General features: G+C 70.1%; 94 protein-coding genes, 1 tRNA gene and 3 pseudogenes (2 of these 98 cut by a window edge). 49 read left to right on the plus strand and 49 right to left on the minus strand.

Annotation, left to right across the window (positions count from 1 at the left end):
- The 5 genes from ACFQGL_RS05205 to ACFQGL_RS05225 form a co-directional block, all read left to right on the plus strand.
- Positions 1–107, plus strand: partial view of a GNAT family N-acetyltransferase gene (locus ACFQGL_RS05205; RefSeq protein WP_377506170.1) — the final stretch only. The gene continues 457 nt to the left of window position 1, outside the view; the window shows 107 of its 564 coding nt (coding positions 458–564); its start codon lies off the left edge, out of view; its stop codon occupies positions 105–107.
- A gap of 9 nt (positions 108–116) precedes the next feature.
- Entirely contained in the window at positions 117–641 is a 525-nt protein-coding gene (locus ACFQGL_RS05210) for a hypothetical protein (RefSeq protein ID WP_377506173.1), read from the plus strand.
- Positions 642–773: 132 nt separating this feature from the next.
- Positions 774–1,364, plus strand: coding sequence for a DinB family protein (locus ACFQGL_RS05215; RefSeq protein ID WP_377506176.1), 591 nt, complete (start codon positions 774–776; stop codon positions 1,362–1,364).
- Between the two features lie 91 nt (positions 1,365–1,455).
- The gene (locus tag ACFQGL_RS05220) at positions 1,456–1,992 is read left to right on the plus strand and encodes an RBBP9/YdeN family alpha/beta hydrolase (RefSeq protein WP_377506179.1); all 537 of its coding nucleotides are present in this window, start codon (positions 1,456–1,458) and stop codon (positions 1,990–1,992) included.
- 47 nt (positions 1,993–2,039) lie between these two features.
- The gene (locus tag ACFQGL_RS05225) at positions 2,040–2,477 is read left to right on the plus strand and encodes a GNAT family N-acetyltransferase (RefSeq protein WP_377507144.1); all 438 of its coding nucleotides are present in this window, start codon (positions 2,040–2,042) and stop codon (positions 2,475–2,477) included.
- Between the two features lie 88 nt (positions 2,478–2,565).
- On the opposite strand, the gene ACFQGL_RS05230 is transcribed toward ACFQGL_RS05225, so the two are convergent.
- Positions 2,566–2,994, minus strand: a complete 429-nt coding sequence (locus ACFQGL_RS05230; protein ID WP_377506182.1) for a hypothetical protein — start codon at positions 2,992–2,994, stop codon at positions 2,566–2,568.
- A gap of 563 nt (positions 2,995–3,557) precedes the next feature.
- Between ACFQGL_RS05230 and ACFQGL_RS05235 the strand changes: the two genes are divergently transcribed.
- The 4 genes from ACFQGL_RS05235 to ACFQGL_RS05250 all read left to right on the plus strand — a co-directional run bounded on the left by ACFQGL_RS05235 (position 3,558) and on the right by ACFQGL_RS05250 (position 6,996).
- Positions 3,558–3,923, plus strand: coding sequence for a PadR family transcriptional regulator (locus ACFQGL_RS05235; protein WP_377506185.1), 366 nt, complete (start codon positions 3,558–3,560; stop codon positions 3,921–3,923).
- Complete coding sequence (locus ACFQGL_RS05240) at positions 3,920–5,296, plus strand: permease prefix domain 1-containing protein (RefSeq protein WP_377506188.1); 1,377 nt, start codon at positions 3,920–3,922, stop codon at positions 5,294–5,296. The genes ACFQGL_RS05235 and ACFQGL_RS05240 overlap by 4 nt, the downstream gene beginning before the upstream one ends.
- 105 nt (positions 5,297–5,401) lie before the next feature.
- The gene (locus ACFQGL_RS05245) at positions 5,402–5,782 is read left to right on the plus strand and encodes a YciI family protein (protein WP_377506191.1); all 381 of its coding nucleotides are present in this window, start codon (positions 5,402–5,404) and stop codon (positions 5,780–5,782) included.
- Positions 5,782–6,996 carry an RNA polymerase sigma factor gene (locus ACFQGL_RS05250; RefSeq protein WP_377506194.1) on the plus strand — a complete coding sequence of 405 codons (1,215 nt, stop codon included), beginning with the start codon at positions 5,782–5,784 and terminating at the stop codon, positions 6,994–6,996. The genes ACFQGL_RS05245 and ACFQGL_RS05250 overlap by 1 nt, the downstream gene beginning before the upstream one ends.
- 72 nt (positions 6,997–7,068) lie before the next feature.
- Here the strand turns inward: ACFQGL_RS05250 and ACFQGL_RS05255 are convergent, their stop codons facing one another.
- The 6 genes from ACFQGL_RS05255 to ACFQGL_RS05280 form a co-directional block, all read right to left on the minus strand.
- Entirely contained in the window at positions 7,069–7,566 is a 498-nt protein-coding gene (locus ACFQGL_RS05255) for a YcxB family protein (protein ID WP_377506197.1), read from the minus strand.
- An 88-nt stretch (positions 7,567–7,654) separates the two neighbouring features.
- On the minus strand, positions 7,655–8,047 hold the full coding sequence (locus ACFQGL_RS05260) for a DinB family protein (RefSeq protein ID WP_377506200.1): 393 nt from the start codon (positions 8,045–8,047) through the stop codon (positions 7,655–7,657).
- A 32-nt stretch (positions 8,048–8,079) separates the two neighbouring features.
- Positions 8,080–9,267, minus strand: coding sequence for a barstar family protein (locus ACFQGL_RS05265; RefSeq protein WP_377506202.1), 1,188 nt, complete (start codon positions 9,265–9,267; stop codon positions 8,080–8,082).
- 82 nt (positions 9,268–9,349) lie between these two features.
- A complete protein-coding gene (locus tag ACFQGL_RS05270; RefSeq protein ID WP_377506205.1) occupies positions 9,350–10,414 on the minus strand; it encodes a hypothetical protein in 1,065 nt (354 codons plus the stop codon).
- 22 nt (positions 10,415–10,436) lie between these two features.
- On the minus strand, positions 10,437–10,805 hold the full coding sequence (locus ACFQGL_RS05275) for a hypothetical protein (RefSeq protein WP_377506208.1): 369 nt from the start codon (positions 10,803–10,805) through the stop codon (positions 10,437–10,439).
- Positions 10,806–10,947: 142 nt separating this feature from the next.
- Positions 10,948–11,091, minus strand: coding sequence for a hypothetical protein (locus tag ACFQGL_RS05280; RefSeq protein WP_377506210.1), 144 nt, complete (start codon positions 11,089–11,091; stop codon positions 10,948–10,950).
- A gap of 91 nt (positions 11,092–11,182) precedes the next feature.
- Here ACFQGL_RS05280 and ACFQGL_RS05285 point away from each other — a divergent pair, with 91 nt between their 5' ends.
- On the plus strand, positions 11,183–12,106 hold the full coding sequence (locus ACFQGL_RS05285; RefSeq protein ID WP_377506212.1) for a hypothetical protein: 924 nt from the start codon (positions 11,183–11,185) through the stop codon (positions 12,104–12,106).
- An 86-nt stretch (positions 12,107–12,192) separates the two neighbouring features.
- On the opposite strand, the gene ACFQGL_RS05290 is transcribed toward ACFQGL_RS05285, so the two are convergent.
- Both ACFQGL_RS05290 and ACFQGL_RS05295 read right to left on the minus strand, forming a co-directional pair.
- Positions 12,193–12,660 carry a nuclear transport factor 2 family protein gene (locus tag ACFQGL_RS05290; protein WP_377506214.1) on the minus strand — a complete coding sequence of 156 codons (468 nt, stop codon included), beginning with the start codon at positions 12,658–12,660 and terminating at the stop codon, positions 12,193–12,195.
- A gap of 39 nt (positions 12,661–12,699) precedes the next feature.
- A complete protein-coding gene (locus tag ACFQGL_RS05295) occupies positions 12,700–13,656 on the minus strand; it encodes a sulfotransferase family protein (protein WP_377506216.1) in 957 nt (318 codons plus the stop codon).
- A gap of 196 nt (positions 13,657–13,852) precedes the next feature.
- On the opposite strand from ACFQGL_RS05295, the gene ACFQGL_RS05300 reads away from it, so the two are divergent.
- Positions 13,853–14,377 (plus strand): hypothetical protein, encoded by a 525-nt coding sequence (locus ACFQGL_RS05300; RefSeq protein ID WP_377506218.1) that lies wholly within the window; start codon positions 13,853–13,855, stop codon positions 14,375–14,377.
- Positions 14,378–14,456: 79 nt separating this feature from the next.
- Here the strand turns inward: ACFQGL_RS05300 and ACFQGL_RS05305 are convergent, their stop codons facing one another.
- The 3 genes from ACFQGL_RS05305 to ACFQGL_RS05315 form a co-directional block, all read right to left on the minus strand.
- Positions 14,457–15,191, minus strand: a complete 735-nt coding sequence (locus ACFQGL_RS05305) for a VOC family protein (protein WP_377506220.1) — start codon at positions 15,189–15,191, stop codon at positions 14,457–14,459.
- Between the two features lie 89 nt (positions 15,192–15,280).
- Positions 15,281–15,778 (minus strand): pyridoxamine 5'-phosphate oxidase family protein, encoded by a 498-nt coding sequence (locus tag ACFQGL_RS05310; RefSeq protein WP_377506223.1) that lies wholly within the window; start codon positions 15,776–15,778, stop codon positions 15,281–15,283.
- A 12-nt stretch (positions 15,779–15,790) separates the two neighbouring features.
- Entirely contained in the window at positions 15,791–16,291 is a 501-nt protein-coding gene (locus tag ACFQGL_RS05315) for a cysteine dioxygenase family protein (protein ID WP_377506226.1), read from the minus strand.
- A 107-nt stretch (positions 16,292–16,398) separates the two neighbouring features.
- Here ACFQGL_RS05315 and ACFQGL_RS05320 point away from each other — a divergent pair, with 107 nt between their 5' ends.
- Complete coding sequence (locus tag ACFQGL_RS05320) at positions 16,399–17,262, plus strand: LysR family transcriptional regulator (protein ID WP_377506229.1); 864 nt, start codon at positions 16,399–16,401, stop codon at positions 17,260–17,262.
- A 129-nt stretch (positions 17,263–17,391) separates the two neighbouring features.
- Here the strand turns inward: ACFQGL_RS05320 and ACFQGL_RS05325 are convergent, their stop codons facing one another.
- The 5 genes and pseudogenes from ACFQGL_RS05325 to ACFQGL_RS05345 all read right to left on the minus strand — a co-directional run bounded on the left by ACFQGL_RS05325 (position 17,392) and on the right by ACFQGL_RS05345 (position 25,002).
- Positions 17,392–18,165 carry a maleylpyruvate isomerase family mycothiol-dependent enzyme gene (locus ACFQGL_RS05325; RefSeq protein ID WP_377506232.1) on the minus strand — a complete coding sequence of 258 codons (774 nt, stop codon included), beginning with the start codon at positions 18,163–18,165 and terminating at the stop codon, positions 17,392–17,394.
- Between the two features lie 231 nt (positions 18,166–18,396).
- Entirely contained in the window at positions 18,397–19,959 is a 1,563-nt protein-coding gene (locus tag ACFQGL_RS05330; protein ID WP_377506235.1) for an alpha/beta hydrolase, read from the minus strand.
- Between the two features lie 59 nt (positions 19,960–20,018).
- On the minus strand, positions 20,019–22,850 hold the full coding sequence (locus ACFQGL_RS05335; protein WP_377506238.1) for an AfsR/SARP family transcriptional regulator: 2,832 nt from the start codon (positions 22,848–22,850) through the stop codon (positions 20,019–20,021).
- A gap of 486 nt (positions 22,851–23,336) precedes the next feature.
- Positions 23,337–23,663 (minus strand): annotated as a pseudogene (locus ACFQGL_RS05340) (ADP-ribosylation/crystallin J1); the annotation flags it as partial.
- Between the two features lie 58 nt (positions 23,664–23,721).
- Entirely contained in the window at positions 23,722–25,002 is a 1,281-nt protein-coding gene (locus ACFQGL_RS05345; protein ID WP_377506240.1) for an MFS transporter, read from the minus strand.
- Between the two features lie 135 nt (positions 25,003–25,137).
- Here ACFQGL_RS05345 and ACFQGL_RS05350 point away from each other — a divergent pair, with 135 nt between their 5' ends.
- On the plus strand, positions 25,138–26,082 hold the full coding sequence (locus ACFQGL_RS05350; RefSeq protein WP_377506243.1) for a LysR family transcriptional regulator: 945 nt from the start codon (positions 25,138–25,140) through the stop codon (positions 26,080–26,082).
- Positions 26,083–26,112: 30 nt separating this feature from the next.
- On the opposite strand, the gene ACFQGL_RS05355 is transcribed toward ACFQGL_RS05350, so the two are convergent.
- The 3 genes from ACFQGL_RS05355 to ACFQGL_RS05365 form a co-directional block, all read right to left on the minus strand.
- Entirely contained in the window at positions 26,113–27,069 is a 957-nt protein-coding gene (locus ACFQGL_RS05355; protein WP_377506246.1) for a cyclase family protein, read from the minus strand.
- Between the two features lie 99 nt (positions 27,070–27,168).
- Positions 27,169–27,885, minus strand: a complete 717-nt coding sequence (locus ACFQGL_RS05360; protein WP_377506249.1) for a hypothetical protein — start codon at positions 27,883–27,885, stop codon at positions 27,169–27,171.
- Between the two features lie 147 nt (positions 27,886–28,032).
- The gene (locus tag ACFQGL_RS05365) at positions 28,033–28,935 is read right to left on the minus strand and encodes a MerR family transcriptional regulator (RefSeq protein WP_377506252.1); all 903 of its coding nucleotides are present in this window, start codon (positions 28,933–28,935) and stop codon (positions 28,033–28,035) included.
- A 118-nt stretch (positions 28,936–29,053) separates the two neighbouring features.
- Here ACFQGL_RS05365 and eno point away from each other — a divergent pair, with 118 nt between their 5' ends.
- Together eno and coaD are read left to right on the plus strand one after the other, a co-directional pair.
- Entirely contained in the window at positions 29,054–30,319 is a 1,266-nt protein-coding gene (eno, locus tag ACFQGL_RS05370; RefSeq protein ID WP_377506255.1) for a phosphopyruvate hydratase, read from the plus strand.
- A gap of 16 nt (positions 30,320–30,335) precedes the next feature.
- Positions 30,336–30,815, plus strand: coding sequence for a pantetheine-phosphate adenylyltransferase (coaD, locus tag ACFQGL_RS05375; protein ID WP_377506258.1), 480 nt, complete (start codon positions 30,336–30,338; stop codon positions 30,813–30,815).
- Between the two features lie 38 nt (positions 30,816–30,853).
- Here the strand turns inward: coaD and ACFQGL_RS05380 are convergent, their stop codons facing one another.
- Positions 30,854–32,050 (minus strand): low temperature requirement protein A, encoded by a 1,197-nt coding sequence (locus ACFQGL_RS05380; protein ID WP_377506261.1) that lies wholly within the window; start codon positions 32,048–32,050, stop codon positions 30,854–30,856.
- Positions 32,051–32,497: 447 nt separating this feature from the next.
- A complete protein-coding gene (locus ACFQGL_RS05385) occupies positions 32,498–32,947 on the minus strand; it encodes a hypothetical protein (RefSeq protein ID WP_377506264.1) in 450 nt (149 codons plus the stop codon).
- A 212-nt stretch (positions 32,948–33,159) separates the two neighbouring features.
- On the opposite strand from ACFQGL_RS05385, the gene ACFQGL_RS05390 reads away from it, so the two are divergent.
- Both ACFQGL_RS05390 and ACFQGL_RS05395 read left to right on the plus strand, forming a co-directional pair.
- Positions 33,160–34,026: an oxidoreductase gene (locus ACFQGL_RS05390; RefSeq protein WP_377506267.1), complete on the plus strand. Its 867-nt coding sequence runs from the start codon at positions 33,160–33,162 to the stop codon at positions 34,024–34,026.
- Between the two features lie 62 nt (positions 34,027–34,088).
- A complete protein-coding gene (locus tag ACFQGL_RS05395; RefSeq protein WP_377506269.1) occupies positions 34,089–35,246 on the plus strand; it encodes an MFS transporter in 1,158 nt (385 codons plus the stop codon).
- 93 nt (positions 35,247–35,339) lie between these two features.
- On the opposite strand, the gene ACFQGL_RS05400 is transcribed toward ACFQGL_RS05395, so the two are convergent.
- A complete protein-coding gene (locus tag ACFQGL_RS05400) occupies positions 35,340–35,519 on the minus strand; it encodes a DUF397 domain-containing protein (RefSeq protein WP_377507147.1) in 180 nt (59 codons plus the stop codon).
- A complete protein-coding gene (locus ACFQGL_RS05405) occupies positions 35,519–36,316 on the minus strand; it encodes a helix-turn-helix domain-containing protein (RefSeq protein ID WP_377506272.1) in 798 nt (265 codons plus the stop codon). Before ACFQGL_RS05405 ends, ACFQGL_RS05400 begins: the two co-directional genes overlap by 1 nt.
- A 429-nt stretch (positions 36,317–36,745) precedes the next feature.
- On the opposite strand from ACFQGL_RS05405, the gene ACFQGL_RS05410 reads away from it, so the two are divergent.
- The 5 genes from ACFQGL_RS05410 to ACFQGL_RS05430 all read left to right on the plus strand — a co-directional run bounded on the left by ACFQGL_RS05410 (position 36,746) and on the right by ACFQGL_RS05430 (position 40,422).
- Positions 36,746–36,901 carry a hypothetical protein gene (locus ACFQGL_RS05410; protein WP_377506275.1) on the plus strand — a complete coding sequence of 52 codons (156 nt, stop codon included), beginning with the start codon at positions 36,746–36,748 and terminating at the stop codon, positions 36,899–36,901.
- Positions 36,898–37,149: a flavin reductase gene (locus ACFQGL_RS05415; RefSeq protein ID WP_377506278.1), complete on the plus strand. Its 252-nt coding sequence runs from the start codon at positions 36,898–36,900 to the stop codon at positions 37,147–37,149. Before ACFQGL_RS05410 ends, ACFQGL_RS05415 begins: the two co-directional genes overlap by 4 nt.
- An 85-nt stretch (positions 37,150–37,234) precedes the next feature.
- Positions 37,235–37,915: a TetR/AcrR family transcriptional regulator gene (locus tag ACFQGL_RS05420; RefSeq protein WP_377506281.1), complete on the plus strand. Its 681-nt coding sequence runs from the start codon at positions 37,235–37,237 to the stop codon at positions 37,913–37,915.
- 11 nt (positions 37,916–37,926) lie between these two features.
- Positions 37,927–38,622, plus strand: coding sequence for an HAD family hydrolase (locus ACFQGL_RS05425; protein WP_377507150.1), 696 nt, complete (start codon positions 37,927–37,929; stop codon positions 38,620–38,622).
- Between the two features lie 699 nt (positions 38,623–39,321).
- Positions 39,322–40,422: a TolB-like translocation protein gene (locus ACFQGL_RS05430; protein ID WP_377506284.1), complete on the plus strand. Its 1,101-nt coding sequence runs from the start codon at positions 39,322–39,324 to the stop codon at positions 40,420–40,422.
- A 64-nt stretch (positions 40,423–40,486) separates the two neighbouring features.
- Here the strand turns inward: ACFQGL_RS05430 and ACFQGL_RS05435 are convergent, their stop codons facing one another.
- From ACFQGL_RS05435 to ACFQGL_RS05450, 4 genes are all read right to left on the minus strand, one after another.
- Positions 40,487–41,128, minus strand: coding sequence for a hypothetical protein (locus ACFQGL_RS05435; protein WP_377506287.1), 642 nt, complete (start codon positions 41,126–41,128; stop codon positions 40,487–40,489).
- A 230-nt stretch (positions 41,129–41,358) separates the two neighbouring features.
- Entirely contained in the window at positions 41,359–41,637 is a 279-nt protein-coding gene (locus ACFQGL_RS05440) for a hypothetical protein (protein WP_377506290.1), read from the minus strand.
- A 47-nt stretch (positions 41,638–41,684) separates the two neighbouring features.
- A complete protein-coding gene (locus ACFQGL_RS05445) occupies positions 41,685–42,116 on the minus strand; it encodes a RusA family crossover junction endodeoxyribonuclease (RefSeq protein WP_377506293.1) in 432 nt (143 codons plus the stop codon).
- Positions 42,117–42,301: 185 nt separating this feature from the next.
- Positions 42,302–42,658, minus strand: coding sequence for a VOC family protein (locus tag ACFQGL_RS05450; protein WP_377506296.1), 357 nt, complete (start codon positions 42,656–42,658; stop codon positions 42,302–42,304).
- Between the two features lie 170 nt (positions 42,659–42,828).
- On the opposite strand from ACFQGL_RS05450, the gene ACFQGL_RS05455 reads away from it, so the two are divergent.
- Genes ACFQGL_RS05455 through ACFQGL_RS05470 form a run of 4 tightly spaced genes read left to right on the plus strand, consistent with a single transcriptional unit; the run spans position 42,829 to position 47,149 of the window.
- Positions 42,829–44,115: an ABC transporter substrate-binding protein gene (locus ACFQGL_RS05455; RefSeq protein ID WP_377506299.1), complete on the plus strand. Its 1,287-nt coding sequence runs from the start codon at positions 42,829–42,831 to the stop codon at positions 44,113–44,115.
- Positions 44,112–45,086 carry a carbohydrate ABC transporter permease gene (locus ACFQGL_RS05460; RefSeq protein WP_465263517.1) on the plus strand — a complete coding sequence of 325 codons (975 nt, stop codon included), beginning with the start codon at positions 44,112–44,114 and terminating at the stop codon, positions 45,084–45,086. The genes ACFQGL_RS05455 and ACFQGL_RS05460 overlap by 4 nt, the downstream gene beginning before the upstream one ends.
- 1 nt (position 45,087) lies before the next feature.
- The gene (locus tag ACFQGL_RS05465) at positions 45,088–45,930 is read left to right on the plus strand and encodes a carbohydrate ABC transporter permease (RefSeq protein WP_377506302.1); all 843 of its coding nucleotides are present in this window, start codon (positions 45,088–45,090) and stop codon (positions 45,928–45,930) included.
- A 10-nt stretch (positions 45,931–45,940) separates the two neighbouring features.
- The gene (locus ACFQGL_RS05470; protein ID WP_377506305.1) at positions 45,941–47,149 is read left to right on the plus strand and encodes an ABC transporter ATP-binding protein; all 1,209 of its coding nucleotides are present in this window, start codon (positions 45,941–45,943) and stop codon (positions 47,147–47,149) included.
- Between the two features lie 66 nt (positions 47,150–47,215).
- Here ACFQGL_RS05470 and ACFQGL_RS05475 read toward each other — a convergent pair whose 3' ends face one another.
- The gene (locus ACFQGL_RS05475) at positions 47,216–48,325 is read right to left on the minus strand and encodes a winged helix DNA-binding domain-containing protein (RefSeq protein WP_377506308.1); all 1,110 of its coding nucleotides are present in this window, start codon (positions 48,323–48,325) and stop codon (positions 47,216–47,218) included.
- Positions 48,326–48,604: 279 nt separating this feature from the next.
- Here ACFQGL_RS05475 and ACFQGL_RS05480 point away from each other — a divergent pair, with 279 nt between their 5' ends.
- The 5 genes from ACFQGL_RS05480 (at position 48,605) to wrbA (ending at position 51,661) form a co-directional block, all read left to right on the plus strand.
- Positions 48,605–49,060, plus strand: coding sequence for a hypothetical protein (locus ACFQGL_RS05480; RefSeq protein WP_377506311.1), 456 nt, complete (start codon positions 48,605–48,607; stop codon positions 49,058–49,060).
- A gap of 144 nt (positions 49,061–49,204) precedes the next feature.
- Positions 49,205–49,588, plus strand: a complete 384-nt coding sequence (locus ACFQGL_RS05485; RefSeq protein WP_377506314.1) for a hypothetical protein — start codon at positions 49,205–49,207, stop codon at positions 49,586–49,588.
- Between the two features lie 43 nt (positions 49,589–49,631).
- Entirely contained in the window at positions 49,632–50,390 is a 759-nt protein-coding gene (locus tag ACFQGL_RS05490; protein ID WP_377506317.1) for a HipA family kinase, read from the plus strand.
- The gene (locus tag ACFQGL_RS05495; RefSeq protein ID WP_377506320.1) at positions 50,387–50,755 is read left to right on the plus strand and encodes a DUF3037 domain-containing protein; all 369 of its coding nucleotides are present in this window, start codon (positions 50,387–50,389) and stop codon (positions 50,753–50,755) included. The genes ACFQGL_RS05490 and ACFQGL_RS05495 overlap by 4 nt, the downstream gene beginning before the upstream one ends.
- A 288-nt stretch (positions 50,756–51,043) precedes the next feature.
- Positions 51,044–51,661: an NAD(P)H:quinone oxidoreductase gene (gene wrbA, locus ACFQGL_RS05500; protein ID WP_377506323.1), complete on the plus strand. Its 618-nt coding sequence runs from the start codon at positions 51,044–51,046 to the stop codon at positions 51,659–51,661.
- A 116-nt stretch (positions 51,662–51,777) separates the two neighbouring features.
- Here wrbA and ACFQGL_RS05505 read toward each other — a convergent pair whose 3' ends face one another.
- A complete protein-coding gene (locus tag ACFQGL_RS05505) occupies positions 51,778–53,700 on the minus strand; it encodes an anthranilate synthase family protein (protein ID WP_377506326.1) in 1,923 nt (640 codons plus the stop codon).
- Between the two features lie 264 nt (positions 53,701–53,964).
- Here ACFQGL_RS05505 and ACFQGL_RS05510 point away from each other — a divergent pair, with 264 nt between their 5' ends.
- The 3 genes from ACFQGL_RS05510 (at position 53,965) to ACFQGL_RS05520 (ending at position 58,449) form a co-directional block, all read left to right on the plus strand.
- On the plus strand, positions 53,965–55,377 hold the full coding sequence (locus ACFQGL_RS05510; RefSeq protein WP_377506329.1) for an FGGY family carbohydrate kinase: 1,413 nt from the start codon (positions 53,965–53,967) through the stop codon (positions 55,375–55,377).
- 97 nt (positions 55,378–55,474) lie between these two features.
- Positions 55,475–58,027, plus strand: coding sequence for a sensor histidine kinase (locus tag ACFQGL_RS05515; RefSeq protein ID WP_377506332.1), 2,553 nt, complete (start codon positions 55,475–55,477; stop codon positions 58,025–58,027).
- Positions 58,027–58,449: a roadblock/LC7 domain-containing protein gene (locus ACFQGL_RS05520; protein WP_039906528.1), complete on the plus strand. Its 423-nt coding sequence runs from the start codon at positions 58,027–58,029 to the stop codon at positions 58,447–58,449. The genes ACFQGL_RS05515 and ACFQGL_RS05520 overlap by 1 nt, the downstream gene beginning before the upstream one ends.
- Positions 58,450–58,530: 81 nt before the next feature.
- On the opposite strand, the gene ACFQGL_RS05525 is transcribed toward ACFQGL_RS05520, so the two are convergent.
- Positions 58,531–59,874, minus strand: a complete 1,344-nt coding sequence (locus tag ACFQGL_RS05525) for a GH1 family beta-glucosidase (RefSeq protein ID WP_377506335.1) — start codon at positions 59,872–59,874, stop codon at positions 58,531–58,533.
- Between the two features lie 841 nt (positions 59,875–60,715).
- On the opposite strand from ACFQGL_RS05525, the gene ACFQGL_RS05530 reads away from it, so the two are divergent.
- Entirely contained in the window at positions 60,716–63,616 is a 2,901-nt protein-coding gene (locus tag ACFQGL_RS05530; RefSeq protein ID WP_377506338.1) for a glycoside hydrolase family 48 protein, read from the plus strand.
- A gap of 315 nt (positions 63,617–63,931) precedes the next feature.
- On the opposite strand, the gene ACFQGL_RS05535 is transcribed toward ACFQGL_RS05530, so the two are convergent.
- Positions 63,932–64,564 (minus strand): DUF3159 domain-containing protein, encoded by a 633-nt coding sequence (locus ACFQGL_RS05535; RefSeq protein ID WP_377507157.1) that lies wholly within the window; start codon positions 64,562–64,564, stop codon positions 63,932–63,934.
- Positions 64,565–64,749: 185 nt separating this feature from the next.
- On the opposite strand from ACFQGL_RS05535, the gene ACFQGL_RS05540 reads away from it, so the two are divergent.
- Positions 64,750–65,637 carry a phosphatase PAP2 family protein gene (locus ACFQGL_RS05540; protein ID WP_377506341.1) on the plus strand — a complete coding sequence of 296 codons (888 nt, stop codon included), beginning with the start codon at positions 64,750–64,752 and terminating at the stop codon, positions 65,635–65,637.
- Between the two features lie 5 nt (positions 65,638–65,642).
- On the plus strand, positions 65,643–66,416 hold the full coding sequence (locus ACFQGL_RS05545) for a maleylpyruvate isomerase N-terminal domain-containing protein (RefSeq protein WP_377506344.1): 774 nt from the start codon (positions 65,643–65,645) through the stop codon (positions 66,414–66,416).
- Between the two features lie 4 nt (positions 66,417–66,420).
- On the opposite strand, the gene ACFQGL_RS05550 is transcribed toward ACFQGL_RS05545, so the two are convergent.
- Both ACFQGL_RS05550 and ACFQGL_RS05555 read right to left on the minus strand, forming a co-directional pair.
- A complete protein-coding gene (locus tag ACFQGL_RS05550; RefSeq protein ID WP_377506347.1) occupies positions 66,421–67,284 on the minus strand; it encodes a DUF1028 domain-containing protein in 864 nt (287 codons plus the stop codon).
- Between the two features lie 51 nt (positions 67,285–67,335).
- A complete protein-coding gene (locus tag ACFQGL_RS05555; RefSeq protein ID WP_377506350.1) occupies positions 67,336–68,523 on the minus strand; it encodes a low temperature requirement protein A in 1,188 nt (395 codons plus the stop codon).
- A 188-nt stretch (positions 68,524–68,711) separates the two neighbouring features.
- Here ACFQGL_RS05555 and ACFQGL_RS05560 point away from each other — a divergent pair, with 188 nt between their 5' ends.
- Entirely contained in the window at positions 68,712–69,695 is a 984-nt protein-coding gene (locus ACFQGL_RS05560) for an LLM class F420-dependent oxidoreductase (RefSeq protein ID WP_377507160.1), read from the plus strand.
- Complete coding sequence (locus tag ACFQGL_RS05565) at positions 69,692–70,483, plus strand: SDR family oxidoreductase (protein ID WP_377506353.1); 792 nt, start codon at positions 69,692–69,694, stop codon at positions 70,481–70,483. Before ACFQGL_RS05560 ends, ACFQGL_RS05565 begins: the two co-directional genes overlap by 4 nt.
- On the opposite strand, the gene ACFQGL_RS05570 is transcribed toward ACFQGL_RS05565, so the two are convergent.
- The 6 genes and pseudogenes from ACFQGL_RS05570 to ACFQGL_RS32170 form a co-directional block, all read right to left on the minus strand.
- Complete coding sequence (locus ACFQGL_RS05570) at positions 70,475–72,898, minus strand: transglutaminase TgpA family protein (RefSeq protein WP_377507163.1); 2,424 nt, start codon at positions 72,896–72,898, stop codon at positions 70,475–70,477. The genes ACFQGL_RS05565 and ACFQGL_RS05570 overlap by 9 nt on opposite strands.
- Positions 72,899–72,990: 92 nt before the next feature.
- Entirely contained in the window at positions 72,991–74,160 is a 1,170-nt protein-coding gene (locus ACFQGL_RS05575; RefSeq protein WP_377506356.1) for a DUF58 domain-containing protein, read from the minus strand.
- 14 nt (positions 74,161–74,174) lie between these two features.
- Complete coding sequence (locus ACFQGL_RS05580) at positions 74,175–75,170, minus strand: AAA family ATPase (RefSeq protein WP_377506359.1); 996 nt, start codon at positions 75,168–75,170, stop codon at positions 74,175–74,177.
- 27 nt (positions 75,171–75,197) lie between these two features.
- Positions 75,198–77,822 (minus strand): fibronectin type III domain-containing protein, encoded by a 2,625-nt coding sequence (locus tag ACFQGL_RS05585; protein WP_377506362.1) that lies wholly within the window; start codon positions 77,820–77,822, stop codon positions 75,198–75,200.
- Positions 77,823–77,974: 152 nt separating this feature from the next.
- Positions 77,975–79,159, minus strand: a complete 1,185-nt coding sequence (locus ACFQGL_RS32165; protein WP_417565001.1) for a fibronectin type III domain-containing protein — start codon at positions 79,157–79,159, stop codon at positions 77,975–77,977.
- Positions 79,160–80,219: 1,060 nt separating this feature from the next.
- A pseudogene (locus tag ACFQGL_RS32170) lies at positions 80,220–80,854 on the minus strand (tetratricopeptide repeat protein); the annotation flags it as partial.
- Positions 80,855–81,087: 233 nt separating this feature from the next.
- Here ACFQGL_RS32170 and ACFQGL_RS05595 point away from each other — a divergent pair.
- Positions 81,088–81,174, plus strand: a tRNA-Leu gene (locus ACFQGL_RS05595).
- 612 nt (positions 81,175–81,786) lie between these two features.
- Positions 81,787–82,866: a tyrosine-type recombinase/integrase gene (locus ACFQGL_RS05600; RefSeq protein ID WP_377506368.1), complete on the plus strand. Its 1,080-nt coding sequence runs from the start codon at positions 81,787–81,789 to the stop codon at positions 82,864–82,866.
- Here the strand turns inward: ACFQGL_RS05600 and ACFQGL_RS05605 are convergent.
- Complete coding sequence (locus ACFQGL_RS05605) at positions 82,863–83,876, minus strand: hypothetical protein (RefSeq protein ID WP_377506370.1); 1,014 nt, start codon at positions 83,874–83,876, stop codon at positions 82,863–82,865. The genes ACFQGL_RS05600 and ACFQGL_RS05605 overlap by 4 nt on opposite strands.
- A complete protein-coding gene (locus ACFQGL_RS05610; protein WP_377506373.1) occupies positions 83,873–84,202 on the minus strand; it encodes a hypothetical protein in 330 nt (109 codons plus the stop codon). The genes ACFQGL_RS05605 and ACFQGL_RS05610 overlap by 4 nt, the downstream gene beginning before the upstream one ends.
- 1,438 nt (positions 84,203–85,640) lie before the next feature.
- Here ACFQGL_RS05610 and ACFQGL_RS05615 point away from each other — a divergent pair.
- From ACFQGL_RS05615 to ACFQGL_RS05630, 4 genes are all read left to right on the plus strand, one after another.
- Entirely contained in the window at positions 85,641–91,346 is a 5,706-nt protein-coding gene (locus ACFQGL_RS05615) for a DEAD/DEAH box helicase (protein WP_377506376.1), read from the plus strand.
- A gap of 20 nt (positions 91,347–91,366) precedes the next feature.
- The gene (locus ACFQGL_RS05620) at positions 91,367–93,823 is read left to right on the plus strand and encodes a hypothetical protein (RefSeq protein ID WP_377506379.1); all 2,457 of its coding nucleotides are present in this window, start codon (positions 91,367–91,369) and stop codon (positions 93,821–93,823) included.
- 127 nt (positions 93,824–93,950) lie between these two features.
- Complete coding sequence (locus ACFQGL_RS05625; RefSeq protein WP_377506382.1) at positions 93,951–100,241, plus strand: hypothetical protein; 6,291 nt, start codon at positions 93,951–93,953, stop codon at positions 100,239–100,241.
- Between the two features lie 715 nt (positions 100,242–100,956).
- The gene (locus tag ACFQGL_RS05630) at positions 100,957–101,418 is read left to right on the plus strand and encodes a hypothetical protein (protein ID WP_377506385.1); all 462 of its coding nucleotides are present in this window, start codon (positions 100,957–100,959) and stop codon (positions 101,416–101,418) included.
- Between the two features lie 82 nt (positions 101,419–101,500).
- Here ACFQGL_RS05630 and ACFQGL_RS05635 read toward each other — a convergent pair whose 3' ends face one another.
- The 4 genes from ACFQGL_RS05635 to ACFQGL_RS05650 are packed head-to-tail and all read right to left on the minus strand — an operon-like array spanning position 101,501 to position 110,532.
- Positions 101,501–102,715, minus strand: a complete 1,215-nt coding sequence (locus tag ACFQGL_RS05635; protein ID WP_377506388.1) for a TIGR02679 domain-containing protein — start codon at positions 102,713–102,715, stop codon at positions 101,501–101,503.
- Positions 102,705–107,708, minus strand: a complete 5,004-nt coding sequence (locus ACFQGL_RS05640; protein WP_377506391.1) for an SbcC/MukB-like Walker B domain-containing protein — start codon at positions 107,706–107,708, stop codon at positions 102,705–102,707. Before ACFQGL_RS05640 ends, ACFQGL_RS05635 begins: the two co-directional genes overlap by 11 nt.
- Entirely contained in the window at positions 107,705–108,988 is a 1,284-nt protein-coding gene (locus ACFQGL_RS05645) for a DUF2398 family protein (RefSeq protein ID WP_377506393.1), read from the minus strand. Before ACFQGL_RS05645 ends, ACFQGL_RS05640 begins: the two co-directional genes overlap by 4 nt.
- Positions 108,985–110,532 (minus strand): DUF2397 family protein, encoded by a 1,548-nt coding sequence (locus tag ACFQGL_RS05650; protein WP_377506396.1) that lies wholly within the window; start codon positions 110,530–110,532, stop codon positions 108,985–108,987. Before ACFQGL_RS05650 ends, ACFQGL_RS05645 begins: the two co-directional genes overlap by 4 nt.
- A 962-nt stretch (positions 110,533–111,494) precedes the next feature.
- Here ACFQGL_RS05650 and ACFQGL_RS05655 point away from each other — a divergent pair.
- From ACFQGL_RS05655 to ACFQGL_RS05670, 4 genes and pseudogenes are all read left to right on the plus strand, one after another.
- Complete coding sequence (locus ACFQGL_RS05655) at positions 111,495–111,797, plus strand: hypothetical protein (RefSeq protein ID WP_377506399.1); 303 nt, start codon at positions 111,495–111,497, stop codon at positions 111,795–111,797.
- A complete protein-coding gene (locus ACFQGL_RS05660) occupies positions 111,787–112,857 on the plus strand; it encodes a tyrosine-type recombinase/integrase (RefSeq protein ID WP_377506402.1) in 1,071 nt (356 codons plus the stop codon). The genes ACFQGL_RS05655 and ACFQGL_RS05660 overlap by 11 nt, the downstream gene beginning before the upstream one ends.
- Before the next feature lie 160 nt (positions 112,858–113,017).
- Positions 113,018–113,277 (plus strand): annotated as a pseudogene (locus ACFQGL_RS05665) (hypothetical protein); the annotation flags it as partial.
- A 159-nt stretch (positions 113,278–113,436) separates the two neighbouring features.
- Positions 113,437–113,703 carry a hypothetical protein gene (locus ACFQGL_RS05670; protein ID WP_377507202.1) on the plus strand — a complete coding sequence of 89 codons (267 nt, stop codon included), beginning with the start codon at positions 113,437–113,439 and terminating at the stop codon, positions 113,701–113,703.
- A gap of 487 nt (positions 113,704–114,190) precedes the next feature.
- On the opposite strand, the gene ACFQGL_RS05675 is transcribed toward ACFQGL_RS05670, so the two are convergent.
- From ACFQGL_RS05675 to ACFQGL_RS05685, 3 genes are all read right to left on the minus strand, one after another.
- On the minus strand, positions 114,191–114,604 hold the full coding sequence (locus tag ACFQGL_RS05675) for an Imm1 family immunity protein (RefSeq protein WP_377506404.1): 414 nt from the start codon (positions 114,602–114,604) through the stop codon (positions 114,191–114,193).
- Positions 114,601–115,026: a DddA-like double-stranded DNA deaminase toxin gene (locus ACFQGL_RS05680; RefSeq protein WP_377506407.1), complete on the minus strand. Its 426-nt coding sequence runs from the start codon at positions 115,024–115,026 to the stop codon at positions 114,601–114,603. Before ACFQGL_RS05680 ends, ACFQGL_RS05675 begins: the two co-directional genes overlap by 4 nt.
- A gap of 71 nt (positions 115,027–115,097) precedes the next feature.
- Positions 115,098–115,343: the 3' portion of a hypothetical protein gene (locus ACFQGL_RS05685; RefSeq protein ID WP_377506410.1), read on the minus strand. Its footprint extends 27 nt past the window's final position; the window shows 246 of its 273 coding nt (coding positions 28–273); its start codon lies beyond the right edge, outside the window — the gene reads right to left on this strand; its stop codon occupies positions 115,098–115,100.

A 115,343-nucleotide genomic window follows, 5' to 3' on the forward strand; every position in this document is an offset into this window, starting at 1 on the left:
ACCTCCACCGGTACGAGGTGCTCCTGGATGCCGCTTCGCGACCGGCTCAGACCGCGACCGGCGAGGTGCCGTTACTGCCGGCACACATCGGCACTCATGATCAGTAAGATCGCGGGGTGAGCGAGAACCTGCACCCCGTCCGTCGGGTCAGCGTGGGCGACCTCAGCGCCGACATCGACGAGGAGCTTGCGCCGATCATCGAGGTCATCTGGCGTCTGAGGTTGACGACCTGGACCTGTTGCCAGAACGCGGGCGAGAGCAACGCCGACTGGCCGGTGCAACTGCCGCACATGGCCCCCGTCATCGCTGCGCAGCTGGGGTGGGCCTACATCGACTTCCCGATCGACGACGGGCTGGCGTTCCTGACCGCCCTCGCCCAGGGCGGCCCTCGCGACGCCTTCTACCTTCGGATGACCCATTGGGCAGCACCGGACTCGTGGCAGGTGTCCGCCCGGCCGATGGACCGGGCGACCTTCGACCAAGAGAGCGAGTCGCGGTTCAACCTACGGCTCCTGTTGGTCCGCTTCCCGAGCTACGACCGCGCGGAGATGCTGCGTCGGCTGATCGAGTACGAGGCGGGCCGACTGACGCCGCCGGGACCAGTCGATCGGTCAAGCATGACTCCCGGGCACTCGGCCTGAGGTGCAACTCCATACGCCCGGCCCGCAGGGCTGGTGCGTGGTTGACGAGCAGGCCGATGGCCGCCGCACGCGGACGGCGGCAGGGCGCCGTCGGGCGGGAAGGGCTCGGGCCGATGAGGAAGACTGACCGGCATGGCTGATCTGGGTGACCCGAAGGCTGCGCTGCACCACTACCTCCAGGCGACTCGCGATGACCTGATCTGGAAGCTCGACGGCCTGAGTGAACGTGAGGCCAGACTGCCCCGCACCGCGACCGGCAACAACCTGCTGGGAGTCCTCAAGCACTGCCTGAATATCGAAGCCGGCTACTTCGGGCCCACGTTCGGGCGCGAGTTCCCGACACCCGGGGAACTGGTCCCCCTGCACGCGTTCGACGCGGACCCACAGGCAGACTGGTACGCGCGTGAGGACGAGACGAAGGATGGACTGATCGACCTGTATCGCCGGGTCGGGGTGTTCGCGGACCAGACCATCGAACTGCTTCCCCTCGACGCGCCGGGGCAGGTGCCGTGGTGGGGGCCGGGCAAACAGGCCGTGATGCTGCAACGAATCATCATCCACGTGACCTGCGACCTCGCCCGGCACGCCGGTCAGGCCGACATCATGCGCGAGCAGCACGACGGCGCGATCGGTTGGCAGCGGGACAACAGCAACATTCCCGACGACTATGACTGGCCGGCGTACGTCACCAAGCTGACGAAGCTCGCTGAGCGGAGCGGATAGCCGCCCCGTACCCGACTCCGCCGGACGTGCGAGCGGCACGCTGGGACCCGATCACGTAGTTTGATCAAGACGTCGATGCGAGGGGGACCTGGTGGGCCGTAACGCGATCATCTTCCACGGGACCGGCGGCAACCCGGACGTCTGCTGGTATCCCTGGCTGGCAGGACGGCTGTCGTCCCGTGGCTACGCCGTCGAGGTGCCGCACTATCCGGGCATCAACGTCGAGCCGATCGCTGGGTTCCTGCAAAAGGTGCTGGACGGGCACAGCTTCGACGAGGAGACGGTCCTCGTGGGTCATTCCGGCGGTGCGGCCCTCCTGCTCGCGCTCCTGGAGCACCTGGACGTAACCGTCGCTCAGGCGATCCTGGTCGCCGGCTACTGCACCCGGCCCAACTCGGCGGAGGAACCGGTCCTCCAGGAGATCTACGACTGGGCCGCGATCCGGTCGCACGTACGGGACATCTACTTCATCAACTCCCGCGAGGATCCGTACGGCTGCGACGACCGGCAGGGCCGTGCCATGTTCGAGCGGCTCGGCGGCACCCAGATCGTGCGCGACGACGGGCACTTCGGTGACTACAACCAGCCGTACGAGCGATTCGACCTGCTCGACCGCCTCATCCCGTGAGGATCAGCCAGGCGAACGCGGACGACGTCGCGGACCTGGCCCGGCTGATGTGGCTGGACACCCTTGCTGAGGAACCAGCAGCGCTGTCCGTTGACGCATTCGCGGCGCAGCTCGCGACGTGGTGGGCCGTCCACCAGGACTCGCATTCTGCGTTCGTCGCTCGGCTCCGCGGACCGGAGATCGTCGGCATGGCCTGGGTCGCGCTCGTACCCCGCGTCCCGAGACCTGGAGCGACACGTCGGCTGTCCGCCGACATCCAGAGCGTCTTCGTCCTGCCGAATCAGCGCGGCCAGGGGATCGGTTCGGCGCTCGTGGAGGCCGCCTCGGATCATGCGACCCGCCTCGGGTCCCTTTGCGTGACGGTCCAATCTGGCCGTAGGGCAGTGCCGGTGTACGAACGGCTGGGCTTCGCGTCGTCCCGACAGCTCCTACGGCGACCGCCGGACCGGGTGCCCGCTGCTGACTCCAACGACCGGGAGGTCTGAAGCTCGGGTTCGCCACCCGGGCGGCGCCCGCCGCCCGGTCGCGGCCGCGCGTCTGCCAGCTACCCGCCGGTACGCCCGAAGTGGGGCATCAGATCGGATTGCTGGTGTAGATCTCCGTGCTGCTCTGGTTGCCGATGAACGGGTTGTTGACGGCCCACAGCAGGCCCTCGTCGTACTCCGGCACGTCGAAGTTGCACATGACCCAGCCGGAGTCCGCGCCGCTGCTGTTGAAGCACTGCCGGCTCCAGTCCGGGCCCTGGATGGTGCCGGCGGCGGACGCACCGTTCGCCACGGTGTCCTTCACCCAGACTCGGTCCCCGTACGCGGCGAAGCACGACTTCGCGCCGCTCGTCGACACGCACCACACGTCGATCCCGTTCGCCGCCGGCGGCGCACCGCTCGGCGTGCCGGTGGCAGCCGACGCCGCGGAGGCGGTCCCGACCAGGACGAGGGCCACGGTCGCCGGCACCATGGCCAGCGCGGCGGCCCGCCGCGTCGTCTTCAGCTTCATGCGCATCCGCGTCAACTCCCCAAATTCGCCATGATCGTTACCCGGTGATCGAGGGTACAGATCCCGGATGGTCAGGTTGTGTCGGGTTCGAGAGTCAGAGCTGTGTGGCAGCACCGGGCAGCGCGTCGCGGACGCGGAACATCCGGGTGATCAGGTCTGACACCCGTGCCAGGGGGTCCACCGCTGATCGGCGAACCACGCCGAGCCCCCCGTTGGAACCATCAGGCTCCGGCCACGAGCGCTCTGGCTGTGTCCGTCCAGGATCCTGCTCCGTGCGGTCCCGAGCAGGCGGCGCAGCGGATCCGGTGTGCCATATCGATGCCGCTGAAGGATCTGGTCGCCGGCCTCACCGCGGAACTGATCAGCGTCCGGGCGGTCTTCTGGGGCGGAGCCGCGCTCTGCGCCCTCGTGCTCGCCGCGACGTTACGAACGGTCACATCGCCCGAATTTCGCCGGGTAGAAGCCCGTGCGGCCACCTCTCACGAACCTGCGTGACCTGCCGTTGCGTCACCCAATACCTCGCAGTACTATGCATCGTACTTCTAGGGTTGGGGGTTGGGTGGGCTTTCATGAAGGTCGCTAAGGATCTGGTGGCCGCCTCGGCGACACCGATGGTGCTCGGCATCCTGGCCGAGGACGAGAGCTACGGCTACGCCATCCTCCGGCGGATCAACGAGCTGTCCGGGGGTGAGCTGGACTGGACCGAGGGACTGCTGTACCCGTTGTTGCACCGGCTTGAGCGCCTCGGTTATGTGGAGTCGAGTTGGCAGTCGGTCACCGGCGAGCGCAAGCGCAAGTACTACCGCATCACCGACAGCGGCCTGGCTGAGCTGGCCGAGCAGCGCCGGCAGTGGGACACCGTCGTGGACGCCCTCAAGGAGATCTGGCATGACCGTGCGCCGCTGACGGTGAGCCCGCTGGAGGGCCTCGCATGACGGCACAGGACAGGCCCGAGGAGCTGGAAGCGCAGTTCGAGCAGTGGCGCCAGTACGTGCTCCGCCGCAGGGAACTGCAACCCCTCGACGCCGACGAGCTCGAAGACCACCTCCGTGGCTCGGTTGACGAGCTTGTCTCCGCAGGCTTGAGCCCGGACGAGGCGTTCCTTGTCGCGGTCAAACGGATGGGCAGTCTCGACGAACTCTCCCGCGAGTTCGCCCGGGAGCATTCCGAACGGCTGTGGAAGCAGCTGGTGCTCGCCGGGGACTCCGACAGCCCGGCCGCCGGCACGCGCTCGCGCCGGGACCTGTGGGCCCTGGTCGGCTGCGCGGTGGGCGCGGTGGCGTCGGTCAAGGTGCCAGCGCTGTTCGGGCTAAGCTTCGCGGACGACGGCACGTTCTACGCGCGGAACTTCGCCCTGTTCGCGCTGCCCTGGCTGGCGGCGTTCCTGGTCTGGCGCCGGAAAGCCCGACTGCCGGTGATCGCGATACTGGTGGGGCTGTTTGCGCTCGGTGCCGTGGCGGCCAATGCCTACCCCCTGGGGGACGAGTCGCAGTCCCTGGTCGTCACGGGCATCCACCTTCCCATCGCACTGTGGCTCGTGGTCGGCCTGGCCTACGTCGCCGACGACTGGCGCTCCTCCCGTAGACGCATGGACTTCATCCGCTTCACCGGCGAGTGGTTCATCTACTTCGTACTCATGGCCCTCGGTGGCGGCGTACTCTCCGCCTTCCTCTTCAACACCTTCAACGCCATCGGGATCGTCCCGGAGGAGTTCATCTCGCAGTGGCTCCTTCCCTGCGGCGCCGCGGCGGTGGTCGTCGTGGCCGGGTGGCTCGTCGAGGCCAAGCAGAGTGTCGTCGAGAACATCGCGCCGGTCCTCACGCGGCTGTTCACCCCACTCTTCACGGCCGCTCTTCTCGCCTTTCTCGTCGCGGTCGTCTGGACCAGTCATGGCATCGACGTCGAGCGCGAGGCGCTGATCCTGTTCGACCTCCTGCTGGTCGTGGTGCTGGGACTGCTGCTCTACTCGCTCTCGGCCCGCGATCCGCTGGCCCCGCCCGGCCCGTTCGACAAACTCCAACTCGCGCTCGTGGCCAGTGCGTTGGTCATCGACGTGCTGGTGCTGGTGGAGATCACCGGGCGCATCACCGACGAGTACGGCAGTACGCCCAACCGGGCGGCCGCGCTCGGCGAGAACGTCATCCTGCTGGTCAACCTCGCGTGGTCGGCGTGGCTGCTGTTGACCTTCATCCGTCGGCGCACGCCGTTCGCGGCGCTCGAACGTTGGCAGACCGGCTACCTGCCGGTGTACGCCGCGTGGTCCTGGATCGTGGTCCTTGTCTTTCCGCCGTTGTTCAATTACGCCTAGCGCCGCGGCGAGAGATTTCTCCGGGGCCGTGTCGATCCGTGGGCCGCTCGTTCGACGTGTGGGCGCGAGGGCCGAGAGACGGCTCCGCCGGATGAGGAGTACGCGATGCCGAAGTACATGCTGATCATGCGGGGCACCGACGAGTCGAACGCCGCCATGATGGCCTCGATCGAGGAGGGGATCGCCAGCACCCGCCTCTTCATCGAGGAGACGATGAAGGCCGGCGTTCTCCTGGGCGCCGAAGGGCTGGACGATCCGGCCCAGGGCGTCGTGGTCGACTTCAGCGGCGAGGCGCCGGTGGTCACGGACGGGCCGTACGGGGAGACCAAGGAACTGTTCGGGGGCTTCTTCCTGCTCGATGTCGCCTCGAAGCAGGAGGCGGTCGAGTGGGCCAAGCGGGTCCCGGCGACCCGCGGGTCGAAGATCGAGATTCGACGGGTGCCCGGGGAGGACGAGGTCCCGCAGGACAGCACCGTCCAACGCTGATGGGTACGGCCGACGTCGAGGCCGTCTGGCGGATCGAGTCGGCGCGGATCGTCGCCGCGCTGACTCGGTTCACCGGCGATTTCGGGCTGGCCGAGGACGCGGCCCAGGAGGCTGTGGCCGAGGCGCTGGTGTCGTGGCCGCTCGCCGCTCCGGCCAATCCCGCCGGGTGGTTGATGACCACGGCCCGGCGGCGGGCGATCGACGCGATCCGTCGCCGGACCGCTCTGCAGGATCGGTACGCCCTGCTGGCGACCGACCTGGCGGTCGACGAGGAGGCCGACCCCGACCGGATCGACGACGACGTCCTGGCGTTGATGTTCGTCAGCTGCCACCCGGTGCTCTCCCCGGAGGCCCGGGTGGCGCTGACCCTGCGCGTGGTCGGTGGCCTGTCCAGCGAGGAGATCGCCCGCGCGTTCCTGGTACCCGTGCCGACCGTGCAGGCCCGCATCACCCGGGCCAAGAAGACGATCGCGGCGGCCGGGGTGCCGTTCGAGCTGCCGCCGGCCGGCGAGCGTCGGGGCCGGCTGGGTGGTGTGCTCAGCGTCCTCTACGTGATCTTCACCGAGGGGTCGACGGCCACGTCGGGTGACCGGCTGGTGCGCCCCGACGTCGCGTACGAGGCGATCCGGCTGACCCGCACGCTGGCCGCGCTCCAGCCGGACGAGCCGGAGGTGCACGGCCTGCTCGCGCTCTGCGAGCTGACGGCCGCGCGCTTTCCGGCCCGGACCGGCCCGGACGGTGCGCCGATCCTGTTGGAGGACCAGGACCGGCGGCGGTGGGACCTCTCGGCGATCCGCCGTGGGCTGGCCGCGCTGGCCAGGGCAGCGACCCGCGGCCTCGGCCCCTACGGCCTACAGGCCGCGATCGCCGCCACCCACACGTCGGCGCCCTCGGTCGAGGCGACCGACTGGGACCGGATCGTGGTGCTCTACGAGGCGCTCGGCCGGGTCGCGCCCTCGCCGGTGGTCGAACTCAACCGGGCCGTCGCCGTGGCCATGGCCTCGGGTCCGTCGCAGGCCCTGGCCATCGTGGACGAGCTGATCGCCCTGGACCGGCTCCCCAATTCGCATCTGGTGCCGACCGTACGCGGTGAGCTGCTGGCCCGCCTCGGCCGGCGACCGGAGGCGCGTGCCGAGTTGGAGCTGGCGGCCCGGCTGTGCGCCAATCAGCGCGAACGCTCCGTGCTGCTGCGAAAGGCGGCCGCGCTGGGCTGACTTCGAGCACGGTTGCCGTTGGCCAGGTCGGCACCGACGGCCGGGCGCAGCGGTGTTGCCGCCCTGCCGGGTTCACCGACCTCGGAGCAGCCCACGACCCGCCATAAAGGCCCGTAACGTCTCGGCATCCTCGGCGGACATCAACTCACGTGGGATCACGGTGGCGGGCATCCGGCCGACGTACACGACCCAGAACTCCCGGGTATCCCTCACCTGGGCGACCCCGTCCCAGGCGATGCCGCCGGACTCCGAGCCGCTGCGCATCATGATGTTGTCGTCGGTGATGTCATAGCCGCCCTCGACGGCGTAGCGACCCGAGCGGCGCCGGGCGCGCAACCGCACCCACGGCCCGTAGAGCATCGACAGTACGCCGCCCACGACCATCGCCACCCACAGCGACGAAATCTGCTCGCCCCTCGCGGATCCCCGCGAGACGACGAAACCGATCACCCCGACCGCCGTCAGCGCCGCGCCGACATAGCCGTACCTGCGCAGCCGAACGCTGCTGAGCGCAGCCGCCACGCGGCCTGGGTAGGCGGGATCGGCTGGAACGTCAAAACGGATGTGCACGCCAGAACGATAATGCCCCGACCCGCCCCCGAGGCGGCGCCTGCCCCCGCGCCACCTGGCCGGAGCATCCAGCGCCGTCGCCCGCGTCCTACTCGTTGACGAGCTGCTCTCGGAGAATGTCGGCGTGCCCGCAGTGCTGGGCCAGTTCGCGCAGCACGTGGAGATACACCCACCGCAGCGGGAGAGGGCCCCGCCGGTGCCCGTGCAGGATGTCGTCCAGACCCAGCGAGGACGTCGCACGGCGTGATGCTTCGCAGGCTTCGCGGTGGGCGTGCTGGACGGTGGCGATCGTGTCGCCGTCATCGAGGACGAACGACTCCTCTGACCGCGCGGGGATGCCGATCTCAGCACGCGACCGGCCGGTGACGGCTTCGTCGAACCAGATCTTCTCCACGAAGGTCGCGTGCTTCACGAGACCCAGCAGCGTGGTCCGGGAGGCCACCAACGATCGGCGTGCCTGTTCCTCGGTCAGCCCGTCCAAGCACTTGAGAGGTCGACCGACCTGTCGGTCCTTCAGCGTAGTTCGAGCTGGACGCCGTCCCCGGTGAGATGGCGGACCAGGTCGTCGAAGGTGACGACGGGCAGCCAGCTCTTGCGGTCGTAGCCGGAGACGAGGTGGCTGCGGGCGACCTCGGAGTTGTGCCAGATCAGGCGGAACCCGGGGGTCGCGCCGCCGTCGCCGGTCGCGGCGTTCTCGTGCAGCCAGAACAGGTCGCCGCCGAACCAGCCACCGGGGCCGTTGACCGCCTCGCCGATCGCGCAGTAGAAGGCGTCGTAGTCGGTGACGTAGCGCCCGTCCAGGTGGTACACGGTATCTGCGGGCTTGTCCGGCGCGTGACGTCGATGGACCGCGGCGGCACGTACCCAGAGGTAGCGGCCGCTGCGATCAAGCTTGGCCCACAGGTTGGGCCCGGTCGGGCCGCCAGCGTGCCACATGTCCCAGAGCGGTCGGTCGGTGGCTGCCAGGGGCTCCGGGATCCGGGCGTCCGTGGTGATGTCGACGAGGTCGTTACCGAGGATGGACGGGCGTACGGCGACGACGGTGCCGAACACGCGTTGCCCCCAGCTCATCGGGTGGACCGTGCCGTCGACGCGTACGTGCGCGAGCTCGGCCTCGATCGATCGGTTGAGCCCGGGACGGCAGCCCAGCAGGGTCAGCGGCGGACCAGGCGGCCAGGCGTCCGGCCGTTCGTGGAACAGGCCCGTGATGTCGGCGCACTCACCGGCCGGCGTTCCCTCGATGGACCCGTTCGCGGTGGACCACGCGCTCAGTCGGTAGCCGAAGACGGCGGGTGGGACCGCGCCGCCACGATTGTTGTCGTTGTCACGCCGATGGCCTTCGAGGTCGATGTCGAGCAACCCCGGCCCGCCCGGAGCGGGTCGGTGGCCGACGACCCTAACGTCGAGCAGTTCCTCCACGATCTCGTCACAGTCCTGGCACCCAGCTCCGCAGCCGCCGTCCACCGGTCGGCCTGGAACGTGTGCGCCCTCCAGGACGAAATTGCCGAACCAGGCCGGCCCCGTGCCGTCGACCGCGGCGAGCAGTGGCCCGGTCGGCGCGCAGCTCGACAAGGTATAGCGCTCGTACAGCGGCTCGGGCGGGAACACACGGTCGACGAACAGGCCGTCCACAACGGCGCAATCGGTGAGCGTGGCACCGGTCCTCTCATCGAGCAGGCGCCACCGCAGGGGGATCGGCACGGACCGACCTTAGCCGGCGGGCGGGCTGCAACGGTTGGCGCGATGCCCTGCGGGTTGGGCGGCTCCGCTCGATGTACTGCGCCTACCCGCCCTGTGCAGTTTTGACCAGACCGAGCCAATGCGCGGCCTCGTCGGCTGGCAGCACGCCATCCAAGGTCACCGTCGGGCGCATCAGCGGGTACGGTCGGCCAGCGTTCCAACTCCGCGCGTACGGCGGCGGATCGAGGACGACGACCCGCTCCCCGTCCACCTTCGGGATATCCGCGGGACGGCCCTCGTTCCAGATCCATTCGCCCAGGGCGTCGACCAGGTTGAAGGTGCCTCGGATGCCGCCTGCCGGTGTCAGGTCCTCGCCGTCGGAGGCCGCCGCGATCTCGGCGGCGCTTGGTCGTTGACCGGGCACCAGGCCCTGCGACTCGTCGCCGATCAGGGTGGCGGCGAGAAGCGTGTGCAGCTGAAAGTTGTCGCCGACGCCGCTTATCGTCATGCGGTAGCCGCGTCGGCTCGCGCGGTGCAGCACGACCAACGTCTCGTCGTCCAGGACGAGCAGCAGCCCGTACAACCAATGCGCGGTCTCGATGTGCTCGCGCATCTTGCCGACGGCGGCGGTGAGCCGCGGTCGCTCGGGCAGCACGGCCCGCACGTCCTTGCGCTGCGCGAGATACAGCACCGGTTGAACCCACTGGCCGCCGCAGAACCACGCCTTCAGCAGGTCATAGGCGTCTGACTGGTCCATCCCCCGGCTGGGCGCGGTCTCGACGAACCGCTCGATCGTCGGGCCGATCTGCTCGGCGTCGTCGGCGTCCGGCAGGTCCCCGAACTCCGCACCGTACAACTCGGCGAAGCGCGCCGCCTGCTCCATCGCGGTGGTGGCCCGCCCGACGAGCGTCGGCACCACCGCCGTCGCATCGGTGCCGTAGTCCGTCATGCTGCCGGCGAGCCGGGCCAGCTCGCCGCCCAACCCGATCGGGATCTGGGCGAGCACCGACGTCAACCTGGCCAGGGCCGTGTCGACCTCGTCGGGGCGCGCCTTCGGCGTGGCACGCGCGATGCCTTGCAGGGCCGCCATGAACCGCTTGTGGTCGCGGCTCTCCACCGCGCGAACCAGGTTGTCGACCCACTTGCCGAGGCCCGCCTTGAACAGCATCCGGCGATCTTAGCGATCGCACTCAGGTGGGCCGGAAGAGTACGAGCGAGGCCGCCCAATCACGAACCGCACGACGTGCCAGGAGCAGGCCGGCGGCCAGCAGGCAGAGACCAGCCACCCCAAGCGACCACGGGTGCTGAGGTGGGTAGCCGGACAGGATCGTGACCGCGTCGAGTAGCACCGCCACGCCGTCGGCGAACAGCAGGATGAACCGGACGATCGAGATCGTGAAGAAGCCGCCCTGCCAGATCCGGTAGACGCAGAAGACCAGGAGCAGAGCCAGCACTCCGGCAATGGCCAAATGCCCGAGGCTCGATCGCAGGGCCGATCGGATCGCCAGTGCCACCAGGATCACTGCGACCGGCACGGCCAGGGCAAGCGCCGCAGGCACCGCCCAAGGTCGTTCACACGGCTCATTCGGGAGCCCCGGCGCGGCGAGGCCCGCCCGTTGGTAGAGCGGCCAGATCGCCAACGGAAAGGCCGTCTCGACCCAGCGATCATGCTTGATCAACATCGATCGATCGCCCGGCGGTTCACCGAGCCAGTCCGGCCAGCACCCTGGCCCGCCACTCGTCATCCCCGGCGTAGTCACGGACGGCGCCGACCCCTCGACCGCCCGAGCGCAGACTCTGGTAACCGACCGCGCCACTGGTCATGCCCAGGGACATGGCAAGCATCCCGACCGCCTTCAGCGCCAGGCCCAAGCGGGGGCGTTGGCGAAGCGAGGCGGGGGATCGCGGCGTTTGAGCCATCTCGCCTCCCTGGCTCGTGACCCTCGGTGCAGGTCCAACAGGAGCGCAAGAATATAGCTGTCATTCGATCGGCGCGGCGGGTGGCAGCCCGAAACGGCGGGGCGGCTTGCGCCGCCCGACCGAAGTCGCGATCACTTGGTGCCCGAACAAGGGCGCGTGGCAATGGTGCGGTGCGCCGTATCCTGCTGCGGTGCCGATCCCCTTCGTAGCCAAGACAAGCCCACGCCTACGCGCGCCCGCCGTGGCGGTGCCCCTCGGGATGGTTGCCGGGCTCTTGGCCACACTGCTGCTCGCCGGCTGCGGGCTCATCGCCCGGCCTGGCCCCGCCGCGGCATTGCGGTTCCAGTTCGCCGCGACAACCGGCGACGGGTACATGAACCAGGTGCTCACCATCTTCAACGACAGCACCACCGTGCTCGCCCCGACATTGGAGTTTACGGCACTGGACGCCAACCGGAGCGCGTTACCGTCGGTCAAGGTCACCACGGTCTACGGCAGCGATCGGGGTCAGGTGGTCGTTCCGCCGGGCAGCGGCATGGATGTGCTGGTCTTCAGCGGCGACAGTGCTCAACTGGCCGAGGACGTGGCCGTGTCCGTCCGCAGCACGGACACTGTCGAGGTCCCGGCCGCGCAGGTCGACCCGGTTGCCGTTCCGATGGACGATGCCGGCCAGCCGCTCGATCGCGGCAGCCCATTCACCGCCGTGTCGGTGCGCAATGACGACAGCGCACCGATGAGTGTGCGGCTGGTGTACATCGTCTGGACCGAGCCGGAGGGAGACGAGCGTCAGCAGGCCGAACGGGTCGTACCGATCGGTGACCTGATAGTCGTGCCGCCCCGGCAGGCGACTCTGGTGCCGGTGGTCGGAGAGGCGCGGACCGCCGTCACGGAAGCGGCAGGGCACGTCCCAACCAGCATCAAGGTGTACCTCTCCCGATAGTTCGGACCACTTCCGATACCGGGCCCACGCTTCGCACCGTGGCGAGCTGTCCGTGGCTAAGGAGTGCGCAGGGCGTCGGGCATGGATCAGGGTCGGGCCGTGCCCTCGACAACGGTGCTTTTCTGCGGACGAAGTGCGGTCAAGAGGCTGTCGAGTTGACCCCAGGCCCGCGCGCTGGCGACGTGGTCAATGTAGTCCCGGGACTCGATGATGAGCCCATTGCGGATACGCATCACGAAGACGCACGGCACCGTGAATTCCTCACCCGTCTCGGCGACCCGCCCCTGATAGGCGAACTCGGCGACAATCACCTCCGGGTCGGCGGTTTCATGAATCGTCACGTCGACCGGCTTACGGTTCAGAGTCCGGGCGACCGGCGGCGGCGTGGTGAAGTGCTCGTGCAGTTCGCTGCGGCTCCGCAGCGGAGGCGGGTTGAGCGGGTGAAACGGATGCGTGACATGGGTCTGTTCGGCGTACAGGTCGGCCAAGTCTTCGTACGGACCGTCGCAGACCCCGTTGACCAGCCGGAGGAACGTTTCGCGAGGGTTGCTCATGCCGGGCTTCCTTCGAATCGGTGGATGTCATTTGGGGCGTTACTCGTATCCCATGGCCGAGATGACCTTGCCGAATGCCTCTTCGATGAACTCGCGGGTCTCGGCGTCGAACTGGTCGGTGCGGTTCGTCAGCTTGTGCGACTGAAACGTTGAAGAGGTGGCGAAGTCGTCGACGCCGAGCCGTTCGAACAGGGCGCGGCGCTGCCCGGGCCAGTCGGCTGCGAGATCCTCGGCCTTCACCTCGATGTATCGCCTGCCCGTCAGATCGACCGTGTCCTTCCAAGTGAGCCAGCGGTGATAGATCGGGGTGAGGTAGGCCAGCACGCTCTCCAACGTGGACGGTGCCCAGGGCTGGGCCAGGTGGGACGCGAGCACTGAGACCGGGTGACGCTTGATGTGCACGATGGTGGCTTCGGGGACCAGTTCCCAGAGGAAATCCATGTACAGCAGGTTGAACGGTGTCTTCTCGCACCAGGTCGGCTTGCCCGCGTCGGCGGCTGCTCCACCGAACAAGGTGTCGATCAGGCCCCGCAAGATGGCGAGCAGTTCGCCCCGGTCGTTGAAATATCGGGGTAGTACCCGCCGGCGGCTCAGCGGCCCGAACGGCCCGGCAGGCCGGTCGGCGTTCCCGAAGCCCTGCGCGGGCGCGGGTTCGTCGAAGGTGTACGCGATCAACTGCGGCCAGAGCTGGTGCACCGCGTCCCGGTAGCGCTGCTCGCCGACCAGCTCCGGAACGGTCTTGCCGCGATCATCGCGCCGGCCGGGCACCCGTACGGTGAGGAAGTCGCTCAGTCGCCGCAGCGCGTCCTCACCGACGGTGGGGTCGTAGCGATTGGTGAGCGCGTCGGTCAGGTCCCGCAGGCCACCCGGGTCGACGAGAAACCGGGTCTCCATGGGAATCCGATGGATCAGCGGATGTTCGCCGATGATGTCGGCGATCCGCGACGTTCCGGAGCGACCCGTACCCGCCACGAAGATCGGTGCGGGGGTAGGCATGGTGAGCAGTCAAACTCTCAGCCCGACGCGCGTGCAAGCCATTTGTCTCCTTCACCCGCTGCCAGGAGTCGGATCCGAGCCGGCGGCGCCGAGTGCGTGCCGGACGGCGGCACAACCAACCGGCGGGGCGGGCAGGCGGTGGGCCGGAGAGGCGGCGAGGGTTTCCCCAGCTGTCGCTTCCGGGTAGCGGATGGCCATGAACCGCAATCTCGTGAAGGCTCTGCAGGTGGCGTGGGGCCTGCCGGAGTTCCGCGCCGGGGTACGACATCTCATCGATCTCGACGAGGTGTCGGTGCTGCTGGCCGCGCTGTCCGTCGCGGAACATGACCGCGAGGTCGAGCGCAGCCTGTTGAGCCTGCTGCGGTCCGGCCTGGAGACGGTCGAGATCCGGGAAGCGGTGTTGCTGCTGCTGGAGCAGGACGAGGTGCGCCGGCCACTCGTCGTGGCGATGGTGGAGCCGCTCGCGGATCGGCCGGGTCAGGCTGCCGCCATCGCTGCGGCGGCCGAGGACCCCGTCGTGCGGCGTGAGGTACGGGCGGTGCTGGACAACGCCAAGGTGCGCGAGCTGATCTGGCAGGCGATCGAGAGCCAGGTGAGCGACGACCGGTTCGGCCTGATCCGCCGGGCGGCGGCGCTGGTCGTACGGCACCCGAGCGTCCTGCGGCTCGTCTGGGCGCTGCGCCGGCACGGAGTGTTGCGCGAACTACGCCGCAAGGCGTGACCCAGGTCAGCCGACGCCCGAGGGCGAGTCAGCACGCACGCCTAGGGTGTCGCGGCGGAGCGGGCCGCCGGCGCGGTGATCAGCTCGGGGTGAGGAGGCAGAACTCGTTGCCCTCCGGGTCGGCGAGGACCTTCCACGGGACGTTCTGGCCCAGGTCGACGCTGGTAGCGCCGAGAGTCCGCAGTCTGGCCGCCTCGGCCTCCAGGTCGTCGCCCGGGTACGGGCGCACGTCGAGATGGACGCGGTTCCACACGCTCTTCACGTCGGGCGTGCGGATGAACTCCAGATAGGGGCCGACGTCCTTGGCGGAGCGCAGCACCGCCGCCTGGTCGGTCACCTTGTGCAGGGTCCAGTCCATGGCGTCGCTCCAGAATCGGGCCATGGCGCGCGGATCCGCGCAGTCGACCACTACCGCGGCGATCGGTCCGGTGTCCCGGTAGACCTCTCGGGGTTCGAGCACGCAGAACTCGTTGCCCTCTGGGTCGGCCATGACCGTCCAAGGGACCTCACCCTGGCCGACGTCGGTGAGCGTTGCGCCGAGTTCCTTCAGGCGCGCCACCATTTCCGCCTGATGAGCCGTCGAGGTGGTGGCGAGGTCGACGTGCACGCGGTTCTTCACCGTCTTGGGTTCCGGGGAGACGACGAGGTCGATGCAGACGGCGACGGGATCGGGGTAGACGAAGCCCTCGGGTTCGAGGTTGGTCACGCCGGGTCCCTCGCTGGAGACTTCCCAGCCGAGCACCTCCGCCCAGAAACCGCCCAGCGCGGAGTCGTCCCGAGCCTTCATGTTGATCTGTACGAGCCGCGTCGCCATGCCGACGATGCTAGCGGCGGACTGGCACGTCACGATCAGCCGTACGGGTCTGGACCTGGCCATGACGCGCTGCGTTCGGCCGTGTGTGCTCAGGAGCGTTGGCGTTCCTTCTGCTGCTGCATGAGCTCCTCGATGGCGGTGGGCAGGGTTGTCTCGAAGTCGATCAGCTTGACCCAGGTCGGCTTGACCAGGACCCGGACCATGCCGTCGTAGAGCGACTGCACCCCCTCCTCCCACTCGGCCCGTTGCTCGGGCGTCATCTCGTAGGTGCCGTTCCACCGCAGGTACTCGTCCGGGATGCCGTCGACGACATCCAACTCCGCCCGGCCACGGATGAGCAGGACCCTCGGCGGGTGCGACTCGGTGTCGATCGTCAGCGCGACCGCGGGATTGTGGCGCAGCGCCGGGAGTTTGCGCGCGTTCTTCGCGGTGCACATGACGATCTCCGTGCCGTTCCAGAAAATTCCGATCGGGATCGACCGCGGGGTGCCGTCCAGCGCGATGAAGGCCAGCCTGGCCAGGTCACGGGCCAGCAGCTCCTGGCTGAGTGGGCGGTTCAGTACCTCGTCGATGGCGTGCTGGTCCATGGTTCGCGTTCCTTAGTCGTAGTAGCGGCGGGCGCTGGACCCGACGCGGCTGATGTCGGTGCCGTAGATGTGCAGGCTGACGGCGGTCTCGTCGCCGACGTTGCGGATGCGGTGGATGTCGCCGGGCGGCGCGAAGCCGCTGACCTCGCCGGGAGGGATGTCCCGCGTACCCATGAGGTTGAGTGCTTCGTCGAACAGTTCCTCGTGCTCCATGCCCGAGAGCACGCCGACGACGCACCAGGTGATGTGGTCGTGGATCCGGGTGGTCTGCCCGGGGCGCCAGACCAGGCCGAGGATGGAGAACGCCCCGTCGGGCTCGGCGTGCAGCAGGTGGCCCATGACCCGGTCGGGCCGGCCGAGACGCTGGTCGGGCGTCAGGATCTCGGGGCCGGGCAGGTGCGCGCGGAGCTGGTCGGCGACCAGTTTCGAGGTGTCCGTCCAGCCGGTCCGCACGTCGGTCGCCTGCCGCACGGCTGCGACGAGATCGGTCAGCGTCGTCAGTGAGCGCGTCATGGCCGCGTCCCTCCTTCGCAGAGCGGGTTTGTCCCGCTCAGCGTCCCGCGCGCCGACTCATTCGTCTAATGACAATGGTTGAGCGAACTCATGCGTATCCTCTATGAATGCTGGATATCCTGCGGTTACGGGTGCTCGCGGCGATCGCCGCACAGGGCTCGGTGACCAAGGCCGCCAAGCACCTGAACTACTCCCAGCCCGCCGTCAGCCATCATCTGGCCAGGCTGGAGGCCGAGACCGGGGCCAGGCTCGTGCAGCGGGTCGGCCGGGGCATCCGGCTCACCCCGGAGGGCGCGCATCTGGCCCGCCGCGCCACCGAGATCGTCGGCCGGGTCGACACCGCCGCCGCGGAACTGTCCGCGATGGTGGGCCTGCGCACCGGCCGCGTCCGGGTCGCCGGCTTCCAGTCGGCGCTCGCCGCGCTGGTGCCGCACGCCGCGGGCACACTGCGCCGCGAGCACCCCGGCATCGAACTGCATCTGATCGAGGCGCACCCGCGCGTGGCACTCGATCTGCTGCGCGCCGGGCAGGTCGACGTCGCGGTCGTCTTCCGCTACCACGACACGACCCCGGCCGACATCCGCGCCACGCCTCTGTTCGACGACCCGATGTACCTGCTCAGCCTCGAACCCGACCAGACACTGGCGGGCAACCGCGACTCCGCCTGGATCGCGGGCTGCGAGAACTGCCGCGGCGAGTTCCTGGAAGCCTGCGACCGGGCGGGCTTCGTCCCGCCCATCGCCTACACCAGCGACGACATCATCGTCCAGCAGGCACTGGTCGCCGCGGGCATGGGCGTGACCACCATGCCGGGGCTGGCACTGCGTACCCACCACGCGCCCGGGATCGAGGCCAGCGTCCTGCACGACTTCCGGCGGCACGTCTATCTGGCCACCTATGGCGACCCGCCGGACCCGCCCGCGACCACGGCCTTCGTCGGCGCGCTGCTCGATGCCGTCCAGGCACGCTAGGGGGTTGGCTCAGGCGTCCAGGGCGGTGGCGGTGCCCGCCCCCAGGTGATCGCGACCTGCGCGACGCTGACGCCCAGTGGTGCCCGCAGGAGCGCGCGCACAACCGACCGACGCGTCACCGGTGCGCGTCTATGCGTTCGGGTCCCACTCTGCGAGCTGCTCCATCGGCTCGGTGTCGCCGGTGCTCTCCAGGCCGTCGAGCGGGACGCGGTCGTAGAGGTAGAGGACCAGATCGCTCGCTGCGCCTCGCACCGCCATGTCGCCCGGCTCCGCGTCGGCGGCGAGGTCGTCGCAGCGGACGCCGTCGGCGTTGAGGGTCAGGCGCCAGGAGCGGCCCTCGGTCGTGTGCAGGTCGATGGTCGCCGGCTTGAACGGCCAGGGGACGTTCGTCGCCGCGACGGTCGTCAGGAACTCGTCGACGCCCTCGACCGCGACGTCGGTCGGCAGCGGCTGTGCGGCCCCCTGGGTGAGCTGGGCGTCGTAGGTGTGGACGGCCAACTCCTGGATCTGGTGCCGGGCCACGGCTCCGCTGGTCTGCGGAGCCTGCGAGCGGCCCCACCAGGTCCAGCAGCCGCGGTCCGGGCCGGCCTCGCGCATCGTGTCGAGCATGAGCGAGGTCGACTCGGCGAGCCAGGCGTCCAGGGCTTCGGGGTCACGGGGCGCGGTCGGGGCGCCCTTCGGGTCCGTCCTGGCCGGGGGCTCGGCGCCCGGGCCCGCCGCGATGATGGCGGCCTGGCGGCGGCGGCCGTCGCCGAGGTGCTGCGCCAGTTCCCGCAGCGTCCAGTCCGGGCAGGTCGGGACCTGGACGTCAAGGTCGGGGGCGGACGCGATCGCGGCGCGGAACGCGGCCGAGCGGTCTTCGATCAGCCGCAGCACCTCGGGGAACTCCACAATGGTTTGCACCTCGGTTGTGTAGCACTGCGCGCCGGCCGCCGGGTAGCGAATTTGTTCGACGATCGCGTCGACGGCCGGGCTGGTCGGCCTGCCCACGCGCCCCGGGTCACACCTCGCGACCGCTCTGGCCACCGGTTCGCCGCACATGGTCGACGACAGACCACAGGGCCCGTCCGGTCCGACCTTCGTCGGACCGGACGGGCCACCTACCGTCTGCGTCGGGGCGTCGCCGCGAACGCGTCAGGCCGGGGCGGCCGGGCAGCTCGCGCCGGCCGGCGGTACGGCCCTCTGGATGAGGTACCGCTCGACGCCGCTTCGGGTGCACTCGGTCCGCGGGTAGCTGCCGTGCCCCGTTCCCTCGTAGGTGAGCAGGGCGCCGCGCCCGCCGAGCTGACGCGCCACCTGGCCGGCCCCGTCGTACGGGGTGGCCGGGTCGTACCGACCGTTGAGCACCAGCAGTGGGGTGTTCGTCCGTACCTCCAGTCGGTGTTGCGGGTTGACCGCCGTCCAGCCCAGGCAGAGCGCGGTGAATCGGACGGACAGCGGGGAGGCCCGCAGGTGGGGTGCCGTGGCGCGGGACAGTTGCAGATACCGGTTCCACTCGGCGAATCCGTTGACCGGCAGGGCCCAGTCCGCGCAGAACGCGAGCAGCGCGTACTCGGTGAGGTCCTCGCCCTCGTTGACGGACGGCCCGGGGGACGCGAGGGGCGGATTGGCCGGTTCTCCCCGCTCGAGCGCGACCAGCGTGTTCGCGAGGTCCGTCCAGGTCGAGTCGAAGAAGTTGGCGAACGTCGCGAAGCCGAGCTCGAACCAGTCGAGTGTGGCGCCGGTGGCCGCGTCGACCAGCGTTCCCGCGTCCGCACGGCGCATCAGCCGGTCGAACATCGCCGGCACGTCGCGGCCGTGCAGAGCGCAGCTCTGGTTCCGGTCGCACCATCTCACGAACTCGTTGAACAGGGCCTCGTTGCTCGCGGCCCCACTGCGGAAGTACTCCCGGACGCCCACGCTGTGGTCCATCGCGCTGTCCAGGACCATGGCGCGGACCCGGTCGGGGAACAGCTCGGCGTAGTTCTGCCCGATCAGGGAGCCGTAGGAGAGGCCGTAGAAGCTGAGCTGCCGCTCCCCGAGTGCCGCCCGGACGGCGTCCATGTCACGCGCGGCGCTCGCACTGTCGAAGTGGTCGAAGAGTGGACCGCTGTGGGCCCGACAGTCGTCGCGCATCTGGCGGTTGTAGGCGAGCAGCCGGTCGTACTCCGCCCGACTGGCGGGGATCAGGGACGGCTGCTGGGCGAGCAGCGCGCTGGAGCAGCGCACCGGCGCGCTGCGGACCGTACCGCGAGGATCGAAGCCGACGATGTCGAAGCGGCGCAGCACGTCCGGCCCGTACGCGCTGTCGGCGGTCAGGGTCGCGTCCACTCCGGACAGGCCGGGCCCGCCGGGGTTGATGACCAGGACGCCGATCCGGGCGGCCGGGTCCGTGGCAGCGCGTCGGGCCAGGGCCAGTTGGAAGGTCGCCCCGTTCGGCCGGGCCCAGTCGACGGGCAGACGCAGGGTGCCGCAACGCGTGCCCGGGTCGTCGGGCCGTTCCGGGCACGCCCGCCAGTCGATGCGACCGGTCCATCCGCCGGTGGTGCTGTCGGTGGCCGAGGCGGTGAGCGGCCCGGTGCCGTCCGGCGTCGCCGACGTGGAGTTGGCGAACGCGGGTGGGGCGCTGAGGGACAGGGCGACGAGGACCGCGACGGCGGCCGAGAGGCCGCGAAGAAGTGGTGAGCGCCAGGGTTTGGTTCTCTTGGTGGTCAGCATTCGTCCAGCCTGCCGACGCCCGATCCACGCCCGATCCATGCCGGGCCGAGCGGCCGAACTCAGTGGTACGCGGCGAGCCGCTCGAACAGTTCCTCGGCCTGCGGATGACCGAGGCGGTCGAGGATCGCCATCGCCTCCCGCCACAGGCCGGTCGAGGTGTCGTGCTCGCCGAGCGCCTGGTGGGCGTCGCCGAGACGGACGAGTGTCTCGGCCTTGCCGCACTGGTCCTCGACGTCGGAATAGAGCGCGAGCGCGCGCCGGTAGCAGGCCACCGCGGTCGGGTGTACCCCGAGCCGGTGATAGGCGAATCCGAGGCTGTCCCAGGTGTGGGCCGTGCCGACCCGGTCGTCGACCTCCTCATGAAGCGCCAGCGCCTGTTCGCAGTACGCGATGGCCCGGGTGTGCTCGTCCAGCCGGGCGTGGTTCCAACCGAGCGCGTTGAGCGCCGCGGCCTCGCCGCGTCGGTCGTGACTGCCGCTGGACAGCGCCAGCGCCCGCCGGGCGTGCGGCAGCGCCCCCCTCGGATCGCCCTCGATGTCGTACACCCAGGCGAGGTGCAGGTGTGTGCTCGCCTGCCCGGGCCGGTCACCGATCTGGTCGTACCGTGCCATCGCGTGCCGGAGGTGACGACGGCCGTCATTGTATCGGCGTAGCTGGATGTGTGCGAGCGCGAGGTCCCGGTGCGCCAAAGCCTCGGCACACGGGTCGCCGCGGCGGCGCGCGACCGTGACCGCGGTGGTCTGCACGGCGGCCAGGTCGTGCCACCGGGACAGGCGGCTGAGGAAGGGCGTGAGGCTCTGGGCGAGCTGCCCGGCGTGGGTGTCGAAGCGGTGGGCGACCGCTTCGTCGACGGTGGCCAGCAGCACCCGCTGTTCGGTGGTGAACCAGGCCAGCGCGGACCGGTGGTCGGTGAACGCCGGGGGTGACCCACAGGCGGGCCCGGGTAGCGGATCGACCGGCTGTCGGCCGGCGTCGACCAGCCTCGCCCCGTCACGGGCGACCCGCAAATAGTGGTCGAGCACCCGCTTGCGGGCGGCTCCGCGGTCGGCCGCGGAATCGTGTGCGTCGGTCAGTTCGGCCCCGTAGGCGCGGAGCAGATCGTGACAGTGAAAGCGGTTGGGGGACTGCTCGGCCAGCAGGTTCGCCCGGGTCAGCTCGTCGAGCGTCGGCCGGATCAGGTGCGGGGGCGCCCCGGCGAGGCTGGCCGCCGCCGCCGCGCTGATGTCCGCCCCGGGGTGCAGGCTGATCTGCCGGAACAGTCGGGCCGCGTCCGGGCTGAGCAGACGGTACGACCAGGAGAGCACCGTACGCAGGTCGGTGGCGTCGTCGTCGGTGGCCAGGGCGGCGAGCCCGCCTCGGCTGGCTGCCAGATCGTCCGCGATGGCCTGGAGCGCGAACGTGGGCCGGGCGGCGGCTCGCGCGGCCACGATGGACAGGGCGAGCGGCAACCGGGCGGTACGGCTGACCAGCTCGTCCACCGCTGCCGGCTGGGCGGCGGCCCGCTGCGCACCCAGTCGGCGTACGAGTAGTTGCCGCGCTTCGGCGGCACTGGGCAGGTCCAGTGCGACGGGGTGGGCCCCCTCGGCGGCGACCAGGCCGGGCAGCGTGTGGCGACTCGTCACGATCACCCCGCACCCGGCCGACCCGGGTAGCAGTGGCCGCACCTGTTCGGCGTCGCGGGCGTTGTCGAGCAGCACGAGCAGTCGGCGGTCCGCCGTCAGGCTGCGGTAGAGAGCGAACTGGGCTGCTGGTTCGGCGGGAATCTCCAGGGGTTTGACGCCCAGGGCCGGCAGCAGCGAGCGTACGACGACGGCCGACGGTGACGCCTCCTGTGTGGCGGTGCCGAACCCGCCCAGGTCGACGTGGAGTTGCCCGTCGGGGAAGTGGTGCAGGTTGTCGTGCGCCCAGCGCAACGCCAGCCAGGTCTTCCCGACGCCGCCGGTACCGGTGACGACGGCGGTGCCGGCCGGCCCGTCGTGGGCGAGCAGTAGCGCGCTGAGCCGGGCCAGCTCGCGGGTCCGGCCGGTGAACAACGCCGGTGGGGCCGGCAACTGCCGGGGTACGACCTGCGGCACGGGCTTCTCCGGCGGACGCGCCCCGGTCGGCAGCAGTTCCCGGTCGGCCCGCAGGATGCGGGTGTGCAGGTCTTGCAGATCGGGACCGGGCTCGACTCCCACCTCGCCGGAGAGCAGCCGGTGCAGCTGCCGGTACGTCGCCAGCGCGTCCGACCGCCGGCCGGATCGGGCCAGGGCCACCATGAGTTGCCCCCACGGGCGCTCGCGCAGCGGATCCCCGTCGATCTGCGTCCGGAGCGGCTCGATCAGCTCGTTGTGCCGTCCGGCGCGCAGGTGCAGGTCCGCGACCTCCTCCAGCAGGCTCGATCGCTGCTCCTGGAGCCGTGCTCGAACGGCGAGCAACACCCCCCAACCGGGAAGGCCGGCGAACGGTTCACCACGCCACAGTGCCAGCGCCGCCTCGAACGCCCGTTGGGCGTCCGACCAGAGTCTTTGCCGCAACGCGTGATAGCCCTGCTGGGTCAGGTCGTCGAAGGCCACACCGTCGGTCGCCTGCGCGTCGAGGGCCGCGAGATGGTAGCCGGTGGCCCCGGCGAGGATGGCGGGGTCGGCGGAGCCCGGGGACCGCAGCGCCCGACGTAACGCCCAGACGTAGGTCTTCACGTTGCCGGCCGCCGTCTTGGGTGCGCGACCGTGCCACAGCTCGTCGACGAGTTGGTCGATGGACCATCCGGTGCCCGGCTGCGACATCAGGATGGCCAGCAGGCGTACCTGCATCGGCGTGCCGAGGGCCAGCCGTTCGCCGGCGGGCGACCACGCCTCGACCGGCCCGAGCAGTCGGTACCGCATGGCCGGAGGCCCCCCCGCAGGGTCCATCACGCCATCGTACGGGCCTGGCCCGCCGCGCTTCATCGGCTGGACGGCTGGTGGCCGGCCTCCACGGCGCCGCTAGTCCTCGAAGGCGAACTCGAAGGTGCCCGCCTCGATGCGCTGGACGAACTCGTCGACGGTGTCGGCCTGTCGGAACGCGCTGTCCCAACCAGCGCTGGAGATGTCGACCAGCAACACCGGTGCGGGGTCGCAGCGCAGGTCGAGTACGAGCTGTTCGCGGGAGCCGTTACCGCCGATGATCGCGATGCCGGGGTGATCGTCGGTGGCCTCGCCCCAGGCGTCCTGCACGTCGAGCATTTCGCTGGGCGTGTTGAGCCAGACGTAGGACCCGCTGGTCATCCAACCCCGCCGGAGCCACGCCTCGCCCTGGAGGTAGCTGCGCCACGCCGCCGGAAGGGGCCGTCCCAGGGCCTCGCCGGCTTCGGTGAACTCCTGGTCGCTCACCGGGCCGCGGTAGTCGGCCTCCTCGGTGATCGCTCCGACGATGTGGGCGTTGAAGTCGGCAAGCTCTTCGGCGGGGATCCAGTATTCCAGTACGTCGCGGCCCCCGGCCTGTCGGACCTCGTGACGATCCAGGTACGAACGCTGGACGTCGAACTTCGTCACGTAACCGACGCCCTCGGCGGGGACGTTCCACTCACGGGCGATCTTCGTGGCGTACCAACGATTGAGTACGGGATAGAAGATCGGTTGATCGGGCAGGCGCGGTGGCCACGCCCGCCACCCGGACGCCGCCACGAGGTCGAGTTCGGCCTGCCCGGTGGGCCGCCACAGGGTGATGGTGTCGGTGTCGTCGATGATGCGCTCCCTGCCGATCCTGACCGCGGCGTGGCCGAGGCGTTGGCCGGTAGGCACGTTACGTGGCGGCGTGCGGGACGCCCGCCCGTGGTTGGGTACCGGCCGGGGCCAGCGCAGGTCGGCTGGGCGGGGTGGGATCCGAGCGACGGGGGAGGAGCAGCGGGCTGGCGAGGATCAGCAGTCCCGCGACCGCGATGGCCGTGCGTGGGCTGGTCACCTCGGCGAGGAGTCCACCGAGCGCGCTGAGGATGGCGATCGAGGCGCTGCTGCCGATCGACCAGGCCGACAGGGTGCGGGCGATGCGGTCTCGGGGTGTGTGTTCCAGCCGGTACGTGGCCAGCACCGGGTTGTACAGGCTCATGCTCACGATGATCGCGAGCTCCACAGCTATCACCGTCACGAGGCCGGCGAGACCGGGCTGGACGAAGGCGAGGCCGATCAGCCACACCGCGCGCAGCGTGCCGACCGTACGAAGAACCTGGTGTTGGCCGTAGCGCGCCACGACACGGCTGGCGAGGCGGGATCCGACGAGTCCGCCGATGCAGGGAGCGGCGAAGGCGAGGCCGTACTGCCAGGGTGGAAAACCGAGCTGACCGAGCAGGAGTACGGCCAGCAGCGGCTCGGTCGCCATGATCAGCCCGTTGACGAGCAGCTGGTTGACGTAGAGCGCCCGCAGGTCGGGATGGGCCAGGAGGTGCCGCCAGCCGTCGAGCACCTCGCCGGCCCGGGTCCGGTGCTCGACGGTTCGCCTCGGGTGGTCCTCCCGGCCGCGAATCGCGGTGATCCCCAGCGCGGAGAGCAGATAGCTGAGCGCGTCGGCCGCCACGGTGGTGACCGGCCCGAACAGGCCGATCGCCGCCCCGCCCAGGGGCGGCCCGACCGCGATGGAACTCCACGTCGTCGACTCGAACCGCGCGTTGGCCACCAGCAGCTCGTCGGGGCGGACCAGGGCCCTGAGGTGGGCGCCGCTGGCCGCGTTGAAGGCGATCTTGGCCGCGGCGACCAGGGCGGAGACGACCAGCAACTGCACGAAGCTCAGCCAGCCGAAGGCGTACCCGATCGGGATCGTCATCATGGCCGCGAACCGGGCCAGGTCCATCGCGATCAGCACCGGTCGCTTGCGGCGGAACTCCACCCACGGCCCGAGCGGCAGCGCGATCAGCGCGCCCACCGCCGGCCCCACCGCGGACAACGCCGACACCTGCGCGGGGCTGGCGTCCAACACCAGCACGGCGATCAGTGGGAACGCACCGAACCCCAGCGCCGAGCCGTAGGCGCTGACCGCGTACGCCGCCCACAGCCAGCCGAACCGCCGGCCCAAGGATCGTCCGCCCCGCACGCTCCGCGCCTCCTGCTCCCGTTCACCAACAACCGTCGGTTGACCACGGCGATCCAAGCAGGGCGCGAGGTGGCAGATCAAACAACCGACCTGGCGGTGAGTCACAACCATTGGTTGTACGAGTAGAGTCGCGGCGTGGATCTCGACGCTGTGCGAACCTTCGTCGCCGCTGCCGACGCCGGCCAGTTCCAGGAGGCCGCCGCCGCGCTGTCGATCACCCAGCAGGCGGTCTCCAAGCGCATCGCCGCGCTGGAGCAGGACCTTGACGTACGCCTGTTCACCCGTACGGCTCGCGGAGCGCAGCTCACCATCGACGGCCAGGCGTTCCTGCCGCACGCCCGGGAACTGCTCCGGGTGGAGGCGCGCGCGGACGCCTCCGTACGCCCCGGGCGGCGCGCCCTGCGGATCGACGTCCTCAGTCGACGGATCGCGCCGGCGGTGCTGCTACAGGATTTCCACCGTGCGCATCCGCAGATCGAGCTGGACGTCGTGACCCTCGACGCCGACGTGCACGGCGCGACCGCCGCCGTCGAGGCGGGCACGATCGACGCCACCTTCCACGCGGTCACCGTTCCCGCCGGCCAACTGCCCGGCGCGCTCAGGGCGGCCCGTGTGATCGACGAACACCACGAGATCCTCGTCGGGCCGCGCCATGCCCTCGCCAACGCCCGCGTCGTCACGCTCGCGCAACTCGCCGAACACCGAATCTGGATGCCCGGCATGGCCGTGGGCAGCGAGTGGGCCGCCTACTACGACGAACTCGCCGCCGCGTTCGGCCTCACCATCGACGTGGTCGGGCCGGTTTTCGGGAACGAGGCGCTGCTGGCCGAGATCGCCGACTCGGCCGAACTGGCGACGTTGGCCGGGGAACGCACGCGGTACCTCTGGCCGGACAGCTACGACCTGCGGCGCATACCGGTGCGTGATCCGGCGCCGGTCTACCCGATGTCACTGATCTGGCGCGACGACAACCGTCATCCCGGCCTCCGCAAGCTCCGCGACTACCTCGACTCCAGGCGAGCGGACGCACCAGAGGGCGAGGTCTGGTTGCCGACCTGGGGACGAACCGGTCGAGCATGAGCGGGCGGTGATCGACTCTCGCCGCGGGGGTCAGAATGTGGCGATCGGGTTGACCGGGCTGCCGGACGTACCGGCGAAGCGGACCGGCGCGACCGCGAGCTGGAAGTCCCACTGACCGAGTTGGCCAGCGGTCGTCGCGCAGGCCTCCAGGTCGCAGTTGTCGAGCAGCCACAGACCCATCGCCACGAGACTCACGGCGTGCACCGGCATCAGCACGTCGTCGTATCCGGATGGCTGAACGTCCTGGGGAGTGTCGGCGCCGATCAGCGCGACGTCGCGTTCGTGTAGCCACGGCAGGCAGGACGCGTGCCAGCCGGCCTGAGTGAAACCGCTGGCCGCACCGGCCTCGTGCCGGGCGCGGCCATAGCCGGTGCGCAGGAGCACCGCATCGCCTGGTCGCACCCGTACGCCCTGGCGACGCTCGGCCTCCTCGAGATCCTCGGGAAACACGCCCTGCCCCGGTTCCAACCACGGCACATCGCGGGCCGCCGCGACGTCCAGCAGGACACCACGGGTGATGATCCCGTTCGCCGCCGCCGTGACGGCCGCCCACGCGGATCCTGTTGTGGCGTCGACCAGCGAGTGCGACCGCCCGTTGTACATCGTGCCGTCCCAGTAGAGGTGGCACGGGGAGTCGATGTGGGTGAGGGTGTTGCCGTGGAACGTGATGCCGATCCGCTCGGACGAGAAGCCCCAGCGCCGGTCGGCGTGGAAGGCGGGCACCGGCATGTTCTCGGCACCCGGCATGTCGGCGGCGCACGGGCACGTCGTCGTCGACCGCTCCATGTCCTCCGGTACGGCGACCTCCCACGAGCAGGACACGCTCCTGCCGTGGCGCACGGCCCGCGCCGCGGCCAAGCGGACCTCGTCGGTGATGTGGTTCAGAGTGCCGAGCTCGTCATCGTCGCCCCACCGTCCCCAGTTCGACAGCGTGTCGAAGTACCCGAGCACGTCGTCCTGGGTGGGCATCGTTCGCCCTGTCGTCATCCCAGCATCGACTCCTCCGGTCACGCGCTTCGAGGCACCGCCGGTAGGGTATCCCGCCGCCGGATCCACCACCGCCATGACTCAGCGGTCATCGGCAGCTCAACCGCTCTCGCCGCAGTCGGCGGCGTCCGATCGACCGACGATGCGAGCGCGGGACACCGATGCCAACGGTCGGTCGATAGGGAGAAGCATGGGACCGTTCGCCTTGGTCAGCGCTGCCGGCGCCAGTTGCCAGTAGCCGTTGGTGACGTCACCGAAATACAGGTGTAGGCCGGGGCTGACGAGCCGGTCCAGGGCCAGAGTGCCGTCCCTGCCGATGACTTCGAGGTCGTACGTCACGATCGTGCACGGGGGGATGTCCGACAACAGCCACCACGGCGCTTCGTTGTCGATGGGTGGCAGCACGAAAGTCGGTTCGTGTACGGGCACGGGCGCGCGATTCTGGACGTGGATGATCTCAAGGCTGACCACGTCATCGGGCTTGGCCCGATCGATCCTGGCCTGATTTCCTTGGAAATAGTGGGATATGCCGGTATCGCCCATGTCGATCCACCACGAGACCCGGCTGGCATACCGCCGCTCGAAACGTTCGCGGGCGAGTCTGTTCAGTTCCAGTTGGTCCGCGTTGACCCGTTGCTGCTCGCGCAGCGTGTCCTGCGCGAGCACGTTCGCCTGGTACGCGTACACCAGGGCCACCGCCGTCAGAGCGACGGCGACGATCGACGCGACCGCCTGCATGGCGGCCGAGTGGCGGCGGAGTGCCGACTCGACACCATCTCCTGGCACCGACCCGCTCATCCGCAGGCGGCGAGCCATCCGCGCGGCTCGACTCCGCGGCCCCGCCGTGGGTTGCGCGGATCGACCTGCACGTCGGTCGGACCCGTCGGGGAACATCAGCTCATCCAAGCACCCCCCAGCAAGGCGCAGACAGTCCCAATTCGTGACGGAGTTGGGCCTTCCGGGTCAGCGGGCAGCCTGGCGTCGTTTGGTGAGCCAGCGCATGACCTCCAGCGCGTGCGACGCGGGCTCCGGGATCGGGTGGAACACGTGCTCGACCACCCCGTCGGCGACGATCAGGGTCAGCCGCTGGTAGAGCGTCATGTCGTCGGTGGTGAGAGTGGGCAGCCTGAGCGCGTCGGCCAGGGTGAGTCGTGGGTCGGGGATCAGCGGGTACGGCAGGCGCAGCCGATGCACCAACTCGCGCTGATAGCCGGTCGACTGTGCGGACAGCCCGTAGACGCGTGCCGCTCCGGCGGTGAGGATCTCCGTGTGGTGGTCGCGGAGCCAGGTGGCCTGCTCGGTGCTGCCCTGCGCGCCGTGGATCTCCAGCAGGCTCTTCGGCAGGTCGACGCCCGGTCGCCCGGTGAGTGGGTAGACGAAGATGACGCTGCGTCCGGGGCCGAGCGCGCCAAGATCGACCGGACGTCCGTCGGTGGCGTAGAAGCTCAGCGAGGGCAGGGGAGTGCCGACCAGATCGGCCGGGTTCGCACCAGCGACCGAGGCGCCGGTCACCACCTGGGTCGCGGCCGCGTCGAGGCGCGCGTCGAGTTCGTTGCGCTGGGCGGTCAACTTGCCGATGCGTTCCTGCATGGTGGCGACGGTGCTCCGGTACGTCGCCAGCGCGGCCGCGCACACGTCGGAGTCGTCGGACCCGTCGGCGATCGACTCGACGAACGGGCGGGTCTCCTCGACGCTCAGGCCCAGCGCCATCAGCTCGCGGATCTGCGCGACCAGGCGTAGCGCGATCGGGTCGTAGTCGCGGTAGCCGTTGCTCAGGCGCCGGGGCACGACCAGCCCCGCCGACTCGTAGTACCGCAGGGCGCGCACGGTCGTCCCGGTGCGCCGCGCCAGCTCACCCACCCGCATCCGGCAACCATAAACCCGCACCTCAGGGTACGGGTCAAGGTGTTCATCGTCGCGGTGGCAAGGCCGCCATTTCCTGCCAGTCTGGCCGTGCACAGACCACGAGAGCAGGGAGTACGTGATGACGGCCATCAGCCGGGTTATCGGTCGACAGGTCCTGGACAGCCGAGGCAACCCCACCGTCGAGGTCGACGTGGTCCTCGCGGACGGATCGACCGGTCGGGCCACCGTTCCGTCCGGCGCGTCGACCGGCGCGAACGAGGCGGTCGAACTGCGCGACGGCGACCCGGCACACTTCCACGGCAAGGGCGTCAGCGTCGCCGTCGCCGCGGTCACCGGGGAGATCGCCGACGCGGTGCTCGGCCTCGACGCCGAAGACCAGGCGCTGGTGGACGAGACGATGATCGAGCTGGACGGTGCGAAGGACAAGGGGCGCCTCGGCGCGAACGCGATCCTGGGCGTGTCCCTCGCCGTGGCGAAGGCTGCGGCGGTCGCCCACCGCCAGCCGCTCTACCGCTACGTGGGCGGCGTCGGAGCTCGCCTCCTGCCGGTGCCGATGATGAACATCGTCAACGGTGGCGCGCACGCCGACAACCCGCTCGACTTCCAGGAGTTCATGATCGCCCCGGTCGGCGCTCCGAGCTTCTTCGAGGCCGTGCGGATGGGCTCCGAGGTGTTCCACACCCTGCGCCGGTCCCTGGCCGCCGCCGGGCACAGCACCAACGTGGGCGACGAGGGCGGCTTCGCGCCGAACTTCGCGACCGCCGACGAGGCGCTGCAGTTCGTGCTGCGCGCCATCGAGGACTCCGGTTACCAGCCTGGCCAGGACATCGCGATCTGCCTGGACCCGGCCAGCTCGGAGTTCTTCCGCGACGGCGCCTACGCCTACGCCGGTGAGGGCCGCACCCGGACCGTGCAGGAGCACATCGACCTACTCCTCGACCTGGTCTCCCGGTACCCGATCAGCTCCATCGAGGACCCGATGGCCGAGGACGACTTCGTCGGCTGGAAGCGACTCACGGCCGAGGCCGGCGATCGGATTCAGTTGGTCGGCGACGACGTCTTCTGCACCGACGTCGACCGGCTGCGCGACGGCATCGAGGGCGGTTACGCCAACGCGATCCTGGTCAAGGTCAACCAGATCGGCACGCTCACCGAAACCCTCAGCACGGTGGATGCCGCGCACAAGGCGGGATACCGGGTGGTCATGTCGCACCGCTCCGGCGAAACCGAGGACACCACGATCGCGGACCTGGCGGTGGGCGTCGGCTGCGGTCAGATCAAGACGGGCTCGCTGTCGCGGTCCGACCGTACGGCGAAATACAACCAGCTCATCCGCATCGAGGAGAAGCTTGGTGATCGCGCGATCTATGCGGGCCGTCGCTGACACCTACAGTCGGGCCATGGGCACTTCGATGGCACGTACCCCCGGTCGCGTATGCGTGCGAGCCGTCTACCCGGGCAGCTTCGATCCCTTCACTCCCGGGCACTTGAATGTGGTGGAGCGGGCACGCGACCTCTTCGACGAAGTGGTCGTGCTCGTCGCGGTCAACAGCAGCAAGCGTCCGGGCGTCGGTGAAGAGGAGCGAGCGGCCGCTGTCCGGGCCATCCTGCCGGTCGAATGGACCTCCGTCACCGTTGTGGCCTGGAGCGGGTTGACCGCCACCTACTGCCGTCGCCATGACGCAGGAGTGATCGTCCGCGGCGTACGTAACACCACTGACCTTCAGACCGAGTACCAGCTCGCGGCGATGAACCAGTCGCTGGGTGTCCCCACGGTACTTCTGCCTGCGCAGCCCGAACTGGCTGCGATGTCTTCGACGGCGGTGCGTGGCGGTGGAGACGGTGCTCCATGCCCGTCTCGACTCCGTACCCGGGGTTGACCAGATGCTCGCGCCGGGGCCGCAGGCAGGCGCCTGCTTCAGGTGGGCGGTGCGGCAGTTTCCCGCGCCGTTCCACGGCCGCGCGCCGTGTCGTCGGTGGCGAGTGCGGCTAGGACCAAGGTCGTCGAAGCCAACGTGACCTCCAACGGCAGGAGGATCACCGCAGGCGAAAGACCGGCCAGGACGAGGATTCCGATCAGCCGAGGCATGGTCACCCGCCCGCAGATCACGTATTCGAAGCCGGAACGCCCTGCCAGGAAAAGGATGGGACCGCCGACGATGCCGGCGATCCAGGACGGCGGTATGTGCTCGACCGGATGTTCGATCGCCAGGGTAAAGCCGACAGCGGTCAGGATGATCCCGGCAACCATGACCATGTGCACGTACGCGGACCACTGGCTGAGGCGGTGGGGTTCGCGGGACGCCGCGATCGCCGGGGCGAGTTGGGCTCCTGCCCGGTAGATGTAGAGCCGCCACATGAGAGCGGCGCTGGTGAACGCCAGTGCGAGCACTGCCAGTCGTCGGGGCGTGAACGCGTCGTAACCAGTGCTGGAGAAGGTCGTGCCCATAGCCAGGACAATCTCGCCCAGGGCGATGATGAACACCTGCCGGTAGCGCTCGGCGACATGGGTCGCCGTGATCTCCAACGTCGGCCCTGCCGAATGACCCACCTTCCACGGGGTCGGCCAGCGCAGCGCCGCCGAGACGTAGTCGACGGCCAGGGCCGACAGCCACAGAATTCCTCGGATCCAGTCTCGGGCGAAGGCCCCGGGGATCCAGATCAGCGTCGCGAGGGCGGACCACAATCGGGCGCGCATGACGTGGCTCAAGACCGGAGTTCCTCGCGCCACCCGTGCGACGAACAGAAAACGCCCAAGGTTGATCACGGCGAAGATGGCGGCGAAGAACAGACCGTTTCCACGGAACCCATTGGGCACCTGGATGGCCATCAGCAGAATGCCGAACATGACCAGGACGACGTACCACTGGACGGACCCGTGCTGTGGGTCGAACTGGTCCGTCATCCATGCTGTCAGGACCCAGATCCACCACAGCGCCAAGAGCAGCACGAGCGCTTCGAACCCGCCCGTCAGGCTGAGGTCGTTGACGAGCAGGTGGGTGAGCTGGATCAGGGCGAAGACGTAGACCAGGTCGAAGAAGAGCTCGATGAACGCGGGCTGCTTGCGGGCCTCCCGGACGCGCAGCAGATGGCGGGTCCTTGGATCCAGATTCATCGACGGCAGGTCCCTGATAGAAATACTCTTGGTGTCCGTTATATAGGACCATCGGATTCCGGGACCCAGAACGGAGTCCCCTCACCCGATCTTTCCTCGATCACCCCTGAGGTGGGCCAGGAGATGACCGGTAGAGGCACGATTCTTGCGGGTGCCGCCGTCGAGGCGGTCCGACCGGACCGACGTGTAGTGGCGGTATTGGAACCACTGCTGCCCGTGGGGCGTCCGTCAGGACGTCCGCCCAAATGGATCAAGCGGCAGCTCATCGACGGTATCCGGCGGCGGACCCGGGCGGGTCCTGGCCGACCTGACGGCCACCGACCTTCCGACCCCGAGCTGCACGTGCGGCGTCACGCCGTGGAGTGCGGCATCAACCAGCTCAAACGTCACCGGGCACTCGCCACTGGTTGCGACAAGAGTGTTCTGAACCCGCTTATGAAACACGCCCTAGTCGTTCTCGGTTGGAACAAGAACTGGATTGATCTCCGCGAGCATCTCGATCAACTGGTTTGCGCCGTTGCGAACGTGGTCATCCGCGTCCCGGGTCAACGGTGCACACTCACGCACGGCGGCATCACGATCCCGGCCGAACACCTCGAACACGGCGAGCACCGCGCTGTGAATCCAGTCCGCGTGGTTGGCGTCGGCCCTGTCGAGCGCTGCGGCAACCACCGCGAAGCCGACCGAGTCCTGTCGCCGGAGCAACGCCTCTGCCGTCGTACGCGTCACGAACGTGTCGTCGGTGTCGAGCACAAGGTCCAACAGAGTCTTGCGTGCGTCGGCTACCTCCGCGAATCTCGCCAGACCGCTTCCCGCGTCGGCCCGATCGCGGTAGTCACGGCTTCCCGCAAGCCCGATCAGGGCGGCCACGGCAGCGAACCTCGCCTCGTTGTTCATGGCCTGATTCTCCAGACTGTCCTATCTGGTCTTCAACGGGCTCACCGTCGCCTGCGCGGAGTTGCGGGATGTCCCTCAGCGGCTGTCGTTTCTTGGCCCGACGGTGCCGGCGGAGCGCTTCCCGCGATAGATAACCTAACAGTGATCTTGTGCGATCGGTATCGGGCAGACGACCGACTGCGCAGGTCAGCGGCGGTGGCTAAGTTCGCCCAATGCCCATCGACATGATCAATGCGAGTTTCGCTGGCACCTGGACCCTCGGCGACCTGACCGTCAACCGGATCGGATTCGGCGCGATGCGCCTGACCGGCAACGGCGGCGCGGCGAGTGACCGCGCCCGCGTCATCGGCGTGCTGCGCCGGGCGGTCGAACTCGGTGTGAACCACATCGACACGGCGGCGTTCTACTTCTCGCCGTTTCGGTCGGCCAACGAGTTGATCAATAGCGCGCTGTCGCCGTACGCCGATGACCTGGTCATCACGACCAAGGTCGGGCCGGGCCGCGACCCCTCGGGGGGATGGCTGCCGCTGGCCCGGCCGGACCAACTGCGCGGGCAGGTCGAGGAGAACCTGCGCCAGCTCGGCCGCGACCACCTGGACGTGGTGAACCTGCGCCAGCACGGGCTGGACTCGGTCGCGGAGCACTTCGGTGCCCTGGCCGAGCTACGCGACGCCGGCCTCATCCGGCATCTCGGCCTGTCCAACATTCGCCCGCAGCACCTCGCGCAGGCACAGGCGATCGCCCCGGTGGTCTGCGTGCAGAACACGTACGGCGTCGACACCCGCCGCACACAGGACCAGTTCGTGCGTACCTGCGGCGACCAGGGTGTCGCGTTCGTGCCGTTCTTCGCCATCGCCGGCGACGGACGTGAGGCCGGCGGCGTGGCGGCCAACACGGCAGTGCAGGCCATCGCGCGCACGCACGGCGCGACGCCGGCACAGGTACGCATCGCGTGGACCCTCAGCCGCGGGCCGCACCTGCTGGCCATCCCCGGCACCGGGAACCCCGATCACCTGGTCGAGAACGTGGCCGCTGCGGCGCTGCGCCTGTCGCCGGAGGAACTGGCCAGCCTCGAGTGACGGCCCCCGGCAGGATGCAGCCCTGCCGCGAGCCCACGACCCTCGACGGAAGGTCTGTCCCTGTGCAGGCAGCGACAACGCCCATTCCCATCCCGCCGCCCGACAGTTCCTGGCTCGTTGCCCGAGGACTCATCCCCGATGAAGGCCCACGGCGCGTCCTGGCCCTCGCGACCTTCGTCAACATGCTCGGAAGTGGCATCTTCATGGCCAGCGCCGTGCTCTTCTTCACCCGATCCGTCGGGCTCCCCCTTGCGCAGGTCGCTCTGGGCATGGGCGTCGCAGCGCTCGTCGGGATGCTCGCCGGGATCCCGGTGGGGCATCTCGCCGATCGACGGGGCCCACGCGAGATCTACCTGCTGACTCTGATCATTCGAGCCGCCGCCATGGCCGTACTGGCCTTCGTGCACACGTTCTGGCTGTTCGTCCTCCTGGTCTGCCTGACCCAGCTGGCCCACTCGGCCGGCGGAGCGTCTCGTGGTCCGCTGGTGCGTGGCTTCGGCGGCACGCACCTGGCCCAGTACCGGGCCTATCTGCGTTCGGTCGCCAACCTCGCCGGATGTTGCGGCGCCCTCGCCGCCGGCACCGCGGTGCAACTGGACACCCGCGCGGCCTACCTGTCCCTGGTCGTCGGCAACGCCATCAGTTTCGTGGCATGCGCCGCCATCATCACTCGACTGCCCTCGCTGCCGCCCATTCCAGCGCCACAAATGACCGGACGCTGGATCGCACTGAAGGACAAGCCCTATCTGGCGGTCACCGTGCTCGACGCCATCCTGGGCATTCAGGGCCAGGTACTGGTCTTCGCGCTGCCGGTGTGGATCATCTCGCAGACCCACGCGCCGCGCTGGTTCGTCGGAGTGGCCGTGCTGGTCAACACCGCCCTCGTGGCGGCGCTCCAGGTCAGAGCGAGCCGGGGGGTCGACACCAGTCCAGCGGCCGGTCGAGCCATGCGTCGCTCCGGATGGGCGTTCCTGATCGGGATGGCCCTGATCGCCGCCACGTCCACGATGCCCGGATGGCTCGCCGTCACGGTGCTGACGCTGGGGGTCGCCGCGCACACCGTCGGCGAGCTGTGGCACGCAGCGGGCTCGCTCGAATTGCAGTTCCGACTCGCGCCCCCGCACGCGCAGGGTCAGTACACGGGGATCTCCGGGGCGAGCGAACGCGTCCGGACTCAGCGGAGGCCGTCTAGAGTCCAGCGACTCGGCAGCCGGATCTGAACCGGCTGGAAGTTGACCGATCCCAGCGCGGCGGCTCGGCGCCGGGTTCGGGGTGGCGCTGGTGCCGCACGGTAACCGACTTCGATACGGGCCCTAGTGGTGCTTGGCGAAGGTGACGAAGGAGCGCCAAGCGCTGGGGTCGAACTGGAGGGTGCCGCCGTCGCGGTCCTTGGTGTCGCGCACCAGCACGACATCGGCCAGGTTGTCGGCGACCTCGACGCACGAGCCGCCGTTGCCGCCGGACCGCGTTGCTTTGCGCCAGGCGGGGGCCATTACGTCCATGACTTGGCAACTTCCTTGATCAGGTCAATCGACTGGCGACGAGGAAGGGTTTCATTGCGAACGATCTCCCACGTCTTCGCCAGCCTAGCAATGTCCGCTGGGGTATCGACGATCTGCGCGCTGAGCTGGTTGTCAGCATGTGCGACGCGTGTGCCGTCGGGCAGCTCCGCGATGATGAACTGCCCGGCAAGGCCGAGGTACATGCCGGCGTCGTCTGGCACGACGTGAAGTTGGACATGCTCGTCGGCAGCATTGGCGACAAGGTGTTCAAGCTGTTCAGCCATGAGCCCAGGCTCGTCGAGGACGGGTCGGCGTAGGACGGCCTCCTGCATCACGGCAATCAGCAGCGGTGGTTTGTCCCGCACGAGGATGCTCTGGCGATCGAGCCGCGACGCGACGATCCTGTCGACGTCTTCCGTTGTAAATCGACCGCCCGCTAGCGTTGCGCGGGCGTAACGCTCGGTCTGGAGCAGCCCAGGCACGTACGAGAGTTCGAACCACCGTAGTGTGGTCGCTTCGCGTTCGAATTCGATCCATTCGCGCAGCCAGGCGGGCGTCTGGTCGAGCTTGGACAGCTCGCGGAGCATTCTCGTGAAGCGGTCGCCGGTCTGGTGGGTGCCGTCGACCGCCCGCATGTATTCCTTCGTGGGCGCACGGCCACCGGTCTCCACGGAGCTGACGTGCGAGCCGGAGTAGCCGATGGTCCGGCCGAAGTCGTCCTGGCTCAGCCCGAGCGAGCCCCGGAACAGGCGTAGCTCCTCGATGACGTAGCCGGTGGCGGATCCCATGGCGTCCCCAACATCTGCTCGATCCCGACGGTGGGCCTCCCATGCCTGCTCGGACGGGGCCGTGAGCTGCACACCTGGCATGAGCGCGTATCGACCCTAGTCCGACCCGACCCAGACTGTCACGCAGCGAATCCGCTCCGATTCGGAGCGGAGTGAAAGAGGTTCGTTCAGTCCGACTGGGAGGTCGACGTGACAGTGCCGTACTTCTCGTGCCGACAGCCGGCCCCGCGCCGGCCGCAACCGACAGTCCCCAGCGGGCAGGGGTGGACCCAAGCGCGGACGAGCATCGTCGACCCCGTACTCGTGGATATGGCACGTGGCCACCTCGGACGCCGGCCGGACTGGCGGTGCGCCCGCTGCGCGGACCCCTGGCCGTGCCCGACGTTCCGTGCGCTGACGCCGGCACCGGGAGCGGGTGCGGGCCGGTTGTTGCCCAGCCTGGTCCTGGTGCTGCGGCAGGCCATCCCCGACCTGCGGGGCCGGCCCGAGGGTCCTCGGCCGCCGGAGATCGTCCAGCGCTTCCTGTGGTTGCTGAACCTGAACGCTGAGGAGGCGCGCGCCACGGCCCTGAGGCTGCGTCGATGATCGCCCGGCCGAGCCGCCCGCACACCCCGATGCGCCCACTCTGGCGGTGCCGCAACTGCGGGGCCGAGTGGCCGTGCCAGCCGGCCCGGCTGTCCCTGCTGAGCGAGTACCGGCACGACCGGACGGGGCTGCTGATCTATCTCGGCACGCTAATGGTGGAGGCGGGTCAGCAGCTTGCCCAGCTCAACGAGCACCAGGTCCCGGACCTGAGCGACCGGTTCGTCGCCTGGGCCCGGGCCCGGGGCTGACCACAAAATCGACAAGATCGGGGTACGGAGTCACCAATCCGTCACGCCGCAACTACGCCGGGTGTCCGACATTTACGCTCTGGGCGTGTCCGGACCTGTCGACGGAGCAACCGAAGAGGACCGGCGCGACCTGATCGTGATGGTCGCCCGGGAGTTGGCCGAAGCCGAGGGTTGGACGGGGGTGAGCACCCGGCGGCTTGCCGAGTTGACCGAGGTCGACATGGGCGACCTGTACCGGCACTTCGCGGACCAGGAGGCGCTGCTCGCCGCCGTCGCGGTGTGCGCGTTCGCCGACCTGGCCGCCGACCTGGCCGAGGCGCACGCGGAGGCGGCCGGCGACGCCGAGTTGGCCTGGCCGGCGGTGGCCAGCGCGTACCTCGACTTCGCGTACGCGAATCCGGAGGTCTATGACGCGATGCTCACGCTGACCCCCGACCTGGCCCTCGGCGAAGACGGCGTGCCGGCCGCGCCCCGGGCCGTCCTCGGGGAGTTGCGGGCGGCCCTGGCCCCGGTAGCCGAGGGGCGTGACCCGGACACGCTGGCCGAGCTGGGCTGGAGTCTGCTGCACGGCGTCGTGATGCTCACCCGCGGCGGCCGGCTGCGCCCCGAGGCGCAGGAGCGGCGGGAGGCGATGGTGGCGTCGGAGCTGCTGCGTTGGCCCTGGCCGACGGCCGACGTGTGCGGAAAAGTCGGTGGGTGCGCCGTGCCCGATGCCCTAGAGTCTCGGACCGTTCAGGGCGATGGGCAGCAGGAGGGTACGGCGTGACGGTCAACGGGATGGCGCGACGGCAGGCGCAGGTGCTGATCTTCGATGCGGACGACACTCTCTGGGAGAACAACGTCGTCTTCGAGCGGGTGATCGACGACTTCCTTGCCTGGCTCGACCATCCGACCCTGGACCGGACGGAGACCCGGGCGATCCTGGACGACATCGAGCGGGCTAATGCGATGGCGCACGGCTACGGCAGCAAGGTCTTCCTGCGCAGCCTGGCGGAGTGCCTGGAGCGGCTGCGCGAGCGGCCGGCCACCGATGCCGAGCGCGTCGAGATCGACCGGCTGGCCGTGGCGCTGGTGGAGCACCGGGTGGAGCTGATGCCGGGCGTGGCCGAGGCGCTCGACGAGCTGGCCGGGCGGTACAAGCTGCTGCTGCTGACCAAGGGCGATCAGGTGGAGCAGCAACGCAAGCTGGACGCCTGCGGGTTGCTGCACCACTTCAAGGCCGCGCACATCGTCGCCGAGAAGAACGTGGACACCTACCGGTGGCTCGCCGCCGAGCACGGCTTCGACCCGGCCGGCGCGTGGATGATCGGGAACTCGCCCAAGTCCGACATTTTGCCGGCGCGGGCGGCCGGCCTGAACGCCGTGTTCATCCCGAACGAGAACACCTGGGTGCTGGAGCAGGACGAGTTGGACCCGACCGACACCGGAGTGCTGCGACTGGCCGCGTTCCGAGACCTGCTCGACCACTTCTGACCGGGCTGCCTGCCCTCTGCGCCGTAGTGGCTCGATCGCGGCGTGATCGCGCTCCGATCGCGCTCCGATCCTGGCTCGTGACACGGCACTGGCTCGCGACACGACTTCGCTCGTTCCTCTGGGCGGCCGGGCAGCATGGTGAGCGATATACCTCAGCGGTATAAATATGACTCTGAGGTATATCGCTCACCACGGTGGTGCCCACTCAGACGGAGAGCGGCACGCCGCCGGCACCCCTCCAGGACCGAGGCGAGGCAGCGAGAAGACAGCGCGCTCCGATCGCGGCATGATCGCGCTCGATCGCGCTCCGATCGCGGCATGATCGCGCTCGATCCTTGTTGTAGTGGTGTCCTCGGCGTGGGAGGGGACTCGATCCTGGATCGAGCACGATCTTGCGGACAGCGGACAGCGGACAGCGGACAGCGGACAGCGGACAGCGGACAGCGGACAGCGGACAGCGGACAGCGGACAGCGGACGGCGGGCGGCGGGCGGCGGCCCGGACGACGCGTCGTGATCTCGGTGCGGTCTAGATCGGGCCACGGATCGAGCGGACTCGTTGACTGGTGAGGTGTCCTCGGCTTCGCTCTGCCTGGGCGGCAACGCGCCCGGAAACGGGGGCACGGGCAATGGATTCTCCTGCGGCACCAACAGAAGAGGTTCCGCCGCCGGCGGCGCGGCGGTCGCGAACGGTCCTGGCGATGGGAACGGCGGTCGTCGTGTTGGTGGCGGCGGGCGTGGTTGCCTGGCGGGTCACGGGCGCGGAGCGGGAGGAACCGCTGCGATCGGTGGCGGCCGGGGTCGGGGCGGTGTTCACCGATCTGCCGGCTGAGCTGCGGCCGCCGGCCGAGGTGACGGACCTGCCGACCGACCGTGCGGCGGGTCAGGGTGTGCTGATCTACCACCGGTACATCGACGTCACGAGCTACGACCCCGACAGCCGTTCGTTCGACCAGAACGATATCTACCTGGTGACGCGGACGGGTGCGCAGTTCCGCATCGGGCGTACCCCCAAGGACCCCGGGCCACTGAATCTGTCACTGTCGCCCGATGGGCGCTGGCTGGGCGCCAGGCGCGACGGTCGGTGGCGGGTGCGGGACCTGTCGGGCACGGCGGAATACGAGGTCACGGTCGGGTACGAGCTGTCGCACTGGTCCACCGACGCCCGGTCCGTGCTGCTCGTCGGGCCGAGCGCCGACGGCCGGGCGTTCGCGACCATGGCGCTACCCGGTGGCGACGTACGCCCGCTGGACCTGCGCCTGGCCAACCTCAGCACGGAGGTGGCGTTCGTCGTCGGCCGGGAGTTGGCGGTGTTCGACGGGTATCCATGGGCGGACCAGTCCGGGACGCAGGAACTGACGGTCACCCTGAAGGACGTGCACAGGAGCGTGAACCGGAGGCTGACGGTGATCGGGCCCGGTCAGCTGAGGCCGGGTGAGGCGCTGGGCCCGCTCATCGCGTTGTGGCGCGCGGGCGGGAACCCGCCGAGCATCTGGATGGAGGTCGGCCAAACCGACCTGGTCCCCACCGACAGCCCGGAGGGATCGCTGGTGCTGCCCTCGGTGGCGCTGCTCGGCGTGGACGTGACATCGGGTGCCCCGCTGGGCAGGATCGAGCTGACCTCCACCAATGTCGACGGGCGGCAGCTGTGTGTCGGTGTGGTGGCCGAGGGCGTCGTCCTGCAGCGCTGGACCGCGAGCGCGACCGAGCTGATCGTCGTCGACCCGCGTCGCGGCACCCGCCGCGTCGTGACGAGGTTCCCCGAGAACGTGAACGTCCTCGTCCCCGGTGCCAGGCTCTGAAACCGCAGGCAGGGCGTAGGGCCAGGAACGGAGGTCCCTGGCCCTACGCTTCGCCGAGCGGTGCTCAGTTGACGGGCTCGCGGTTCGCCGGGCCCTTGTCGACGAATCGGAACGTGCTGCGCAGCGGGGCGTTGCCCAACTCCTTGAGGATCAGGCCGTTGCCGTCGGCGTGCTGCAGGTGCCGGGTTTCACTGCCGATCGCGTACGTGCCGTCGCCCTTGGCGATGATCGTGAACCGCTGGATCGGGTTGTCCTCGTCGCAGACGGCGGCCTCGATGGTCAGCTCAGGTTCGATGTCCAGGCCGTTCACCTGCCAGCAGGACGCGTCGTCGTTGGCGGGGTGACCGTCCTTCGCGCCGTACGCCTTGATCACGTACCGATCCGCGCCGATCGGGGTCGGAACGAACAGGACCCGACCGCCGGTGTTGCCGCCCTCCTCAAGCCGGCCGCTGAGTTCCAGCTCGCTCCCGGATCCCTGCACCCGCGTGATCGTGACCTCACGCTTGCCGGACAGCAGCGGGTCGGCCGCGACTACCGGCGTCGACGGTGGCGTGGCCGTCGGGGCCGCCGTACCCGCCACGGTGCCCGACGGCGTCGGCGTGCCCGCAGTGGCACTCGGCGCCTTGTCGGCGGCGCTTCCGCAGGCCACCAGCGCGCCGGTGCAGGCCAGGATCGCCGCGCCGGCAATCCCCTTCATCGTGAACATGCCGTACTCCTCGTGAACTGGTCCGGGGCCGGGAATCATCATGGATGCCGTTCCCGCGAAGATCGCATCCACGTAGGTGGAGACGACCGCCACGGCGAGATGGTCCTCGACTGAGGAAAAGTAGCGCGCCGGGGCCACTCGATCCTGGATCGAGCACGAGGAGCCGACCGCAAGAAGAGACGAGCACGAAAGGGCCGACCGCGCCGCGCGGCGCGGTCGGCCCCGTGTGCCTAGGACGCCTCGCCGCCGCGGACGATCGCCACCGCCACCCGGCAGAACTCGTCCATGTCCGGGTTGAAGCCGGCCGCGATGTCGGGATGCAGCCCCGAGCGGGTCTCGTCCAACAACCGCTGGCAGACCTGCTCGATCGGCTCGCCGGCGTAGCCGGCGCGGACCCGGTCGGTCGCCGCCTGGAGTGCCGAGGTCAGCTGCTCCTCCAGCGGGCCGCGCAGCTTCTGCTGCACGGGATCGAGCCCGCGCGGGTCGAGCGTGACATGTGGCTCCGACATCGGTGCTCCCTTCGTCGGCGTCCGCGGTACCCCACCGCGGCCGTCGGTCAAACCACGGCCGGTACGGCGGCGACCCGCACCTGGTACGAGAATTCCTCGGCCGGCTCCTCGGCGTACGACAGCCGGCGGATCTGCCGGTCGTCGTCGAAGAGGGCGACGTCCACCAGGACGCCGAGGTGAGCCAGGCCGATGGTGGACACCCGCTTCTTGTTCTGCAGCACCGCACAGACGCCGCCGAGCAGGGTGCTGGCGTCGGACGTGCGGTGCCCGGGCGGGCAGCGCAGCACCAGATCGACTTCGATCGGCCCGGGCAACGGCGTCCAGCCGGTGCGCTGGGCTGCCTCGCAGGCGGCCTGGAGCAGAGTTCGGACCCTCGTCGCCTGCCGATGCCCGGCGGCGAAGATGGACAACGCTTCGGTCTTGACCGGTGGCAGGCCGCTCACCTCGAATGTCAGGGCGAGAGCGCGGGTGTCCTGCACGACGGCACCTCCTCGTTGGGACGATCCTGCCGAACCGGGGGAGCGGCGGTGGGACGTTCCCGCGATTACCAACCGATCGGGCAGGCTGGAGTCGGCCGGAGGCGTGTCGACGGCGACGGCGAACGCGCTGGCTGCGGAGCTAGGGAAACGCTAGTCGATGGCGTCCGCGCTGGGTAGTCGTTCGCTCACCCGATCGGACGTGGCGCGAAGGCGCAGAACTCGTTGCCCTCCGGGTCGGCCAGCACCCACCAACGGATCTCGCCGGCCGGTTCGCGGACCAGTCGTGCGCCGGCCGCGAGCAGCGCCGCCGGCTCCGCGCCGGCCAACCGCAGATCCAGGTGTACGCGGGTCTTGCCGGTACGCGGCTCGGGCACCCGGTTCACCCAGATCGACTCGGTGCCCGAGCCGGTGGAACGCGGGTCGATCCGGGTGTCGCCGTCGCCGAGGTCGACCACCTCGGCGTCGAGCATCCGGGCCCAGAAGGCACCCAGGGCGTGTGGGTCGGCGGCGTCCAGACAGAGGTCCTTGAATCGGGCGAGCACGGAGTGATCGTCCAGGTTTCGTGCAGGTTTCGCGACTTCCCAGCTCGGGCAGTGTGACAGCCACGAAACGTACGGGGTTGCCGCGCCGTTGGCCCAGCGCCCCGACCGTCTCGCCGTGCGCCGGGGCACGGTGCCTCCCCCGGCTGCTGGCCGACAAGAGGGGAAGGGTGATGAACGACCCTGACGAGACCCGACGTCGACGGCGACCATCGGTGCGCGCGGTGGCGGCGCCCGCCGCGCTGACGCTGGTGGCGCCCATGGCCGCCTGCGGTTCCGGTGACGATGGTGGCCCGCCGACGATCAACCTGTACTACCCGCCCGAGCAGAACCTGCAGAAGGTGGTCGACGACTGCAACGCGCAGGCCCAGGGGCGGTACGAGATCGCCTACCAGGTGCTGCCCCGACAGGCTGACGACCAGCGGGTGCAGATGGTGCGCCGGCTGGCCGCCGAGGACAGCGGGATGGACGTGCTCGGTCTGGACGTCACCTGGACCCAGGAGTTCGCCAGCGCCGACTGGATCCGTGAGTGGACCGGCCAGGACAAGGCCGAGGTCGAGCAGGGCACCCTCGCCGGCCCGCTCGACACCGCCCGCTACCAGGACAAGCTGTACGCGGCGCCGAAGAACACCAACGTCCAACTGCTCTGGTACCGCAAGGACCTGGTGCCGCAGCCGCCGAAGACCTGGGACCAGATGATCTCGGCGGCCCAGCAGCTCCGGGACCAGGGCAAGCCGTACCAGGTGCTCACCATGGGCGCCCAGTACGAGGGGCTGGTCGTCCTCTACAACACCCTGGCCGAGAGCGCCGGTGGAAAGATCCTCAACGACGACGGCACGCAGTCCGTGATGGATGCCGGTACGGTCCGGGCGCTGGAGCAGTTGCAGCGTTTCGCCACGTCGGGCGTTACCTCGCCGTCGTTCACCAACGCCACCGAGGACCCGGTCCGGTTGGAGTTCCAGTCCGGCGCGGGCGCGTTCCAGGTGAACTGGCCGTTCGTCTATCCGGCCCTGCAGGAGGCGAACCCGGAGCTGGCCAAGCAGGTCGGCTGGGCGCGGATCCCGGGCGTCGACGAGAACACCCCCAGCAAGGTCACCATCGGCGGGGTGAACATGGCGGTCAGCGCGTACTCCAAGCACCCGGACCTGGCGTTCGAGGTTGCCCGGTGCATCCGCGACGCCGAGCACCAGAAGTTCTCCGCGATCAACGACGGCGTCCCGCCCACCATCGAGCAGGTCTACGACGACCCGGAGATGGTCGAGGCGTACCCGATGAAGGACACCATCCTCGAGGAGCTGAAGGATCCGGCGACCCGCCCGTTGACCCCGGCCTACCAGAGCATCTCCACCGTGATGTCGGCGATCCTGTCGCCACCGTCGGCGATCCGTCCGCAGCAGACCGCGGACGAGTTGCGTAAGGCCATCGCCGACGCACTCCAGTCGAAGGGGGTCCTGCCGTGACCCGGCCCGCCGCCACCGCGAGCGTCGAAGAGACCGGCGGCCGGCAGGCCACCGTGCCCGCCCAGCGCGTCGGTCGTCGTAAGCCGCCACGCAGCCAGAACAAGCAGGCGGAGATGATTTTCGGGTGGCTGCTCTGCGCACCCGCCGCGCTGGTCATGGTCGTGGTGACCGCGTATCCGATCATCTACTCGGTCTGGCTGTCGCTACAACGCTTTGACCTGCGCTTTCCCGACCAGCGCGAGTTCGTCGGGCTGGAGAACTACGTCACCGTGTTGACCAACGAGTTCTGGTGGACCGCGTTCGGGGTGACCATGCTGATCACGGTGGTCACCGTGGCCGTCGAACTGGTGCTCGGCATGGGACTGGCGTTGATCATGCATCGCACGCTGGTCGGGCGGGGCCTCGTGCGGACCTCGGCGCTGATCCCGTACGGGATCGTCACCGTGGTCGCCGCGTTCTCCTGGCGGTACGCCTGGACGCCGGGCACCGGCTACCTGGCCAACCTGTTCAGTGACGGAGCGCCGCTCACCGAGCGGGCCAGCTCGCTGGCGATCATCATGCTCGCGGAGATTTGGAAGACCACCCCGTTCATGGCGTTGCTGCTGATGGCTGGCCTGGCCCTGGTGCCGGAGGACCTGCTCAAGGCCGCCTCGACCGACGGGGCCACCGCCTGGCAGCGGTTCACCAAGGTGATGCTGCCGGTGATGAAGCCGGCGATCCTGGTCGCCCTGCTGTTCCGCACCCTGGACGCGTTCCGGGTCTTCGACAACATCTTCGTGTTGACCTCGGGCGGCAACGAGACCTCGTCGGTGTCGATGCTCGCCTACAACAACCTGATCCGGGGCCTGAACCTCGGCATCGGCTCGACGATGTCGGTGCTGATCTTCATCACCGTGGCGATCATCGCCTTCGTCTTCGTGAAGCTGTTCGGCACCGCTGCCCCGGGCAGTGACGATTCCGAGAGGCGTTGAGATGGCTGCCGGTACCGAAACCACCACCCGAGCCCGGCTGCGCTGGGGCCTGCTGGACGTCCTCGTGGTCGTCTTCGCGCTGGTCCCGGTCCTGTGGATCGTGTCGCTGTCGTTCAAGACGCCGGCCACGCTCACCGACGGGAACTTCATCCCCCGCGAGTGGACACTGGACAACTACCGGACGATCTTCGACACCGACCAGTTCGTCCGGGCGCTGGTCAACTCCATCGGCATCGCGTTGATCGCCACGCTGGTCGCGGTGGTGCTCGGCGCGATGGCGGCGTACGCGATCAGCCGGCTGGACTTCCCCGGCAAGGGTGTGCTCGTCGGCGTCTCCCTGCTGATCGCGATGTTCCCGCAGGTGTCGCTGGTGTCACCGTTGTTCGAGATCGAGCGCAAGCTCGCCATCTTCGACACCTGGCTCGGGCTGATCCTGCCGTACATCACCTTCGCGCTGCCGCTGGCGATCTACACGTTGTCGGCGTTCTTCAAGCAGATCCCGTGGGACCTGGAGAAGGCCGCGAAGATGGACGGCGCCACCCAGGCCCAGGCGTTCCGCCGGGTGATCGCCCCACTGGCCGCGCCCGGGCTGTTCACCACGGCGATCCTGGTCTTCATCTTCTGCTGGAACGACTTCCTGTTCGCCATCTCGCTGACCTCCACCGAGCGGTCCCGCACGGTGCCGGCCGCGTTGTCGTTCTTCACCGGCGCGTCGCAGTTCGAGGACCCCACCGGGGCGATCTGCGCCGCCGCCGTCGTGATCACCGTTCCGATCATCCTGTTCGTCCTCTTCTTCCAGCGCCGCATCGTGTCCGGCCTGACCTCCGGCGCAGTCAAGGGATAGGTGAGTAGTCGTGGCTGACATCGTGCTCGACAAGGTGAGCAAGAGCTTCCCGGACGGGACCGTCGCGGTGCAGGACGTCGACCTGGAGATCGCCGATGGCGAGTTCGTCATCCTGGTCGGGCCGTCCGGATGCGGGAAGTCCACCACCCTCAACATGATCGCGGGTCTGGAGGACATCAGCTCCGGCGAACTGCGCATCGCCGGGCAGCGGGTCAACGACAAGGCCCCGCGGGACCGGGACATCGCCATGGTGTTCCAGTCGTACGCCCTCTATCCGAACATGAGCGTGCGGGAGAACATGGCGTTCCCGCTGCGGCTGGCGAAGCTGGACAAGGAGACCATCAACCAGAAGGTCGACGAGGCGGCCAAGGTGCTGGAGCTGACGCCGCTGCTGGACCGTAAGCCCGCCAACCTCTCCGGCGGCCAGCGCCAGCGGGTGGCGATGGGGCGGGCGATCGTCCGCCAGCCGAAGGCGTTCCTCATGGACGAGCCGCTGTCCAACCTCGACGCCAAGCTGCGGGTCCAGATGCGCACCGTGGTGTCCCGGTTGCAGAAGAAGCTCGGCACCACCACCGTCTACGTCACCCACGACCAGACCGAGGCGATGACCCTCGGCGACCGGGTGGTGATCATGCGCGGCGGTGCGGTGCAGCAGGTCGGCCCGCCGCAGGAGCTCTACGACCACCCTCGCAACCTCTTCGTGGCCGGCTTCATCGGCTCGCCGTCGATGAACTTCCTGCACGCAGCCGTGCAGGACGGCGGTCTGCGGACCGCGCTGGGCGAGGTGCCGCTCGGCGACCGGATCCGCCGTGAGCTGGAGGCGGCCGACGCGCCCCGCGAGCTGATCCTCGGCGTCCGACCCGAGCACTTCGAGGACGCCGAACTGATCGACGACGACACCCGCCGTCGGGGCCTGGAGTTCGAGGCGCCCGTGGAGATCGTCGAGTCGATGGGTTCGGACAAGTACGTCTACCTCACCGTGGAGGGGGAGCGGGCCAGCGCCGCCGAGCTGGAGGAGTTGGCGGCCGACGCCGGATCGGCCGACTTCGCGGGTGCCGGCGACAACCTGGTCACCCGGCTGTCGGCCGAGTCCCCGGCGGTCGAGGGGCAGTCCCGCCGCGTGTGGTTCAACCTGGAGAAGATTCACCTGTTCGACCCGGGGAACGGCCGCAACCTCACCCTGCACGAGGGTCGGGCGGCCGGCGCGCTCGCGGACTGACGGCGTCCACCATCCGGGGCCGGCGGGGTGACCCGCCGGCCCCGCCGTCTCCCCGCTCGACGATCTTCAGTCCGGCCATTCGACGCGGAGCGGCAGCCCGAGGAAGTCGGCGTACCGCGCCAGCGCCTGCTCCACCCTTGCCCGCTCGGTGCCGGTCAGTGGCGCGAGCGGCTGGATCGTCACGGTGACCGCCGTCTTGCCGAGACGGCGTCTCCACACGCCGACCACCCGACCGGCGCGCACCACGGTGGCCTGGAAGATGCCGTTGTTCCCAGGGACCACGGCCTGTTGGTGTGCGGCGTCGAGCATCAGCGTGCGATTGCGGTAGCCGAGCAGGTACTCGTCGAAGCCGGGCAGCGTCAGCACGTCGTCGACCGGTGCCGGTGGCGTGTCGGCCAGCGTCGCGTCGACGTACATCGGCTCGCCCTCGACCCGTACGACGCGCAACGCGTCACCGGCGGCGGCCAGCCCGCGACGCGCGTCGGTCAGGGTGAGACCGGTCCAGCCGGCGAACTCGCGGTCGGTGACCGGCCCGTGCCCGCGGACGTAGCGGTGCGCGAGCAGGGCCAACGACTCCTCGCGGTCCAGCCGGTTCGCCGCGGGTGCCCACTCGTCGAGCAGCGCGAAGGTCTGCTCGGTGCCGACGTTCGGCGCCAGGCAGGTCACCCCGCGCACACTCGCGTACCAGAGCAGGTGGTAGCCGCGCTGGTCGTCGGTGTCCAGGTCGGCCGCACGCAGCGTGGCCAGACATTGCGCCCGGGTGAGCCGGCCGCCGCCGGTCAGCGCGGTGCCGAGCACGTCCAGCGCCCGGTCCGCGTCGGCGTCGGTGAGCCCGAGCTGCGCCCGGCGGGTCGCCGCGCCGGCCAGCGAGCGTACGCCGGTCAGCTCCAGCATCCAGCGTGCGTCGGCGGGCGGGACGAGGTGCACGGTGCCGCGCATCGGCCAGGTACGCAGAGCCTCCCGCCGTTCCAGCGCCGCCTGCACGTCGACCAGGGTCCGCCCGGGCAGCCGCGCGCCCAGCGACCACAACCCGCTGGCCAGGTCCTGCGCCTGCATCGCGCCGAACCACTCGACCACTTCGGCGACGCTGTCGGGTCGGACGGTCGGGTGCGGGCGCAGCAACAGACTGGTCATCCGCAGCGCCAGCGCCTCGGTCGAGGTGATGTCCCCGGTCATCGGGTGCCTTCCTCCGTCAGTGTGTTGCGCCAGGGTAGGGCAGTGCACCGACGATCGACGGCCGGCAACGCGCCGCCCCCACGGCGAGACGTAGATGTGGCACGATCTCCGCTGTCGCCAACTGGTGCCGCGGTGGCGCCGCCGTCTCGATCCACGCGCAGTCGTGGTGACTGAGGGCCCTGAGGTGACTTGTAACGGGGTGAACGATCAGTGCGAATTACCTCTTGGAAAGCGGCTGTCGTCAGTGGCGCGGCGGTTCTACTCGCCAGCACGACGGCAGTGGTGATCGGTCAGCTTCCTTCGTCGGCGGAGGACGCACCACCCTCCATCGAGGAGGACTACTCCTACCCGGGCGCCGCGCAGGTGCTGGCCCAGAAGGGCATCAAGCTGATCAAGGGTGATGGGCACATCACCCTGGTCGACTGTGGGTCAAATCCCAACCGCCCGCCGGACGATCTGATCCTGGTGCAGAGCAACGACCTCACGTTGCCGGGTGGCATCAACTTCTGTTTCCGGGCCAAGGGCAGCTCAGGGCTGCTCACCATGGAAATTCCCAAGGTCTACTTCGTTCGCAGTGACGACACCCGCACGATCGCGGCGAAGGTCGAGGTCGCGGACGACCCGGCCGTGGTCGAGGTCGAGGAAGTGAAGCCGAAGGAGTGGCAGCCGGTCGGCGTCGGGCAGGAGCGCGGCGATGCCACTCTGCTCGAGCTGCGGTACCCCTTCACCTCCTGACCTTCTGACTTCCGGACAAGGATCAGGGCGGTGCACCCGGTGCACCGCCCTGACTCCTGTGCCGGTCGGACCGGCATAACTGCCCGCGCAGTGGGAAGGCGGCCACCCGGACGGACGCGCGCCGCGCGTACGGAAGGGAGTGTCATGACTGCCGCAAGCGAACCAGCCCGGGCTCCCGCCGGGTCCCGGAGTCACCGGTCCGCCACCGGTGCCAAGACCAGTGCTGCCGCCACCTTCGCCCTGGTCTTCGGGGTGGCCGGACTGCTCTGCGTGTTGACCGCCATCCTCGCCTGGGCCGGGCTGGTGCTCGGCATCATCGGCATCATCCTCGGCATCTTCGGGCTCAAGATGGCCAGCCGACCAGGGGTGACCGGCCGGGGTGTGGCGATCGGCGGCCTGGTGCTGAGCATCCTGGCGGTGCTGCTCGGCCTGGGCCTCGCCGCGGGCATCACCACCTTCATCAACAACGACGGCGCGGTGGACCGCCTCCAGCAGCAGGTGGACGACCTGCGCGACAAGCTCGACTGACATCTCGGCGAGCGCCGCCGGACGTCACAGTAGGGTGGGCGACGTGCTCCGCCAGATCACCGCGATCCGCTACGTCACCCCGCTGCGCGAGGGTGGCTCGCTGCCGGGCGTGGTGGAGGCCGACGACCTCGGCACGTACGTGGCGAAGTTCCGGGGTGCCGGCCAGGGGCCCAAGGCGCTGGTCGCCGAGGTGATCTGCGGTGAGCTGGCCCGTCGGCTGGAGCTGCGGGTGCCGTCGTTGGTGGTGCTCGACATCGACCCGGTGATCGGGCGGGCCGAGCCCGACCAGGAGGTGCAGGAGCTGCTGCGCAACAGCGGCGGCGCCAACCTGGGGATGGACTTCCTGCCCGGGGCGCTGGGCTACGACCCGGTCGCGCATCCCGTCGATCCGATGCTGGCCTCGCGGGTGCTCTGGTTCGACGCGTACGTGGAGAACGTCGACCGGAGCTGGCGCAACCCGAACCTGCTGGTCTGGCACCGGGAGCTGTGGCTGATCGACCATGGCGCCTCGCTCTACTTCCACCACAACTGGCCGCGCGCGGCCAACGCCGTGCACCGGGCCTACCGCGCGGAGGACCACGTGCTGGCCCCGTACGCCACCCAGCTGGCCGAGGCCGACGCGGAGCTGGCGCCCAGGGTCACCCCGGACCTGCTCACCGAGGTGCTGGCCCTGGTGCCCGCGGAGTGGCTGACCGCCGCCGACTTCGACTCGGCCGACGCCGCGCGGGCCGCGTACCTGGAACACCTCCTGGCCCGGGTGGCCCGCACGGCCGACTGGCTGCCGCAGGGGAGCGCGGCGTGAGGCATCCCTTCGAGTACGCGCTCATCCGGCTGGTGCCCCGCATCGAGCGCGGCGAACAGATCAACGTCGGCGTGCTGCTCTACTGCCAGCAGCGCGACTTCCTGGCCGCCCGGACGCACCTGGACGCCGACCGGGTCCGCGCGCTGGCCCCCGATGTCGACCTGCCGGAGGTGGCGGCCGTGCTCGGTTCCTGGGACCGGACCTGTGCCGGCGACGGTCCGGCGACCCGCATGCGCCTCGGCGAGCGGTTCCACTGGCTGGCCGCGCCGCGCAGCACGATGATCCAGACCGGGCCGGTGCACACCGGGCTCACCGCCGACCCGGCGGCGGAGCTGGAACGGCTGATGGCGGCCCTGGTCCGCTGAGCGGGCCGACCGGGGAACGGTCCCCTGATCGCGCTACGCCAGCCTCGTTGCGGGCGGAGCGCGATCCCCCGTTCAGGCGCCCGGTGCGGGGCGGCGGCCGAATCCCGCCGGCACCGGTGGTAACAGGATCCCGGTTGACGACGGCCACGGTGCCGGAACGCTCGTTAACTTGCGGAAAAATTGAGGCCTGCGCCGAACCGGCGGGCGGGTGGCCCGTCGTCGGCTGGCGTTTGCCGGGGCGATCAACGGGTAGCCGCCGAAGCTGACCCAGTCGAGAGGGGAACAATGATGGCTGCCCAGACCAAGGTAGCGGTGATCTATTACAGCGCCACCGGCACCACGTACCAGATGGCGCAGGCCGTGTGCGAGGCCGCCGGGGATGCCGGCGGCGACGTGCGTCTGCGCAAGGTACGCGAGCTGGCGCCGGACGAGGCGATCAAGTCCAACTCCGGCTGGGAGGCGCATCGCCTGGAGACCCAGGATGTGCCCGAGGCGATGATCGACGACCTGGCCTGGGCCGACGTGGCGATCTTCGGAGCACCGACCCGGTACGGCATCATCGCCGCGCAGCTGAAGCAGTTCATCGACACCACCGGCCCGCTCTGGGCCCAGGGCGCGCTGGTCAACAAGGTCTACTCCGCCTTCACCTCGACGGGGACCGCGCACGGCGGCCAGGAGACCACCCTGACCTCGCTCTTCTCGGTCTTCTACCACTGGGGCGGGGTCGTGGTCACCCCCGGCTACACCGACACCAGCCAGTTCATCGCCGGCAACCCGTACGGTGCCTCGCACACCAGCAACAACGGCGAGATCGCCCCGGACGCCGTGGCGCTGGAGGCCTGCGCGCTCACCGCCCGCCGGGCGCTGCAGATCGGCACCGCCCTGAAGAAGGGCCTGGGCGGCTGACGGCCGACGCGGGCGGCCGGTGGCGCGGACGGGGGCTCTCGGCCCGTCCACGCCACCGGTCGACCCAGCCGTACCCCCGGGCGGGAGCGGCTATGCCGATCGCGGGCCGGGGGCGGCTAGGCCCGATCGCCGGCCGTGGACAACTCGTCCGGGTGCGGTGACGGCAGCAGGCCGCCCAGCAACTCGGTCAGCACGGCGAGCCCGTCCGGGCTGAGCACCGACTCCGGGTGGAACTGCACCCCGGCGAAGCCGTGGCCACGCAGGGCGTGCACGGCCCCGTCGGTCACGTCCCGGGCCACCTCCACCGGCCCGTACGCGGTGGTGACCCGGTCCGCGTCGGCGCGGGCGGTGAACGTCGAGTAGAACCCCACCCGGCGGGCCCGGCCGAACAGCGAAACCTCCCGTTGCAACCCCTGGTACGGCGCGTCCCGGCGGTGCAGCGGCAGCCCCAGCAACCCGGCCAACACCTGATGACCGAGGCAGACCGCGAGGGTCGGCCGGCCGGTCGCCAGCAGCCCGGTCAGCAGCTCGCGCAGGGCCCCCATCTTCGGATCGTCCGGGCTGCCCGGGTCGCCCGGCCCCGGCCCGGCCACCACCAGGTCGTACGGGTCGACCGGGCCGCCGACGTGCCACGGGCGCAACGTGACCGCGAGACCCAACGCGCCGAGCTGGTGGGCCAGCATGCCGGTGAAGGTGTCCTCGGCGTCCACGATCAGCACCCGGCGGCCGACCAGGCCGGGCAGCCCCGGCGCGTCCGGCGCCCGTTGGTCCAGCCAGAACCGGGCCAGTGGCGCGTTGCGGGCGGCCAGCGCGTCGCGTACCGCCGGGTCGTCGGCCAGCCGCGCGACCGGCCCGCGCCCACCGGCGGGCGCCGCCGGGCCGAGGCCGAGCGCGGCCAGCACCCCGGCGGCCTTGGCGTGCGTCTCGGCCACCTCGCCGGCCGCGGTCGAGTGCCGGACCAGGGTGGCGCCCACCGGCACCCGCAGCCGGCCGGTGGGGGATATCTCCGCGGTACGGATCAGGATCGGCGCGTCCAGCGTCTGCCGGCCGGCCGGGTCGTGACCGAGCAGGGCCAGCACGCCCGCGTAGTAGCCCCGGCCGACGCTCTCGTGCCGGGCGATGACCCGGCACGCGTTCTCCATCGGGCTGCCGGTCACGGTGGGGGCGAACATCGTCTCGCGCAGCACCTCCCGTACGTCGCGGGTGCCCCGCCCGGCGAGCAGGTACTCGGTGTGCGCCAGGTGCGACATCTCCTTGAGGTACGGGCCGATCACCTGGCCGCCGTGCTCCGCGACGGTGGCCATCATCTTCAGCTCCTCGTCGAGCACCATGTAGAGCTCCTCGATCTCCTTGGGATCGGCGAGGAAGCGCAGCAGCGCGGCGCGGTCCGCCACGCCACCGGTGGACCGGAAGGTGCCGCTGATCGGGTTCATCAGCACCAGCCCGTCATCGACGCTGACGTGCCGCTCCGGGCTCGCGCCGACCAGGGTCCGCGTGCCGGTGTGCAGGACGAACGTCCAGTACGCGCCGCGCTCGGCGACCAGCAGCCGGCGCAGCGCGGCCAACGCGGCCACCAGTGGTGGGCCCTGCACGGTGGCGTGCAGGGTGCGGTGGATGACGAAGTTGGCGCCCTCGCCACGGCCGATCTCCTCGGCCAGCACCCGCTGCACGGTCCGCGCGTACTCCTCGTCGGTGACGTCGAACGCGGCGTCGACGGCGCGGACCGGCTGGTCGGGCAGCGCGGCCAGGGCGTCGGCCAGGTCGATCCGTCGGTGCTCGCGGACCTGGAGGCACTCCAGCGGCGCCCCGTCGTCGCGGCAGGCGAAGCCGCGCTCGGTGATCTGCCGGTAGGGCACCAGGGCCAGCGTCCGGGCTCCGGGTGCGCCGGGCGGCAGCGGAATGTCCGCCAGCCGCTCGACGGTGTCGACCGGGCCGGTGAACAGCTCCAGCTCGGCGGAGCCCTCGCGGCGCAGCAACGCGAAGGGGCCGGGGTCGACGCCGCGGGCGACGGCGTCGAGCAGGTCGGTCAGGTGGGTCATCGGGATCTCCGTCGGGTCCGGTGCCGCCAGCGGGGGGCGGCCATCCGGGCCGGGAGATCCGGCGGCCGCCTCGATGGCGGCCGCGTGGGTGGAGCTACGCGCGGGGGGTGGCCGCCAGGTCGGCGGGCCACCAGCAGGTCGGATGCGCGAGCATGCGAATCACCCTACGCGCTGGCCCCCTGGTCGGGAACCCGATCAGGCGTACCGGTGTGCCCGGCCCGACCGACGTTCCGGCACGGCCAGCACCGGGTAACTTGACCGGCGATGAACATTCTCGCGCTCGATCTGGGCACCTCCTCCGTACGCGGCCTGGTGCTGGACGCGGACACCCAACCGCTGCCCGGCGCACTGGCCCGGCGGAAGGTCAGCCTCGCCATCGGCGACGACGGCACCGGCACGCTCTCCGGGCCCGACTATCTGGCCTGCCTCATCGAGTGCCTCGACGAGCTGGCCAGCGGCGGGCACCTGCACGATGTCGACCTGGTGGCGATCTCCGCGCAGTGGCACTCGGTGCTCCCGCTGGACCGCGACGGCACCCCGCTGGGCCCGGTGGTCACCTGGCTGGACACCCGGCCGGTGCCGATCGGCGGCGCACCCGGCCCGACCGACCCGGACGGCTTCCACCAGCGCACCGGCTGCTGGTGGCACCGCTCCTACTGGTCGGTACGGCTGCCCTGGTTGCGGGAGCACTCCGGCACCTCGATCGCCCGGTTCGTCGGCCTGCCCGAGTACGTCCTGGGTGAGCTGCTCGACGACGCGCCCATGTCGGTCTCCCAGGCCTCCGGGACCGGGCTGCTGGATCTGAGCAGCATGCGCTGGGACGGGGAGGCGCTGACGCTGGCCGGGGCGCGACCGCGGGACCTGCCGCCCCTGGGCGAGCTGGACTGGCACGGGCGGCTGCGCGCCGAGCACTCCCGCCGCTGGCCGCAACTGGCGCAGGCCCGCTGGTCTCCGCCGGTGGGCGACGGTGGAGCTTCGAACGTCGGCTCGGGCTGTGCCGATCCGAGTCGCGCCGCGGTCACCGTCGGCACCTCCGCGGCCGTACGGCTGATGCAGCGGATCCCGGCCGGCGAGCCGCTGCCCCGGCTGCCCGAACGGCTCTGGCGCTACCGGGTCGACCACGACCACGTGGTGACCGGCGCGGCGTACTCCAGTGGGGGCAACCTGTACGCCTGGGCCGATCGTGAGCTGCGGTTGCCCAAGGGCGCCGATCTGGACGCGGCACTGGCGCTGGTCCCGGCCGGTGGCGGTCGACCCGCCGACCCCCGCTTCGGCGGCGACCGGGCACCCGGTCTGGCCCCGGCGGGCACCGGTGAACTGCGCGGCCTCAGCTTCAGCAGCACCTCGGTGGACATCCTGGCCGGCCTGATGCAGGGAATGTGCGAGCTGGTGGCCGGGGACCTCGCGGTGCTGGAGTCCACGGTCGACAAACCCGTCGGGGTGGTGCTCGGCGGCGGCGCGGTGGCCGCCTCGGTGTGGTGGCGACAGGCGTTCGCCACGGCGCTCGCGCCACGGCCGGTGTCGCATCAACGCAACCCGGAGATCGGTGCGACCGGCGCGGCGTTGGTGGCGCTGGGCCGCTTTGGTGACGCGGCCGACCTCGCCGACATCGGCCGGACGGACGAGCTGGTTTTACCGACCACGGCAGGACGTTCCCACCCGCAGTATCCTTCCTGAACTTCCGGTCAGCCCGGGCCGTTGACAGCGGTCCCGGGCCTGGTTGGATGGACTGCGCTCCCCCGACCGCGGTGGACGCGGCGAAGGAGGAGGCAGGGTGGCGGCAGAGCCCGACCCGGCGAAGGCCGCGGTGTCGAACCATCGTCGGCGTCGCTTCGACGTCCGGGTCGTACCGCACCGACGCCGCTCGCCGTTCCGGCTGCGGGACTGGCGGATGAGCACCAAGCTGGCCACCGTGCTGGTGGTGCCGTCGGTGGCGTTCCTGGTGCTCGCCGGCGTCCAGACCAGCGCGTTGGTGGGCCGGACCACCACGTTGAACGACTTCGCCCGGCAGGTCGGCATCGGCCGGCAGATCACCGCCGTGGTGCACCAGCTCCAGCAGGAGCGGGACCGCTCGGCGGGGGAGCTGGGTGAGCTGCGTCGGGGCGGGGCGGGTGGCGACCGGGACGCCGCCGGGACCGCTCTGAAGCCACTGCAGTCGGCGACCGACCGGGCCGTCGAGGACCTGCGCCGGGCGGCCGAGCCGCTGGCCGACGCCGACGCGTCCTGGCGGGTCGCCTTCTCCGAGGCGCTGGAGGCGTACGACCAGGTGGTCGACATTCGACCGGCGATCCCGCCGGCGGTGCTGAGCAACGACACCATCCTGAGCAACTATCACCGTGCCGTCGACACGATGCTGGACCTGCTCGCCGAGCCGACGCCGGGTCAGGACCGGCCGGCGTTGAGCGATGCCGTACTGCGCTACGTCCAACTGGCCCGGGTCAAGGAGCTGTCCTCCCGGGTCCGGGCCCAGCTCTACGCCGCCGCCCGCGCCGGCCGGTACGGCACCGAGGACCGGGTGCTCCTGGCCGACCTGCGTACGCAACAGCTGACGGCGCTCGGTGCGTTCCGGGTGGCCGCCACGCCCGAGCAGATCCGCCGGTACGACGAGACGTCGGTGGACCCGATGTTCCTGGTCGCCACGCAGTTGGAGGAGCGCAGTCTGCCGGCCGGTGACGCGACGCCGGAGGTGCTGCCCTCGGAGCAGTGGTGGGCGGCCAGCCAACAACGCCAGGAGTTGCTGCGGCAGGTCGAGGCGGGCGTGCTGGACGACGCCGTACGGCAGGCCGACGAGGTCAGCGCGGGTCAGCTGCGGACCACCCTGTTGGTGGCCGGCGGGATCGTCGCGGTGCTGCTGGTCGCCCTGCTGATCTCGCTGCTCGTTGGACGGTCGGTCGCCCGGTCGATGCGACTGCTGCGCAGCCAGGCGCTGCGGATCGCGCAGGTCGAGCTGCCGGACGCCCTGGCCCGGCTGCGAACCGTCACCGGCGGCGTGCCGGGTATCGAGGTCGCGCCGGCCGTGGTCCGCTCGCTCGACGAGATCGGCGAGCTGGCCGAGGCGTTCGTCGCGGTGCACCGCAGCGCGGTGACCGTCGCCGTCGAGCAGGCGTTGATGCGGCGCAACGTCAACGCGATGTTCGTCAACCTGGCCCGCCGGAGCCAGGTGCTGGTGGAGCGCCAGTTGGAGCTGCTGGACGACCTGGAACGCGAGGAGAGCGACCCGGACCAGCTGGAGAACCTGTTCAAGCTCGACCACCTGGCCGCCCGCATGCGCCGCAACGACGAGAGCCTGCTGGTGCTGGCCGGGACCGACTCCACCCGTCGGTGGAACCGGCCGGTCGGTCTCGGCGCGGTGCTGCTGGCCGCCGCCGCGGAGATCGAGCAGTATCGGCGGGTCCGCCACGAGTCGGTGGGCGAGGTGTACGTGGTCGGCCACGCCGTCGGCGAACTCGTACACCTGCTGGCCGAGCTGCTGGAGAACGCCACCTCGTTCTCCCGTCCGGACACCGTCGTGGTGGTGACCGCGCGGGTCGAGGCGGCCTCCACACTGGTCGAGATCACCGACCGTGGACTGGGCATGAGCCCGGCCGCGCTGGCCGAGGCGAACGCGGTGCTGGCCAGCCCGCCGGCCGCGGACGTCGCGGCGGTCGAGCGGATGGGCCTGTTCGTGGTCAGCCACCTGGCGGCCCGGCTCGGCGTACAGGTGCGGCTGGACGGCGGCAAGGACGGCCTGGTGGCGCGGCTCGTGCTGCCCGCCGCGTTGCTGGCCCCGGCGGGTGCGGCCGAGTTGGACCAGCCGGCGCCGGCCAGAATGCTCGCGGCGAGTGTCAACCGGGGTGGCGGAGCGCAGCGGATGCCCGGCTCCAACGGAGTGCCCGGTCCGGCCCTGGCGCCGATGGACCTGCCGGTTGCCGGCCGACCGCCGGGTGCGGCGGTGCCCCGCCAGTCCCGTCCGGCCCCGGTGCGGGCGGAGGACGTGCTCGCCCCGGCCGGCTCCCGTGGCGGTGGCTGGTGGTCCCGGCAGGGATCGACCGCGCCGGCGGGGCCGGGACCGACCACACCGACGGGGTCACCGGTGCCACCGGCCGTCCCGGTGACGGCCGGCACCAACGAGCGCGGCCTGCCGATGCGGGTGCCGATGGCGCAGCTCTCCTCGGTCACCCGCCCGGCCCGGCCGGAGTCGACGCCGACGCGTAACGACCCAGACCCGGAGGCGGTCGGCGGCATGCTCTCCCGGCTCTACAGCGGAGTGCGGCGCGCCGAGGCCGAGGACACCACCGAGATACCCGTGCCACCGCACGGGGGGCACGACGAAGGGGGACGACGATAGTGACGACGTTGAGCCAGGAGGCGCGAGATCTCAGCTGGCTGGTGAGCGCGTTCGCGGAGCGGGTGCCGGGCGTGGCGCACGCGGTGGTGGTCTCCTCCGACGGGCTGCTGGTGGCGATCTCCGACCACCTGCCCCGCGACAACGCCGACAAGCTCGCGGCGGTGACCTCCGGCCTGATGAGCATCACCGCGGGAGCGGCCCAGATGTTCGACGGCGACATCGTCAAGCAGACGGTGGTCGAGATGGGCCGCGGGTACTTCCTGGTGATGCAGGTGCGGGACGGGTCGATCCTGGCCACGCTCGCGGCCGGGGACGCGGACATCGGCGTGGTGGGCTACGAGATGGCCCGGCTGGCCAAGCAGGCGGGGGAGATGCTCACGCCGGCGCTGCGGGCGGAGTTGCAGCAGGCGTTGCCCCGCTGAGGAGATCCGGCCGTGCCCCGGACGGTCACCGGCTCACCGGAGCCGGGCCCGTCCTGGGCCCGGCCGTCCGGGCGGCCCGGCTCAGAAGCCGCCGTCGGCGATGACCGACCGGTACCAGTGGGCGCTGCGCTTGAGCACCCGCCGCTGGGTCGGGTAGTCCACGTAGATCAGGCCCCACCGCTGGTCGTACCCCTGGTCCCACTCGAAGTTGTCCAGCAGTGACCAGACGTGGAAGCTCTCCAGCGGCACCCCGGCGGCGATGGCCTGGTGCGCGGCGGCCAGGTGGTCGCGCAGGAAGCTGATCCGGCCGGGGTCGTCGACGGTGCCGTCCGCGGCCAGGGTGTCCGGGGTCGGCAGCCCGTTCTCGGTGACGGTGAGCGGGATCGGCCCGTAGTCACGGGTGACCCTGGTCAGAGTGTCGTACATCCCGTCGGGATAGATCTGCTGCCACTCCGCCTCGGAGGTGGGCCAGCGGCGCTCGGTGCCGCCGTCGGCGCTGACGTAGATCGGCGTGTAGTACTGCACGGCCAGCAGGTCGACCGGTGCGGAGATCACCGCGAGGTCCCCGTCGCGGATGCCACCGACCATCCGGCTCTGTGGGCCCAGGTCGGCCAGCACGTCCTGCGGGTAGCTGCCCCTGAGCGCGGAGTCGAGGTAGAGACGGTTCTCGTAGCCGTCGAGCAGCCGTGCCGCCGCGGCCGCCTCCGGCGAGTCGTCGGCCGGGTAGCAGGGGTGCAGGTTGAACGCGGGGCCGATCCGGCCGGTGCCGCCGGTGGCGCGCAGCGCGTGGACCGCGAGCCCGTGGGCCAGTTGCAGGTGGTGGGCGACCAGGTAGGCGGCGTCCGGGTCCTGTCGGCCGGGGGCGTGGTGGCCGGTGAGGTAGCCGTTCTGCACCACGGTCTTGGGTTCGTTGATGGTCAGCCAGACCGGCACGCGGTCGCCAAGTGCGTGGAAGAGCGCGTCGGCGTAGTCGGCGAAGCGGTGGGCGGTGTCGCGCGACTCCCAGCCCCCGGCGTCCTGCAATGCCTGCGGCAGATCCCAGTGGTACAGGGTGGCCATCGGCGCGATGCCGCGCTCGTGCAGGCCGTCCAGGAGTCGGCGGTAGAAGTCGAGCCCGCGCTGGTTGGGGGCGCCAGTGCCGTCGGGTTGGATCCGTGGCCAGGAGATGGAGAAGCGGTAGCTGCGCAGCCCGAGGTCGCGCATCAGGTCGAGGTCGTCGGCGTACCGGTGGTAGTGGTCGACGGCCACGTCGCCGGTGTCGCCGTTGCGGGTGCGCCCGGGGGTACGGCTGAAGGTGTCCCAGACCGACTCACCGCGGCCGTCCTCCTTGGCGGCGCCCTCGATCTGGTACGCGGAGGTGGCCGCACCCCAGCCGAAGTCGCGGGGGAAGCGCAGTGGGCCGGCGGGCCCGGTAGACATCGACATGGATTCTCCTCGTGGATACGGGGCCACCGCCGAGATTCGGGAGCGCTCCCAGAATAGGGGTAGGGGCGGCCAGCCCGGTCAGCCGGCCGTCGTGCCGGCTGCGATGGCGGATTGCGGCGGTGCTGACCCCGGACAGCGAACGAGGCCGACCGGGCGGCGCGGTGCGCCTGTCCCGTCGGCCTCTTTTCCCATCGTGTACGGGGGTTTAGTGTGGGGACGGGGGAGGGCAACCCCCGTCCCCACCGTACCTGCACACACACGGGCGGAATTGGGTCCTGCCGTGTGTGTCGCGCGGGAGCCGGGCCACGCGAGTGGCTCTTGGTTCCACCTCCCTCCACTGTGGCGGGACGATGGCTGACGGCGGCGTCCGGGCTGGCCCGCCGTCAGCCCTCGGGCTGAGTCCCCAGGCTCGTCAGAGACGGTCCCGGCGATCTTCTAGTTGGAACATTGTCGATGGAAGCGCTCCCATCGACGATGCAGCGACTGTAACGCCCGTCACGGCTTTGTGAAAGACCCAAAACGAGATCGAAACATCGAGCTGAGTCGACCCGCCTGTCCCTTGTTATGGGAGCGCTTCCATGGCAGGCTGTCGATGCAACGCGACGGGAGTCAGATCGCGTCAGCGCGGGTCCGCCGAGGGCAGCCGGTGGCACGACCTCCGGTCACGGCCACCCGATCGCAGCCGGCGGGACCCGTCCCGTGCGGGCCGCACCGCCGTACCCCGGCCGGGCCCGGGGCGACCACCGTCCCGGCGCCTCGCCACCACCGCGCACCAGCACACCCTCGCGGGCAGGCGCCTGCCGGGCACCGTCCCGGCCTGGTCCGAGGAGACAGCGCGCACATGAGACATCTGGCACGACGTCGTCGAGTGGCGATCTTCGCCGCCGCCACGCTCGCCGTCGGCGGGGTGACCCTGCCCGCCGGCGCCGCGCAGGCCGCACCGGCCTGCGACGTGGTCTACGCGACCAACGACTGGAGCACCGGATTCACCGCCAATGTGACGATCAAGAACCTCGGCGACCCGATCACCGGCTGGACCCTGACGTTCGCCTTCCCCGGCAACCAGCGGGTCACCCAGGGCTGGTCGGCGCAGTGGAGTCAGACCGGCAACCAGGTCACCGCCCGCAACGAGTCGTGGAACGGCAACCTCGGCACCGGCGCGAGCACCAACATCGGCTTCAACGGCTCCTACACCGGCACCAACGCGAAACCCACCTCGTTCGCCGTCAACGGGGTCACCTGCGGCGGCGCACCGCAGCAACCGCCGACCGTCGCGCTCAGCGTGCCCGCCGGCCCGTTCGAGGCCCCCGCCGACGTGCCGCTGAGCGCCACCGCCAGCGACCCGGACGGCACCATCAGCAAGGTCGAGTTCTACCGCAACGGCCTGCTGGTCAACACCGACACCGCCGCCCCGTACGGCTACACCCTCGAAGACCTGCCGGCCGGCGCCTACACCGTGCAGGCCAAGGCGTACGACAACGCCAACCTCAGCGCCACCGCGGAGAAGTCGTTCACCGTGACGGCCGCGACCGGGCCGACGCTGATCGCCACCCCGTCCGCGGTCACCGTGGCCGAGGGCGGCAGCTCCACGGTCAACCTCAAGCTCAGCGCCGCACCGGCGGCCACCGTGCCGGTCAGCCTGGCCCGTACCGGCGACGCCGACATCACCGTCTCGCCGGCCACGGTCAGCCTCACCCCGAGTAACTGGAGCACCGGGGTCAGCGTCACCGTGGCCGCGGCCGAGGACACCGACACCACCAGCGACACGGCCACCGTCACGGCCTCGGCCACCGGCTACGCGCCGCTGGCGATCACCGCGACGGAGGTGGACAACGACACCCCGGGCGGCGACAACGTCTACACGAGGCGGTTCCTCGACCAGTACGCCAAGATCAAGAACTCCGGCTACTTCAGCCCGGAGGGCGTGCCGTACCACTCGGTGGAGACGCTGATCGTCGAGGCGCCCGACCACGGCCACGAGACCACCTCGGAGGCGTTCAGCTTCTGGCTCTGGCTGGAGGCCCAGTACGGCCGGGTCACCCAGAACTGGGCACCGTTCAACAACGCCTGGACGGTGATGGAGAAGTACATCATTCCCAGCCACGCGGACCAGCCCACCGCTGGGGCCGCCGGCACGCCGCAGTACGCCGCCGAGCACGACCTGCCCAGCCAGTACCCGTCCGCCCTGGAACCGTCGGTGCCGGTCGGCCAGGACCCGCTGCGAAGCGAGCTCCAGTCCACCTACGGCACCGGTGACATCTACGGCATGCACTGGCTGCTCGATGTGGACAACACGTACGGCTTCGGCCGCTGCGGCGACAAGACCACCCGGCCGGCGTACATCAACACCTTCCAGCGCGGCACCCAGGAGTCGGTCTGGGAGACCGTGCCGCAGCCGTCCTGCGACACCTTCACCGCCGGCGGCCAGTACGGCTACCTGGACCTGTTCATCAAGGAGTCGGCCGCTCCGGCCAAGCAGTGGAAGTACACCAACGCCCCGGACGCCGACGCTCGCGCCGTGCAGGCCGCGTACTGGGCGCTGACCTGGGCCAAGGCGCAGGGCAAGCAGGCCGACGTGGCGGCCACCGTGGCCAAGGCCGCCAAGATGGGCGACTACCTGCGGTACGCCATGTTCGACAAGTACTTCAAGAAGATCGGCAACTGCGTCGGGGCGAGCACCTGCCCGGCCGGTAGCGGCAAGGACTCGGCGCACTACCTGCTGTCCTGGTACTACGCCTGGGGCGGCGCGTACGAGACCAACCAGAACTGGTCCTGGCGGATCGGTTCCAGCCACAACCACTTCGGCTACCAGAACCCGTTCGCGGCGTGGGCGCTGACCTCCACACCGGAGCTCAAGCCGCAGTCGCCGACCGCGGTCGCCGACTGGACCAAGAGCTTCGAGCGGCAACTGGAGTTCTACACCTGGCTGCAGTCCGCCGAGGGTGGCATCGCCGGCGGCGCGACCAACAGCTGGGGTGGCAACTACGGCCAACCGCCGGCCGGCACCAGCACCTTCTACGGCATGTACTACGACGTCGACCCGGTCTACAACGACCCGCCGTCCAACCAGTGGTTCGGCATGCAGGCCTGGTCGATGCAGCGGATCGCCGAGCTGTACCTGCAGACCGGTAACACCAAGGCCAAGGCGCTGCTGGACAAGTGGGTGCCCTGGGCGATCGCCAACACGACCGTCGGCACCAACTGGTCGATCCCCTCGGACATGCGGTGGACCGGCCAGCCGACCACCTGGAACCCGAGCAACCCGCAACCCAACACCGACCTGCACGTCGAGGTCACCGTCAAGGGCCAGGACGTCGGCGTCGCCGCCGCCTACGCCCGGACCCTCATCGCGTACGCCGCCAAGTCGGGCAACGTGGCGGCCAAGACGACCGCCAAGGGGCTGCTCGACGCGCTCTACGGCGTCAGCGACGCCAAGGGTGTCTCCACCACCGAGAAGCGCGGCGACTACCGGCGCTTCGACGACACCTACGACGCGGCCAGCGGTCAGGGCCTCTATGTCCCGCCGGGCTGGACCGGCAAGATGCCCAACGGCGACGCCATCGCCGCCGGCAAGAGCTTCGCCGACATCCGGTCCTTCTACAAGAACGACCCGGACTGGCCCAAGGTGCAGGCCTACCTGGACGGCGGCCCCGAGCCCTCGTTCAACTACCACCGGTTCTGGGCACAGGCCGACGTCGCCATGGCGTACGCCGACTACGGCAACCTGTTCCCGAACGGCTGAGCGTGCCTCCCGGGGTGGGTGGCGTGTGCTGCCCGCCCCGGGTCCGGCCGGGTCCGGGGGAACGATGGGATCCGGCCGGCGGGCGGCCTGACACCCACGGTCAGGCCGGGGTGGGCCGGCGATCCGGCCGACGCAGCGGGTCGGTCGGCCCACCCCACCGCCCGGACTGGAGTCTGCCGCGAAAAAGCCCAGAAATTCGGGCCGTCTCGGGATCACACCGAGGACCGCGACGGAGTAACGTACGTCACCGGAGAGGCCGCTCCCCCCGTGGCGGCCTCTCCACTTTTATGCCTGCCAGCGGCCCTGCCCGGCCGTTCAGCCGGGCTGAGCGTCCGCGCCCTCGGTGACCGGGTGGCGCACCCCCGGATGCCCCGCCGGCAGCGACCGTCGCAGCACCACCCAGCTCACCGCCAACGCCGCCGCGACCAGCGGCCAGGTCAGCGCGACCCGGGCCACCACCAACCCGAGCACCTGCCCACCCAGATAGAGCGGCACGAAGACGGCCAGCCGCACCAGGTAGGTCGCTGTCCACACCCAACTGCCCCGGGCGTACCCGCGCAGCAACGCCGGGTCGCGCCGCCACCGGGCACGCTGGCCCAGCGCCGCGCCGACCACCACCCCGAGCAACGGCCAACGCACCACGATGCTGACCGTCCACGCCAGCGCGCTGGCGGCGTTGGAGAGCAACTGGATCAGAAAGAAGTTCTCGGCCTTGCCGGTACGCACCGCGATCAACGCGGCGACGCAGACCGCGAGCAGCCCGATCAGCACCGACCGCGGCCGGTCACCCCGACGCAGGCGTACGCCGGCCACCACCGCGCCGACGGCCAGCGCCGCGCCGACGCCGGCCCACAGCGACTCGCCGCCGAGCAGCCAGCCCACCGCGAACGCCAGGGGTGGCAGCGTGGCGTCGAGCGCGCCGCGCCGACCGCCCAACAGGTCCGCCAGCGACTCCTTCCGCGCTGGTGCTGCGGGGCGCGGATCGACCTCGGCCCGCTGGTCCGCGCCCGGCGTGACCTCGTCGGCGTCCCGCTCCGGTGTGCCGCCCACCGCCACCTCCTCGCCTCGATTCCAACCTAACCGTCGATCGCCGGTGGGCCACCGGTCGGGCGGTCGATGTCGGCCGCTACGGTGTGCGGATGCGCACGACGGCAAGGGGTTGGACGGCGGTCTGGTTGGTCGTACTGGCCCTGGTCCAGGCGGCCGCCTTTCTCGCCGTCTGGCGGGTGGCCGTGCACACCGAGATCGGCCAGTGGATCGACACCGTCGCGTTGACCGGCAACCGCATCGGCCAGGATCGCATCGACGGCCCGGTCAGCAAGCTCCTCAACGCGATGTCGGTGGTCTCCCTGCTGGCCGCCACCGCGATGATCGGGTTCATCGCGTTGATCCGGGGACGCATCGCCCTCGCCATCACCGCGACCCTGCTGATCGCCGGGGCGAACGTCTCCACCCAACTGCTCAAGTACGGGCTGAACCGGCCGGACTACGGCCTCGACCCGGAGCGCGCCGCCGTCGGCAACAGCCTGCCCAGCGGGCACACCGCGGTGGCCGCGTCGGTGGCGGTCGCGCTGGTGCTCGTGCTGCCGCCCAAGGTACGCGCGGTCGGCGCCTTCCTCGGCGCGGCCTACGCCGCCGCCGCCGGGGTGGCCACCCTCTCCGCCGGCTGGCACCGGCCCAGCGACGCGCTCGCCGCGTTCCTGTTGGTGGGCGTCTGGGCGGCGCTGGCCGGGCTGGTGCTGCTGATCACCCAGCGGGAGCAGGCCGAGGTCGCTCCCGGCGACGCGCACCGACTCGCCGCCGTGCTGCTCGGAGTGGCCGGCGTGCTCGCCCTGGTCGCCTCCGGGCTCGCCCTGTCCTGGCTGGTCGAGCTGCGCGACACCGGCCCGGACGAGTTGGCCCGCCGGCCGCTCTTCGTCGGGTACGCGGGCAGCGCCGCCGGCATCGCCGGCACGATGGCGGTGGTGATGGCGTTGGTGCTCACGGTCGTGCACCGGCTGGTGCCGCGGGTCAAGGGCTGAATTGGGTGGAGCTTGTCCGGGCGGCGTTCCGGGCCGAGTGCGCGCAGCTCACGGAGATCCTGAGCGACCTGGACGACGCCGACCTTGACCGACCCACCGACTGCCCGCCGTGGACCGTGCGGGAGTTGATCTCGCACGTGCGTACCGGCGCCGGTCGGCTGGCCGACATGCTCGCCGCGCCGGCCCCACCGCACGCCGAGGTGGACGCCGCCGGCTACTTCGGCGCCGCGAAGTTCACCCCCGAGGTCGACGCCGCCCGGATCGACGCCGCCCGGTCCGACGCTGCCCGGTCCGATGCTGCCCGGTCCGATGCTGCCCGGTCCGATGCTGCCCGGTCCGATGCTGCTCGATCCGAGGCCGTTCGTGTCGCGGGCGGTCGGCTGGGCGGGCCGCCGGCTGGACGGGCCGCGCTGGCGGCCGAGTTCGACCGGGCCTGGCGGGCCGCCGACGAGGCGGTCGGCGCCGCCCCGGCCGAGCGAGTGGTCCGGACCCGGCACGGCGACGCGATGCGGCTCACCGAGTTCCTGCGGACCCGGGTGGTCGAGGTGGGCGTGCACGGCCTGGACCTGGCCGCCGCGCTAAACCGGCCGCCGTGGCTCACCCCGCGGGCGGCGGCGGTGATCGCCGACCTGCTCACCGGTGGACGACCGGTACCGGCCGAGTTGCGCTGGGACGGACTGACGCTGATCCGCAAGACCACCGGACGGGCGGCGTTGACCGGCCCGGAGCAGGCCGCGATCGACGCCGCCGGTTTCCGCTGGCTCGCCTTCGGCCGCTGAAAGGTCAGCTGGCCGGGCGGGGAGCGGGCACGTGCGGGGCGACCTGACGCAGGTGCGTCAACACCACCGGGTCGATCCGGCCCGGCACCAGCCGCTCCTCCAGGTTCTCCAGGCCGGCCCAGGAGACCAGCGCCGCTTCCGCGCCCTCGTCGCCCACCGGGCGACCCAGCGCGGTCAGCAATGCCGCCACCTCGTCCGCCACCGCGCCGCTCAGGTCGAGCAGGGTCGCCGGGTCCGGCCGGCTGAACAGCATCGTGTGCACGGCGAGCAGCCGACCCAGTTCGGCGACCGGGTCGGGGTGATCGTCCACCCGGAGGTCGACAAGGACGTCGCTGCTGCCGCCGTACCCCCCGCCGCGCTCGACCACCAGCAGCCCGGCGCTCTGCCGGCCCCGCCGGTCGCCCCCGGCGTCGTCGCCGGCGCGCAGCGCGGCGACCAGCCGCTCGGCGAACGGCAGCGCCGAGCCGCCCAGCCAGGCGTCGCCCAACGCGTCGACGACCTCCGGGCCGGTGAGGATGTTGCCCTGCGCGGCCCAGCCGTCGCCGGTCCGCCCGCCGGCCCACGGGTGGCAGGCCGGGCCGGTCCAGCTCGCGCCCGCACCGCTGACGCCCACCACGCCGAGCTGGCGGTGCTCCCGCTGGGCGTCGGCGGCGACCAGGCCGGCGACCACGTCGGCGGCGGCCACCCCGGTACGCAGCAGGGCGAGCCCCTGCGGGCGGTAGGCCAGGTTGACGTGCGCCTGGGTGGCCAGCGCGCCGACCTCGGCCTCCGCGGCCGGCACCAGCGCACCGGCGGCGAGGAACTTGCTGGCCACGGCGACACCGTGCAACCGGCCGTCGGCGGAGCGGGCGACGAGGGAGAAGGTCACCCGCCGAGACTAGCCTGCCCGATCGAAGGCTCATCGTCGTACGTCGATGGGTCAGAATGGCGGCGCGGCGGGCTCCGGTGGCCGGCCGCGCGCCCGACGGGCGTCGGCGAGGGCGACCGCGAACAGCACCAGCGCCCCGGTGGCGGTGGCGAACAGACCGGGCAGGAACAGCAGCGGCACCGCGACCGCCGCCAGCGCCAGGACGGCGATCCACCGGGACGGCGAGACGCGCCCGAACACCTCGTACTCGAAGCGGGCCCGACCGAGCAGGAACAGTGCCGGCCCGCCGAGCACCAGGGCCAGCCACGGCCCCGGAATGTCCTCCAGTGGCTGTTCGATGATCAGCTCGTAGCCGATCGCGGTGGCGGCCAGGCCGACCACCATCACCAGGTGGGTGTCCGCCGCCGACCGACCGATGCTCGCCGGGTGCCGGGCCTTCAGGACGGCCTCTCCGAGGATCTGCCCGGCACGCTGGATGTAGATCCGCCACAGCATGATCGAGGTGGCCAGCGCCAGCCCGAACGCCCACGCGTGCGAGGGCTCGTACGGCCCCGGCCCCTTGCTGTACGTGAAGCCGGCCACCAGGATCGTCTCGCCCAGCGCGACGAGGAAGAACTGCTGGTAGCGGTCGGCCAGGTGCTCTCCGGCGATCTCCCATTTCGAGACCGTCGAGCGGCCCAGCCCCGGCACCGGCCAGCCGCACCGGGCGGCCAGGTACTCCATGCCCAGCGCGATCGCCCAGAGCGTCACCTGCCAGTTGGTCGGCAGCAGCGCTCCGACGATCCAGAACACACCGCTGGTGGCGAACACCACCGCCATCCGCACCTTGAGTCGACGATGCGGGTGCGTCCTCAACGCCATCGCCAGGATCAGCGGCCGGGACACCTGCGCCACCACGTACGCCACCGCGAACATCAGCCCGGTCATGCTGAACGCCCGGAGGATCGCCACCCCCATCACCATGCTGCACACCAGCGCGATGATCACCACGGCCTGTAGCGGCAGCCGGTGCGGGTCGTAACGGCTCGTCGTCCACGCGGTGCCCTGCCAGACGGCCCAGAGCGCCAGCACCAACAGCAGCGTCTTGCCGTTGCTGGTCACCGCCGCCCAGGCGTGATCCCGGGCGCCCTCGTGGGTCAGCTCCTCGAAGGCACGCGCGGAGATCCGGGTGAGCGCGAAGACGTAGACCAGGTCGAAGAAGAGTTCCAGAAAGGTGGCCCGGCCCGGATCGTGCGACACCGGCTCCAGGCGTCGTCCCGCGCTGGAGACCACGGTCAGCGGCCTGCGCCGTCGGTCCGGTCCACGTGGCAGTCGTAGCACCGCCCGGTGGCCCGGGTGCCCGGATGCCGGCAAATCCGCCCGGTCCAGGGATCTTGCTCGCGGGCACGCTCAACGGGCACGATCGATCGGTGACGAATCGATGGGGCATGACGGTGCCGTTGGGTGGAATCCCACTGGCCGACCACGACGCGGTCTACGCGACCCTCGACCAGGCCGGGTTCACCGACGTCTGGTCGTCCGAGGTCGCCGGGACCGACGCGTTCACCCCGCTTGCGCTCGCCGCGGCCTGGCAACCCCGGCTGCGGCTGGGCACCGCGATCACCCCGGTCTTCACCCGGGGCCCAGGGCTGCTCGCGATGAGCGCGGCGGCGCTGGCCGAGGCCGCACCGGGCCGGTTCTCCCTCGGCATCGGCGCGTCCTCCCCGGTGCTGGTGCGGGACTGGAACGCGGTGAGGTTCGACGAGCCGTTCCGGCGTACCCGCGACGTCCTGCGGTTCCTGCGCGCCGCGCTGCGCGGCGAGACGGTGGACGAGGTGTACGACACCTTCACCGTGCGCCGGTTCACCCTGGAACGACCGCCCGCGGTGCCGCCGCCGATCCTGCTCGCGGCGCTGCGCCCGGGGATGCTCCGACTGGCCGGCGCGGAGGCCGACGGGGTCATCCTCAACTGGCTCAGCGCCGACGACGTGCCGCAAGCCCTCGCCGAGCTGGGTGAGCGCCGCGAAGGCTTCGAGGTCGCCGCCCGCATCTTCGTCTGCCCCACCGAGGACGCCGGATACGCCCGCACACTCGGCCGGCGGCTGATCACCAGCTACCTCACCGTCCCGGCGTACGCCGAGTTCCACCGCTGGCTCGGCCGCGATGAGGTGCTGGCGCCGATGTGGCAGGCCTGGGCCGCCGGCGACCGGCGCGGCGCGAGCGGGGCGGTGCCGGACGAGGTGGTCGACGCGCTGGTGCTGCACGGTTCACCGGAGCACTGCCGTGCCGAGGTGCGCCGCTACGCCGACGCCGGTGTGGACGTGCCGGTGTTCGCGCTGCTGCCCACCCCGGAGGTGACCGCCGGCGGCGCGACCGCGCTGACCACCCTCATCGCCCAGTTGGGCACCAACCCCGTAGGAGCGTCGACGTGAACCTCACCGACCGGATCGTGGTGGTCACCGGCGGCGCGGGTGGCATCGGGGCGGCGCTGTCCCGCCGCTTCGTCGCCGAGGGTGCCGCCGCCGTGGTCGTCGCCGACCTGGACGCCGACGCGGCCCGCGCGGTGGCCGAGGGTATCGGCCCCGTCGCGCACGCCACCGCCCTCGACGTCACCGACGAGGACCAGGTCCGCACCCTGGTCGCCGACACCGAGCGGCGGTACGGCCGGATCGACCTGTTCTGCGCCAACGCGGGCGTGACGACCGGCGGGGGAGTGGAGGTCGACGACGCCGATTGGGATCGGGCGTGGCGGGTCAACGTGCTCGCCCACGTCTATTCGGCGCGGGCGGTGCTGCCCGGGATGCTCGCCCGCGGTGGCGGTCACCTGCTGCACACCTGCTCGGCGGCGGGCGTGCTGACCGCGGTGGGCGACGCCGCGTACACCGCCACGAAGCACGCCTCGGTGGGGTTCGCCGAGTGGCTGGCCATCACCTACCGGGACCGGGGCATCCGGGTCAGCGCGCTCTGCCCGCAGGGCGTGGACACGCCGATGCTGGCCGACGGCATCGTCGAGGGCCACCTGGGCGCCCGGGTGATCGCCGCGTCCGGTGCGGTGCTCACCGCGGACCAGGTCGCCGACGCGGCCATCGCCGGGCTGGCCGAGGAGCGCTTCCTGATCCTGCCGCACCCGGAGGTCGCCGACTACGCGCGCCGCCGCGCCGAGGACCCGGACGGTTGGCAGGCCGGCCTACGCAAGTTGGTCCGCCGCCTCTCAGCCTGACCGGTCCGTGCGGCGGCGCAGGGGTGCGGGGTGGGTGGACCAGATGACGCGGCGCCACCAGGGGCGGGCGGCGCGCAGGCCGGTCACGTAGGCGGTGGACACCTCGGCGGCCCTGACCGCCTGGTCGGCGGTCGCCGCGCCAGGGGCGAAGGCCACCCGATTGAGCAGGTCGGCCAGCTCGTCGACCCCGCTGCCGTCGGCGATTCCGCTGCCAGCCGCAGCAGGCCCGCCGGCCGCAGCAGGCCCGCCGGCCGCAGCAGGCCCGCCGGCCGCACTGTTGGGGCGCGTATCGGGCGAGCCACGGCGGGCGGCGTCACGGGCGTCGGCGAGAGCCCGCCGGGCCCGCTCGGCCACTTCGGTGGCGGCGAGATCGTCGCCCACCGGTCGACCGGCCAGCCGCAGCGCGTCGGTGACCTCCCGCCAGGCGCCGGCGATGCGCTGGCCGGGGTCGCCCCGGCCAAGGCGGGCGCGGGTGAGCGAGCGGCGCATCGCCAGCAGGGTGAGCAGCAGCGCCCCCACCAGCAGCAGCAGACCGCCGCTGCCCCCGGCGACCAGCACCGGGGTCGACACGCCACCCCGGGCGCTCGGCCCGTCGGGCGCGGCCACCGGCTCCGGCGAGGCAGTCGGCTCGGCGGTGGGCTTCGGCGCCTCGGACGGTGGCGGATCCTCCGGTGTCGGACGGAAATCCTCCTCCACCGGTCTCGGCTCGTTGTCGGGGCGCGGCAGCGGATCGAACGCCACCCACCCCAACCCGTCGAACAGCACCTCCGGCCAGGCGTACGCGTCGCCGGCCCGTACCGGCCCCTGCCCGGTGGACTCGAAGCCGACCACCACCCGGGTCGGCAACCCGGAGAGCCGGCCGAGCACCGCGAACGCCGCCGCGAACTGCTCCGAGGTGCCCTGCTGGCCGCCGGCGTTGCGCGGCCCGAAGAGGAAATACCCCAGGTTCGGGTACGCGTGCCCGCTCGGCGCGTCCGCCGCCACCCGGTAGTGCTCGGCGAGGAACTGCTCGATCGCCGTGGCCCGTGCGTACGGGGCGCCGTTCTCCTCGGCGAGCTGGGCCGCCAGTCGGCGTACCGGATCGGGCACCCCGTCGGCGACCCGCAGCACCCGGGCCACCTCGTCGCCGGCGGGCACGTTGGCGGTGGCCAGCAGGTTGTTGTCCGGGCGCTCCCGCGCCGACGTCACCGTGTACCGCAGCCCCGGGGTCAGCCCCTCCGGCCGGATCAGCGTCCCGGTCGACGGGTCGTACGCCACCCGAGCGCCGCTGACCTCGCTCGGCGTGGCCACGGCGGGCAGTAGCCGACCGCTGAGCTCGGCCACGGTGATCTGCTGCCGGACGGTCTCCACCGTGCTGTCCCGGGCCGGTGCGGCGGCCGGCAGGATCCGACCGGCGTTGCGGTACGTCGCGCCGACCCGCCAGGTCACTCCGTCGTAGTCGCTGAGCACCGCCAGCCGGATCCGTACGCTGGCACCGGTGGTGTCCGACGCACCCGGCTCGCTGTCCGGCCCGGCGCTGCTGCTGGCGCTGGGCGCGGCACCGCCGGCCGGCGGCGTCGGTGCGCCGGAGCGCGTCGTGCTCACGTCGAGTAGCTTCTGCTCCGGGTGCAGCGCCCAACCCGAGATCCGGATCAGCGGGTTCTCGTCCAGCGACTCCACCTGCGGCGGCTCCACGTACCGGCGGGGATCGACCGGCCGGCCGTCGACCTGACCCGCGAGGACCGGGCCGATAAGCGCAACCAGCCCGACCACCAACGCCACCCCGAGTGCCGCGGTGGCCGCGAGCCGGACCCGCACCGCCGCGCGTACCCGAGGGGCCAGGCCGGCGCTCGGATCGCCGCCGACCGGCGAGCCGCCGGCGGGCACCGCCAGACCCACCGCCGCGACCGCGACGAACGCCACCGTCGCCCCGATCGCCGGTTCGGCGTTCGGGCCGACCACGTAGAGCGCGGCGGCGTAGAGCCCCGCCGCCGGCAGATAGCCCAGCAGCACCCGACCGGTGCGCAGCGCCACCTCCGCGCCGGCCAGACCGGCCAGCCAGGCGGCGACCACCGGCACCAGCACCGTGTCCGGCGTGGGCTCGACCGGGATCATCGCGGTGAGCAGCCGGGGGATGCCGTTGCGCGCGGCGTCGGCGGTCACCTCCAGCAGGTCACCGGGCAGGTCGGCGCGTGTGGCGGCCAGCCGCAGCGACCAGAGCATCCAACCGGCCAGCGCGGTCACCGACACCGGCGCCACCAGCCACGAGGGCAGCCGCCGGCTGGCCACGCTGACCAGCACCGACCCGGCTGCCGCGCCGATGACCAACCGGGTCAGCAGATCGCCCGCGTACACCCGGCCGAGCACCACCCCGGCGAGCGCGGTCAGGCCGATCAACGCCAGCGGAACGACGGCCGCCCGCAGCACCCGCGCCATCCGCCCGGGCCCGCCGCGACCGGGCGGCACGGAGTTCTCCGGGCTCGACTCGGCCCGCACCACGCCAGCGGTCCGCTGCGGGCCGACGCCCGTCACCACCGGCGGATCCCGTCCCACTCGGCGGCGAACTGCGCGCCGTCGGCCGCGTCGACCACCACCAGGCCGGCCGTGCCGGCGGGCGTCGGATCGGCCGCGCCGAAGACCCCGACCACCACCGACGGGTACGCGCCACGCAGCGCGCCCACGTGCCCCAGGTCGGCCCGGCCGGCCGGCCCGGTCAGGAAGACCAGTGTGTCGCCGAGCCGGTCCTGCCGCAGTCGGCTGGTGGTCGCGCGCAGCGCGTCGTCATCGTCGTTCAGTTCGGCGGCGGCGAGCCGGTCCAGCGGCCCGAGGGGGCCACCACCGTCGGCCTGCTCGGCCGGGTCGGTCGCCTCCGGTACGACCAGCAGCAACAGCACCGGCAGGTCGGCGCGGTGCGCGGCGGTGACGACCGACGCCGCCGCCTCACATCCCGACTCGAACGACTCGGCCACCCCGCCCACCCGCTGCGGGTGCGCGGCGGCGCGGTTGTCCAGCAGGACGACGAGGCGGGGCAGGCTGGTGTCCACGTTCTCCCGCACCATCAGCTCACCCACCCGGGCGCTGGTGCGCCAGTGCACCCGGCGCAGCTCGTCGCCCACCACGTACTCCCGCAGCGAGTCGAAGGTGATCGACCCGTGCGGCACCCCGTCCACCCGGCCGTCCAGGCTGCGTCCCGCGCCCCTGGGCACCGCCGTCAGCGGGTGGATCCGCGGGTGCACCCAGACCGGTGCCGTCGCGCCGTACGGGCGGGCCAGCGCCACCAGACCAAGCGGGTCCCGTCGGGTCACCCGCAGCGGCCCGACCGGCACCACCCCACGGCGGTGCGTCGGCACGTCGTAGCGGACCTCGGTGTCCCGACCGGGTCGCAGGCGCAGCAGCGGCACCGGCACCGTTTGGTCACCGCACCGATCCTCCGCGAGGAGGTTCGCCGAACGCAGCCGGCCGGTGTTGCGCACGGTCAACGTCATGCTGGCCGGCTCGCCCCGCGCCACCCGGTCCGGGTCGGCGTGCCGGCCGACGGTCAGCCGGGGCCGCCAGGCCGCGGTCAGGAAGGCGTAGCCGACGGCGACGCCGGCCGCCGCGCCGAGCAGCGTCAACTCGGGGTACGCGAACCGGAAGCCCACGGCCAGCAGCGCCACGGCAGCCACGAGCAGCCCGACCCCACGGGCGGTGATCCCCATGCCGGTGCTGCCGGTCAGCCCTGCACCGGCGCCGGCTGCCCCGACGGCAGCGGCACCGGCACCGAGGCGATGGCCTGACGCAGCACCTCGCCGGCGGTCATCCCGCGTACCTGGGCGTCCGGGGTGAGCAGCAGCCGGTGCGCGAACACCGGCTCGGCGAGCGCCTTGAGATCCTCCGGCATGATCCAACCTCGACCGTCGATCAGCGCGTACGCGCACGCCGCGCGGGTCAGCGCGATCACACCCCGGGGACTGACCCCGACCCGCACCTGCGGGTGGGTACGGGTGGCGGCGGCCAGCCGGACCGCGTACGCGTAGAGCGGCTCGGCGATGTGCACCCGCAGCGCCATGCGGACCATCTCCCCGACGGTGGCCGTGTCGGTGACCGGGGCGAGCGCCTCCGGGGAGCGGACCGTCGCCCCCCGCAGCACCTCCACCTCGACCGCCTCGTCCGGGTAGCCGACGGACAGCTTGACCAGGAAACGGTCCAACTGCGCCTCGGGCAGCCGGTAGGTGCCGTCCATCTCCACCGGGTTCTGGGTGGCCACCACCAGGAACGGCGCCGGCACCGGGTGTCGGACCCCGTCCACGGTGACGGTGCGCTCCTCCATCACCTCCAGCAGCGCCGACTGGGTCTTCGGCGACGCCCGGTTGATCTCGTCGGCGATGACGATGTTGGCGAAGACCGGACCCGGATGGAACTCGAAGTCGCGGGTCGCCTGGTTGAAGATGGTCACCCCGGACACGTCCGAGGGGAGCAGATCCGGCGTGAACTGGATCCGCCGCCACTGACCCTTGACGGTCGCCGCGATGGCCCGCGCCAGGGTCGTCTTGCCGACCCCGGGCACGTCCTCCAAAAGCACGTGACCCTGAGCGAACAACGCGGTCAGCGCCAGCCGGACCACCTGCGGCTTGCCGAGCACCACCGCGTTGACGTTCTCGGCCAGCCGGGCGGCCAGGGCGGCGAAACCCTGCACCTCCGGCTGGGTGAGCGGCTCGTGGGTGTTCACGGTCGGTGGTGCTCCTTGCCTGATGTTTCAGCAGGTGGGCAGGACGTTGATGTTGTCGCCGCCCTCCAGGTTGAGCCAGGCCCACGGGATGTAGTTCTTCCCGTCGTAGTTGACCTGCACCCACCAGGTGCTGCGCTTGTCGTTGTTGTAGATGTACGCGTAGACCTCTTCGCCCGACTTCTTGCAGTACGCCTGCAGCCGGGTGCCCGGCTTCGCCCAGCCCACCTGCCGGTTGTTGTCCTGCCGGGTGACCGAGAAGACCTCGTTACCGTTGCGCCCGCTCACGTCCTTGTTGCAGTACGTCGACTCCGGCCCGGAGGCGCCGTTGCGGCAGGTCGCGATCCCGTACAGCGCCTCGGTCGTCTGTGCCCTCGTCGCGGTGCCCTCACCAGCGGCATTGCTCGCGGTCACCGTGAACGTGTACGCCGTGCCCGGCGTCAGGTTCGGCACCGTGATGCTGGAACACGCACCGGCCTTCGCCGGCTCGCCCGCCGTGCTCACCGAGCAGGTCGCCTGACCGCCGCCGGCGTCCACGGTGAACGTGACCGTCGCCGACGTGGCGGTGGCCGACGACCCGGTCACCGTCACCCGGGGCTCGGCGACCGTACGGCCCGTGGCGGTGGCCTCCGGGCCCGGCCCCGCCTCGTTGACCGCCTTCACCTTGACCGTGACGTTCTGGCCGTTGCCCAGCCCGGTGACGGTGGTCCGGGTCTCGGTCACCTCGCTCGTGCGCCCACCGACGTCCACCAGGTATTTCGTCACCGGACGGCCGTTCGCCTCGGCCGGTGCCCACTGCACGCTGACCGCGCCGGGCTGCGTGGCGACCGTCCCTGCCTGCAGGTCGGCCGGTCGACCGGGCGCCGCGTACGGCACCACCGTGTTGCTGACCGGGGAGGCCGTCGAGCCGGCGCCCTTGTCGTTGACCGCGACCACGGTGAACGCGTACTGGGTGCCGAACTCCAGCTCCCCGGCGGGCACCACCAGCTCCGTCTTCGTCGACTCGCCGGCCGGCGCGTTCGCCCCCGCCGAGCTGGCCGTCACGGCGTACTTGGCGATGGTGTTGCCCTGCCCGTTCGCGGCCGGCCACTTGACCAGCACCGTGCCGTCCGGCCGTTCCTGCGCGGTGACGCTGGCCGGCGGGTCGGGCACCGCGGCGGTCGGGGTGACCGGGTTGCTGCTGCGCGACGGACCGTCGCCCTTGGCGTTGACGGCGTGCACCGAGAAGCGGTACGTCTCGCCGTTGGTCAACCCCTTGACCTCCACCGCGCGCTGGTTGGCACCCACCTCCAGACGCTGGCCGGCACCCTCCACCACGTACTTCATGATCTCGGCGCCGTTCGCGGCGGCGGGCCGCCAACTCACCCGGGCCTGGGCGTTGCCGGCTGCGGCCGTGACGCTGCGTGGCGCGCTCGGCTTGCCGACGCGGGGCTTCTTCGGCGGGGGCGGCGGCGGGGGCGCCGGCGGCGGGTCACCGCCGAGCACGTCGTTGGCGTACTTGTTGACCTCGCGCACCTGGTGCTTGTCGTCCACCACCCGCGCCGTCGCCGAGTCCGGGGAGTTGATGAACAGGTGATTCTCCCGGACCTCCAACTCCAGTGGACCGTTGGTCTTGCCGCGAATCGTGTCGACCAACTGGCCGTTCGCGTCGAAGGAGTAGATCGTGCCGGTGGCCTCGTCGGCGCAGTAGAACCGGTCGGCCCAGGCCACCGCCGGACTGAGCTCGTCGCCGCTACCCGGGACGGTGAACGCCCGCTCCTCACCGGCGTCACCCACCACCAGCACCCGCCGCTCGGCGGACACGGTGACCGGGACCCGGGGCCCGCTGGTGCGGGTCGGCAGCGCCGCCGGGCCGGTCAGCGTCAGCGGCGTCGGGTGGACCGCGCCGCGCTGCACCCGCACCAACCTGCCGGCGGTGCGGTCGAGCACGGCCACACCGTCGTCCAGGGTGGAGACGACCAACTCGTGGCTGGCCTCGGCCACGTCGTACGTCTCGACCCGCTCCGGGTTGAGCCCCGAGCCGGCCGGCGCGGCCGATGCCGGCGCGGACGGCAGCTTCGCGGCGGTGACCGCCGAGACGGTGCCCTCACTCGGCACCGCGATCCAGAGGCGGCCCTCGCCGTCGAACGTGCCGCCGGTGATGCCCGGCGGGTAGCGCACCGGCTCACCGACCGGGGCCAGTGACCGCGGGTCGAGCTGCCGCACGATGCCCTGCACGGCGTCGACGACGAACGCCGCGTCCTCGTGCAGGGCCACGCTCACGCCCAGGCCCGGAGTGGTCCTGGTGGAAGCGGTGAGTTGCAGGGTGGCCAGGTCCAATGAGCTGACCTGCCCGGTCTGCAGGTCGCGCAGGATCAACAGCCGGTCGGTCTGGGTGACCTGCATCGGGTGCCGACGGGCACCGGGAACCTCGGTGCGGGTGTCGACCCGCGCGGTGACCCCGTTGACCCGGGCCAACTCGCTGCGGGCCGCACTCCACAGCCACGAACTCGCGTCGTAATTGGCCACCGCGTTGTCCGCCGCGCCCAACCCGAGCACGGTCAACCCCATGGCCGCCAGCAGCGCGGTCACCGTGCCGATGGTCACCAGCCCACCCCGCAGCCGAGACCGGGAACGGGGGGCTTGGGTCTCCACGGCGTCATCGATGCTGGCCACAGCCGGCTGCCTCCCCTGAATTCGTGGCGGGTGGCGCGCCTCGCGGCGTCCCGTCCCCTGAGCCGGGTGCCATCATATGGCCCGGCCGGTGACGGGGGAACCCGCACGGTCACCCCTGTGGATACCGAGCGTGTGCGCTGTGGACGCCCAGCTCAGCTCGGCGGGGTTGCGCGCTCCCGCGCCGTGCAGACCTGCCCGGAGGTGGCGAAGCTGTCGGTGGAGTAGACGGCCAACACGGTGAAGCAGTAGTCCACCCGGGAGCTCAGCCCGTTGACCGTATGACTGGTCCGGCCGGGTTCCACGGTGGCCATCACTCCCAGGGTCTGCCCGGTCCGGCCACCGGCGACCATGAACGGCACCCCACCGCCGGTCGGGTCCGTCCAGGTCAACGTGATCGTGACCGAGTCGTCCCGCAGCTTGAGGTCGCCTGGCGGTGGCCCGGCCGCCGTCGGCGACGCCGCCCCCGTCGGCGCGGCCTCGCCCGAGGGCGGCGCGTCGTTCCGGGTCAGCACCACCGCGCCCAGGCCGACCACCGCCACCAGGGCCACCCCGGCCGCCACCACCGCCCCGACCAGCGTCGCCCGGCTGCGGCCGGTCGGCCCCTCATCGGCGTACGGGCCCGGTTGGTACTGCTGGTACTGCTGGCTCTGATAGCTCTCCTGCACCGGGTACGGCGCCTGGTACGGCTCCGGAACCGGCCGGGGTGCCGGCGCTAGCGGCGTCGTCGGGATCGGGGCCCGGTCCGGTGACCACGCGGCCGGCGTCGGCTCGACCGGAGCCGCTACGGGGTTCGGCGACTCCGGCTGCGCCGGCTCCAGCAGCCCCAGACCCGCGTCGGCGTCGGTCGAGCTGCCGCTCGGCGGGAAGACATCGGTCAGATCGGTGCCCGGCAGCTGCGCCGGCAGGTCCGCTGCGCTCGGCGGCCCGACCAGGCCGGTCTCGACCGCACCCGCGGCGTCCGCCGCGTCCAGTGGGGACCGATCCGCCGGGTCGTCGCCGGCCGTGGGCAGCGGCTGCGGGGGAGCGGTCTGGCTCCACGGCGGAGCGGTCAGACCCCACGGTGGTACCGGTGGCGCGCTCACCGGCGGTGCCGAGACGGGGTGGCTGTAGCCGGGTGGCGCGGACACGGGGTACTGGTGTCCGGGTGGTGCGGAGACCGGGTGGGTGTAGCCGGGTGGTCCGGAGACGGGGTACTGGTGTCCGGGTGGTGCGGACACGGGGTGGGTGTAGCCGGGTGGCGCGGACACGGGGTACTGGTGTCCGGGCGGTGCGGAGACCGGGTGGGTGTAGCCGGGGGGTCCGGAGACCGGATAGGTCTGGGCCGGTGGTCCCGACACCGGGAACATTTGAGCCGGTGGTCCGGAGACTGGGTAGGTCTGAGCCGGTGGTCCGGACACCGGGTAAGGCTGACTCGGCGGCGCCGAGACGGGGTGGGCGTAGCCGGGCGGTCCGGAGACCGGGTGGGGTGGCCCGGACACCGGGTAGAGAGGACTGGGCGGCGCGGAGACGGGGTGCGGGGTAGCGGGAGGGGCGCTGAGCGGGTACTCCAGCCCGGGATGGGTACCGGCCGGGAACGGCCCGCCCGGCGTCGCCGACGGGGTGCCGCTCTGGTTGACACCGCCCCGGTCGGGTGACCCGCCGGTGGCCCCTGCCGCTCGGGCGGCCTCCTCGGCCAACAGCGGTTCGATCTGCCGTACCTGAATCGTGGGGTTGTCCCAGCGGGGCGCCGGGCCCGGCGAGGCCGGCTGGGCGGGCGGCGGTGCCGGAGTGGCCGCCGTTACCTGGCTAGACGGCGGTGCCGGCGTATGCGACGCGGACGGCACCTGGGTGGGCGGCGGTGCCAGCCTGGGCGGCATGGCGGCGGCCGGCTCGGCCGGTCGACCGGACTCTCCGCTCAGCCGCTGTCGAGGCGGTGCGGCTGGTCCCGGCCCCTGGCGAGGCGACTCCGCCGACTGGCCGTCGACCCTTGGCCGGAGTGGTGGATCGACCCACGGTCCAACCTGGCCCGCTGGCTGACCTTCGGTGCGCTGGGCCGCAGGCTGGCCCTCGGTGCGTTGGCGTGGCGGCTGGTTCTCGGCGTGCTGGTTCTCGGCGTGCTGGCCTGGCGGTCGACCTTCGGCGTGCTGGCGCGGTGGTTGGCTCTCGGTGCGTTGGCGTGGCGGAACGGCAGGTGAGGGCGGCGGGCTGAGCTGCGCCGACGGGCCGGACTGCGCTGGCGGGCCGGACTGCGCTGGCGGGCTGGACTGCGCTGGCGGCACCGGCGCGGCGGAAGTCGGCGTCGGCCGGACCGCCGGTTGGGTCGGCGCCGACCGACGGGCGGGAGTCGGTCCCGGTGGTGGACCGGCGGGCGTGGGCGATGGCGGTGCGGCGGGTTCGCGTACCGCCGGAGGGGTTGGCTGGGGCGCGGCCGGCGGCTGCGGAGCCCAGGGCGACACGGCGGCCGGTGGGCTGCCCGCCGACGGTCGCATCGCGGCCAGGGTCGCCAGGGACAGCGTCGGGCCGGACAGCGCCGACCGGGCGGCGGAGTCGCTCGGCGGTACGGCGGCGTTGGCCGAGGCAGGGTGGGGCTCCGGCGACGAGCCGTGCTGATCGGCCGGTCGAGGGCTGGCGTCGCCGAGGTAGTGGCGGGCGGCGCGTACCGCCGGATGATCTTCGCCGAGCACGGCGGGCCCGGCGGTCGCGACGCGGGTGTAGTTGCGGCGGGCCTCGTGCCGGTTACCCAGCTCCTCGGCGACCTCGGCGAGCTCGAAGGCGAGCGCGAGCATCACCGGGTCGGAGTGCTCCCAGCGCCGCTCGCCCGCCGCGAAGGCCTCCTCCAGCACCCGGCGGGCGGCGAGCGGATCCTCCGCCTCCCGGTGCAGTCGGGCAAGCAGGTGCGCGGTGTGCAGCACTTCGGGGTGATCCTCGCCGTACGGCGGGCGGGCGGATCCGACGGCCTCCGCGAGCAGCTGCCGGGCGGCGCTGAGGTCACCCGCGGTACGCAGGGCGAGGGCCCGGTGTTGGGCGGCTGCGAGGGGCGAGGGATGAGACACGTGGCAATGCTGCCGGCACAGGGCCGCCGCACGCTACCCGGACACGCCTGCGACGTTGTGTCGTGACCGTCCGCGAATCGGCCTGAGCAGCGGTTCGAGCACCTTGATGGGGGAAGCGAAAGGCGATGTGCATGATCCACGAGCGGCGTGTACAGTAACTCCCCGTGCGGCCCGCCGGGCCGACCATCGGGTTGCAAGATCAACCGGGTCGGCAGGGTAGGCTGAACGAGCAAGTCCGGGTGGCGGAATGGCAGACGCGCTAGCTTGAGGTGCTAGTGCCCGTATAGGGCGTGGGGGTTCAAGTCCCCCCTCGGACACCACTTCTCGTGGATATCCACGCGAGATCAACTCCCCTCGCGTGGGGACGAGAGCCGGTACGTGGCATACGTGCATTCAAACGCCGGGAGTGGCTTCTCCCTGCGCTGACACCGCTGCGTCCGCCCCGGCGGGGGCCTAGGTGAGTCCCGGCCGCCCGCGTTCCCGTCAGCCCGACGAGCAGCTCGTCGAGGCCCTCGTGCCAACCCCGCTGCCCGTTGCGATACCGGATCCGGCACCGCTGCCGACATTGCCCACGCCCGCCGCCCCCAGTGGCGATGGCCGCCTGCTGTTTGACGTGGCGCGCCCCGACGCCGCCGGCCGCGTCACCGCTCGTGCGCTGCTACGGGCGTTGGGCTGGACACCGGGCCTCACCCTGCACGTCGACGTCGTGACCGGCGCAATCCTGATCACCCCGGCCGCCGAAGGCGCGCACGCCGTGGGGACCCGCGAGGAGCTGCCCCTACCGGCCGCCGCCCGACACCTGTGCGGCATCGCTCCCGGCGAATCCGTGCTTCTGGCTGCCCTGCCGTGCCAGAACCGCTTGTCGCGCACCCCTCAAACACCATCGCGGCGGTCCTGGCCGACCTGCACGCCCGCATCCTCGGAGAGCCCTCATGACCACGGATCCCGATCGTGTCGCCACCGCACGGGCGCTGCTCAAGCACCTGGACGTTACTGCCGCCGACCTCACCGACAGTAACCATCCCGCCGTGCCGACAGTCGCCGAGTACCTTCCTACTGTTGTCGCGGCGGCGAGCCCGGCCACGCGACGCACTTACGGCAGCTCTTGGCGACGAATGGCTGCCGCCTACGGCGATCGGCGCATCGACGCAGTGCGGGCCAGCGACATCGAAGCCCTCATGCGACAGGCCGCCGCAGGCGCCCGCCCTCGCCGCAACTCGCGCCATGGTCGGCACGCCGGTGAGCATCTCATCGCCGTAGCCCGCGCCTTCTACAAACGCGCCATCGCCGACGGCTACCTGACCATCATGGACAGCCCCGCCCACAAGGTCCCCAAACCCCGCCGACTGCCCAACACCCGCCGCGCCCTCACCCCCGACGAACTGTCCGACATCAACGCCGCCGCCCGCAGCGGCGGCCACGACATCGTGCTCGACGCCCTACTGCTGCGCCTGCACACCGAAACAGGCTGTCGACGCGGCGGCGCCCTCGCGCTACGCCTGACCGACCTGGACACCGATCACGCGCTCATCCGGCTACGCGAGAAGGGCGGCGCGCATCGCTGGCAGCCCATCACACCGATGCTCGCCAATCGACTGAACGACCACGCCCGAGCCCGCGGCGCCGTCGCACCGACCGATGCGCTGCTGCGCTTTCGCAATGGCCAACCTGCCACCTATCGGCGCTACGACCTGATGTGGAGACGCATCGGCCGGCAGTTGCCGTGGGTCGCCGCCCAGGGAATCACCACGCACTGGCTGCGCCACACCACCCTGACCTGGGTGGAGCGGCATTTCGGCTACGGTGTGGCCCGCGCCTACGCCGGACATACCGACCGCCAAGGACCCGCCACCACCACCTACATCAAAGCCGACCTTCACGCTGTCGCTACCGCGCTGGCCGCTCTTACCGGCCAACCCCATCCACTCGCCACGTCTGCACCGGTGGAGGCTATCGTCGGCCAGGCATCAAACGAGTCCTCGTTCAAGCGCATCAATGCCGATCAGACCTAGACCGTGGTCGTGTCCTTGATCTGGAGTACGACTGGCCCTGCCGCTGTCGGAGCTATCCAAGCCTCATAGGTGGGATTTCGAGTGTCGGTCTTCGTGGTCCCGAGCCAGGTATAGCGCACGGCCAACTCGTAAGTGCCCTTGACGCGGTAGATCGCGAACTTCGGATCGAAGGTAGCGCGAGCGATCAGGAGTGGATCACCCGTAGAAGACCATTTGATCTTCTCGGCGCCAGACGGCGGACTCCATTCGGGGCATCCAGCCGGCATAGCCGACTTGGCGTCTCGCACGCATCGTGTGAACGCGTCGCTCAGTTTCGTGGCGACGAGCTCCCAAGGCACCTTGGGATCCTGCTTCACCACATCGGGGTCGCCTATGGCCGAGTGCTCCTTGACTTCCTGGACGTCAAGCCTCCCATCGACCCACTTCACCTTGGCCCAGTACTTCGCTGGCGTCACGACGCGGCGTAGCTCTTTCGAAGCGGTGTAGTCCGCCGTCACCATGACGGTCCCGAGCATGTCGAAGCGGCTCTCCGCTTCGGTGTAGTGAATAACCGCAGCTTCCAGAGGGTTGCCGTAGAAGGCCCATCGGACCGTGGAGACGTCCGAGGTCTCGACGATGGATTGCGGGCAATTGGCGGGGGTCGCAGACGGTGACTTCGCGCATTTGTCGAGCCAGCTACCTGCAGCTGCGATCACGGCCTCTTGCTTGACCTCGGCTGGCCAGGGATCTGACGTCGCCGGGAACGGCTCATTTCCGCCGAAGATGAAGTAGCCCAAGACAGCAAGAACGACGACGACGCCCAGTCCGCCACCACCCGCGGCTGCTGCCGCGCCACTTCCCGAGCCAGACTCCGTTGCCTCATCTTCCCTGAGGTCGACATTAGCCCTGGGTGCGTAGTGGCGATGGTGATGCGTGTGGGTGCTCTTATCGACGTTCCCTTCGTAGTAGGACCCCTTGACGTTGGCCTGACGTTCGCCACCAAAGCCAGTTTGCCGATCTACCACGCTCACCTGCCCTCGCGGTCATCATGGCCTTGCTCGAAGTAGTCGCCCGCGACATTGGCCTGACGCCCGCCACTGAACCCGACCTGGCTGACCGCAGGGCTAGCTCTGCCCGACTTCGCCGGGCCGCTCAAGCTGTCACGATCCTGAGCGCTAGACGAGGATGCCGAGCCGCTGGCGCTTCGAATCGTCAAGATCACACCGGCGATCGCTACCGGTAACGCGATGATGTTTGCCCACGCTGCCGCGCCGTCGAGGCTCCCACTAAAGATCATTACTAGCGAGAAAACGATCATCAGAAAGAGCGCGCAGGCGGTCATCTGTCGTTTGGGCACGACGTCCATCATGGGCGATGGACGCAGACTTGCGGAAGCTCCGAGGATGAAAAGTGTCCTTGATCTGCCACGTCGGACACGTACCTCTTCCTGGTGTGGCTTGCCCGGCGTTGAAGAGGCCCCAAGGCCCTCCGTGAGCAGCAGTCGGTGTGGCACGGCGATGCGGCGGTCGACGCAACGGCTCTCGTCGCAGCACCGGTCGGTCGCGAGCTGCCTCCGACGGCTGACTGACAACCGGGATCTCATCGTCGCCAAGGCGACCGTCACCGCCGAAGCCGAGGTCAGACGCATGTAGCCACCAGCCGAGCAGTTCGGGGCCGCCAAGTTCCGCCGCGTACTGCATCAGGGCCTTCGCACCCGGGCTTACAGGCAGCCCTCGGTATGGATCGATTAACGATGTATGGGTTCACTGGCCTTCGCCACGCACCACACCTGTTGGCGCAGAGAAGGGCGTCGAGGTTCGAGGCGCCTGCTCGCCCTGACGCCGTGCCGGTGGCGTCCATGCGCGTGTCCTTGGTAATCCGTTAGGTGTCCGAGTCCCCGTCCACGACCGTGATGAGACTGCCCTTCGCAGCGTGCGGGCGGCCGCCGCAGCCGCAGGCTCGGACTTGTTTAGTCCCCCCGACGTCGCTGGGGCAGCACGCCGCACCGCGCCGGACGGACCGTAGCCTCTACGGGCTGTGCAGTGTCCGGTGGCGCAGGTCTCGACTCCGCCAGGTTTCGACTTCACCGTGCGGATGGGCATCTCGGCGGGTCCTGTCGGCGGGACTTCGTTGCCTGAATGATCGATGTTGAGATGCGGTTGCGCGGCTATCGTCGGCGGTTCATGGTAACGCGTGGGGAGTGAGCTGTGACGGACCGTGTCAATGCTCCGCCGAACTGGCTGACGCCGCCGGTGGGCTGTGTGCCTCGCCCTGACTTGAGGGCTGGGTACCTGTCGGTCGACCTCGGCGTGGTCAGTCCAATGCCGAAAGGGGTATTCGCATCGATCGATTGGTTCGCGTCCATCCGGTGGATAGATCAAGTGCTTCCCCGGATCCGGTCGACCTTAATTGCAGTCGCACGGGCTCAAAGATAGGTAGTCGTCGACGGTAGCCAGAACACGGCTCGGCCCTTCGCGCCACGGCGGGGGCGTACACGCGGGGAGGACAGAACAACGGACGGAGCAGGTAGCCGCGAGCAGCAGCTCGCCAGGCTCATCTCGGACATTGGACCCTGCGGCGGAGATGAAGTGCTGGCTGCCGCGCAGCGGCGCTGGCCAGGCATGACCCGGGGACGGCTGCAGAAGATCCTCGCTGCTGCGATCAGTGCCGGACTTATCCGCGACGAGGATGGGAGCCTCCAGACCGCAGAAGCGGCAGCCTCGCCAAGCTCTGGGTGCCCCCAATCGACGGCGCCGTCGAAGGTTCCCCGCGCCGTAGTAGTCGACGTCGAGGCGGTGGTACGCCCCACCGCCGAACGTCCCGCCGGTGACCGGCGCATCTACCAGATCGGCGCGGTGCGGCTGTCGTCTGGCGCCACATGGGTCGAGGCGGCGCCACGGCTCACTGCGTGGGTCAAATTGCCGGACGTCGACTGGGAAGAGCAGCTGCGGTCCGCCTCCGTACGAAGCCAATACGCCAGCCGCGCGGTACCTGTCGAGCAGGCGCTGCACGACCTGCGGGACTACCTGGCGGACGCGGACATCATTGTGGCTTACAACGGCACTGGCGCCGACTTTCCGTTGCTCGACGAAGTGGCCACGGCTGCCCAGCAACCACCGTTCGGCGGGCTGCGCCGCGTCGACGCGCTGTACCTTGCCCACGCCGTCTGGCCGACCGCCCGGTCGTACCGTCTTGCGGAGCTCGCCGACGACGTCAGCGTCGACCGAACTGGGCTGAACTGGCACGACGCCGCCGACGACGCGGACCTGACCGCCCGGCTACTGCATCGCGCCGCGGCCGTCGTCGACAGCTGGGATGGCCCGGTGCGGGATCTGCTGCTTGCCGTCAGCGCAGGGTCGCCCGGCTGGGACCTGCTCACGTCGCTACTGGCCACACCAGCCGGGCAGCCGGCCGCTGACGACGGAGCGGTCGCCGAGGTTCTCGCGGATGTGTTCGGCGGTGGGGACCTGCGCGAACCAACCCGGCGTGGCCGTACCATGCCACCGAACCTGTCGATACCGGCGCACCTGTTCGACCAAACAGCGCACGTGGACCCGCACGCACTCGCTCAAGTCGCCGCGTCCGGCGCTGTCGAACGCCGACCGGCGCAGCAGCAGATGGCCCAGCTGCTGGCCCGTCAGGTCGCAGCCGGCCGGGACGCGTTGTGTGAGGCGCCGACCGGCACCGGCAAGAGCTACGCCATCCTCGCCACAGCCCTCGAATGGCTGGCCAGCGACCCACGGCGACAGGTGGTCCTGGCAACCTTCACCAAGCAGCTGCAGACCCAGCTCGCCGCCGACATCACCCGGCTCGCGTCGGCCATACCTGGACTCGATGACATCGCCGACCTGGTGAAAGGAAAACGTAACCGGCTGTCGCTGCGGGCCCTCGTCGCCGCGCTGACCGACGCGGTGACGGCTGCGGCAGGAGCCGGCGGCACGGGCGGTCGAAGCCGGTTCGCGGCCCATCCCGGCTACTGCGAGTTGCTGGTGTACCTGGTCCGACGGCTCACCACAGCCACGTCGGCGCAGCAGGCGTGGGTCGCGCGAAGCGTCGACACTGCCGACGTCCCGGTCTTCCTCGCCGAATACCTCGAAGCAACGGCTGGGCCGTTGGTGGGGTTGTGGCTGGCAAGCGTTAGCCAGGAATCCGACGACTACGGCTCCGGCTCCCGATCTCCGCTGGCCCGCATGACCGACACCGTCGCTGAGGCACTCGCAGGGCACCGGTTGGTGATCGCCAATCACGCGCTGCTGCTGAGCAACCCGGACGCGTTCGCCGATGACACGCTTCTCGTCGTCGACGAAGCACATTCACTCGAAAGCGCTGCGACCGGAGCGGCGAGCGCCGAGGTCGACTATCGGGCGGTGGAGAACCTCGTCGCCGAACTGCGCCGTTGGTACATCACGCAGCGCGTCGCGCCGCAGGTGCTCGGCGAGCAGATCACCGAACTGGAACGGATGCTCGACACGGAGGCGATGCCCCGGGCCGCGCGGGCGGTTTTCGACACCGCCGGCGGTGAACCGGGAACCCGGGCGGCGACCGTGGCCAGCCCTTTCGGTGGGCTCGGCGGTAGCGGCCCGGCCCGACAGCTGCTTGCCAGACTCGAAAGCCTCGCCGTCGTCGCCGGTATCGTCTATCGGCAGATGTCTGGCCATCTCGAATCGGCTCAGATGCAGGCCGCGTCGTGGTGGGAACGGGAACGGGCCGCGTCGCTGGCCGCCCGGGTGGGAACCCTGGGCGAAGCCGCCGACCGGATCGTCGCCGACGCCCGTGACATCCTCGACCCGCCCCGGCCCGACAGAGCTGCCGGGGATCCGGCCAGCGCCGAAGACACCACAGGTGACGCCGATGCGGCGGAGACGGTGGCCCCGGTCGACCCGTTCGAAGAACAGCTCGGAGAGGATGGCAGCGGTATCACCCGGCCGGACCTCGGACCGGACGATACCGGGCACGCCGCGGCGCCGATGGGGTCGAACCGCGTCGTGTTCGCCACCGAACTGGAGATCGACGCCCTGAGCGTCTCCGCTCGCCGGTACGCGTTCTCGACGACGTCCGCACCGATCGAACTGGCCCGCGACCAGCAGTGGGCGCTAGCCCGTTCCCGGTTCGCCCGAACCTTCTTCGTCTCGGCGACGCTGCAGGTGTCCGGCAAGTGGGACTACATCCGTAACCGGCTCGGGCTCGGCTCCGACGTGGACGCCCACTACCTGTCCGGCCCGTTCGACCTCGCCGCCCAGGCCCGGCTGGTGTGCCTGACCGACTTCCCCAGCTGGGCCGAACAGACCGACGGCGCGGTCCGCACCGTCGCCCACCAGCTCGCTGGCTATGCCCGCGAGGCCATCCGCCCCGTGGCCGCCGCCGGAGACGACGGGCCGAGTGCCGACGGGTTCACCGGCGGCGGGCTGGTGCTGACCACGTCGACCCGGGCGGCGTCCGCGATCGCGGAGAGGTTGCTGGCCGAACTGCCGGCGGCCGCGCCGGGCGTTCCGGTCACGGTCGCTCCGCTGCTCGGTAACGCCCAGGCGGCGCGGGCGTTCACCGCAACCGGCGGGTTCTGTGTGGCGACCCGCGGCATGTGGCAGGGCGTCGACTTCCCCGCCGACCGGCTATCGCTGGTGTGGATCAACAAGCTGCCATTCGCGCCGTTCGCCGACCCGATCGTCGCCGCCCGCCGTGCCGCCGTCGCCCGTCGTGCCACGGACACCGGCCACCCGGACCCGGACCGGGTCGCGACCGAGTCGTACTATCTGCCCCTGGCGGCGATGGACCTGCGGCAGGCGGTCGGCCGGCTGATCCGGTCGGCCCACCACCGCGGTGTCGTCATCATCAGCGATCGCAAACTTGCAGGGCAGACCGCGTTGCGGCGAAGCTACCGTCGAGTATTCCTCGAGTCTCTCGACCCCGGCCTGCTGATGCCCGACCCCGACACCGGCGAGAAGGCCGGCGGGAACCTGATGAGCATGGCCGAGGGCTGGGAACGCGTCTGGCGGTTCCTCGCCGACTCCGGGCGAATCACACCTGAACGCGCCGACGAGTTGTGCACCCCGGACGCGCTCGCCGAACACACGCTGCTTCCCGCCACCCGCAAAATCCTTGCCGCCCGCATCGACGACGAGACCGAGGCGGTAGCCCGCGCCGACGGCAAGCTGGGCGACCTGTTGGTCGAGCGCTGCGCCCAGATCGCCGGCTACCTGCGGTTCTGCGACGCTCCGCTGCAGCTGCGACCCCAACAAGAGCAGGTGATCCGCGCCGTCGCCGACAACGCCGACGTGCTCGCGCTCCTACCGACCGGGTTCGGTAAGTCCTACACATTCCAGCTCCCCGCGCTCGCGCTGACCGGCGTCACCGTCGTCGTGTCACCGTTGGTCGCGCTGATGGCCGACCAGGCCCTCGAGCTGAACGCGAGTGTCGGCGGTGCAGTCCGGGCCCTCGTCGGGCCGATGGCGGAGTCCAACAGTCGCCGCGGCAAGACCGAGGTCGCCGAGCAACTCACCAGCACCCACGACCACGGCATCAAGCTCATCTACATCTCTCCCGAACGTCTGGGCAATCGGCGGTTCCAGCAGCTGCTGCGAATCGGTGCGGCAAACGGGCAACTGCGCCGGGTCGCCGTCGACGAGGCACACACGTTCGTGCAGTGGGGCGACGACTTCCGCCCCAGCTTCCGCCGCGCCGCCGGTCTGCTCACCCAACTCCGGCAACAGCACGGGGTACGGATCACTGCGGTCACCGCTACCGCCAACCGTGGGGTACGGGCCGGGCTGCGTAGCGGGCTGTTCGGCCTGGCCGACGAGCCGAGCGTCGGTGAGCCGCTGGTCACTGTCACCGCAGACCCGCTGCGCCCGGAGCTTGCGATCTACCGGCGGACGTTCCGGGCCGCGGGTCCGAACATCGTCGCCGGTCTGGCCGAGGCGGTTACCTCCGCCTGCGACGACCACGCGATTTTCTACTGCCTTACCGTCCGGGAGGTCGACGCACTCTATGCGCATTTGCGCGAGTTCGTCGGCGAAGGAGAAACCCGGCGGGTGCGCCGGTTCCACGGCCGATTGTCGGAGGCGGAGAAAGCCGCAGTCCTCATCGAGTTCCGCGACGCGCCGAAAAAAGGCGAGGAGGGGTTCGTCCCGCTGCTGATCGTGGCGACCAGCGCATTTGGGCTCGGCGTCAACCGTGGCGACATCCGCTGCGTTTTCGTTGTCTCCCCACCCACCGACCTCGCGGGGCTGTATCAGCAGCTTGGCCGCGCCGGCCGCGACCAGGCCGGACGGGACCCGGCCGAGATCACCGCACCGTCGTACGGGCTCGCCCTCGGCACGGGACGGGGCTTCCGGACCGTTGCATGGATGATCTCCCAGGGCCTGCCGGATCCAACGTTGCGACGTATCGGCAATGCCGTCCTATCCGCAGCACGGGGCAGGGGAGTGCTCGACCCGGACTTGGTCGCCGACACCGTCATCGGCGAGGAGGTCACCGCTGGGTGGATGTCACTCGACGACGCCCGCAAACCGGCGACGGCGGCGATGTACAGGACCGCGGTCATCCGGGCGCTCGCCGCGCTCGCTGCCGCCGGAACCATCGACGACGGCGGAGACTTCCCCGCGACCGTCGTGCTGACCCCACTCGACGACCCGGTCTCATGCCCCGACGTTCTTGCGGCCGCCGCGACTGTCGTGCAGCAGCTCACCACCACGCGGCCGGGCCGTCACCGGTTGACCGAGGTGCACCGGCAGCTCACCGCCGCAGTGGACGGATACGACGACCTTGCCGCCGACGCTGCCGGCACCTGGGCGTTGCTGGCGATCCTGCATGACCTCGGTGTCGTTGACGTCTCTCAGGCCGGCAACAACCAGACACTGGTCTCGGTGGGAATGCTCGGCGGACCAGGCAAACTGCCCGCGGACTTCGGCGCCCGGATGAATGCCCACCGGGCCCGGCTCTCCACGGAACTGACCGCGTTGCGGGACTGGTACGCGGAGTCCACCCGGTGCGCCAACGTCGGCTTCACGGAGTACTTCGGGCAGGCCGGACAGCCGGTGCCGGACGGTACCTGCAGCACCGCCGCCTGCCGCTGTTCTACTTGCTGGTCGACCAGCAGCGACACCACCTCGACACCGGCGCTGCTGAACGCGTTGAACACCCCGCAGCCGCGGCCGTCCGCCGACCGCGACGGCGCCCCGTACCAGGCGGCGGTTGACCGGTACGTGCGGGCGTTGCTGTGGGACAACTACCGAGGGCTGACCGCCGGGATGCTGCACAGGGTCCTCCGCGGTGACGACTCGTACCTGTCCAGCCGGTCCGGGCGCCTGCGGCCGCTGTGGCCGCAGCTGCTCTATCACCGGCTGCGCGGTGTCGATCCTGGTATCAAGCTCATCCACGTCAACGACGCGCTCATCCGGCTAGACAACGCAGGCGAGGCGGTGCTGACCGACCTCGGCCGGGTGTGGCGGCTTCGCCGGCACGTTGACCATGACAAGTCCCGCGCCGTGGTATCGGCCCGGTAGGCCGAAGCAGGAGCACGCCGATGATTGTGACCGCAACACCCACATGGCGGCCGTTTCACGACGAGCCAATGTTCACCGACGACCTGCTGCACGGCGTCGACGACATACCCGAAGCCTCGCGGGCGGCCGTCATCACCTATCTCGAGCAGGTGGCCCACGTCCGCCGGGCGCCGCTGCACACCACCACGGCGTTCAACGCGCTGCACTTCGGTTTTGACCCGCAGACTCGGGGCTACCAGGCCGCGGTGCTCGACCCTGAGCTGTTCGTTCGGCTGGATACCGGCACCGTGGCCCTGCCCGTGCTGCCCGTCGGCACGTTCGTACGTATCGAACGGGGCCAGCAGTCGCTGTGGGCCGAAGTCGTCGCCCGGTTCGGCGCCCACGACGAGACCCATTCCGACGGGTGGGTTCCCGCGCACCTGTCGGGAGCACCGGCCACCCTCGACGCCATGGGCTGCCGGCCGGAACGCGTGATCCTCGACCCTGAGGCATTCGGTGCGCCACTGACAGCACGGGAACGCGTCGAACTCCGCCGACTGCGCCAACGCGGCGTGCTCCTCGACGACCGCGGCCACCTGACCGGGAAGGTCTGCTACCCCAACCCGAAGGTCGCCGACCTGGACGACACCGCCCTGTACGCCCACCATCTACTTACCGCCGGGAAACCGCTGTTGGTCGGTGGACCGCTCGGCGGGCTACTGATCGACCCACACGACGACGACACTCTCGCCATGGCGCTGCAGACCGCGCTCGACACCATCGACAAACTGCTGGACCAAACACCGCATCTGCGTCGCTGGGGCGCGTACGCTACCCCCGCCGAACGGTACGAGCGCCGCCGCGACCGTCCGGGCCTACTTGGTGGGGCAGACCTTGACGACGTCGCTCACGCCGCTACCCGGGCCACGCTTGAGCCCCGGTTCACCGGAGTGTGGCCGCTGCTGGCCGGCTGGGTCGACTCGGCAAAGGTGACAGACCCTGAGCAGGTCGACGTCGACCCGCTCGAACTCACTGCCGCAGCCGAGGCGGTTGCGCACGTTAATCTCGCCATAGCCGACGTCGCCACCTCCGCCGTCGACGGTCTGCTCGTCGACGGTGTCCATTTACGTATCGACGACCGGTGGCAAGCTGCAGGGGTCTGGCTCGCCCAGCCGGAACCGGTCCAGACCGACGTGCGTGGCGTTGACCCGCTGCGACCTCTCGCGCTCGGCTACCACGAGTCGCTACCCAGCAGCAGCTTCGCTAGCGACACCCCGCCGGATCGGGACCTCTCAGACCGGCAGCCGGACGACGGGACAGCCGGTAGGCCGGACGGGGCCGACACGGACGCCGCCGCAGATGGTAAGGGTCGCGACACAGGTGAGGACACCCCGACCGGCGGAGACCAGGTACGGCAGGAAACCCGACCGGACGACGCGGACCCGGACGCTGCCGATATCGACTTGCCCGACGGATCGGCCGACGATGCCGTCGAGGACGCGATTGTCGTTGAACACCTCCACGACAGCCTCGTTGTCTACACCGTTGCGTTACGACCGGCCCACCTCGACGGTGACGCGCTGCCGCTACCGGACCACGTCGACGACCTGCTTGCCGACGGTACCCTCGTCATCGAACTGCACCACGATGGCGACAACCTCGACGACGATGAGCGAATCCAGCAGGTAGAGCGGTCAGACGGCGAGCTGTCGGGGTTTGCCTGGCCGCTGTCGTTCTACCCGGGGATCAAGGTTACCGTCGCGGTCGCCCGCGGCGCCCGAAGGCTGTCAGCGGCCACGACACTGCTCACCAAGCCGCTGCTCTACGGTGCGGCCTTCCGGTGGGCGGCTGACGTCAAGATCCTTGCCGCCGCACTCGGCATCGACCTCCCAGATGTTGGCCCGCAGACACCGGAGCAAACAGTCCCTAGGGCGGCGAACCCGAATGTGCCCGCCCGCCACCAGGGCATCGGTCCACTACGCAAGCTTATCGTCACCGCGCTGCGCCGACATGGTGCCGCCGGATCGTTCGGCGCGCGTCGCCTGACCGGCCCGCAACTCTTCACCGCCTTGTTCGGTCCGGACTTGTCCAACCCGGCCCTGATGTGGCAGGTGATCTACACCTGCGATCGACTGGTGGACGCGGGCAAGCTCACCTGCGAACCAAACCAGGGACGTCCCGACAAGCCAGGCAGCGGCGGCCCGGACACGTTCGTATGGTGGCCCAACGACGCGGCCCGCCGGCAGGCACAGGGGCACACTGATCAGCAGCGCCGCGTGGCTCTGCGGGGCAAGGTTCACGAGCACTGGGTTCCACCAGGCACACGCGCTCTGCCGGGCGGATACCAGGCCAGCGACGAAGCACGGTCCGCGTACGCCGAGTTCGTCAGAAAGGTGCGCGGCCCGAAAGCCGACACCCGACTTCCAACCGGCTACACCTTCGTCAGAGGCCACACCCGGGGGAGTGAACCCGGGTCATCCTGGTTGAGGCTGACGTGACACGACATGGGCCACGCATCACGCTCGTCCTTGTCTGTGCCTGCTCTGTCGGAAAATCCGTAGCTACCGGTCGATCCGGCCCCGTCCGTTCTTTACGTCGACCTTCGAATAGGAGATCCACCCCCAGATGACCAGCCGTCCCCGACGCCCGCGCCACGACCACCCTCATCATCATCCACTTGTCTGCGACGCGGAGGAGTTCACGCGGCTGGCAGCCAGCGAGACCGATCCGTTGGCGCGGGAGCTGCACGCCGCGAAGGCTCACCTCGCCGGACAGCTGGAGCGCCTCGGCGACCCTGTCGACAACGCGCTAGAGGTTCTCACCCCGGAAGAGTTCACCGACCTGGTGTGGCGTCAACCCAACCCCGGTCGTACGAACTTTCTACGCAGACACCGTGTTCCATCCGCGCGGCGTCTCGCGCCAGCCGCGGCAGCGATGGGGTTGTCACGTCTGCGTAGTTGCCCACCTGATCAACGGCTGCGTGACGCCCGCTACATCACCACCTCCGTGGTGCGGGGATTGTGGGCGCACCTGATGCGTTGGGTGGACGACCTCGACAACGAGGCCCTGCGCAGGGCTTTGACGGAAGACCCCGCACAGACAAACGCTGTCCGACTGATGGTTGTCACACACTGGTACGGCGCGCCGGAAGCGGTCGCTGCCCTCCGATGCGCTCTCACTGGTGGCCTGGCGCTCCCCAGCTGGCCGGTCGATGTGGTTGACGGTGCCGTGGACGCCTGCGCGCGATTGGAGGCGGTGTGGCTCGACCAGGACGACGACCAGGATCCAGACTGGGCAACATTGGGGATGGACGCGACCACGACCAGCGGCGTAGAACACCCCGTCATCCCGCAAATGCGCCAGGATGGTGACTCTGCGGATACTCGAACGGGAGCGGACCCGGAACCCCCAGGGGTGGGCGAGGTAGCCACGGGTCAGTCCTCCCACGAGGGGCCGCCGGACGCGGCAACACTCACCACGGCCGCCGACGAACTCGCGCTGGCGTTGGATATCACCCGCGGAGCGGTGCACCAGCTCAACCAGTGCATAGCGGCCGGCTGGCTACCCAGGGCCAGCATCATTGAACCCATCCCCGCGTTGTACCGCGCCGTCGAACGCGCGCAGCAGCTCATCGAACGGGCGGAGACCGAATACGCGCTGTATCCCGTTTCCGGCGAGGGTGGGCTGTTCGACGCCAGCGCTGATCCGGCCATGGCGGCAGACTGCGGTGCGCTCATCCGGACTTTGAAGGTAGCGGCCGAGGCGGCACAGGAAGACCAGGAGACACGTGACCAGCTGCGACGTCTGACGACGCTTAAGGGACCCGAGACGTCCCGTGCTGTCATCGCAGAGGTCCGCGAGCTGGCGTGGGATTTGACGCAGACGACCCGACGGGATGACATTAGCCGCAATCATGTGACTGCGCTGACGGCCCTGCTGCGGCTTATCGACGCGGCCGCCGACGGCGACTCCACTGCGGCGATGCAGTACTACACGATCGCCCACCAACATCTCCCGTCAGCGCTGACACCGGTCGTGGCGATCGCCCTCATGCAGCAGCTCACTGTGGTGGCCAACGCTCCTGAACTCGTCGAAGCCAGCGATGCCGACCTGGAACCCTTTCCGCTAGACGCGTGGCTCGACGCCCTGGAGGCTCCCGACGCACACGGATCGGAGACGGCCGAACCCGCACCGGACAAAGCACCCGACGACGGGCCCACGCCAACCGCAGGACACGACGAAATCGCGCTGGCTCAGGCGACTAGCGTGTCACCCGCCGAGGACGCGGCACCGCGCGGGGAGGACGACCAGCAGACGGCCGGCGACCACGCGTCTGAGCCCGGCCGGCCGGCCCCCCGTGACGCCGTCGGAGTCGAACCCGCCGACCCGGCCGCTACCAGTGTGCGGCGAGTTGTCACCGACAGCATCCACGCCTCGCCGGATTCCGATGATCTACCCGACGACGTTGACGGCCTCGACACCACCGATGACGAACCCAGAGTTGGCGTTGTCGTCCCAACGGACGCCGTCGACGGTCACCCCACTCAGCAGGTCACCAGGGGTCAGGATCCGGCCGCCGGCGAGCTGATCGCGTCGCTGCTGCGCCACCGCCAGTACTGCCTGGCCTACCACGCGGCGACCGCAGCCGGACGGGGCCCTCACGCGCAGGCGCTGCGGGTCCTCACTTTCGCTGAGGCGGTCCGCAGCGAGACCGGCCCGACGGCGGTGGCGCTGCGCACAGCCATCGGAGACCTGCGCGTGCACCACCTGGACGGCAACCGTCCGGCGCAACTGGCACTACTGGCCGGGGCGGTCCGTGCCGCGCTGGTCATCGCCGACCCGTCCGCCGGAGAAATCGTCAAAGACGTGGTCGCGAACCTGCACGAGTTGCCCGCTACTAGCAAGCTCGCCAGCGCGATCGGCGTCGCATCCGCACAAGGACTGCTGTCCAACAGCGCCCTACTGAAGGCGCTCGCGCCGATCGCGGGTGCTGACAACGACATCGCGACCGCCGCCGCGCAGGCCGCCCGGGAACGCACCAAGCCGCGCACGATCCGGTTCGCCCGAGCCAACCAGGTCGTCGAAAGCTGGTGGTCGTCGTTCGGCCTGATCGGATCGCTGCTCGACATCGCCGCTAACGATCGCCGAGCCGAGGTTGATACCGTCGCCGAAGCCCTACGCAAGCTCCTCAAACGAGACCAGCTTGCACAGGAACTCGGACGAGAAGACGCCAAGCTGCGTGGCACCAGCGGACGGCCACTGGAAGGCCCGGCCCGGCGCCGGCTGCTCGACCACGCAATGGAGTCCCTTGATGCGGTCGGCAACTGGGTCGACGCTGTCCGGACGGACCCGGGCCCGGAGCAGTCCAACACACCGGTACCGACCGTGCTGGCCGAGCTGCGCGCGGCGGTCCACCGCGAGTTCGCCGCCGCGCATGAAGAGCTACAGATGCTGGCCGACACCAACGCGAACGTGGTGCTGGCCGCCGCCGCGGACGCCTGCCTGGCAAGCCTCACACGAAGCGTCCAGCTGCTGGACGGCAGCAGTCTCACCGGCACCGAACCAGACCCGGCCACGGTCCTCAACCGGGAACTGCTGCGCAGCCCTTCATTGCGGATGGATGACAAGCTCCACCCTCTCGACCAGATCACCATAGAGCACATCGCGACCGCCGCCACGACCAGCTGGACTGTGGCCTTCGACGGTCGCCTCGCCAACGAGGATTATGTCGCCGCGCGGACCATCGTCGACGCAGTCCCCGAAACCGACGAGGGGCAGGCCGAGGCGATGTCCGCCCGGCTCGAGCAGAACATCACCCGGTCCCGCACAGAGCTGAAGACATGGCGGGCGGTGGTGTCGGCACGCGTGGACAAGGCTGCACGGCTGGGCCAGCTCGGCTCCACCGAGTACGCACAGGTGATCGCGCAACTGGAGGCCGCCCGGGTTGACAGGCAGGACCTTGGTGCTGTCCGCCGTCAACTCGACGGGATCTCCGAGGACCTGCCTACTTACGCCGAGCAGGCGAAGCAGGCGCTGAGGATGCGTGCCCAGCAGGAACTCAATGCGGCAGCCGGCCGGGTAGCCGACACCGCGGCCGAGACGATCACTGCCTGCATAGACACCGGCGACCTTGCCACCGCCGAGGAATACCTCCTCAGCGCCCTCGCCGGTGAGGTGCCCCCAACTGCAGCGGCGTCCGGGCACCTAGCGGAGTTTATGACCGTCGCGAAAACGTTTCGCGGTGGCGTCGACGGCGAACTCCTCCGGGCCGCGCAGGACGGCACCACCGCCAGCGGCCTGGACTTCAGCCGCCTGTCCGACGCCGCTCGCACCGCCGCTCACGACGGGCTGAAGCACTGGCTGGAGATGAAGACGAACCGCCACCAGCGGACCATGCGGATGAAGTCGGTGTTCGCGTCGGCGCTGCGGCTGGCCGGCATAGAGTTCACCGGCGAGCGTCAGCCGTACAAGCTGACGATCGCGCCGAACCGCAAATGGATTGAGCTGACCGGGTTCAAACGGATGCCGCGGGCTGTGGTGCCCGCGTTCGGCACGCTAACCGATGACCGGTTGAAGATGATGATGTGCTGGGGTGTCCAGGACGCCCAGACGCTGCTGACCTGGATTGCGCAGGATCCGAGCACGGACCCGATCCTGGTCGCTATGTTCGGCACGATGACGCTCGACCAGCGCAACATGCTGGCGAAGGCGTGCGCCGAGCGAGCCGACCGGCCGATCATGGTCCTCGACGACACGGCGATCGCCTACCTGGCGACGACCGGCGGCGGCCAGTTCCCGACCACGGAACGGATCCTGCTGCCGTTCGCGGCGACGAACCCGTACCACCCGCACGCGATCGGCAACGTTCCCCAGGAGATGTTCTTCGGCCGGACCAACGAGCTGCAGCGGGTGATCGAGCCGTTCGGCTCCAGCCTCATCTATGGCGGCCGCCAGCTGGGTAAGTCGGCGCTGTTGCTGGCCGCTGCACGACAGTTCGAACTCGTACCCGAACGGGTCGCGGTGTACCTGTCGCTACCGGGAGGGTTCGGCTCAACCGACCAGGTCGACGACCTGTGGAGCATGCTTGCCGACAAGCTCAACCAGCGCGACATCGTTCCGCCCCGACGTCGACCCCGCGACGGCGCCCAGTTCGTCGAGACCGCCGTGAACGCGTGGTTGGACGCAAACCCGAACCGTCGGCTGCTGTTGCTGCTCGACGAGTGCGACGGGTTCTTCGACGCCGACGCCAAGGCAGGGTTCCGGCACACGACCCGGCTGCGGGACTTGATGAACACCTCCAATCGGCGGTTCAAGCCTGTGTTCGCTGGCCTGCACCAGGTGCAACGTTTCGCACACTTGCCTAACCAGCCTCTTGCTGGCGCGCACTTTGGTGACCCGATCGCGATCGGGCCGTTGGCGCCGGACCCGGCGTACCGGCTGATGTTCACTCCGATGGAGACCCTCGGGATTACGATCGAGGCCGACGAGCTCGTGCACCGGGTACTGGCCTACTGCAACTACCAGCCGAAGCTGCTGCAGCTCGTCGGTGAGGCCTTGGTGCGCGAGTCCCTGAGCCGCCGTGGCGCTGAGGGCCCGAACTACCTAATCCGGGACGAGGACCTTGAGCGGGTCTTCGGCTCCGACACCGTGAAGCAGAAGGTCCGCGAGACGGTTCAGCTCACCCTCAACCTCGACTCGCGGTACAAGTTGATCGCCCTCGTCGTTGCGCTCGACGCGCTTGCCAACGGTGCCGACCATGCGATCGACACGAACATGCTGCGCGACGAATGTCAGGACTGGTGGCCGGAAGGCTTCTCGCGACTACGCCCGGATGAGTTCCGCTCGCTGCTGTCGGAGATGAGCGGGCTGGGCGTTCTCGCTGAGAAGGGTGGACAGTGGCGGCTGCGGTCGAGCAACGTGCTGCGGCTCTTGGGAACCAAGGAGACGATCGAAGACGAGCTGTGCGAGCAGGACTGGAGCGCGTCGGTCACCCACCTGTCGGCCGAGCAGGCGCGCCGCACTCTGAAAGATGGGTCGATCTCGCCGCTGACGGAGAGACAGCTCGCCACACTGATCGAACGGGGCAATCGGCTGCTGGTTGTCGTGGGCACCCCGGCTACCGGCATCGACCGAGTGGAGACGCTGCTGAAGGAGGAGGCGTCCCGGACCGGGGCCCGCTTCACCCTTCACGGTGCGTCAGGTCCGTCGTCGTACAGGAGGGAACTGGTCGGTGGCACGGCCGGAGACAAGCACCGGGTGGTGTTGTCGAAACTGTCCGGTACGCGGCTGGAAAATGCGATCGGGTCGCTGGTGAACGAGCAGGAGATGCTGCCGAACGCCGGCGTCACCCGGTCCGTGGTTGCCGTTGTGGATGCGAGCACCAGCGACCTATTCATCCAACCGGGCGCGCCGGACCTCAGCGAGTTTACCGACCAGATCATTGTGATGCGTCGCCTGTCACCGGCCGGTCTTCGTTCTTGGGTGGCGTCCGAAACCGATAAGGTCGCCTCCTTCAGCGACGACGCCAGCCAGAGGATGTTGATGGAGGCTACCGGAGGCTGGAGGATCCTGCTCGACGAGGCCGTCCAACACCCCGCGTCCGGTCGCAGCGCACGTCGGGTATGCGAGACCATCAGCGCGAAACTGGCCAGTGGCGAACTCGCGGTGAAGCTCATCGAGGAGGTCGGAATCGCCGACAACGCGACCCTGGTCACCGCCTTCAACGAGATGCTGGGGTTCAACGAACCGATGACCCCCGAGGATCTGACCGCGCTGTTCGAGGTGACCCACTGCGGAGGCGCCCGGTCGGTGGCCATGTTGCGATACCTAGACGTCGTCGAAGAACGGTCCAGCGACGGGAAGTTGGAGCTCGAGCCGGTATTCGCAGCGGCGTGGAAGACCATCCGAGGACAGTGACCCCTTAGATCGGCAGCATGGTGAGCCCGGTAGCAAAACTGCTGCCGGGCTCGCCACGAGTCCAGATATACCGCAGTAGTGGACGCTCATCGCGTCGATGACGTCGTCCTATGAGATGTGTCGACGTGGGCGATGGCAGTAGTGCCAGCGGCGTGATCGTCGCCGGAGGCCTTTGCTGTACCGCGTCGAGTGATCGTCCGACGATCGGCCAGCCCCATAGGGATGGGTTCGTTCACCGGACGGTTCAGTTGCTGTCGGTCCGGGTCCCTGCCACACGACGGGCAGGTCGCGACGACGTGGCGCAGGTCGAGCGGCGGCCGAGGAACAAGGCCCGTGTCAAATGAACTGTGGGTGAGTGGTGGCTCGAAGAAGCTGATTGATCAACTCTGCTGCGCTCACCCGACTCACTGTTCGAGAACATCGAAACCTACGCGTGTCATGTTAGCTTCGCGCCAGGTCGTCGCCTGGCGAGACACCAGGCTGGGCCCCGTCATGGCCGACCTGCAACTGGCATTCAGGTGCCGGTGCCGGGGAACGGGAATGTGGGCCGTACCCGTACCCGTACCCGTTGCCGGCCGGCACCCTTGGCAGACGACCTTCGAAGGCCTTCTTCCTAGGACGCTGTACGCGTTGTGTCAACCTGAACGCTCACCGCGCAGTGCGTGGTTGCCGCGTCGCGAGTCCCGTCCCGTTGCTGCCCGTACTCTGTGTCAGCATGGGAATGATCGCCGCGTGGTGGAGCTTGGATGCGCTGAACGCCGAGGTGCCTGACCACCATCACGACTCGACGGTGGAAAATCTCGACGGGACCTTTGATGCCAGCGACGAGTTGCGCTGCTTTCGTAAAGAGCACGTCCCCGTTGTCGCAATCGAGAAATGGCAGCTCCACGATGACCCCGATGACGCTGAGGGGATCGCCAAGATTGAAAACCTCCGCCGTGCGATCCGGGCTGGGGTTCGGCTGCCGGCGATCGTCCTGGTTCATGTACCCGGCGGGCCTCGATTCGAGCAGTTCAGTGACCCTCGATATGCAGGCGCTTACCACCTACTCGAAGGTCGTCACCGCTACAACGCCGCTTACCAGGAGCAGACGCCGACGATCTTCGGGTGGGTCGCTCACATCGGCTGCTGTGGCGGACCCGGCGCTGACCTTGTGGTAGCGAAATCTGGCGGGTAGGCGTGGCTCATCTGAGGTGCCCCGCAAGAGACAGCGAGGGCGGCACGATCATTGCCGACCCGGGATGCCGGACCATGCGGGTTCAGAGCCGGTGCGCACCGAGGATTCGCGCGAGGAGAACGTCATGCTCCTGGTAGACAGCGGCCGCTGCGGCAGCGAGCGCCTGGGGCGGCGCCCCTTCGCGCGGCCGAGGCCAAGGTGTAGCCGGCCGGTGATGTCGAGCTTCGGAGGCGGTGTCGTCATCCATCGCGATTAACTCGGCCCCATAGGTCGATGCAACGACTGCCGCGATCTGTCTGCCCGCGGTGTCGATGTCGCCGGCATAGCGCAGGCGCACGCCGTGCGAGACAGCGAGTTGAAATAGCACATGATCGATCGCACGTAACTGGCCGCTGGTGCAGGCGATCGGTTGCCGCACCTCGGCCGTGAAGGCGATCTCCATGACCGACGGGTTCTCCACGACCGTCAGGGTTTGCGGTGCGAGAACAGGCGGATGTTGTAAAAGGTCGAGCAATGTGAGCGCCACAGGGGCCGGTGAATCGCGCAGTCGCCGGTCGATCGGTCCGTCGCCGATAGCCTCGACGTTGAAGAGCAGGACGGTCGCGGAGAGCCGGTCGGCGATGACACCGACGCTGGCCAGCAGCGCGCGTACAAGATCCGGCCGATTCGGCTCGGTTTGGCCGGCACGTTCGGCGATTGCGGCCACGAGGCGGATGCCGCTGAGGGTGGTCAGGTCGAAGTAGTGTGGGTCGCCGGTGATGTCGTGGGCGAGCTTCGCCAGAGGTACCGGTGGCCGGGCTGGAATGCGTCGCAGGGCTGCGGAGAGCGCGGCGATGCTGTGCCGGATCTCGGTATCGTCCTCGCCGACGCCGGTGCCCCGAATCCGGGCGACGAGCTGCGGCAGGTCGGGAAGCTCTCCGGTCGCGAACTGCCACAGCTGCGCACGGCGGTCCGCCGCGGCCAGCGTAGCGGCGCTACGGTCGACGACCGGTTCCCCCACTGCTTTCTCGACCAGTGCGATGAGCGTTTCTCGATCGATGTCGAGCGCGGCGAGGAGTTCTCGTAGTGGGACCGTGGCGGTATCGCCTGACACGGTGACGGCGGATGTGCCGCGGCGTCGGCGTGTGGAGGTGTCGAGCCAGGTCCGCAGTTGCGCGATACCGGCTGTGCTCAGCGCTAGGACCCGAACCGTGTTGATCGCCTCGGGGCGGGTGCCCGCGCAGAGACGTCCGTGGACGGCGCGCCACAGGGGATGCAGGTCGACGTCTTCCGCCAGGTAGGTGAGGTCAGCCGGCATCATTCAGTGTCCGGCCGGGGGTCGTGTCTGTGGTAGGTGCGGCGAGGGGTAGGGGCGTCGGTTCCCCGCTGCCCTTCCACAACCACGGGACGGTCACGCGGTGCCGGCCGTCGGTGATGACTTCGTGGACGACGACGTGTTGAGCTTCGCGTTTGATCAGCGGGGCGATCGTGGGTGTGGTCGCGAGGACGTCGAAATCCCAGGTACGCAGCAGGGTGAGGATCTGGCGCAGGTTGCGGTCGTCGAAAGCGGCGTCGATCTCGTCGATGGACAGCAGGCGAGGTCCCTGGTAGGTGTCGCCGGAGTACATCGACCAGGCGGCGGCCAGCAGCGGGAGCATCGTCGCGAGTCGGGATTCGCCGGTGGATAGGCCTTTGAGCGGGTTGGACCGGGCGTTTACCGGCTTGAACTGGTCGGCGCCGAAGCTGCTGTGCGTGACGCTGATCTCCCAGTGGTGCCAGGAGCGGTAGTCGAAGGTGTGAGCGACTCGGTCGGCCCAGGTTTCCTCGCCGGCGTCCTCCATCCGTTCCCGCAGGATCTCGTACATCTGATCGAAGACCTCGTCGGAGGGCGGCGCTTTGAGCAGGGCGACCATTTGCTGGGAGTTGCCGTCGTCGCGGACCTTCCAGTCGACCTGGACGCCGACGCGGGCCACGCCGGTTCGAACGTTCTCGAGGGTGGCCCGGATCTGTCGGACAAGTTCCCTTGCCGCCTCGCGGCGGGTCTGGATGTCACGCCGCAGCTGGGTGAACATCGACGTCTTGAGAGTCGCTTTGACGTCTTGGCGCAGATCTCGTTCGAGGCCTTCGGCTGTGGCGCGGAGTGTCTCGGCGGCTTGCCTCAGATCCTCGCCGACGGCGGCGTTGGGTGCGGCGAGCGTGATGCGCCGCCACTCGGTGCCCTCGAGGGTGGTGCTGTCGAGCTGCTGATCGAACTCTGCGAGGGCCTGGTTGACGGACCGCATCGTGCTCTCGAGCTGCTTCTGCACCCGTTCCCGAGCGATCCTCAAGGTGTCCAGCCGGGCGCTGGTGGTGGGTTTGCCGGCGAGCAGTTGACGCGACCAGGTGAGTGCGGCGGTCAGGTTGGCCGGCCGGTTGTCGCTATCACGCGGCAGGGTTTCCGGCACTTCGGCGAAGCCGTGAGTGATCAGCAGGCACATTCGATCGAAACAGTCGGTGCGGTGCTGGTCGGCCTCTCGACGACGCGGCGCGATCTTGTCGAGCGTGGTGGTGGCGGCGACCGCAGCATTGTCGTGCGTGCGGAACTCGGCCTCGCGTTGCTCGACCTCTGCCAGTTTGTCGGTCAGTTCGTCGGCGAGCCGGTCTTTCGTCTGGCGTAGCTCGGCGTATTCCGCCCCGTACAGCGCTCGCGTCTGCTCCATCCGGGCGTCCAGTTCCTCGGCGGTGAGCCGGATCTGGTCCGCGGCGGCGACCGCTTTCTGGAACCGGCCGGCGACCCGGTCCGCTGTCCGCTGCTCACGCTGGGCGGTTGCAAGCAAGTCGAGGGTTCGCTGCCCGGCGCTCTGCCAGGCCTCGATCTGCTGCAGCAGGGTAGCGACCAAGTCCCTGTGCCGTCGTAGCACTTCTCGGTCGGTCGGCAGGATGGCGCCGTCGGGCAGCGTTGCGGCGGTATGCAGTGCGCGCAGCGCCGTGCGGACGCGGCCGCTGGCTTGCCGATGCCGGTGGCGATGCTCGTCGACCGAGGCGCGGGCAGCGGCCTCGTCCCGTTCGGCAGCGTCCTCATCACGGGTGGTGCGGCGCAGCTGCTCTACGTCGGGGAATCGCTGTTCCTCGGCGGCGCACACTTGCTGAGCCGTTTGGGCCTCGTTCCGCCGCTCGGTGGCTTCCGCCAGCTCCTCCCGCGCGGTGGTCAGGGCGTCGCCGGCGTCGGACTCGGATTGCCGGGATCGTCCTAGTGCGCCGGCCGCCTCCTCAAGTCGCCGGCGTGCAGTCTCCACCGTCCTGCCTATGGCCTTGCGGGCAGCGTCGAGCTCGGCGAGCAGGCCGGTGAGCTGCGCTGCAGCGGTGGCCAGTGCCTGCGTGGTTTGCTGCTGAGCCTTCGCGACGCCGAGCTGCAGTTGGCTGACCTGCTCGCGTGCCACGAAAACCACGTCGGCGGGAGGGAAGTCATCCCGCTCCCGGCGGGACGCGCGGACAGCGGCTTCAAGTTGTTCAACGCGTTGCTTCTCAGCCTCAAGGTCGTGGCGTGCAATGGCCAGTCGCTGTTCGAGTTCGGCGACGAGCGCGAGCCGCGCCCGTTCGCGGGCGGCCCGACCGATGAACGTGGCTCGGTAGTTTGGCGGAGCCGACGCGATCACGTTGCCGGTGCGCAGGTGTCCGATGTTGAGGTCGCTGCCGTTCAGGTCGATGGCGACGGCCCGCAGCAGCCATTCGACGTGCTGCGGGTCGGCGCCCGAGCCGTTCTCCGCAACGAGGATGTCGGCGAGGCTCTGCCCGGCGGCGGGACGGTCACCGGCGAGCACCAGGTCACCGTGGCCGACCAGGCCCTCGCCGGTGATCAGCGCGTCGAGCAGGCCTGCGGTCAGCAGTGCACCTTCGATACGGTCGGCCTGCTGTGCGCTGATGTGCTCGGCGAAAGCCACGGCGGCCCACAACGGCACGCCACGGCCCCGATCGCGTGGTGCTCGCCACGGCGGCGCTTGCGGCACCGGCAGCTGTTGCCGGGCCTGTTCGAGCTCGTCCTCGATCCCAGTGACTCGTTGCCCCGCATCATCGACCGCACGCCCTGCCTCGGCGATCGCGCGTTGCAGAGCGCTGACAGCCGCCGAGTGGGCCCGTTCCAGATCGAGGAACGGCTGCCGCAGATCGATGGCATCCGGATCGTCGGGCAGGTTCACCGCACGGCCGTCGAGGTGGACGAGCCTGGCGCGCCACCCAGCCACCTGGCGGCTCCACTCGGTTGCTGCCAGGGTGGCGTTCGCTCGGCCGTTCGCCAGAGCTTGCTCAGCTGTGGCGGTGATGGCGTGGGCAGCGTCCACGGCGGCGTCATGGTTGGCCCGGGCTTGGCGTGCCTGTTCGTCGACGGCCGTACGGTCGATGTCGGCTTGGGCCTGCGCGTCCTCCAGGTCACGTTGGGCCTGATCGGCGATTTGTTCGGCCCTATCCCGAGCCTGTGCGGCCCGGTGTGCCGCGCCCTCGGCAACGTGCACGAGGCGGGTGCCGTGCACGACGTCCTGTTCCCGGGCTGCCAGGGCGATCCGTTCCCGTGTTGCGGTCCCAGCCTCATGCAGCCAGGTAATCAGCCGGTCGGGGTCGATTCGGTCCTCGACATCAGTCGTCAGGTCCGCCGGTACGGACGGAAGCTGGGTCCGGCGGCCCTCCCACCGGTCCAATTCGTCGAGTAGGTCCTGTTCGGCGGCGCGACGTTCGGCGCGGGCATCGCCGGCACGGTCGGCGGCACGATCCTGGGCCTCTTCGGCGGTGCGAAGATGCCCGGCCTCGGTTCGTTGCTCGATCTGTGCCATGTCGTGTTCGTGCAGGACCGTGTCGATGCCGTTGAGGGTTGTCGTGCGCGTCTCGATCCAGCCGCGGGGTGTTTCGGCGATCTGGGCGAGGTCAACCTTGGGCGGATCCTGGTCGAGGCTGTTGGCTGCCGTGACCTGTTCGGTGACCTCGGCGAGCCGATCGACGAATGCGTGCGCCCCGACATCGGCGGCTGTCGCGCGTAGCCGTGAGCCGATCCCCGTCAGATGGCGCTGACTGTTGCGGAACTGATCCACGGACTCCACCGCCTGCTGGGCGGCGTATTGCGACTCTTCCTGCAAGTCCAAGCCGGCTGCTTCCAGTTCGGATTGCTGCTTGCGTAGATCAGTCAGGCGTTCTTCGAGATGCGGAAGCTCGGCGCCGGCATGGTCACGCAGCGCATCCTCGGCGGCTTGCAGCCGGCCGCGGACACCAGCGATCTCGCTGCGCAGTTCCTCGCGCCGGGCCTGCACCCGCGCCGCCTGTGCCTGCGCCTCCGCCAACTGCTGCTCGGCGGTACGCGCTTCACGGGCGTGGTCGTCGAAGACCGTCTGGGCATTCGCCAGTCGGGCGGCCTCCTCGGCGATGATCGCGTCGATGTAGCGCTGGTACTGCTGCTCCGATTGTTCCAGCTGCCGAATCTCGGCACGGGCTTGCTTCAGTTGTGCCTCAAGGTCGGCGATGCGTTCCATGGTGTCGGCGATGAACTGCAACGCTCGTGGATCCAGCGCCGGAAGCGCCTCGGTCAGCACCGCGCGCATCTGATTCGGGGAGATCGCCTCTGCGGTGCGGACGCTGCGCAGGCTGCGCAACACTCCGACGAGAGCGTCGAACTGCACCGAGTCCAACGGCGCGAACAGCGTCGTGCGGATCGCGTCGCGGTACTGGTTCTCCTCGGCAAGGTTCACATAGTCCCGGACCTTCGAGGTGAGACGGTCAGTTGAGGTGAACAGTCGGCCGCTCGCGGCGGCAACCTGCTCGGCGAGCCCTTCAATCGGTACCGGATCCCGCTGTTGGGCAAGGAAGAGGTCGGTGCCGACACGGCCCGGCATGATGAAAAACGCCTTCTGCAATCCGCTGCTCTGCGAGCGCAGCCACAGGCCGGTCGTCAGGTAGCGAACGTCACCGGTGCTGCTATCGCGGTAGCCGTACTCCAGCCACCACGCTCCGGTGCGATCCTCCTTCGGGTTGCGGTCGGTGTGCCGGTCGATCAGCGTGCCGACGGCCTCACCAGACACCGACAGCGCCTTCTGCGACACCTCGCCGTCGAGCAGTACGGTGACCAGCATCGAGGCGGTCAAGGACTTACCGGATCCGTTCGGCCCGGCCAGCGCCAGCCAGCCGTCGGCGAACATGAGCGTCTCGTCGGTCCACGCCCACGAGTTCACCGCACCGGCTCGGGTTGGCTGCCATCTGTCGGCGGCGATCGGTCCGTCGTTCCAATCCGACATCGGGCCGGCGGTGTCGCGGCTTCCGGTTCGCTGTTGGCCCGGGTGCGCGATGAGAGTCACGCCGTCCCCTCCCTCGGGTCCGAGTCAGCTTCCGAGCGGTGTCGGCCCGGACGAGCGGGCTGGCCTTGCCGTGCCCGCACGCGCCACAGGTGCACGCCCGGTGTGATCTGCCACCGGTCTTCGTCGCCGGTGACCCGGAGCAGGCCGGCGGTGACCAGTTCCGCGGCAGCGGCTCGAGCTAGGACGGGCAGTTGTTCGGCGTAGCCGGCCGCCCACCGTGGCATGTCTCGACGGATCTCTTCGAACAATGTCGTGATCTCATCGGCGGTCACCTCGGATGCGCCGTGGTGCGGCAGGTGCGACAGCAGGGCTAGCGCACCCTGCCGCTCTGTCTTGCGGCCCTGCGGGAAGTCGGAGTCAGAGGCGGTGCCCGTCGGGTCGGTGATCTCCCACCAGTCGCGGCGCACGCTGGCGACCAGCCCCAGCGCGGCGGCGATGTTCAACGCGCGTTCCCGGCCGGTCGAGGTAGCGAGGTAGCCGACCGGGTTCGGGTCGTCCTCCGGGTCAGCGGCAGGGTCGTCCGCCACTCGCCGCAGCGCGGTCAGCCGGCGCCCCTCCACGCTGGCCTGCCGTTGCGCGACGGCGTCCGGCTCGGCGTCCGGAAGCGAGACCGCTGTCAGCGTGGCGACGTGCTGACCGGGGGCCCGGTCGCTCAACGACAACAGTGTCGGCGACAACGAGGCGAACTTGTTGGCGAGGCTATCGCGGTCAGCGGTGATGAACACCTCCGCGTTCTCGTCCGTCACTGCCCGGTCCAGGTCCGCGTCGACGCCGATCTCCCCGTCCACCTGCAGCAGCTTTATCGCATCCACAATGTTCGCCCGTGCGGCCTGTGCTTCACGCTTGCTGACCCCGTCCGCAGCCACGATCCGGAAAGCCGGTAGCCGACCCGTGGCCGCCTCGGCGGCGCACACCTGAGCAACCGACTGCAACAGCTCGCGCAGGCTGATCCGCGGACGCCGCCACAGCTGTTCACAGACCAGCGCGGCCAGCACCAGCACCTGAGCGGGAGCCAACTCGCCTCGTCCGCTGCGCCGCTGCAGCCGCGGTCCGCGATCCCCGGGAACATCGTCACGGCGCTTATGCAGGCGCACCATCCCACCAACGTCGTGAATGTGCAGGGTCCACCCTAATTCCGTACGGAAGAAGTCGGTGATCTCCCGCCGGCCGCGCAGCACCGCCCGGTAACGAACCGGATCATCGGCCGAAGAGATCCGGCAAGTGAGGATCAGGTGGCGTGCCGCGTCAGCGAGATCCGGGTCGAGAAGCCGCTGGGTCATGCAGCGCCCTCCGTCATCACGACCTGCAGATCCTCGGCGGCTTCAGTCGGGGTCACGGTAATCATGAGCTCCGGCGCCACCAGGGTCCCTTCGGCAAACCGGATCGGCAGGTGGGTCTCGGGGCGGCCCAACCGGACCCGGACGACCACGCTGGCACCCTCGGCATGGACTTCGCCGTATCCGGTAGCGACATCAATCATGTTGCGCGCTACTTCGATCGCTCCGAGCAAGATCACCAACGCCGCTGTCTCCAGACCGGTGAAATAACTCAGCGGCACTTCGCCATCGGTGGCCAGCAACGCGCTGAAGCGCCGCCGATTCGCCGCAGTGGCGGCGGCCTTCTCCAGAGCGGCAGCCCGGGCAGCACCGGCGTCCGGGACCTTGCGGGGACGGCCGCTGGAGCGACCGACGCGTTCGTGCTCGCGCAGGATCACATCCACCTGGTGCCGACTGGTCCCACCGGCTGCCAGGGTGGCGTGAGCGACGTCTTCTTCGGCCGTCCCGACGACCGCATGCACGGCAGGCCATTGGCCGAACGCGGCCGCGTACACCCGACGGGCAGACTCGTCGTCCGGCTGGGCGAACAAGCTGTACGCGAGTTCCCGGAAGTCGGCGGCCAGATCCGACCCGCGCCGCAGGGCTGTGTAGCGTCGATCGATGGCCACCAGGAGGGTATGCACGGCGCCGGCCGCCGAGGAGATCAGTCGCTGCACCGAACCCAAAGGGGCGAACCAGGCGGCCAGGTCAGACAGCCGACGCACCCGCTCGTCGATCCAGTCCTGCTGATCCCGGGCGTCAAGCAGGCCGGCGTGCATGGCGGCGGTCTCGACCAGCGGCCGGTGCCCGGCCGACTCCAATTCGGTCAGGGCCGCCTCGACCCGGCGGAGCGCTCGCCCATACTCGCGCGGGAACTGCCGCAGGGCCTCGATGACACGATCACGGTTCTCCCCGAACAGCAGATCATCGGTGACATCGGACTGCACCATCTGCGCCAGCGCAGCGTAGAAGTCGGCGGTGACCCGCTGCATCTCGTCCAGCCTCGTCCGGACGTCATCCAGGTCGGTTGGCAGGAGCCCAGCGTCGGAAGAAAGATGCTCGATCAGATCACGGACCGTGCGTTCGACGCTGTCGAGAAGACGGCTCGGCAGTTGCAACGCCCGCCGCGAGTCGACGACAGCCGTGCGCACCGCGGCCACCACGGCCCGGCCGATCTTGGTCAACGCCCAGGCCTCCTGCCGGCGGACCACCGCATCCAAACCCGCGTTGAGAGCCGCATAGTCCCGGAATGGCTCGACGAGATGCGCACTCGTCAGATAGTCGAGCACCATACGCAGCTCAAATTCGGTCACCTGGTCGCGGAAGCCGACGTCGCGCATCTGCGCGGCGATGTCGGCCGGCGTCGACATCGGGGCACGTGTCGCCAACTCCTCCAAGGCTGCCAACACTGCCGTGTTGCGCTCGCGCGCCAAGTCCTCGGGTTGGCCGAAGCATCGCCACACGACCGGATCGATGTCCTGCCACCACAGCCGTGGCGAATTCGGCACGCAGTTCCTCCCGGACGACCGTTACCTACCGCGCCATCGTCGCGGCACTCACCAACACTTCCTCGCTACTCTCCGAGACGCACCAGTGACCGACGCCGCAAGATTACGGTCATCGCGGCCGAAACGCAGCCCCGGGAACAGCAACCGACAGCCGGACCACCACTACTGGGCCGTCCTCATCGAACGTCACCCGAACTAACTATCGACAGGTTGGGCCAACCTGTCCGCAGGAACCTTGCTATCAAGGACGCAGCTACCGACTCACGCACCGCCTCACGGTCATCGACGGCTAAGCCCACCTCACCTGACCCGGGCATGTACTGAACGTCCCCAGCCCGCCCTGCGCGCTCACGCTTTCCATGATCACCGAGACCTCGACGCAATCAGCGACGGGGACATGCCACCGAAGGCATGGGAGGACCAGCTCGCGCTGACCCGACCCGCCGGGATTGGAGGCTGGCCTCTCGTGAGCGCTGCGGCAGTGTTCGATACAAGCCGACCCGCACCGCAGCCGCACAGCGGCGAGGGGCGGGGGCGGCGTGCGGTAGCCGGGGTTGCCAAGACCGTCTCGCGGCAACGAAGCACATCGGCTGCGCTTGAGTCCTGGGCAGAAAACGAGTCCTGTTCATCCATACCTACATGGGCCGTTCAGCCATACGCGGACAGCATTCGTCTGCTATCGCGCGTGATCTTGACGTCGGCGGCGGCCGGTGAAGGGCCGGTCGGAGGCGGCCGATCGGATCGTGCCTCATCATGCACTGCCTAAATGTGATTGTTCGGTCATGACACAACTTATCCGACCGAAGGAACACCTCGTCGGTCCACTCGTACCTGCTGTCCTGCCCGCGCGTCCGGGTCCAAGCCCGATGCCGATGCCAGCTCTACCTGCCCGAGCCTGTCCGTCGGCGATCACGGACGCGCCCCTGCTGCTGTGGATGGCTCTCCCGGCACGCTGTGGCCGGGTGAGCGCGCAGCACCTCCTGCGCGCGCTGGCATGGCCCCCGCACCACCGCCTCGACGTTCAGCCGCGCCACGGCATGCTCGTCATCTGCTCGGCCAGCGACGGCCTCCACCAGGTGGGCAGCCGAGGGGACCTACCCTTGCCGGCGAATGCCCGGCACATGTGCCGCATCGAGCCCGGCCAACCCGTGCTGCTCGCCGCCATCGTCACGCACGACCTGCTCGTCGTGCATTCCGTCAGCACCGTCGTACGCCTGCTCGCCGACCTGCACACTCACCTGGCGGGAGCCGGCAATGAACACTGACCCCGCCGCCATCGCTGCCGCACGGCAGGTTCTGGCTCACCTGGGCGTCACGGTGACCGATCTGCAATCGCACCCCGCGACGCCGGCCGTTGTGCCGACGGTCGCCGAGTACCTGCCCCGTGTTATTGCCGCTGCCGGGCCCGGAGCACGCCGCACCTACGGCACCTACTGGGAACGGATGGCCGCCGCGTGGCCCGAGCGGCCCGTGGACACCGTCACCGCCAGTGATGTCGAGGCCCTGAAACAGGCGATGATCGCCAGCGCCGTGTCGCGGCGCAACAGCCGCAACGGCCGGCACGCTGGTGAGCACCTCGTCGCCGCCGCCCGCGCCTTCTTCCGATGTGCCATCGCCGACGGGCTGATCGACGCCGCCGCCAGCCCCGCGCACCGCGTCGCGAAACCCCGACGCTTACCCGGCACCCGCCGCGCCTTGACCGCACACGAGTTGGAGGAGATCAACGCGATAGCGCGCACCAGCGGAAACGACGTCATCCTCGACGCGCTGCTCCTGCGCCTGCACACCGAGACCGCGTGCCGCCGCGGCGGCGCCCTGGCCCTACGGCTGGTCGACCTCGATGCGACCAACGGACTCGTCCGCCTCACCGAGAAAGGATCGACCATCCGCTGGCAGCCCATCACCCTCGATCTCGCCGGACACCTGCGGGAGCACGCCGCCGCTCGCGGCGCGGTCCTGCCGACCGATCCGCTCCTGCGCGCGCGCAACGGCCAACCGATCACCAGCCGCCGCTACGACCACCTATGGCAACGCTTAGGTGAGCGCCTGCCCTGGGTAGCCGTGCACGGCATCTCGACCCACTGGCTGCGCCACACCACCCTGACCTGGGTGGAACGGCACTTCGGCTACGGCATCGCCCGCGCCTACGCCGGACACACCGACAGCCCCGGATCCTCCACCACCACCTACATCAAGGCTGATCTGCACGACGTGGCCAACGCGCTGTCGGCCATGACCGGCCAGCCCCATCCACTGGCCCGGATGGCAGATCACGCCGGCACCTGGTCGCAGGTGAACCACGTCGCATCGCCCACGTCCGAGTAGGGGACAGTAGCCGCGTGCGGTGTCGGGGGAACCAGCTCCGAATGCACCGCACGCGGCTCGGCGCGTTGCCGAAGCCGGCCCAGCGTGCTTGGTTCGCCGCCTACCTCGACGCGGCCGACCGATGCGAAGTCCAGACTCTGATCCGGCTCGGCCAGCAACCGTGAAGCGGCGGATTCTCGCGCTGCACCTGTCCGCCCAGGGCGCGCCAGCGTTTGTGGCTGGCGTCAGCGTCATCACGCTGCTGCATGGTCCGGCGGAACCTGGCTCACCGACAGGCCTTTGCGACGGGCCCGCCGCCCGCCTCCCCGTGGTCGCGCTCGCACAGTTGCTGTCCGCGCTTCTGCTCGGCCCCACCTCGACAGTGCCGACGACAATCTCGAACTCAGGACACCAGTGCCAAAGCAGGTCTGGCGAGCCGGCCCTGGGTCGCCGCCGTCACGCTCTTCGCCCTCGATGCTGCCGGCTACTCGGTCTGGGGGTCGAGCACATCGTGGTCTCGGGCGCAAGCACGACGGCCTTGCCCTACCGACATGCGCCGAGATCCGGGACCCACAGACCATCCATTCCGCCGTAGAAACCATGCATTACCTCGCCCCGCTGGACGAAGCCCGCTCACTGCACTCCATCGCAGCCGCGGTGCCGTCGAGCGGCCCCTACGCCAGCGACTCACTCGCCGGGGATCTCCTCGTGCCCTACCTGAAGAGGATGCTCGCCGAAAACCGGCGCCGGGTTCTCGTTGACCCCGACGGCGTCGCAGCGTTCCGCCACCTTCTGAAGGCGATCTCAGCGGCGGGCAATCAAGAGGCGCTAGCGCTGGCCTACAGCTTCGCCGACGTATTCCGGTGACCTGGCACGAGGGAGCTTCGCGCGTGACTGCAGCGGCCTTGTGATGGACGCGAGCCGAGTCGCCGGCAAGCCGGCGAACACTTCGCTGCCGCGGTCCGCGCCTCTAAACCGGGCCATCGTCGACGGCCACGTCGCGGCCGGGGACAGCCCGAACCACGGGTGCGCAAACCCTGCCAGCTGCCGCCCAACACCCGCCGCGCGCTCACCCCCTCATGAGCTGTAGGAAACCAACCAGGCCGCCCGCGCCGGCGGCAACAACCCGCTGTCGGCCATGACCGGCCAGCCCCATCCGCTGGCCCGTCTGGCACATCACGTCGAATGGTGGTCGCAGGCGAGCTGCGCCGTCTCACCTACAACCGAGTAAGGGGTGGGAAGCCGCATGCGGTGCTCCGGGTGGCGGCTCCGGGGTGCACCGCACGCGGCGAGGCCCCGCGCGACGCCCTACCTTGGTCGCGGCAACTGCCTTGTAAGCCGTCCACGCTCGGAGCTATTCGACGGTTTCCCAGGTCAGGGCGGGGGGTCGTTGCCCTCCGCTGGTGAGGAACTGTCGTGCCGCTTGCCGCGCGGTCGCGTCGGTAACTCGGGTGCGTTCGGGCCACGCGTCGGTGGGGCTGCCGGCATAGTCGAAGGTGAACGGGGGCCCCGGTTCGAGGTCTGGCTGGTACCCCCAAGCGCTGCTGCCGTCGGCCGCGACGTGATAGACGAACGACCGTTCGGGGTGCCCGATACAGATGTCGAGCATGACGGGGAACTCGCCTCTGCCGGGAGCGATGAGGGTGACGCAGTAGGGCAGATGCTCGGTGTGGGCGCGGCTGATCGTGTCCAGCGTGGCGTCGAGTTCGGCGACGGTGCTGACCGACGCGGCGCCGTCGCCGCGTCCCCAGGTGATGTCGATGCTCATCGCCGGATCCCTTCTCCTGTTCCGACGTACAGCTTATGGAGCCACGTGCGGTCACCGTCGGTGAGGAACACTGTCAGGCGTGTTCCTTGCGGCAGGATCGTGGCGAGGATCTTTTCGCAGACCAGAGGTCTGATCGGATCGTCGCAGGGGGTGTGATTGAGCACGAGCGTGGCCTCTGATGGGCTGCCGGGACGGCGCAGGATAGCGGCGGCCTGCGCTTCGGCGTGGTCCATCACGATGGCCTGAGCCAGCGGCGGTTTGAGTCCCACCCCGGCGGCGGGAAGCCTGCCCACCCGGATCTGCCGGCTGCGCAGCCGACCGTCCGGCTCCGCGGAGAAGTCAGGATCGCGCATGATCGCCCCGTCGGCGAGGAGGAACGCCTCGGTTTTGTCCTGTGGTTCGCTGCGACGTGCCAGACTCATGCCGGCCCGATGGACCGCCTGCGGCGTATTGGGCGATGCGGGTGGTCGACGGTTCCCGCCGCCACCCGCGGTCAGTTTCCCAGACCGCCCAGCCCACGCACCCGCGTGAGGATCTCTTCTAGCTTGCCCGCTGACTGACCGACCGCGACACCCGCCCCACCAAGCTGCTGTGAGCTGCGGTCCACCATCGCTGCAGTGCTTTGATCGGTGGTGCCCTGCAACGCCGCTTGGATCAACGCCCGCGCTTGGTGAAGCTCAGAGCCGGCAGTTCGGATCAGTTGCCCGGCTTGATCAAGATGCGCCTTGGCTTGAAGAAG

The sequence above is a fragment of the Micromonospora vulcania genome, from assembly GCF_042658605.1.
In the GTDB taxonomy this organism is placed as follows: Bacteria; Actinomycetota; Actinomycetes; order Mycobacteriales; family Micromonosporaceae; genus Micromonospora; species Micromonospora vulcania.

Bases quoted from the DNA above. Each gene is read 5' to 3' on its own strand.
- ACFQGL_RS05215 (WP_377506176.1), top strand. From the start codon at position 774: ATGGCTGATCTGGGTGACCCGAAGGCTGCGCTGCACCACTACCTCCAG.
- ACFQGL_RS05225 (WP_377507144.1), top strand. From the start codon at position 2,040: ATGTGGCTGGACACCCTTGCTGAGGAACCAGCAGCGCTGTCCGTTGAC.
- ACFQGL_RS05230 (WP_377506182.1), bottom strand. From the start codon at position 2,994: ATGCGCATGAAGCTGAAGACGACGCGGCGGGCCGCCGCGCTGGCCATG.
- ACFQGL_RS05235 (WP_377506185.1), top strand. From the start codon at position 3,558: ATGAAGGTCGCTAAGGATCTGGTGGCCGCCTCGGCGACACCGATGGTG.
- ACFQGL_RS05240 (WP_377506188.1), top strand. From the start codon at position 3,920: ATGACGGCACAGGACAGGCCCGAGGAGCTGGAAGCGCAGTTCGAGCAG.
- ACFQGL_RS05245 (WP_377506191.1), top strand. From the start codon at position 5,402: ATGCCGAAGTACATGCTGATCATGCGGGGCACCGACGAGTCGAACGCC.
- ACFQGL_RS05250 (WP_377506194.1), top strand. From the start codon at position 5,782: ATGGGTACGGCCGACGTCGAGGCCGTCTGGCGGATCGAGTCGGCGCGG.
- ACFQGL_RS05270 (WP_377506205.1), bottom strand. From the start codon at position 10,414: ATGCTGTTCAAGGCGGGCCTCGGCAAGTGGGTCGACAACCTGGTTCGC.
- ACFQGL_RS05280 (WP_377506210.1), bottom strand. From the start codon at position 11,091: ATGCTTGCCATGTCCCTGGGCATGACCAGTGGCGCGGTCGGTTACCAG.
- ACFQGL_RS05290 (WP_377506214.1), bottom strand. From the start codon at position 12,660: ATGAGCAACCCTCGCGAAACGTTCCTCCGGCTGGTCAACGGGGTCTGC.
- ACFQGL_RS05295 (WP_377506216.1), bottom strand. From the start codon at position 13,656: ATGCCTACCCCCGCACCGATCTTCGTGGCGGGTACGGGTCGCTCCGGA.
- ACFQGL_RS05300 (WP_377506218.1), top strand. From the start codon at position 13,853: ATGAACCGCAATCTCGTGAAGGCTCTGCAGGTGGCGTGGGGCCTGCCG.
- ACFQGL_RS05305 (WP_377506220.1), bottom strand. From the start codon at position 15,191: ATGGCGACGCGGCTCGTACAGATCAACATGAAGGCTCGGGACGACTCC.
- ACFQGL_RS05310 (WP_377506223.1), bottom strand. From the start codon at position 15,778: ATGGACCAGCACGCCATCGACGAGGTACTGAACCGCCCACTCAGCCAG.
- ACFQGL_RS05315 (WP_377506226.1), bottom strand. From the start codon at position 16,291: ATGACGCGCTCACTGACGACGCTGACCGATCTCGTCGCAGCCGTGCGG.
- ACFQGL_RS05320 (WP_377506229.1), top strand. From the start codon at position 16,399: ATGCTGGATATCCTGCGGTTACGGGTGCTCGCGGCGATCGCCGCACAG.
- ACFQGL_RS05330 (WP_377506235.1), bottom strand. From the start codon at position 19,959: ATGCTGACCACCAAGAGAACCAAACCCTGGCGCTCACCACTTCTTCGC.
- ACFQGL_RS05335 (WP_377506238.1), bottom strand. From the start codon at position 22,850: ATGGACCCTGCGGGGGGGCCTCCGGCCATGCGGTACCGACTGCTCGGG.
- ACFQGL_RS05355 (WP_377506246.1), bottom strand. From the start codon at position 27,069: ATGACGACAGGGCGAACGATGCCCACCCAGGACGACGTGCTCGGGTAC.
- ACFQGL_RS05360 (WP_377506249.1), bottom strand. From the start codon at position 27,885: ATGGCTCGCCGCCTGCGGATGAGCGGGTCGGTGCCAGGAGATGGTGTC.
- ACFQGL_RS05365 (WP_377506252.1), bottom strand. From the start codon at position 28,935: ATGCGGGTGGGTGAGCTGGCGCGGCGCACCGGGACGACCGTGCGCGCC.
- eno (WP_377506255.1), top strand. From the start codon at position 29,054: ATGACGGCCATCAGCCGGGTTATCGGTCGACAGGTCCTGGACAGCCGA.
- coaD (WP_377506258.1), top strand. From the start codon at position 30,336: ATGGGCACTTCGATGGCACGTACCCCCGGTCGCGTATGCGTGCGAGCC.
- ACFQGL_RS05380 (WP_377506261.1), bottom strand. From the start codon at position 32,050: ATGAATCTGGATCCAAGGACCCGCCATCTGCTGCGCGTCCGGGAGGCC.
- ACFQGL_RS05385 (WP_377506264.1), bottom strand. From the start codon at position 32,947: ATGAACAACGAGGCGAGGTTCGCTGCCGTGGCCGCCCTGATCGGGCTT.
- ACFQGL_RS05390 (WP_377506267.1), top strand. From the start codon at position 33,160: ATGCCCATCGACATGATCAATGCGAGTTTCGCTGGCACCTGGACCCTC.
- ACFQGL_RS05400 (WP_377507147.1), bottom strand. From the start codon at position 35,519: ATGGCCCCCGCCTGGCGCAAAGCAACGCGGTCCGGCGGCAACGGCGGC.
- ACFQGL_RS05405 (WP_377506272.1), bottom strand. From the start codon at position 36,316: ATGGGATCCGCCACCGGCTACGTCATCGAGGAGCTACGCCTGTTCCGG.
- ACFQGL_RS05415 (WP_377506278.1), top strand. From the start codon at position 36,898: ATGATCGCCCGGCCGAGCCGCCCGCACACCCCGATGCGCCCACTCTGG.
- ACFQGL_RS05425 (WP_377507150.1), top strand. From the start codon at position 37,927: ATGGCGCGACGGCAGGCGCAGGTGCTGATCTTCGATGCGGACGACACT.
- ACFQGL_RS05430 (WP_377506284.1), top strand. From the start codon at position 39,322: ATGGGAACGGCGGTCGTCGTGTTGGTGGCGGCGGGCGTGGTTGCCTGG.
- ACFQGL_RS05435 (WP_377506287.1), bottom strand. From the start codon at position 41,128: ATGTTCACGATGAAGGGGATTGCCGGCGCGGCGATCCTGGCCTGCACC.
- ACFQGL_RS05440 (WP_377506290.1), bottom strand. From the start codon at position 41,637: ATGTCGGAGCCACATGTCACGCTCGACCCGCGCGGGCTCGATCCCGTG.
- ACFQGL_RS05455 (WP_377506299.1), top strand. From the start codon at position 42,829: ATGAACGACCCTGACGAGACCCGACGTCGACGGCGACCATCGGTGCGC.
- ACFQGL_RS05465 (WP_377506302.1), top strand. From the start codon at position 45,088: ATGGCTGCCGGTACCGAAACCACCACCCGAGCCCGGCTGCGCTGGGGC.
- ACFQGL_RS05475 (WP_377506308.1), bottom strand. From the start codon at position 48,325: ATGACCGGGGACATCACCTCGACCGAGGCGCTGGCGCTGCGGATGACC.
- ACFQGL_RS05485 (WP_377506314.1), top strand. From the start codon at position 49,205: ATGACTGCCGCAAGCGAACCAGCCCGGGCTCCCGCCGGGTCCCGGAGT.
- wrbA (WP_377506323.1), top strand. From the start codon at position 51,044: ATGGCTGCCCAGACCAAGGTAGCGGTGATCTATTACAGCGCCACCGGC.
- ACFQGL_RS05505 (WP_377506326.1), bottom strand. From the start codon at position 53,700: ATGACCCACCTGACCGACCTGCTCGACGCCGTCGCCCGCGGCGTCGAC.
- ACFQGL_RS05510 (WP_377506329.1), top strand. From the start codon at position 53,965: ATGAACATTCTCGCGCTCGATCTGGGCACCTCCTCCGTACGCGGCCTG.
- ACFQGL_RS05525 (WP_377506335.1), bottom strand. From the start codon at position 59,874: ATGTCGATGTCTACCGGGCCCGCCGGCCCACTGCGCTTCCCCCGCGAC.
- ACFQGL_RS05530 (WP_377506338.1), top strand. From the start codon at position 60,716: ATGAGACATCTGGCACGACGTCGTCGAGTGGCGATCTTCGCCGCCGCC.
- ACFQGL_RS05560 (WP_377507160.1), top strand. From the start codon at position 68,712: ATGACGGTGCCGTTGGGTGGAATCCCACTGGCCGACCACGACGCGGTC.
- ACFQGL_RS05570 (WP_377507163.1), bottom strand. From the start codon at position 72,898: ATGGCGCGGGTGCTGCGGGCGGCCGTCGTTCCGCTGGCGTTGATCGGC.
- ACFQGL_RS05575 (WP_377506356.1), bottom strand. From the start codon at position 74,160: ATGGGGATCACCGCCCGTGGGGTCGGGCTGCTCGTGGCTGCCGTGGCG.
- ACFQGL_RS05600 (WP_377506368.1), top strand. From the start codon at position 81,787: ATGACCACGGATCCCGATCGTGTCGCCACCGCACGGGCGCTGCTCAAG.
- ACFQGL_RS05620 (WP_377506379.1), top strand. From the start codon at position 91,367: ATGATTGTGACCGCAACACCCACATGGCGGCCGTTTCACGACGAGCCA.
- ACFQGL_RS05625 (WP_377506382.1), top strand. From the start codon at position 93,951: ATGACCAGCCGTCCCCGACGCCCGCGCCACGACCACCCTCATCATCAT.
- ACFQGL_RS05630 (WP_377506385.1), top strand. From the start codon at position 100,957: ATGGGAATGATCGCCGCGTGGTGGAGCTTGGATGCGCTGAACGCCGAG.
- ACFQGL_RS05635 (WP_377506388.1), bottom strand. From the start codon at position 102,715: ATGCCGGCTGACCTCACCTACCTGGCGGAAGACGTCGACCTGCATCCC.
- ACFQGL_RS05645 (WP_377506393.1), bottom strand. From the start codon at position 108,988: ATGACCCAGCGGCTTCTCGACCCGGATCTCGCTGACGCGGCACGCCAC.
- ACFQGL_RS05660 (WP_377506402.1), top strand. From the start codon at position 111,787: ATGAACACTGACCCCGCCGCCATCGCTGCCGCACGGCAGGTTCTGGCT.
- ACFQGL_RS05670 (WP_377507202.1), top strand. From the start codon at position 113,437: ATGCATTACCTCGCCCCGCTGGACGAAGCCCGCTCACTGCACTCCATC.
- ACFQGL_RS05675 (WP_377506404.1), bottom strand. From the start codon at position 114,604: ATGAGCATCGACATCACCTGGGGACGCGGCGACGGCGCCGCGTCGGTC.
- ACFQGL_RS05680 (WP_377506407.1), bottom strand. From the start codon at position 115,026: ATGAGTCTGGCACGTCGCAGCGAACCACAGGACAAAACCGAGGCGTTC.